The organism is Glaciihabitans sp. dw_435 (assembly GCF_018449675.1).
Taxonomy (GTDB): Bacteria; Actinomycetota; Actinomycetes; order Actinomycetales; family Microbacteriaceae; genus Glaciihabitans.
This window is the reverse complement of the sequence record NZ_JAAVUZ010000006.1, coordinates 52259-164327: the sequence shown is the minus strand read 5'-3', so window position 1 is coordinate 164327 and position 112069 is coordinate 52259. Positions and strand designations below refer to the sequence as shown.

Genomic DNA, 112069 nt, shown 5'->3' with positions numbered 1-112069 from the left:
CTGCGTCTCGATAGTCACCAGATCAACCTAGGGCACGTGCGCGCCGCGCCCGAGGTCTGCCGACCGCCGCGCGGGGCATTTCGGCAGCATGTTTCCGGTCGCTGGCAGCCGAAGGAGCACAGATGGTCGTTTCTCCGCGGGTGCGGCGACCATCTGTGCTCCTTCGATGCGGCGGTTACTGGGTGAGGTCGTAGATCGTCACGTCGTCGACGGTCTGTGCCGTGTAGGTGGCCTCGACCCAGGCGGCGATCTCGCTGGCGGCATCGGATCCGCCGTTCGAGGTGCCGATCGAATCCGTGCCGATGAAGTAGTGGATCTCGCCGAGCGCTACGTACTCCTTGAACTGCTCGAGCGTGGGCGACGGGTCACTCCCGTTGAATCCGCCCACGGGCATCACGGCGTCATCGCTGGCCAGCTGGTAACTGGCCGCGTTGTTGGACCCGACGGTCGCGGCGACCCAGCTGAACTCACTCGCGTTAGCCTGCAGCAGGGCAACGACCTCGGCGCTGGCCGCGCCGGTGCCGAGCAGGCCGGAGGCTCCGCCCATGCCACCACCCATGCGCGTGGTGTTGGCACCCGCGGTCCCGGTGCCCGTAGTGCCCGTGCCCGTGCCCGTGCCGGTGGTACCGGTGCCCGTGGTTCCCGTCCCTCCGGTGGGCGCGGTGCCTCCCGTGGGTGCGGTTCCGCCGCCGAAGCCGCCGGCGGGAGGCGTACCGCCACCTCCGCCGCCCATTCCGCCGCCGCCTCCGCCGAAGCCACCCGAGCCGCCGCTGACGCTGGGGCCGGCGGTGACGATGGAACCGGTGTGGGCGGTGGTGATGGTCTGCAGCGTGTACGACAGGGGTCCGAGGAGCCCGGCCGCCAGCGTCGCGGTCAGGGTGATCGCGCTGAGCGCCTGGTTTCGACGCGGCAGCAGCAGAAGCGCGGCAGCGACGATTCCCAGGGCGACAACCACGAACTTGAGCCACGGCACGAAGTCCGTCGCCTCGTTCAAGAGGGCGTAGGCCCACATGCTCGTGCCGAGCACCGTCGCGGCGGACACGATACGTGCCCACAATTCCGCCCGGTGCGACCAGAGCAACGCGGATCCCATAGCGACGGTCGCCGCGATCGACGGGGCGAGCGCCACCGTGTAATACGCGTGGAAGATGCCGGCCATGAGGCTGAAGGCAAGCGCGGTGACGATCATCGTTCCGGCCGAGAGCAGCAGGACTGCCCGGCGCACGTCAATGCGGGGCGCCTTCCACAACACGATCACTCCGACGATGGCGACCACGAGGGCCGCGGGAAGCAGCCAGGTGATCTGGCCACCGAACTCGCTGGTGAACAGGCGAGTGATGCCGGTCTCTCCCCAGCTCGCGGTTGTGGTGGACCCGCCGGTGACACTGCCGGTCTCCTCGCCGGTCAGGCGTCCGAGGCCGTTGTAGCCGAAGGTGAGCTCGAGGAAGCTGTTGGTCTGCGATCCGCCGATGTACGGGCGCCAGCTGTCCGGAACAAGTTCGACGATCGCCACCCACCAGCCGCCGGCTACCACCACCGCGCCGAGCGCCCCAAAGAGGTGGGCGAAGCGCGTGCTGAGCTTGCGGGGCGAGGCCAGCAGGTAGACGCCGGCCAGCACGGGCAGCACGAGGAACGCCTGCAGCTGCTTGGTGAGGAATCCGAATCCAACTATCGCGCCGGCCCACAGAACCCACTTGAGGCGTCCCGTTTCGATGCCGCGCAGGGTGAAATAGGTGGCGAGCGCGAGCAGCAGAACCAGCAGCGCGTCGGGGTTATTGAAGCGGAACATGAGGGCCGCGACCGGCGTGATCGCCAGCGCGCCACCGGCGAGAAGCGCCGTGCGGGCCGAGAAACCGCGGCGAACAGTCGCGTAGACAACGGCGACGGACGCCACACCCATCAGCGCCTCGGGAAGCAGAATGCTCCACGAGCTCAGCCCGAAGATGCGCGCAGAGATCTCCATGATCCAGAGGCTGGCCGGCGGCTTGTCGACGGTGATCGAGTTGGCGGCGTCGGATGACCCGTAGAAAAATGCCACCCAGTCCTTGGTGCCCGCCTGCACGGCGGCCGAGTAAAACGAGTTGGCCCAGCCGCTCGCCCCGAGATCCCAGATGTACAGGCCCGCGGTCAGCACGAGAAGTCCGAGCAGTGCGGGACGCTCCCACACCACGGCATCCGCTCGTCCGCGAACGATCCACCGCCCGGCCGAGCGGGACAGCTGCCCGATCGACCGCCGGTCGCGTGAAGTCGCGGCGGGAGTGCCGCGGGTCACCGTCGTCTGAGTACCCGCGACGGCGGAGTGTGAGGTGGTCATGATTCGGTCACTTTCGAGGGAGCGGTGAGGACAATGGATGACTCGGTGCCGACGGCGGACGCCGGACTCTCAGACATCGTGGGTGCCGGGCTCGCGGCGAGGTCAGACGCGGCCGGATGACGCTGGCGACGGAAGACCCACACGCGCAGCAGGACGAACCGCAGCACGGTGGCAATGAGGTTGGCCGCCATGAGGACGAGCAGCTGGGCGTGAGCACTGAACTCCGGCCGCACCGCCTCGAGGAGCACAAGCGATCCGCTGGTGATCACCCAGGCCAGGGCAAACACCACGAGGCCTTGGAGTTGGTGCTTGAGCGCGGCATCCCGGCCGCGCACCCCGAAGGTAAATCGCCGGTTCGCCCACGTGTTGGCAATCGCCGTCACCAGCAACGCGAGGAAATTCGACGCCTGCGCCGGCACAACGAGCTGGAACACGAGGTAGAGAAGAGCATATGCCGCTGTCGACATGATTCCGATGGCGCCGAAACGCACGACCTGTCCGAAGAAGCTCGGGGCAGTCGCCTGGGCGAACGGACGACGCCCAAGCTCGTCGTAGAGTGCCCCGACGGGAATGGTCCCGTTCATCAGGTTGCGGGTGACGCGCACCATGCCCTTCAGGTCTTCGCGAGCGGTCTTGGCGACGTCGACGCTCGACCGCGGGTCATCCACCCAGTCCACCGGCACCTCGTGAATGCGCATTCCCGCACGCTCGGCGATGATCAGCATTTCGGTGTCGAAGAACCAGCCGGTGTCTTCGACGGTGGGAAGCAATTGCTGGGCCACCTCGCGGCGGATCGCCTTGAACCCGCACTGCGCGTCGCTGAACTCGACGGACATCGCCCGGCGAAGCAGAAAGTTGTAACTGCGCGAGATGAACTCGCGCTTGGCTCCGCGCACGACGCGCGACGACGAGGCAAGGCGAGTGCCGATTGCGAGGTCGGAGTGGCCCGAGAGCAGCGGCGCGATGAGCGGAGGAAGGGCGCTCAGGTCGGTGGACAGATCGACGTCGACGTACGCGAGAACCTGCGCGGGCGAGTCGAGCCAGACGCGCTTGAGCGCACGACCGCGGCCCTTCTCCGCCATGTGCACGGCGACGACCTCAGCAAATTCTGCGGCGAGGGAGTCGGCGATGTCTGCGGTGTCATCCGTCGATGCGTTGTCGGCAATCGTGATGCGCCAGGCAAAGTCGAACTCGTCGGCCAGGTAGGCGTGCAGAGTACGGATGCTGCGGTCGAGGTCCGCCTGCTCGTTGTAGACGGGGACCGCGACATCCAGGGCGAGGAAGTCGTGTGGAGGAGTCATAGAAAGCACTCAACGCCCGCACCCTATGCGGTTTCTATGACGGGGCCGTTATGGCCTTATGAATGCCGCATTCCACGCCACCGAGGGCACGCCTGTCGCCCCGACGCGGGCCGAAAACAGGCAGCCCGCGCTGGGATAGAGCTCGAGCTCGGCCTCGCTGAGGTCACGCGACGCTGTCGAGATGATGAGAAGGTCAAGGTCGGGTCCGGCAAAGGCGACGCTGGACGGATGCGGCGCTGCGACGCGAACCGTGTCGAGAATCGCTCCCGTGGGCGAGTAGGAGCGCACCTCGCCCGCGCCCCAGATCGCGATCCACAGGTTGCCGTACGCATCGGCGCACATGCCGTCGGGATGCCCGTCGGTGACACGGACGTGCTCGCGACGGTCGCCGACCGCACCCGTGGCCGCGTCGTAGTCCCGCACCCAAACGATGCCCGGCACCGTGTCGATGCTGTAGAGAAGTGTGCCGTCGGGCGACCAGGCGAGGCCGTTGGAGAGGGAGAGATCATCGTCGAGGACCGTCAGGCTCGTGTCATCCTCGATCCGCACCAGCGTTTCGCCTCCGGGCACGTCATCGAGCGAGAGGGTGCCGATGAGAAAGCGGCCGGCGGGGTCGACGGCGCCGTCATTCGTACGGCGGCGCGAGCCGGCAGGAACGATGCGGGGGCCGGCAGTGCGAACGCCGGTGGGGTCGACGATGATCATGGTCTCCCGGGCGGCGACCAGCAGATGCCCATCGTCGGAACGCGCGGCAGCGCCCACTGTTTCGCCGAACTCGTGCTTCGCGATCTGCTCGACGGTGTCGCCGGCGAGGCGTCCCTCAAGCACGTGGCCCTGCTCGATATCGACCCAGAGGAGTGTCTCGGTCGAGGCCAGCCAGACCGGACCCTCGGCCAGAACGTGCCGCTCGGATGATGCGGGGAGTGCCTCGAAGTCCGTCATTGTTCTGCTGTGCTCCGCACTAGTCCTGGGCGCTGAGGTTGCTGCTTTTCAGGGCAACCAAGACGAGGTTACGCCCGTGATCGGCGGGTACCGATTCTGTCGCGCGGGCGGACAGCAACGACATGCGCACGAGGACGTGAGGGCGTCGCTTCCACGCGAGCCCCGGGAACGCCCGCAGCCGGGCGTCGGCGGTGTCGAGCGCCGCGGCAAGGACGCAGTCCTGATCACTGACGGAATCGATGTGCACTGTGTCGTCGAAGACGAATGCATCGATGCGGGCCCGGTTGGCGCGCACGAGGGTGATGCCGTCCTGGGAGAGGTTGCGACCCCGCGGGTCGAGGGCGAGACCGAGCTCGACGCGGCGGCGACCCGGGTCCTGGCGTAGGCCGATCCGCGAGAAGTACCACTCCACGGGTCGCGCGGGGTCTTGCCGGGAAATGTATTCGTGCGCGAAGGCGAGGACGGGGTGCGGCGGCACCACCTCGAGCGCGCGGGTCTGGGGTTCCGGGGGAACATCGTCCGTGGCATCCGCTTCGACCTCAATGAAGCCACCGTCGACGAGTTCGATCAGCGTCAACGCTCCCTCGACCATGACCAGCGGGCGTCCGGCGGTAGCACCAAACCCGCGGTTCATACGTCCGGACTCTGGACGAAAGCCGATGAGCAGGGACAGTCGTTCGGCCAGCGTGAGGTCGGCGAGATCAACGGTCATCGGGGGTCTCCGGGCGAATGGCTACGAGAAGTTCTCCTCAGCTTGGCCTATGCACGCCCCGGATGCATAACCCAATCACATGGAATCGGTCAGTGCCGGTCAGCTCAGCGTGATGGCGATGAGGCCGCCGATGCCCACGACATAGAGGATCAGCACGATGAGCGAATCCACACCCATCCCGACAATGCGGCGGCTCGGGCGGAAGATCAGACCGACGACATAGACGAGGGTGAGCAAACCGGCGAGCGCAGTGAGGTAAATGTCTGACGCGTTGGCCTGCGGCAGAACCGCCTTGCCGGAGATGACTGTCGCGAGCAGGAACAGCACGGGCAGGAAGGAGTTGCCCCCGAAGATGTCACTGATGGCGAGGTTGTCGTCTCCCTGCTTGATCGCCTGCAGGCCGGTCGAGATCTCGGGAAGCGATGTCGCCAGCGCGAGCACGGTAGCCCCGAACAGCACGCCGGAGAATCCGAGCTGGGTGGATGCCGCGTCTCCGGCCTGTTCGAGCACGACACCGGCGACGAGCGTTGCCAGTGCCGCGACGGCGAAGATGATGGCTGCCTTGGCCGTGGGCATGGAGTCGTTGGGCTTGTGACGACGGTGCCGGTGCGGGTGCGCGCTCGAGTCGGGCGCGTGCCCCTCCTCCTGCCACGGCAGGTTCTTTCGGGCGTGCTGCACCAGCAGGAGGCCGATGACCCACAGCAGCAAGATCAACACAACGTCCGGGGTGAGGCGCAGCAGCTCGAGGCCGGACGGCAGCTGGCTTCCGGCGATCACGACCGTGAGCACTGCGACCACCATGATCCCCTCGAGTACGAGGGTCAGCGATGCCGCCCGGTACGTGAGGGGCCGCACACCCTTTCCCCTCTTCCCGAAGACATCGAGGATCACCAGCACGACGGTCTGCAGGGCAATGCCACCGAGGATGTTTCCCACTGCGACATCGAGGTTGCCCGCGAGAGCCGCCGACACAGTGATGGCGATTTCCGGCAGGTTCGTAGCCACCGCGAGCACGATCAGTCCGCCGAAGGCGCTCCCCAGGTGCAGGCGGGCATCGAGCACGTCGGTGGCCTTGGACAGCTGGATACCGGCGATCCACACGACCGCGGCGGCCGCCACGAAGATCAGGGCGAGCACGCCGAGGGGTAAGGATTCCATCCGCACATTTAATCGCTTCGGCGAAGGTGGTCGGGGGCCTTGACGAGGCGTGGCGGGCGACTACGTGCGGGTCGTTCTGCGAAATCGGGCGGATCGGTCTGCGAAACCGGGCGGATCGGTCTGCGAAACCGGGCGGAGCCGGCCTGCAAAACGGGGCGGAGCCGGTGAAACCGGGCCAAAGCGCTGAAAACGGTCAGGCGCGCTGGACCGTTTTCAGCGTTATCGCCCGTTTTTACGCGAGCGGCGACGGAAGGAGACGGATGACCCGATCGCCAGGGCTACCCCGCCGAGCACCGCGGTCAGCCCGCCGTACGCGAGCCAGGTCGCGGTCCAGTCATCGAGCCCCTGGGTCCGGAAGCTGCCGTCCTCCATCGTGTAGGTACACGCGTATCCCACGGGCCATGAGGAGGCGCCCCCGGTGACGACCCTCTGCTCACCAGACATCGCGGCACCCTCCGGGGCAGGGTCATCCAGCTGGCACTTGTCCGCGGTGGGATGATACGGACCACCAAGCACCGCAACCGAACTGGCAAGCACCGATAGCCCACCCGCCGAAAACAGCAGCACCGCCACCGTTAGCCACACGGCGAACAACGGAAAAGCACGGGCATCCGCCGCTGTGTTCGTTGCGACTCCCTGCGTAGTCACCGATCGGGTCCCTTCGCGAGGCGGCTCGACCGGTGTCCCGGACGACGACTACAGCGCGTCGAGTGCGCCCGTCAGATCTGAGATTAGGTCATCAACGTCTTCGATTCCGACGGACAGGCGGATCAGGTTTTCGGGAACCTCAAGCTCCGTGCCCTTCACGGACGCGTGCGTCATCTCCGACGGGTACCCGATGAGCGACTCGACGCCACCCAGCGACTCCGCCAGCTGGAACAGGGTCGTCGTCTCGGCAAACGTGCGCGCGGCAGCGGGGCCACCGGTCAGCGCGACAGACAGCATTCCACCGAACGCGCGCATCTGGCGCCCGGCAAGCTCGTACCCCGGGTGGCTCTCGAGTCCCGGGTAGTAGACGGCGTCAAGCGCGGGGTGCCCCGACAGCGCCTCGGCGATCGCCAGCGCGTTGGACGAATGACGCTCAACCCGCACGGCCAGCGTCTTGATGCCACGCACCGTCAGCCACGCGTCGAACGGGCTGCTCACGGCGCCCACGCCAAACTGCAGGAACCCGACCGACGCCGCCAGCTCCTCACTGTTGACGATGACCGCGCCCCCGAGCACGTCCGAGTGGCCGCCGAGGTACTTGGTCGTCGAGTGCACAACGACGTCGGCGCCCAGCGAGATCGGCTGCTGCAGGTACGGCGAGGCAAACGTGTTGTCGACGACGACGAGCGCACCGACGGCGTGCCCGATTTCGGCGAGCGCCGCGATGTCGCTGATCTTCATGAGCGGGTTGCTCGGCGTCTCAATCCACAAGACCCTGGGCGGGGCGGATGCCACGGCCGCACGCACCGCGTCCAGGTCACTCATGTCGACCGTCGACAGGCCAATCCCCCACGGAACGAACACGCGGTTCACCAGTCGGTGCGTCCCGCCATACACGTCGTTGCCCATGATGATCGAGTCACCCGGCTTCACGATCGCGCGCAGCAGCGTGTCTTCCGCCGCCAGCCCCGACGCAAAACTGAACGCGTGCGAGCCGCCCTCGAGCGAGGCGAGCAGGGTCTGCAGCGAGTCCCGCGTCGGGTTGCCGCCGCGGGCGTACTCATACCCTCCGCGGAAGTTGCCGATGCCGTCCTGCACGAAGGTGCTCGTCATGTAGATGGGGGGAACCACGGCACCCGTGGTCGGGTCAAATTCCTGGCCCGCGTGAATGGCACGGGTGGAAAAGGCGTGGTCGCCGGCTGCGGCGGGTGTTGAGGAGGACACGACGAATCTCTTTTGTTTGGGGTGACGGGATGCGGGAGGCGGAGAGCGGATGTCCCGGTGCGGTCTCAGTGCCGGGCCCGGGTCATCCGCTGTCCCGCTTATTCGGAAATGAAGGCGAGCAGATCGTGCCGGGTGAGCACGGCCGCCGGCTTGCCGTCATCGACAACGAGCAGGGCGTCGGTGCTGCCCAGCGCGGTACGGGCGGCGGTGACCGACTCGTGCACGCCGATGAGTCCCAGCGGCTTGCCGATGAACTTGGAGATGGGGTCGGTCATCTGGGCGGCGCCGCTGAACACGAGTTCGAGCAGGGTGCGCTCGTCGACGGCTCCGGCGACCTCTCCGATGACGACGGGCGGCTCGGCCGTGAGCACGGGCATCTGGGAGACGTCGTACTTGGTGAGGATCTGGATGGCATCGCGGATGGTGTCCGTGGGGTGCACGTGCACGAGTTCGGGCAGCGAGCCGGACTTGGAGCGCACGACGTCGGCGACGGTCTTCTCGTCGGAGATCTGGGTGAAGCCGTAGGACTGCATCCACTTCTCGTTGAAGATCTTGCCGAGGTAGCCGCGGCCGCTGTCGGGCAGAAGGATCACCATGACGTCGTCGGGACCGAGCTTCTCCGCGGCCTTGAGCGCCACCGAGACGGCGAGGCCGCTCGAACCACCAACGAGCAGGCCCTCTTCGCGGGCGAGACGACGGGTCATCTCGAACGACTCGGCATCGGAGGACGCGATGATCTCGTCGACGACGGACGGGTCGTACGCGGTCGGCCAGAAGTCTTCGCCGACACCCTCGACGAGGTACGGGCGCCCGGTGCCGCCGGAGTAGACGGAACCCTCGGGGTCGGCGCCGATGATCTGTACCGCGCCATCCGATACCTCCTTGAGGTAGCGACCGACGCCACTGATCGTGCCGCCGGTGCCGACACCCGCGATGAAGTGGGTGACCTTGCCCTCCGTGTCGGCCCAGATCTCGGGACCGGTGGTCTCGTAGTGGCTGAGCGGACCATTGGGGTTGGAGTACTGGTTCGGCTTGAACGCGCCGGGGATCTCGCGGGTGAGGCGGTCGGAGACGCTGTAGTAGGACTCGGGGCTCTCGGGGGCGACGGCGGTCGGGGTCACGACGACCTCTGCTCCGTAGGCGCGCAGCACCGAACGCTTGTCCTCGCCCACCTTGTCGGGGACCACGAAGACGCAGCGGTATCCACGCTGCTGAGCGACGAGTGCCAGACCGACACCGGTGTTGCCGCTGGTGGGCTCCACGATGGTGCCGCCGGGCTTCAGCAGGCCCTCCGCTTCGGCCGCGTCAATGATGCGCCGGGCGATGCGGTCCTTGGACGATCCGCCGGGGTTCAGGTATTCGACCTTCACGAGGATGGTCGGGGCATAGCCCTCGGCCACACTGCGCAAGCGAACGAGAGGGGTGTTTCCGACGAGATCCAGCACAGAGTTGGCGTATTTCATGGTGCGCCTAATCTATCAGCGGCGGTTTGCCGCGGCACGGATGCGTAACGGTTGCTCAATTCCCAGCTCGGGCCTGAGACAATTTACTTGTACCCTCAACTGACGTCAGGATTTCCCCGCATGCCATCAGAGCTCTCGGTCAAACAACAACGCGATGCGCGCCGCGCCGAAAAGGTGGCAGCGCTCAAGAAGCAGCAGGCGACCTCCAAGCGCAACCGCCTCATCGCCTACATTGCCTCGGGCGTTGGTGTGCTCGCGATCGGCGCGCTCATCGTCACGTTCGTGGTCACCAGCTCGGTGCCGAAGGTGGCTCCGGCCGACATCCAGATCTCCGGGCTGAAGAGCTTCACCCTTCCGACCGCGAACCACGTCGACCAGGACGCCGACGCGTCGAACGACGTTGTCGACTACCAGGCCGAGTACGGCATGTCCCCGCCCGCGGGTGGCGACCACTGGGCCGGATGGCTCAACTGTGGCGTGTATGACCAGCCCGTCGAAGACTCCCGTGCCGTGCACGACCTCGAGCACGGTGCCGTCTGGGTCACGTACGACCCCACCAAGATCGATGCCGACGGCGTGAAGGCCCTGCGCAAGCAGCTGCCCGACACCTACACCGTGCTCTCCCCGTACGAGGGACTGCCGACGCCCGTCGTCGCCTCCGCGTGGGGCAAGCAGGTGCAGCTCACCGGTGTTGACGACAAGCGCCTTCCTGACTTCATCAAGAAGTTCTGGCGTTCCGCCGATGCACCCGAGCCCACGGCCGCCTGCACCGGTGGCATCGATGACCCGGGCCGCGTCGCCTAACTGACCCCCGTACTCGTGTCGACACCCGCTTCTGCCCCGACGACCGCGGCCGCGCCTACCCCGGCGCACCGCGGTCGTCGCATTCTCGCGATCACGCTGGCCGCCCTCCTTCTGCTGGTGGGCGCGTTTGCCGCCGGCCGCATCACCGGTCCGCAGACGGGAACGCCCGGCGACCACAGCGTGGAAGCCGGCTTCGCCCGCGACATGCAGACCCACCACAACCAGGCCGTCGAGATGTCCCTCCTCGTGCGCGACCTCACGACCGACCCCACCGTGCGCTCGGTCGCGTATGACATCGCCACGTCACAGGGATCGCAGTCGGGCCAGCTCTATGGGTTCCTCGCCGAGTGGAAACTTCCGCAGGTGGCATCCGAACCATCAATGACGTGGATGACCCAGCCGACGCTCGCCGGCGACAGCATGAGTCACGACGGCATGGCCACGGCCAGCGCCCACGAGCCCGGCAGTCCGATGCCGGGGCTGGCCACCCCTGCCCAGATGGCGCACCTGCGCACGCTCACGGGTGTCGCTGCCGAGAAGGAATACCTCACGCTGATGATCGCCCACCACAAGGGCGGCATCGAGATGGCGCAGGCCCTGCTCGACCGGAGCACCTATCCCTCGGTCGTGGCCCTGGCCAAGGGCGTCATCACGGCGCAGACCAGCGAGATCGGCCTCATGCAAGACATGCTGGCGGCCCGCTCGTAGCTCGCCGCTCCCCGTTGAGGGCTCCTAGCCCGCCATCGCCCGGGACTGCTCGTGGAAGAGCTTCGCGTACACGCCCTCCTCGAGGGCCACGAGCTCGTCGTGCGTGCCGCGTTCGACGATGCGGCCGCCGTCGACCACGAAGATCACGTCGGCGTTGATGACCGTCGAGAGACGGTGGGCGATCGCGATGGTGGTGCGCCCCCGGGAGGCGGTGTCGAGCGCCGCCTGCACGATGCGTTCGGAGACGGAGTCCAGGGCACTGGTTGCCTCATCGAGGATGAGCACGGCGGGATCCTTGAGCAACACCCGGGCGATGGCGATGCGCTGCTTCTCGCCGCCGCTCAGACGGTAGCCACGCTCCCCCACCAGGGTGTCGTACCCGTCGGGGAATGACGCGATCGTCGCGTGGATGTTGGCCGCGCGCGCGGCGGCCTCGAGTTCGGCGTCCGTGGCATCCGGTTTCGCGTACCGCAGGTTCTCCGCGATCGTCGCGTGAAAAAGGTACGTCTCCTGGCTGACGATGCCGATGTTATGGACGAGGCTGTCCTGTTGGAGGTCGCGCACGTCGGACCCGGCAAACAGCACGCGGCCGCCCGAGACGTCGTGGAAGCGCGGCACGAGGTAGGAGACGGTCGTCTTACCCGCGCCCGACGGGCCGACGAAGGCTGCGTACTGCCCCGGCTCGATGTCGAAGGTCATCGACTTGAGGGTGGCGGGGGTATCGGGGCCCGCGTCGGGGTAGCGGAAGACGACCTGGTCGAATTCCACCCGGCCGAGCTGACCCGGATCGACGGGCGTCGCGGTCGGCTTGTCGGTGATGGCAGGGTGCAGGTCGAGGTATTCGAAGATGCGGGAGAACAGCGCCTGCGAGGTCTGCAGGTCGAGCACCACGCGCAACAGGCCGAGCAGCGGGAAGGTAAGGCGGGCCTGCACGGTCGTGAAGGCAACGATCGTTCCGGCGGTCACGGCGACATCGTGCGTAATCAGCCAGGCGGCGACGAGGTAGATGATCGCGGGGATGACAGACAGGAAGATGCCGACCACCGCGAAGAACCACTGGCCGCTCATCTGCTGGCGCACCTGCAGCCGGATCTGGGTCTGGTTTTCGGCCTCGTAGCGGGCGATTTCCGCCTTCTGCTGGTTGAAACTCTTGGCCAGCAGGATGCCACTGACACTGAGGGCCTCCTGCGTGATCGACGTCATGTCGCTCAGCGACTCCTGCGTCTTGGTCGCGATCCGTGCGCGCACCTGACCGACCCGACGCTGCGCAATCAGCAGCACCGGAAGCAGGATGACCGCAACGATTGTCAGCTGCCAGCTCAGCACCAGCATCGACACGAACGCCGCAATCACCGTGACGGTGTTGCCAATCACGCTCGAGATGGTGTTGCTGAGCACGTCGGCGACACCACCCACATCGTTCTGCAGGCGCGACTGGATAATTCCGGTCTTCGTCTTCGTGAAGAACGCGAGTTCCATCGCCTGGAGGTGACCGAACAGGCGGGTGCGGAGGCGGCCCATGACGGTGTTTCCGACGGTCGCGGTGAGGTAGGTCTGCCAGACACCGAGGCCGGCGGACGCGATCCACAGGGCAACCATGGCGCCGACGAGGAGCATCAGCACCGGGACATCCGGTATCCCCGACTTCGGGAAGAGGCCGATGTCGAACGCCTCCCGGGTCAGCAGCGGGGGCAGCACACTCATCCCCGCACTGATCAGCACCAGCACGATCGTGACGCTCAGGGCACGGCGGTGCGGCTTGAACAGTTCGCCGATCCGGCGCAGCAGATGCTCGACCTTGGGCGCTCCGGCGTTCGCTGCTTTTTGCGCCTCGGTGTCGCGCGCACTCACTCGTCCACGGCCACCGCCGCCTCGCATACTCATCACTTCATTGTCCCCCCGCCGCCGTGGGCGAACTGCCCGGAACGTTACGCCCAGAGCGAGACAGCGCTGCTGCGTTCGCCCAGACAGCGCAAGGGGTTGTTGGGCGGATGCTCCAAACGTACGTTTCGTCAGGAAGCGATGCCTGTACGCACAGTGCACCGGCATCCCGCTTCTCGTCCGTACTGCCCACCCGAAAGGACATGCGCCCATGGCCGCCGACACGGCACTACCCGCCGCCACGGATTCCGGGGCCACCGGCGGCACCCGAGCGACCCGCACCATCCGTCGCGTGAAGTACAACCGGCGAGAGGCGATCGCGGGCTACCTCTTCATTACGCCGTGGCTCATCGGGTTTCTCGTCTTTACGCTCGGCGCGATGATCTACAGCCTCGTCATCTCGTTCAGCAACTACCAACTCGCGACGGACACCGCTCAGCCGGTCGGACTCGCGAACTACCAGGCCCTGATCGAGGACCCGAAGGTGGCGCTGTCGCTCGGCAACACCCTCTTCTACGCGGTGCTCGCGGTGCCCCTCGAGATCATCTTCGCCCTCTTCCTCGCACTGCTCCTCAACCGCGTGGGACGCGGTGCAGGGTTCTTCCGCACCGTCTTCTACCTGCCGAGGATGACGCCGACCGTGGCGACCGCGTCGGTGTTCCTCCTGCTGCTCAACGGAAACCAGGGGGCTATCAACAAGGCGCTGGCCGCGATCGGAATTCAGGGGCCGCAGTGGTTGCAGGACCCCGCCTGGGTGAAACCGTCCATCGTTTTGATGACCCTGTGGGGCGTCAGTGGCACCATGATCATCCTGCTCGCCGCACTGAAGAACGTTCCGACCGACCTCTACGAGGTCGCGTCCATCGATGGCGCCGGCCCGATCCGCCGGTTCTTCTCCATCACACTCCCGATGATCTCCGGCGCGCTCTTCTTCAACGTCATCGTGCTCACCATCGCCGCGCTGCAGGTCTTCGATCAGGCATACCTGCTCTTTTACCGGGACCAGGTACAGGCCGCGCCCGAGGCATCCCTCTTTTATGGCGTCTATCTCTTCCAGCAGGCTTTCCGTCAGTTCAACTTTGGCTTCGCCGCGGCGATGGCCTGGCTGCTGTTCATCATCATCATGCTGATCTCGCTGATCCAGGTGAAGATCAGCAACCGGTTCGTGTATTACGAGGGAGAGCGCAACTGATGTCCACCACCTCGATCTTCGCCCGCCCGGCGACCCTCACCGGACGCGTCGTGCGCTGGATCCTGCTCATCGCGTTCTCGGCGCTGTTTCTCTACCCCTTCGCCTGGTTGCTCGCCGCCAGCCTCAAGCCGCGCGGGCAGGTGTTCGACAACTCGCTGATCCCGCAGACGTTCCAGCCGCAGAACTACGTCGACGTGTGGAACCAGCTGCCGATCCTGTCGTGGATGGGCAACAGCCTCCTCATCGCGATCCTGGCCGCGGGCTTTGTCACCCTGTCCAGCTCCGTCGTGGCGTTCGGGTTCGCCTACTTCTCGTTCCCTGGACGCAACATCCTGTTCGGCCTCGTGCTGGCGACGATGATGCTGCCGGGCGCCGTCACCCTCGTGCCGCAGTACCTCATCTGGAATTCGCTCGGCCTGGTTGGTACCAATGTGCCGCTGTGGGGCATGAACCTCTTCGGCTCCGCCTTTTACATCTTCCTGCAGCGGCAGTTCTTCCTTGGCTTGCCGCGGGAGATCTTCGAGGCGGCCCGCATGGACGGCGTTGGCTACTTTGGTCTTTTCTGGCGGATGGCTCTGCCCCTGTCCATCCCGTCGTTCATCATCGTCTTCGTCTTCGAGTTTCAGGCCAGCTGGAACAACCTGCAGGCCGCACTCGTGTACCTGAACGCGGGGTCAGCGGATCAGTTCACGGTGCCACTCGGAATCGCCTCGACCATGACCAAATTCAGTCCGACGAACGGCGGGCACGGCGACTACCAGTTCGTGATGGTCGCCGCGCTGCTGGTGACGATCCCCATGCTGATCCTGTTCGCGTTCGCCCAGCGATACTTCATCGAGGGCGTCGCGACCCAGGGTCGCAAGGGATAGAGTCGCCCGCTACTTGCCGCCCGCCTGGGTGTAGGCCCGGAGAGCAGCCGCCTGGCCATCCTTCAGCGCGTCCTCCGGTGACTTCTCACCCAGGAGCGCCGCGCTGACGGCGTTCTGCAACTCGGTCTGGATCTGCTGCCCGCCGGGTGAGGAGCCGAAGGACTGGCCCGACCCCACCACGTCGTAGTACGCCGCGATTGCCTCGTCGAACCCGGTGTTTCCCGTGCTCGGCACGTACTTCGTACGCAGTGAGGTGTCGGCCGCGGGCGATCCGGTGAACAGGCCCGTGTTGATAGCTCCGTCAGTCGAAGCGATGGTGGCGGCGCGCGCCTCCCCCGCGGCGTCCCAGGCGGCGGCCGACGTCAGGTCAAGCGCCCACTTGCAGGCCGCGACAGGGTTCTTCGACGCGGTCGGAATGACGAACGCGGTGCCGCTCGCGACGGTGAACGGTTCCCCGGTGCTGTTGAGGAATGGCGTGCCCGAGATCTGCACCTTGGTCGCGTACGGCGAGAGCACGTTGACGTACCACTGGGCAACGATCTCGGCCCCGACCTGGTCGGAAACGAACTGGTTCTTGTCGCCGAAGAAGTCGAACGAGTCGGCCAGGCTCTTCACCGCCGCATATCCACCCTGCGCATCCTCGAGTTTCTTGAGGAAGGTCACGGCCGTGACGTTGTTGGGGTCGTCGAGCGTGGGCTTGCCATCGCTACCAATGATCGAGCCGCCGAAGCCGAGCATCCACAGGCCCGCCTGGCTCGTGGGCTGCGCGTCGAAGCCGAGTCGCGTCGGGTTCTTGCCGTCGAAGGTCGTCATCTTCTTCGCCGCGGCGATCAGCTGATCGGGCTTGGATGTATCGAGGTCTGCCGCCGTCACACCTGCCTCCTTCATCACCCGGGTGTTCAGCATGATGGCCGGTGGCTGGTAGAACTGCGGCACTGCCCAGACGTCACCGTTGTACGTGACATCCGCCATCACCGATGTGTAGTACTGAGTCGCCGGGTCGACATTGTTCGCCGAGAAGCAGGTGCTCAGCGGCATGATCAGCCCCTTCGCGGCGTACGTCGTGACGAACTGCCGGTCCATCTGCACAACATCGGGGGTGCGCTTGCTGGCCGCGAGGGTGGTGAATTTCTGTGCGTCGAACGGAGTCGCGTCGATGGTGATCTTGACCCCGGACGACGACAGCTGATCCTTCGCATAGTCGAGGCGCGATGTGCCCACTTCATCGGTATTGTCGAAGCCCCAGGCGGCGAGCGTGCCGGTGGCCTTACCGCCAAAGTCGACGGTCGACGCGGTGGTGGTGCCGGACGATCCGCACCCCGTCACCGCCAGCAGCAGAGCCGCCACCCCACCAGCGAGCAGCGTGGAACGTACGTTTTTCATGGGTGATTCCCTCCGAAGCCTGTCCCAGAATCGGCACCGACCCGGGAGAAAAAGCCCCGAACGAGGGGTGTCTTCCGTTCGAAAACTAACCCGACGAAAATTCGTCAACAAGGGCTCGAAGAAGAAGCGCTTCTAAGGTAGGCGCCTTCCGGAAGGAACACAGAAGAGGGGCGGATGACACGACGCTGTGTCATCCGCCCCTCTGTCATTAATCGTGGCCGGCCTAGCCCTTCGTCGAACCCGCGAGGAGCCCGCGGACGAAGAAGCGCTGCAGCGAGAAGAACACGATGAGCGGAACCAGAATGGAGATGAACGCACCTGCGGTCAGCAGGTTCCAGTCCTGGCCCCGGCTACCACTGATCTCTGCGAGCAGCTTGGTCATGGGGGCGACATCACCGTCCGCGAACACCAGGGCGACCAGCAGGTCGTTCCACACCCAGAGGAACTGGAAGATCGCGAAGGACGCGATCGCGGGCATGGTCAGCGGCAGCACGATACGGAAGAAGATCTGGCCGTGGCCGGCTCCGTCCACGCGCGCTGCCTCGATCAGTTCACCCGGGATCTCCGAAACAAAGTTGTGCAGCAGGAAGATCGCCAGCGGAAGCGCGAAGATCGTGTGCGCGATCCACACCTGCGAGTACCCGCCGGCGTCCATGCCGTCGAACAGCGTCAGGCTGCCGATCTTGAGCCCACGCGAGAACAGGCTCAGCAGCGGCACGAGTGCCATCTGCAGCGGCACGATCTGCAGCGCGAACACCCCGATGAACAACCAGTTGCGTCCCTTGAAGTCGATCCACGCGAAGGCGTAGGCGGCAAGGCTCGCGATCACGAGGGGGAACAACGTCGCCGGGAGGGTGATGGCGATCGAGTTGAGGAACGCCCCGCCCAGGGTCAGCTGGCTGTTGCCGGACGCCAACACCTCGGTGTAGTTGCTGAATGTGAAGCCGGGATTCGCGAAGATGGTCCACCAGCCGTTGCGGCTGATTTCTTCCGGAAGGCGGAACGACGTGACGAACAGGCCAAGGGTCGGGGTTGTCCACAGGATCGCGATCACCAGGGCGGCAATGGTGGCGCCCCTGCTGGTCAGCCGATTCTTGGTCCCCTTGGTGAGCGAACGCTCGATCGCACGTTCGCCGCGCGCCAGCTGGCGCTCGGTTGTCTTGTCGACGGGCAGCTGTGCGGGGATCGTGGTGCTCATCGGATGGTCCTCTGCTTTGAGATCTGACGTGCGTTGTAGATGACGATCGGCAGCACCAGAAGGAACAGCACGACCGCGAGCGCCGAGGATCTACCAAACTCGAAGCCCTTGAACTGCGTATACATCTCGTTGGCGATGACGCTGGTGTCGTTGGCACCGGCTGTCATCGTGCGCACGATGTCGAACACCTTCAGTGACGCGATCGAGATCGTGGTGAGCACCACCACCAGCGAACTGCGGATGCCGGGCACCGTCACGTTGATGAACCTCTGCCATGCATTGGTGCCGTCGAGCTGCGCGGCTTCCATCTGCTCGGCGGGCACACCCTTGATGGCCGCGGACAGCACGACCATCGCGAATCCGGTCTGCACCCAGATGAGCACGACGATCAGGAAAAGCGTGTTCCACGGTGACACCGCGAGGAAGTCGACGGGCTGCCCACCGAGCCAGACGACGATCTGGTTGAGCAGACCGATCTGGTCCTGGTCGGCCGGCCGCGCCGTGTAAACGAAGCGCCAGATGATGCTCGCACCGACGAAAGAGATCGCCATCGGCATGAACACCAGGATCTTGAAGAACTTCTCACCGCGTGACTTGTCAATGAAGACCGCGTAGGCGAGCCCAAAGATGGTCGACAGGGTGGGAACGATCAGCACCCACACGATGGTGTTGAGGACGGTGCGGATGCCGGTTTCCTGCGTGAACACCCAGGCGAAGTTGTCCAGTCCGACGAACCGGTTGCCGCGGCTGTTCATGAACGCCTGCACCATCGTCTGGATGGTCGGGTAGACAAGTCCGATCGCGAGCAGCACGATCGCGGGAGCGAGGAACCCGAAGAGCTGGAAGAGGTACCCGGCGCCCTGGCGGGAGCGGTAATCGAGGATGAAGAACAGTCCTCCGAGGATCACGGCCGCGATGGCGGCCGGCCAGATGGAACCGAGTGCCAGGAAGATCAGGCCGGGCGCGACGATGCACACCGCGAGGCGGGCGATGGTGAACTTGCGGCCCGAGCGCGGGGCGATCTCGAGAAAGAAGATCAGCAGCGCGACGACGACACCGAAGGCTGCCAATACCAGCGGGATCTGCGCGAGCGGCGGAAGTGTGGCTATCCACGTGAGGAACTGAGACATAACGACCTTTCGAGTACGACGTTGGACTCTGTGGGGGAAGATTGTGCGGCAATTGCGGCGGCGGCGGTAGCACTGTGCCCAGGCGTTACCGGGTTGTATAAGGGGAAGGGGCCAGCGGATTCCGCCGGCCCTTCCCCCTGGTGCCTGACTAGTCAGACGGCCATGACTTGTCGATCGTCGACAGAACGTCGCTCGATGACGAACCGTTGATCCAGTTGACCATTCCCTTGAAGAACGAGTCCGAACCGACAACACCGGGCATGAGGTCCGAGGCGTCGAAGCGGAACGTGGTGTCAGGGTCCGTCAGGATCTTGATCGCGTCCTGAAGGATGGGGCTGGAGGCGCTGGCGGGGTCAAGACCGTTGTTGGCGCTGATCACACCGCCGAGCTTCACACGGCTGTTCGCCCACTCGGGGCTGGAGAGGTACTCCTGCACCTTCACCGTGTCGGCATCGTTGGCAAACGCGCCCACGATTTCGCCACCACCGGTGACTGCCTGTCCGGCACCAGCATCGATCGGCGGGGTGAGGAACGCCCACACATCCTTGTCGGGACCGACGGTCGCATTGCCATTCTTCGGGTCGGTGATGAACCCGTCGAAGAAGGACGCCTGGTGGGTCATCGCACAGCTGCCGTCACCAACGACGCGAGCGACGTCGCCGAACGGGGTGGAGTTGATCGACTTGACGTCGCCGAGACCGGCATTGACGTAATCCGGGTTGAGCAGGATTTCGCCGACGGTGTCGAGCGCCTTCTTGATCTTCGGGTCGCTGAACTTGACCTCGTTGCTGATCCACTTGTCGTATGTGTCAGCACCGGACTGGCGAAGAACCAGGTCCTCCACCCAGTCGGTTCCGGGCCAGCCTGAGGCTGCGTCAGAGCCGAAGCCGGCGCACCAGGGTGCCTTGCCGGTCTTTTCCTGGATGGTCTTGGTGACGGCCATCAGCTCGTCCCAGGTCTTCGGAACTTCCACGCCCCACTTGGCGAAGTTCTTCGGCGAATACCAGATGTAGCCCTTAACACTGGCCATCAGCGGAGCACCGTACAGGGTGTCGTTGCTCGTCGCGTAGCCGGCCCAGTCCTTCGACCAGTACTTCTCGACGTTGGCCTTGACGCCATCGGGCGCCGGCTGGATGTAGTCGCGGGTAGCGAGGTCCGCGAGGAGGCCCGGCTGCGGGAAGATCGCCAGGTCAGGCGCCTTTCCACCCTGGGCGCGAACGCTGATCTGCGCCTCGAACTCCTTGCTCGACTCGTACTTGATGTCGATGTTGTTGGCCTTCTCCCAGTCCGCCCAGGACTTTTCGAGAAGCTCGGCCTCGGTGTCAGCGATCGTGCCGTAGATGGTGACCACGCCATCTGCCTTGCCATAGTCGCCGGGGCCGGAGGACGATCCGCCTTCGGACGAACATCCGGCAAGGAGAATGCCCGTGACTGCCATGAGGGCAACCGGAGCAATCCATCGTCTGTGCAGAGTGGAACTCATACAAATCCTCCTCGTTGAGGGTTGTGCCCGCACAATTTACGGATTGTGCAGAAAGGTGATTGCGGGACGGAACCGACTACCTACCCGAGGCCATTCTCGAAACAACGAGGTCTTTCTCGTTAGGGAACCGGTTCCAGAACTCAAGCTAGGACACAACCTGCGGGTAATGCAAGCGCTTGACCCGAACGTCCCGCTAACGATTTCGTGACCTTTGTGCCCCGCAACTCCGCTATCCCGCGAGATAGCAGGCATGCAGGGGCGTCGGCCATGGTCGCGCTCCCACGGGAAATTTGTGGAAGCGGTTCCACAAACCGGTTCCTGCCTTATATGCTGTGCTCCGGATCACCTCGCCCAATGAAGGGAGCGGACTGTGAGTGCGCTTGCCGACGTTGCCCGCATTGCCGGGGTATCCAAATCCACCGCCTCCCGTGCCCTGAGCGGCAGCGGCTACGTGTCAGAGGTCACCCGGTCCCGCGTGGTTCGCGCCGCGGCCGAGATCGGCTTCGTCGCCTCCTCCAACGCCGCCAGCCTCGTCACCGGGCAAACCAAGAACGTCGGCGTCGTCATCCCGTTTCTCAACCGGTGGTTCTTCGGCGAGGTGCTCGAGGGCATCGAATCCGCGCTGATCGGAGCCGGCTATGACCTCACGCTCTACCGGCTCAGCGCCGATCCCGACCAGCGCAGGAAGGTTTTCGACTACTTTCTCGTGCGCAAACGCGTCGACGCGGTGGTCGCGGTTGGCATCGAGCTGACCGCGGCAGAGATCGAGATGCTGCGATCGCTGGGAAAGCCGATCGTGGGCCTCGGAGGCCACATCGACGGCATGTCGACGCTGAGCATCGACGACCAGGAAACGGCGCGCCTGGCGACCGCACACCTGATCGGACTCGGGCACACACGCATCATGCACCTGGGCGGCGACCAGCACGAGCAGATGGACTTTCGCGTGCACGCGCAGCGCCTGTGGGGCTTCCGCCAGGCGCTCGAGGACGCCGGCGTGCCCGAACCCGATACCTTTCACGCGGTGCCGTTCTCCATCCCTGGCGGGTATGCGGCCGCGTTGCAGGTGCTGGCCGATCCCCGAACGCGGCCGACGGCGATCATGGCCGGCTGTGACGAGATCGCCATCGGGGTGATCATCGCCGCACGGCAGCTTGGCATCCAGGTACCAAGCCAGCTCTCGGTGGTCGGAATCGACGACCACGACCTCGCCGAGATGTTTGGGCTGACGACCTTCAGCCAACGACCTGCGCTCCAGGGCAAGCTCGCCGTCGATCTTCTGATGCGCGAGCTGACCGAGCACGGCGGCGCCGACGGTGTCTCGCGCGTGACGATGCCGGTGGAGTTGCGCGTACGGCACAGTACGACGGCGCCCGCGCCGGGGGCATCCACTCTCCCGCACACGCACAATCGCGCGAACACCCTGTGAAGGATGTCCGCGCGATTCTTGGGTGCTGTCCCATGTGCAAGGAGGGCTCGGGCGTGCGCGTGCTAGACGCAGGGTAAGGCCGTCTAGTTCGAGCGGCACCATAGCCCCCGTAGAGATTCGAACCACCGGGTCGGGGTCGGTGGGACGTCCTCATTATGGTGGACACGATTACGCAAAAACAAGACACTTGTGCCTCGAAGTAATCGTGTTGTTACTTGTGTCACCGCATCGGTGGAATGAACCCATAGATGCGGTGGGTATCGGGCGGTCGCTCTCCAGGCGGGCTGGTCAGCGATGCCGTTCGTATCCGGATGTAGGCAGCGCGCAGCCATCGGGCAGCGCGGAACGACCGGGTTGATGCTCGTTTCATGGGGATTTACCTTTGTGGGTCGGCTGTATCCGCCTCGCCGCACTCACGGCACTGTGACCGGCAATCCCTCTGGGTCCCGACGGTTGTCGGGTTAAACCACAAAGGGCGCCGCCCCGTTTCGGGAGCGACGCCCTCGAAACACGGATCTGATTCGGATGCAGTGCATCCGGTTCAAGGAACCCGCGCTTCAGCGTGTATTACGCCACAAGTAGAACCCCGACTCCGGGGCCCGAATTACTTGAGGGTAACGGTGGCGCCAGCTTCTTCGAGCTGAGCCTTTGCCTTCTCGGCAGCTTCCTTGCTAACGCCCTCGAGGACGACGCCGGGGGCGCCATCAACAACGGCCTTGGCCTCGCCGAGTCCGAGGCTCGTAAGCGCGCGGACCTCCTTGATGACCTGGATCTTCTTCTCGCCAGCCGACTCGAGGACAACGTCGAACGCCGTCTTCTCTTCGACCTCTTCAGCGGCGGCAGCAGCGCCACCGGCAGCGGCAACCGCGACGGGAGCAGCAGCGGTGACCTCGAAGACCTCTTCGAACTTCTTTACGAATTCGCTGAGCTCAATGAGCGTGAGCTCCTTGAACGCTTCGATGAGCTCGTCGTTTGTGAGCTTTGCCATGATTTTCTCCTTCATGTTTCAGATGTTTCTTAGCTCGTGGCCAGCGATCGCGCCGGCTCGAGAGTCTTTCTGGGGACGCTCCTGTTAGGAAGCGGATTCCTGCTTCTCGCGCAGTGCCTCGACCGTGCGAACGGCCTTCGACAGCGGAGCGTTGAACAGGTAAGCCGCACCGAACAGCGAAGCCTTGATGGCGCCAGCCATCTTCGACAGCAGCACCTCGCGGCTTTCCAGGTCGGCAAGCTTCTTGACCTCGTCAGCGGTGAGGGGGTTACCGTCAAAGTAACCGCTCTTCACTACCAGCAGAGGGTTTGCCTTGGCAAAGTCACGCAGGGACTTCGCAACGGTGACAGGGTCTCCGTGTACGAAAGCAATTGCAGACGGGCCAACCAGTTCGTCGTCAAACGAGCTGATTCCGGCCGAGTTGGCTGCAATCTTTGTGAGCGTGTTCTTCACCACGGCGTACGTTGCATCTGCACTGATTGACTTGCGCAGCGTCTTGAGCTGAGCAACAGTGAGACCGCGGTACTCGGTGAGCAGAACGGCATTCGAGGTACGGAACTTGTCCGCAAGCTCGGCGACCGATGCTTCCTTGTTCGCCATGGCACTCCTAATTAGTTTGGTCTTCTCTCGCCACGACCGCCCGCCCGAAAGTGGTTTCGGGCAATAAAAAAGCTCCGGCGCGTTGGCGCACGGAGCTGAAATCCTAAGAAATCTTCTACACACACCTGCGCGGGACGGTACTCAGTTCTTGCGAACCGATACACCTTCGTCTGTCTTGCCTTTTCAGGCACGGCAGAGACCAGCGGTCTTTGGCTTCGTACAGACTAAGCGACGGGATGCCACGGGCGCAACTCTCCGCCCGAAATCGGCACCCCTTCACCGATGGGCGCGGCCCGGGTCATCCACCCGCGCAGCGTATTTCCCAGCTGACCCCGCTGCTCCCGGCTTTCTTGAGCTGCCCTGCGTCCGAGCTACCCGCTCAGACTTCCGATGGAGAAAACGACCGCCATCACGAGTAAAGGCGACAGAAGCAGGAGGCCGCCTATGACGCCGACGAGGCGGTTAATTCCCCCGTTGGTACCCACCGCGATGTTCATCACGATTCCCGCGATGGTAAGCACCGGAGTCACCCAGACCGCTATCTGGTACGCCACCGCCTCGGTGCCCGTGCCCCCAGTGAACATAACCCCTGACAACCAGGTCAGCAGGCTCCAGGATCCGGCGGCGGCCACCACGCTCACGACCAGCGCCGCCCACGTCGACGGGAAGATTCGCTGTCGCGTGCGTGCGGGGGCATCGGTGGTCATGTGGCTCCAAGATTCGGGGCGGAGGGAGAAGCTGGCAATTGGAGGGAGTTGTAATTCCCGCCATCCGCCAGCTTCTCCCGCCGAACCCTGCGTTTTCTCCCGCCACGCGGAAAAGCGGGTAGCGGCTACTGCGAGTCGCGCCAGGAGTGCTCCGGGGCGTAACCGAGAACCCGGCGGGCCTTCTCTACGGAGAGGAGCGTTTCCGAGCCGGTGAGTTCGCGGGTGACCTCCACGTTCGGGAAGACCTCGGCGGCCAGCTCCGCGCTCGGCCGGAGCATCAGGGTATCCGCGGCCGCGATGATGAACGTGTCGAACCCGGGCAGGTTGGCTTCGAGTGCCTTCAGCACTGCCTGCGCGCCATCGCGGGTGTCGATGTAGCCCCAGAGGTTCCAGCGACGCAGGCTCGGGTCATCCTGATATCCGGGCGCAAGCGCGTAGTCGTTCTCGTCCAGGACGTTCGAGAAGCGCAGGGCGGTGATGCTGAGCTCGGGGTTCCAGCGCACGAGCTTGGAGGCGAGCTCCTCTTCGAGGTGCTTGACGACCGCGTAGGTCGACTCCGGGCGCGAGGGGTACTCCTCATCGACCGGGATGTAGGGCGGATCGATGTCGAAGGGAATGCCGAGCAGCGTCTCGCTCGAGGCGTAGACGATGCGGGTGATGCCGGCGCGACGGGCCGCGTGGAAGACATTGAACGTCGACAGCATGTTGTTGTGGAACGTGGCGGCATCTGGCTCGAGTCCGCCGGCCGGGATCGCGGCCAGGTGCACCACGGCATCGAGTCCATCGTGGCGGCTGTCGATTGACGACAGTGCGTCGGAGACCTGGCCGTAGTCCGTCATCTCGATCCGGGTGAACGTATCACCGCGGGTTCCGATCGCGTCCAGGGTGAGCACCCAGTGGCCAGCTTCTTCGAGCTTCGCCACCACCGCCCGGCCGAGTTTTCCGTTGCCACCGGTTACCGCGATCTTCATGGACGCTCCTTTACGTTGATGCCCAGTCTGGCATGCGCGTGCGCGGAGAGTGGATGGCTCGGAACCGCGGTTACAGCACCCCGGGAAGGATGACCCGGAACGCGGTACGGCCGGGCTCGCTCGCGACGGAGACGGTTCCTCCGTGTGCGGCGACAACTGCCTGCACGATGGACAGTCCGAGCCCGGTGCTGCCTGCCGCGCGCGAGCGCGAGGTGTCGGCGCGGGCAAACCTCTCGAAGAGAGTCGCCTGCACCTCCGGCGCGATGCCGGGGCCGTTGTCCTCGACGGTAATGACGGCGGTCGTGGCATCCATCACCGACAACGACACAGTGACCTGCGTGTCGACGGGGGTGTGCACGCGGGCATTGGTCAGCAGGTTCGCGACCACCTGGTGGATGCGGTGGTTGTCGCCGAGGATGCGCACTTCCTCCTCGGGGGCATCGAGCACCCACTCGTGATCGGGGCCGGCGGCGTAGGCGTCGCTCACGCAATCGATGAGCAGGCGTCCGAGGTCGACGGGCTTCTTCTCGAGGTCGCGACCCTCGTCGAGACGGGCGAGCAGCAGCAGGTCCTCGACGAGCGAGGTCATGCGCAGCGCCTCGGACTCCACGCGGCCGATCGAGTGCACCACATCGGTGGGCAGGTCGTGGTTGCCGCGGCGGGTGAGTTCGGCATATCCGCGGATGGATGCCAGGGGCGTGCGCAGCTCGTGACTGGCATCGGCAACGAACTGACGCACCTTGTTCTCACTGGCCTCGCGGGCAGTGAGGGCGGCGGCAACGTGACCAAGCATGCCGTTGAACGCGGCACCGACCTGCCCCACCTCGGTGCGGGGATCGGTGTCGGCCTCGGGCACCCGGATGGCGAGGTCGACCTCACCCTTGTCCAGGGGCATCGAGGCGACCTGGGTGGCCGTCGCGGCGACCCGGCGCAGCGGACGCAGCGCCAGGGAGACGATGAACGCGCTCGCCAGGGCGGCGATGAGAACTCCACCGACGGAAATGAGAATGACGACACCGCGGAACTGCCCGACCGTGGCCTGCACCTCGGTCAGCGGAATCGCGATGATGACCTGAGCGCCCGACGCCGTGTCGAAGGACACCGCTCGGTAGTCGCCGAGCGAGCCGCCGAGCGCCAGTGTGGTGGCTTTACCGTTGCTGTCGATTCCCAACAGCAGGTCGCTTTGCTTCTGGCTGAACTCGGGGGCCGTCCCGTTGGTCCTGGCCTGGATGCCCGAATTGAAGGTTCCGCTGTTGATGACCACGGCGATGGTGCCGAGCGGCAGCCCGGGCGTGAGGATGTCGTCCGGGCGGGGCGTTCCCATCGCGGAAGGCCCACCGCGGTCGATCACGCTGTGCGCCTGCGTATCTATGAGCTGCCGGTCGACGCGCTGCACCAGATAGTTCTCGAGCCCGATGATGCTGGCCACGCTGATCGCGAGGCTGACCAAGGCGACGAGGGCAACGATGCTGACGACGAGCCGGGTCCGCAGCGTCCACTTGCGCCGGGGCATCCGGAGCTTCATCGGGCGGGCTTGAGGACGTAACCGACACCGCGAACGGTGTGGATCATTGCGGGATGACCCGCGTCGATCTTCTTGCGCAGGTAGGAGATGTAAATCTCCACCACGCTGGACTTACCGCCGAAGTCGTAGCTCCAGACCCTGTCCAAAATCTGCATCTTGCTGAGCACGCGGCGCGGGTTGCGCATGAGGTAGCGCAGCAACTCGAACTCGGTGGCGGTCAGCTCGATGAGTTCGCCGGCGCGGCGCACCTCATAGCTGTCCTCATCGAGTTCGAGGTCCCCGACGACCAGGTAGGAGTCCGCGGCTTCCTGCACGGTGGCGCCGGACCGGCGGATGAGACCGCGCAGCCGGGCGACGAGCTCCTCGAGGCTGAATGGCTTGGTGACGTAATCGTCGCCGCCGACGGTGAGACCGGCGATACGGTCATCCAACGCGTCCTTGGCTGTGAGGAAGAGGATGGGAGTCTGGTTGCCGTCGGCGCGCAGGCGGGTGAGCACCTGGAGGCCGTCGATGTCCGGAAGCATCACGTCGAGCACGATGACATCGGGGCGGAACTCGCGGATGACGCTGAGGGCCTTTTGACCGTCGCCGGCGAGCTTCACGTCCCACCCCTCGTAGCGCAGGGCCATCGACAGGAGATCGGTGAGGGACTCCTCGTCATCAACGACGACGGCCCGAATGGGGCTGCCGTCCGCGCGGCTGAGCTGGGGCTGCGCTGCAGCAGAGGAGTGCATTGATGCGCCGGGAATAGTGGTCATGGTTCAATTATTGGGAAGTTCCTATGAACAAGCTGTGACCGGTGAAACCGGGGCCTACGACAATGCCTAGCGTGCCCGGTGAGTGCTTCCCGCGCGCACGACAATGACGATTGCTCCAAGGAGGAGTACGAGGCTGACCAGAAGCATCAGCACCGTGGACGGCTCCATCGACTGCAGGTTGAACATGGAATTCTTCACTCCACCCTCCTGCTCACTCACGGGCTTGGAGGTCGGCGCGGGCGTCACGAGGAGCGGGGCCGAGGCAAGCTGGGCGACCGCGGAAGGCGTCGCGAATAAGGACGCCGATGCAGCCGTTACCGCGGTTGGCGTCGCGGCGGAGGCGGGTGCGATTGACAGCAGCCCGAGGCCGGCGGACAGCACAACGACCGCGGTGGCCGCAAATGCGCGCCAACGTTTCGACATGGTTCTCCCGTGCGAAACGTTTTCGGGTCATTTCGCGGTTGTCCCCAGGGACCACAAGTTCTGTCCCCACAAGTGCCGACGCTACAGGGTACAAATTTTGCGAGCAATGGAATCCCTATCCCCAGTGCGGGGGACACGGTTGCGCCTCTCCGCGCCGGTGACGGTCCGGCGAGGGACAATGGTCAGGTGACGTACGTGCAGCAGACCCTCTCCCTCTGGGATGAGCCTCTGCCCGATCACCGCACACGTGTTGTGGCCAACTCCACAGACCGGGTCGCCTGGCTCCGCGCCCGCAGCCGCGGGGTCACCGCCACCGACGTGGCACGCCTCTCGAGCGAGCGGGCGGTGCAGTCCGTCGCGCAGGAGAAGCTCTACGGAACCGGCTTCGGCGGCAACGCGTACACCGACCACGGCAACGCCCGCGAACCCGAGATCGCCCGCTGGGTGCAGCATCACCACGGCATCACGCCGAGCACACAGCTCTTCCACGCGTACGGTCAGCCCCTTCATCTGGCGACCCCGGACGGCGTCGACGACCGCACCAGCACCGTCGTGCTCGCCGAGATCAAGACCACGTCGAGCGCCTGGCGCACGATCCCCCGTTCCTACCTGCGGCAGATCTGGTGGCAGCAGTACGTGCTCGGCGCCGAGCGCACCCTGCTCGTCTGGGAGCAGCACCTCGATTTCGTGCCGATCGCTCCGGAGCCGCAGTTCCGCTGGATCGAACGCGACGACAACGAGATCCACGCCCTCGTGGGCCTTGCCGATCGGCTGCTCGACACCCTCGCCCGCGCCTAGTTTCGCGGCCGGCGGCGGGGCCTCCGCGTGAAAACGGTCGATTGCGCTGAAAACGGTCCAGCGCGCCCGCCCGTTTTCAGCGCATTCGCCCGCTTTCGGGTGACGGGCCACCGCGGCACCGGGTTCGGCGCCCGGGCCGAGGCGCGCGTGGCAAAACGGGGCCGCGCGGGTTCTGGCGTGACGGAGGCGCGGCTGCTGTGCGGTGGTTAGGGAGCGACCGATGTCGGCGCGACCGGGGTCACGGCAGTCGGCGCGACCGGGGCGACGGCGGCCGGGACATCCACCGTCCCGACATCCGATGCTTCGAGGCTGTCGGCGTCGACCAAGGTGTCGGCGAGCGGGCGTCCGGTGATCGCGCGCGCCGCGATGACCGCGCCGTAGACCGCGACCCAGCCAATGGCTACCGTCGTCGCGACGAACTCGAGGCGGGATCCGAAGCCGGTGGCAACACCGATGAGCGACAGGATGCCTCCCGCCCCGGCGATCACGGCGACCGCTGCGCCCGACGCCCGCGAGAAGATGGCGAGGGCGCGGTGATCGCGCGCGAAGGACGCCTGCAGCATCGCCCACACCGCAGCGCCGAATGCGATCACCGCGCAGGTGATGTGGGTGAGGTCCTGCCAGGTGAACGACGGGCCATACGGCACCGGGCACCCGGACGTGCAGGTCACCTGGGAGGCGACGAGGAAGAAACCGCTGGCGATCCACAGGGAGATGGCCGGAGTCCACACGCGCAGTACCGGGAGGCGGGAGCGGATGTCCCGGCCGGCGAACGCGATCAGGCTTCCGCCCACCACGATCAGCAGCAGCGCGATTTCGAACTGCTTCGCGGTGGGCTGGCCGGTTGCGCCCAGCTCGCTGACGTAGAGGTCACGGGATACGGACAGCCGGGCCATCCAGATCAAAAAAAGGGCAACGAGAACCAGTGCACTGCCGACTATCGCGGCAGCGGCATCACGCGGCCGCCGGCGCACCCGGTGCCCCCAGGATCCGCACGCGGCTCAGTGCCCAGACGATGGCGCCGAAGCCGGCGAATCCCACGGCGATCGCGAGACAGTACAGAGCGACCCCTCCGCCGCCGAGCGCGGGGTCGTGAAAGTTGAGGAACGGGTAAGGCACCCACCCGTCGGTACCGACGCGGATCAGCACCACGCCGAGCCACACCAGCGGGTAGATCAGCACGATCCAGTAGCGGTTCCACGGCAGGGGCGAGCGGTCGCCGAACAGCACCCAGTCGAGGGCGATGTAGATCGGCATCACGACGTGCAGCACCGAGTTGGCCCACGGCAGGTCCGCGCCACCGGCTAACCCCACGAGCAACGTGTTGTACACCAGCCCGACGATGATCATGTAGGTCGCCGAGGCGCCACGCGCGATGAGGAGAGCGGATGACTGGGGGCTTCGGGTAAATCCCGCGTACGCCGTCACCGCCAGCACCACCGCCGCGATGATGTTGCTCTGAATGGTGAAGTACCCGAAAAAGTTGAACGGGTTGATGGCGGAGCGCGATGCCGTGTCGGTAAACGTCGCGATGACCGCGACCGCGGTGAGGACGACTGCCGCCGCTCGCAGCACGGCGAAGACTGTTCTCATTCCTGCATGGTATCGGGCAGATAAGTTTGCACCGGGGTGACATCTTTGTAACAGGGCTGACTCATTACTCCTCTTTACTTGGGTACAGAGGGCAGGGAGGCCACAGAATGACCACGATGCGAGCCGTGACAATGGCGACGACGGGTGGCCCAGAGGTGCTGACCGTCACTGACGTACCCATGCCAACGAAGGTGAACTCCGAATTCCTGGTGAAGGTTTTCGCCGCGGGGGTTAATCCCATCGACGCGAAGACACGTGCGGGCAAGGGAGTTTCGGCGTCCATTCAGAACTACCCGGCGATCATCGGCCAGGATTTCAGCGGCGTCGTGATGGAGTCGCCGTATGAGGGTCATCCACTCAAACCCGGCGATGAAGTGTACGGAATGGTCATGGTGCCGCGGTTCAGCGGCAGTTACGCCGAGTACCTCACGGTTCCGAGCCTCAGCCTGACGAAGAAGCCCGCGGGGATCTCCCACGTCGAGGCCGCCGGCGTGCCGCTGGCCGCCCTGACCGCGTGGGGAATGGTCGTCGAGGTGGCGAAGGCCCACGAGGGCCAGCGCATGCTCATCCACGCGGGAGCCGGCGGCGTCGGCCACTTCGCCGTGCAGTTCGCGAGCTATTTCGGCGCACACGTCATCGCTACCGGGTCCACCCGCAACCAGGCGTGGCTGAAGGAACTCGGCGCAAGCGAGGTCATCGACTACACGACCACGCGCTTCGAAGAGGTCGTCAGCAACGTCGACGTTGTGGTCGACCTGATCGGCAACGTGCACGACAGCACCGGAACGCGCTCCCTCACGGTCATGCGCCCGGGCGCACTGATGATCAACGGCCCGACCGGCAGCTGGCCCACGTTTCTCGACGATGCCGCCGCCGCCGGCATGCGCGCCACCAGCTACAAGGTGCCGCCGGACGGCTCCACGCTCGCGGTAATCTCGCGCCTCATTACCTCGGGCGATGTGCGCGTCACCGTCGACACCGTGTTCGACCTCGCGGATGCGGCCGACGCCCACCGCGCGATCGAGTCGGGGCACACCCGCGGAAAGATCGTGCTGAAGGTGCGCGACTTCTAGAGCACGCGCTCCCGCACGAAGTCTTCTTCGAGGCGCCCGCCGAGCAGGAACTTCTTCTCGCCAACCACGGTGAACCCGTTCTTCTCGTAGAAGCGGTTCGCGCGCGCGTTCTCCTGGTTGACACCAAGCCAGACGCCCGCGGCTCCGCGGGAAGCGGATGCCTCGACCGACGCCTCGATGAGCTCGCGGGCAATCCCTCCGCCGTGCGCGTCCGCCAGCACGTAACACTTGCTGAGCTCCGAGCTCGGGTGCACGGTGAGTGCCGCCTGCACGTCCGGATCCGCCGACTCCTGGTGCACGACCAGCGTGTACCCCGAGGGGACTCCGTCCACCTCGCCGATCAGCAGGTCACGCGCGGGGTCGGCGAGGTACCCGGCGAAGGCGGACTCGGAGAGGGTCGTCCCGATGAATTCGTCGATCGCTGCGGGACTGGTTCCGGGCGGGCACGCGAGCGCAAAGGTGGCAGCGGCCAGCCGGTGCAGCAGCGCAGCGTCATCCGCCCCCGCAAATCGAATCTCCAGAGTCATGGCAAGAGTCCTCTCGTGAAACCGTCGGTGGGAGCACAAAAGGGGCCCGCCGAAGCGGACCCCTGAAGTGGTGGTGCTGAGTGCTTAGAAAGCGTTGATGTCGAGCGGGATGCCAGGACCGAAGGTCGTCGAAACGGTGCCCTTGGTGATGTAACGGCCCTTGGAGCTGCTCGGCTTGACGCGAACGACCTCGTCGATTGCTGCCTTGATGTTCTCGGCGAGCTGGTCCTGCGTGAAGCCGGACTTGCCCACGACGAAGTGCACGTTGGAGTGCTTGTCGACGCGGAACTCGATCTTTCCACCCTTGATCTCGGTCACGGCCTTGGCCGTGTCCTGGGTGACGGTTCCGGTCTTCGGGTTCGGCATGAGGCCACGCGGGCCGAGTACCTTTCCGAGACGACCGACCTTACCCATGAGCTCGGGGGTCGAGACAGCGGCGTCGAACGACGTGTAGCCGCCCGCAACCTTCTCGATGAGCTCGTCGCCACCGACCTCGTCGGCGCCGGCAGCGATAGCTGCCTCAGCCGCGGGGCCCGTTGCGAAGACAATGACGCGGGCGGTCTTGCCGGTGCCGTGAGGAAGAATCACGGTGCCGCGGACCATCTGGTCAGCCTTACGAGGGTCGACACCAAGCTTGAGGGCGACCTCAACGGTGGAGTCGAACTTCTTCGAGCCAGTCTCGCGTGCGACCGCAACGGCCTCGCTTGAGCTGTAGAACTTGCCTTCTTCGATCTTTTCGGCAGCGGCCCGGTAGGCCTTGGACTTCTGTGCCATGAATATCTCCTGAACTGAGTTCGCGGTATGTGTGAGCCTGGCTGGCTCTCCCGCTGTGGGCGAGCGGATGATCCGCCCGGCCCTATGTGCTGATGAAAGTGTGTTCGTCACCTGCGTGACGGACGAAAAGCTAGTTACGCTTCGACCGTGATTCCCATGGACCGCGCGGTGCCCGCGATGATCTTCATGGCAGCTTCGACGTCGTTCGCGTTGAGGTCAGCCTGCTTCTGCTCGGCGATGGAGCGCAGTGCGTCCTTGCTGAGCTTGGCAACCTTGACCGTGTGAGGCGTGGAGGAACCCTTGGCAACTCCGGCGGCCTTCTTGATGAGCTCCGCTGCGGGCGGGGTCTTCAGGATGAAGGTGAATGAACGGTCCTCGTAGACGGTGATCTCAACGGGGATGACGTTGCCGCGCTGCGACTCGGTGGCCGCGTTGTACGCCTTGCAGAACTCCATGATGTTGACGCCGTGCTGTCCGAGCGCAGGGCCGATAGGCGGTGCGGGGTTGGCGGCGCCGGCCTGGATCTGAAGCTTAATCAGACCCGTGACCTTCTTCTTCGGTGCCATGTTACTTCCTTCTTTTCGGTGTCGAGCGGCGCAGGGTCATCCCCCACACACGCTCTCCCGTTGACCCGGCCATTCCGGGTCACGGTGGTCTTAGTTAGAGCTTCGTTACCTGGTCGAAGCTGAGCTCGACCGGTGTTTCGCGCTCGAACAGGGAGACGAGCACGGTGAGCTTGCCGCTCTCCGGCTTGATCTCGCTGATGGATCCCGGCAGGCCCGCGAACGAACCTTCCTTGATCGTGATGGTCTCTCCGACCTCGAAGTCGACCTCTGCAGGGATAACGCGGATGGGGGTCTTACCCTTCCCACCGGTTTTCGTGCTGACGGGGGCTTCGACGATCTGCACGAGGCTCTTCAGCATCGAGAAGGCCTCTTCAAAGCGAAGCGGCGTCGGGTTGTGCGAGTTGCCCACGAATCCGGTGACGCCGGGGGTGTGGCGAACCACGGACCAGCTGTCCTCGTTGAGCTCCATGCGCACGAGCACGTATCCGGGGATACGAACACGGTTGACGAGCTTGCGCTGGCCGTTCTTGATCTCGACGACGTCTTCCATCGGAACCTCGACCTGGTAGACCTCGTCTTCCTGGGCCATGGAAACGCGGCGGTTCTCGATGTTCTGCTTGACGCGCTTCTCGAAACCGGCGTATGAGTGAATGACGTACCACTTGCCCGGGAGGCCGCGCAGCTCGCTGCGGAACTCCTCGTAGGGATCAACCTCAACGGGCTCGCCGTCGTCGTCGAGCTCGGGGCCGTCGTAGGGAGCAACCTCGGGGACCTCGGCTGCCTCTTCCTCGGCTTCGATGTCGGCCTCGTCATCGGTCGCGGCGACGGAGGCATCTGCCTCGTCGAGCGAGTCAACGTCGAGTGCATCGTCAACGATGGCGTCGGCTTCGGGGTCAACAGCTGCGTCGAGGGCCTCGATGAGTCCGGCGAGGTCTCCCGCGCCGCCCTCTTCCTGGTCGTCGTCCTCCAGCTCGTCATCGTCAACGAAGTGGACGGCCGCGTTCTCTGCAGAATCGACGGACGCCTCCTCCTCGGCGAGCGGGTTGCCCTCCTGGGCTTCGTCCTCTTCTGACGACTGCTCTGCAGCCGTAGCTAGGTCGATATCCGGGCGGTCAGACTTAGACACGGGATCTCATTCCATTTCTTGTTGCACATCACGGGCGCGAAGCCCGGGCGAAAAATTCAGTTGGTCAGGCGGTGAAGCCCCGGTGGTTAGTTGACGCCCGGAAGCGTGCCATCCCCGAATACCCAGGAGACAAGCCAGCTGAAACCGAAGTCCAGGCCGGAGACCAAAACCATCATGATGACGACGAAGACCAGAACCACACCGGTGTAGCCGAAGAGTTCCTTGCGGGTCGGGGTGACGACCTTCTTCAGCTCGGTGATGACCTGGCGAATGAAGATGGCAATGCGCACGAAAGGACTGCGCCGTTCAGAGCGCTCCTGTCGGGCTTGCGCGACGACATCCTCACTGGGCTCGTCGATCACTTTCCTAGCCACAATCACTACCTTTCACCGTCTGTTGCCCCACACATGTGTGGAACGACATCGCAGGGCGGACAGGACTCGAACCTGCAACCTGCGGTTTTGGAGACCGCTGCTCTACCAATTGAGCCACCACCCTAAGCATGCAAAAATCTGCGGCTTCCGCTCGTTTCACCCACAATTCGGGCACGCAAAAGCTTGGCAGATTTCAACTACCTCGAACAGTGTACGGCATTCTCGGGACTGGCAAAAAGTCCGGTGCCCCACGACGGTGATTGCGGGACGCCTGCACGAGAGTGGCGCACGTATTCTTCGGCCCTCAATTGTGACAAGCCGGATGACCCTGCGCCACTCCACCCCGTTACTGCCAGCCACTACACACCTGCCCGCCCCGTGCCGAACCCTGCGCCCGCAACCCAGTCGCGCGCGCCGGACCGCGCCACCGCGGCGCCGCCCGCCCCGCGCCGAACCCCGCCACGCCCGGGCGTTTCCGCGCACTCCTCTTTATCTTTACGATGTAACCGTGACCACCCCACTTCCCCGTGTTTCCCGGCGTATTGGCGCCATTGCCGAATCCGCGACCCTCAAGGTCGACTCGAAGGCAAAAGCCCTTCAGGCACAGGGACGGCCGGTGATTAGCTTCGCTGCGGGTGAGCCCGACTTTGCTACTCCCGAGCACATTGTTGAGGCCGCGGCATCCGCCACTCACGACCCCAAGAACCACCGCTACACCCCCGCCGTCGGCCTTCCCGACCTGCGCGAGGCGATCGCCGCCAAGACGCTGCGCGACAGCGGCCTGGAGGTCGGCATCAACCAGATCATCGTGACCAACGGTGGCAAGCAGGCCGTGTACCAGGCGTTCGCGACCCTGCTCGACCCGGGCGACGAGGTCCTGCTGCCCGCGCCGTACTGGACCACTTACCCCGAGGCGATCAAGCTTGCCGGCGGCGTTCCGGTCGAGGTCTTCGCCGGAAGCGACCAGGACTACCTCGTCACCGTCGAGCAGCTCAAGGCCGCCCGCACCGACCGCACGAAGGTGCTGCTGTTTGTGTCGCCGTCCAACCCGACGGGAGCGGTCTACTCGGCCGAGCAGACCACGGCGATCGGCGAGTGGGCCGAGGCCAACGGACTCTGGGTCATCACCGACGAGATCTACCAGAACCTCACCTACGCCTCCCTCGACGAGCCGGTGGGCTCCCCCGGAGCGCGTGCGCCCTCGATCGTGGAAGCCGTCCCCGCGCTGGCGGACCGCACGATTCTCGTCAACGGTGTTGCCAAGACCTACGCGATGACCGGATGGCGCGTGGGATGGATGGTCGGACCGGTCGACGCCATCAAGGCCGCCGCCAACCTGCAGTCCCACCTGTCGTCGAACGTCTCCAACGTGTCACAGCGTGCCGCGATCGCCGCGCTCACCGGGCCGCAGGACACTGTCGAAACCATGCGTCAGGCCTTCGACCGCCGGCGCCGCACCATTGTCACCGAGTTGAACAAGATCGACGGCATCGTGTGCCCGACCCCCGAGGGCGCGTTCTACGTGTACCCGGACGTGACGGGTCTGCTCGGCAAGACCTGGGGCGGCGTCACCCCGACCACCTCTCTCGAACTGGCCGACCTGATCCTCGACCAGGCAGAGGTAGCCGCGGTTCCCGGAGAGGCGTTCGGGCCTTCCGGATATCTCCGCCTCTCGTATGCGCTCGGCGATGCAAACCTGCTCGAGGGAGTGCAGCGCCTCCAGCGCCTCTTCGCCTAGTCGCTCCTCCTCCTCCTCCTCCTCTCCCGCGACTTGCATAAAAACGCTCTATTTCTCGCGAAAATGGAGCGTTTTTGTGCAAGTGGGCGCAGCGTCAGCTGGATCGACGAAGGAGAACGCGGCGAATGCGATCTACCAACTCGCCGGGATCCCGCAGGTCGTGGCTGTTGATCTCAATGCCGTACCAGCCAATCGCTTCCAGCCTTGATCTCCGCGACATATCAGCCCGTCGCTGCTCGACGGTGAAGTGATACTCGCCTTGATACTCGAGAAATACCTTGACGGCGGGAAAGGCGAAGTCGAGTCGGTATGCCGCTCCCGGGACTTGCACCGTGAAGTTCACCTCGAATCCCTCCACGCCGGCGAGAACGAGAATGACCCGCAGTATCGATTCCCGGGGCGATTCCGACCTGTTGTGGAGAAGAGTACTTGCGAAGCTCAGCGTGCGGGCTCCGCGTCGTCCTGCAAACTTTCGAACCATATTCCTGAGTGAACTGACCGAGGTCAGCGGATGGCGCCAATGGATCAAGCGATCACCGACGGCGACGAGTTCGGCCAACGGCAGCACCTGGCCCAATTCGCACCAGACGCGCTCGGGCGAACTGATCGGGAGGCCGTCCCAACTTCGCACGTCTCCACCAACGAGCTTCACGGCATGACCCACGATTCCGACCCGCTTCACGGCACGAGTCGACGACGGGACAGCGACATGCAACTCTGCTGAGTTTTGCAGCCACAGGGGCAACGGCAACGCCATCACTTGCGCCGCAGTGATTGAACAAAAGAAGGCGTTCGCTGGCATGCGGGGCGCGTATGCGCGGCACCTTGACAGCACGTCCACGGGAATCTCGCCGACGACGCGGACTCCGTGAAACGGAGACCTTAGGTCAGCGCCCCGAAGTCGCCCCGCGCTAACTCCAGCCGCCTGCGCAGCTGCGGAAGAGAACGGCTCCCGGTTGAACGGCTCGGGTAATGGCTGCGAAGTTGGCATGCGTCGAAAATGCCAGAATCAGTGCCGCGCTTTGCGAACTCTCCACCGACCCAGGTCAGAGCTAACCGACTCGCACAAAACTGCTCTATTCGGGCCATTTTTAGAGCATTTTCATGCAAGTCGAGGAGTCCACTAGAGGAGCTTGCGCTCCAGGGCCCACGCGGTGAGCTCGTGCCTCGACGACAACTGCAGCTTGCGCAACACCGCCGAGACGTGGGATTCCACCGTCTTCACCGAGATGTAGAGCTCGCTCGCCACCTCCTTGTACGCGTAGCCGCGCGCGATCAACCGCATGACCTCCTGCTCCCGGGCCGACAGCCTGTCGAGCTCCTCGCTGGTCTCTGCCTGCTCGCCGGCGACGGCGCCGAACGCATCCAGCACAAACCCCGCGAGACGCGGCGAGAACACGGCATCGCCCCCTGCCACGGCGGACACGGCCCGGCTGACCTCCTCGCCGGAACTGCCCTTCGTGATGTACCCGCGCGCGCCGGCACGAATGACCCCGACCACATCCTCCGCCGAGTCCGAGACACTCAGCGCAAGAAATCGCACCCGCTCGAGCAGCGCGGAGCTCCGCCGAATGACCTCCGCGCCTCCCCCGCCCGCGCCACCGGGCAGATGCACGTCGAGCAGCACCACCTCCGGCACCAGCGCGGCGATCAGCGCGACGGCGTCGTCGACGTTCGCCGCCTCACCGAGCACCGTCACGGACGCATCGAGATCGGCCCGCAGCCCCGAACGAAAAATGGAGTGGTCATCGACGATTACGACGTCAGTCATGGGGTGCCTTCAGTCTGCGCTGCGAGATAGGGGATGGAGAGTGGATGCCCCGGGGCGCGGCCGCGCCGAACACCGGGGTCACCGCGACACCTCGAGGTGCAGGTGCACCTCGGTGCCGGAGCCGGCACCGGGCCGAACGGTCGCGGTACCGCCAGCACGGGTCATCCGCCTAATGATGGATTCCTTGATACCGAGCCGGTCGGACGGCAGCGCATCGAGATCCACGCCGGGGCCGCGGTCGCGCACGAAGACGTCGACCGAGCCGGGGCGGGTCTCGAGGTAGACGGATACATCGCCTCCGGCATGGCGGGCCGCGTTGAGCATGGCCTCGCGGGCGGCGGCGACCAGCGCGGCGTTGGAGGCCGGGGCCTCGCCCGCGGCAACCACGTCGATGCGCACGGGGTAGTCGAGTTCGATAGCGGCGGCTACCTCGCGCAGGGTGGTGGCGAGGTCTGCGGCGGCGGGCGCATCCCCGGCGAAGAGCCAGTCGCGCAGCTCGCGTTCCTGGGCCCGGGCGATGCGGGCGACCTCGGTCGAGGCTCCCGCACGGTTCTGAATCAGCGCGAGCGTCTGCAACACCGAGTCATGCAGGTGGGCGGCGATCTCCGCGCGCTGCTCCTCGCGCACCCGGGCGGACCGCTCTGCCATGAGGTCGGTCCAGAGAGTGAGCACGCGCGGCGCGGCGATCACGCCGACGCCGAGCACGACGAGGACTACCCCGAACACCGCGTTGACTGCCGTGGGGCGGGTGCCCAGAGCCGCGGTCCCGACGAGCAGAAGCAGCACGGCCGACCACACGCGGATCCACACGCCATAGCGGGGCGACCGGCCCGGGTCATGGCGGTCGAGGGTGAGGCTCCAGGTGACGGCTGCTCCCGTTGCCACGGCGACGAACACGAGTCCGTCGGTGGCGGCGGACTCCGATCCCCGCAGCAACAGCTGCAGCGACGTGACCACCGCCGCGACGGCGGCAACGGCCAGAAGGAGGGCCGCGATGGGTGCACGGCGGTGCTGGACGGTCGGGTCATCCGTCTCCCGCGACTCCACCGGCACGAGCGCCCAGAGCCACAGGTATAACAGGACGCCGGAGCCGCCGCAGAACGCGAGGATGACTGTGATCAGGCGCACGCGGGAGACGGGCCAGCCGAGGTGCACGGCCAGTCCCGCGCAGACGCCGCCCAGGATCGTCCCGCGCACGCGCACGAGCGGGGGTCGGGGCAGAGTGGTGATCACCCTTGAATCCAAGCAGATCGGCGAGCGCCCCGGACCGATTGCCCCGAAGAATCAGGGTGCGGTGGGGGCGATCCCCCATGGCAGCAATCCCGGCCAGCGGCCACCATCGAGATATGGCACAGCAAACACCTCCCCCGGGCAGCACCGGGACATCCGACACCGCCGCCGGCACGCCCGGCAACGGCAGCACCCCCGGGTCGACCCCACCCACTGCGGACCCGGGCCCCGGGGCATCCGGCAACCGCTTCTTCTCCTGGCTGCGGGCCCTCGGCATTCAGCGCGAGCCCGGCTGGATCGGCGGCGTCAGCGCAGGCCTCGCCACCCGCATGCGCATCGACCCGGTGATCGTGCGCGGAATCATCGTCGTGCTGACCATCGTGGGTGCGCCCACGGTGCTGCTGTACGCGGCGGCCTGGCTGCTGCTGCCCGACCAGCAGGGCAAGATCCACCTCGAGCAGGTCTTGCGCGGACGCTTCGAGGCAGCCATCGCCGGCATCGGCGCCCTCGTGCTGCTCGCGATCATCCCGGGCACCTACGGGCTGGGCACCTTCCTCACCCTCGACAACTACAACGGCGCCTTCGGCTGGGCGCAGGGCTTCGCGCACCTCATCTGGCTGCTGGCGATCACGGCGTCCATCGTGTGGTTCATCGTGTGGCTGGTGCGGCGAGCGCAGGCGCAGCCGGGCGGCACAGCAGCAGGCGACGGGATGCCCCGGGCGGCCGCCACCTCCACGAACCCCGGCGATCCCGCGGCGGGCGTTGCCCCCTTCGCGCCCTACGTCGACCCGACCACCGGCGCCCCCGTGGCCGCCGCGCCTACTGTCACCCCGCCCCCGGCTCCCCCGGCGCCGACAGCGGATTCCTCGGCCGCTGACGTCGCCGCGTGGCGCGAGCAGCAGGCGCAGTGGAAGCAGCAGCACGACGCGTACCGCCGCCACCAGGGCGCCGAGTTCCAGGCGGCCAACCGCGCGGCCCAGGAACGGGCACGCCAGCAGCGGTTCGCACAGCGCGAAGCCGAACGTGCCGCACGGGCCCGCACACGCTCGAACCCCCTGTACTCGTTCATCGTGATCGGGCTTGCCATCGTCATCGGCGGAATCGTCACCCTCGCCACCTACACCGCCCCGACCGCACACACCCTCGATGTGGACGCGATCCTCGCCGGCCTCGCCTCCGCGCTCGCGGTGCTCGCCGTGGGCATCATCGTCAACGGCGTGCGCGGCAAGCGCTCGGGCGGGGCCTCCGGGTTCGCCGCGGTGCTGCTCGTGCCGATCATCTTCGCGGCGATCGTTCCGCAGACCGACACCTTCCGCTACGCCGGCGACCAGACCTTCACCGTGGTGCAGCCCTCGGCGTACTCCACCACCACCTACGTGAACGGGGCGGGTGCCGTGCGCGCCGACCTGTCGAAGTTCTACCCGTCCCCCGCTCCCGCCGGCACGACCTCGGGCGATGGCGGCTACACCGACGACAGCGTGAACATCGTGGTCGGCGCCGGGGACGTCACCGTCACCCTCCCGAAGAACGAGTGGGTGAGCGTCGTCGCCTACGTCGGCGGCGGCTCCATCAACGCGAGCAACAGCGCCGATGCGGTACCCAGTGGCACCAGCACGAATGGGGCGGATGACCCGGCCGACGTTCCCTCGGGCATGTCCGTCGAACGCTTCGGCCGCAAGTACAGCGACCTGTACCACCCACCCGGACAGCTCGACACCGCCACCGCAGCCCGCGTGCTCAACGTGCGCGTGTACGTCGGCACCGGATCCGTCACGATCATCGATCCGAACAAGGGAGTCACCCCGTGAGCACCTCAGAACCCCAGCCCACCGAACCGGACACCACGAACACCCAGGCCAGGACGCAGCCCACGGACGCACTGACCCGCGAGCTTCCCGCCCAGGATGACGCCGAGACCCTGCAGCTCTGGGCGACGTCGCCCGGGGCCGGGGCATCCACCGACACCGCAGCGCCCGTCACGGCACCCGCGGACGCCGCAGCCGGTACCGCAGCCGCAGCTGCTGCCGCGTCCACGCAACCTCAGCCGCAGCCCCGGCTGCGCGTGCGGGTCGGCACAATCGTCTGGGGCGTCGTGCTCCTCGTCATCGCCGGCCTCGCCCGCGTCGCCACCCTGATCGACCCCGCGGACTACACGCCGACGTTCATCATTTGGAGCGTCATCGGCTTCGGCGGACTCCTCGTGATCGCCGGCGTCGCCGCCGCGGTCGTCAAGGCTGTGACCCGGCGCCCCGGCGCCGCACGCTGGGAGTAGCGCCCCACGGCGAGCGCCGGCCGGGCGTGCAGTAGCACTCCGGGCGAGCGGCGACCGGGCCGGCATCAACCGATCGGTTGACCCGCAATTCACCCGGTGCACCACTGCCGGGACGCGCACGCCACGACCACCATGGGGATATGACAGATTCCGATGCAGTTGTGAGCGTGCGCGACCTGCGCAAGACCTACGGAAACCTCGCCGCAATCGACGGCGTGAGCTTCGACATTCACCGCGGCGAGACCTTCGCCCTCCTCGGCCCGAACGGCGCCGGCAAGAGCACGACGATCGAGATCCTCGAGGGCTACCGGGATCGCACCGGGGGCGAGGCATTCGTTCTCGGCATCGATCCGACCCACGGTGACCTCGCCTGGAAGGCCCGCCTCGGCATGGTGCTGCAGAGCACGGGCGAGAGCGGAAACGTCACCGTCTCCGAACAACTCACCCACTTCGCCGGTTTCTACCCAAACCCGCGGTCGGTGACCGAAGTCATCGCAGCGGTCGGGCTCGAGGGCAAGGCCAAGACGATGATCCGCAAGTTGTCGGGTGGACAGCGACGCAGAGTGGATGTCGCGCTCGGCATCATCGGTCGACCCGAGCTGCTTTTTCTCGACGAGCCGACCACTGGCTTTGACCCCGAGGCACGACGGCACTTCTGGGACCTGATCAACCTCCTCAAGAGCGAGGGCACGACCATCCTGCTGACCACCCACTACCTCGATGAGGCCGCGCAGCTGAGCGACAGGGCCGGCATCATCGCCGGCGGCAGGCTCGTGGACATCGGCTCGATCGACGAGCTCGGCGGCGCCGAGGCCCGGGTACCGATCGTGCGGTGGCGGGACAACGGGGTGAAGCAGGAGACTCGCACCCCGACCCCCGGTGCCGTTGTGGCCGACCTGATGCGGGCCGGTCGGGAACCCGACGACCTGCAGATCATCCGCCCGAGCCTCGAAGACATCTACCTCGAGCTCGTCGCCCGTTACGAAGAGAAGGAGCGTGTCGCATGAGCACCGCGCACACTGCCCGGCCCGGGACATCCGCTGTCCGACAGACGCTGCCCGGCACCCCGCCTGCCCTGCCCGCCGGCCGCACCGTGCGCCTCGGCGCCAGCCGCATCGCCTATGAGGTCAAGACGTACTTTCGGCAGGGCGACTCGGTGTTCTTCACGTTCCTGTTCCCCGTCGTATTTCTGCTGATCTTTTCGGTGGCGTTCGGCGACCAGAGCTTCGGTAAGGACGCCGACGGCAACGACGTGACCGCTGCCCAGTTCTACCTGCCCGCCATGCTGTCCGCCGGCCTGCTGCTCAGCGGCATGCAGAACCTGGCCATCGACATCGCCACCGAGCGCAGCGACGGTACCCTGAAGCGGTTCGGCGGAACCCCGCTGCCCGTGCTCAGCTACTTCATCGGCAAGTTCGGGCAGGTATTCGTGACCGGGCTCGCGCAGGCAATCCTGCTGCTGCTGGTCGCGGGCGTCGCCTTCGGGGCGAAACTGCCGACCGAGGCATCCGCATGGGGCACTTTCGCCTGGGTGTTTGTGCTGGGCGTCTCGACGTTCGCGGTGCTGGGGATCGCGCTCAGCGCCCTGCCGCGGTCGGGCAAGAGTGCGACGGCGGTCATCATTCCGATCGCGCTGATCCTGCAATTCATCTCGGGGGTCTACCTGAACTTCTCGCAACTGCCCGAGTGGCTGCAGAACTTCGCGAGCATCTTCCCGCTGAAGTGGATGGCGCAGGGCATGCGCTCGGTCTTCCTGCCCAGCACCTACGAGGGGCTGGAGCCGGGCGGCGCGTGGAATCTCGGCGGTGTCGCCCTCGTCACCGGCATCTGGCTGGTCGCGGGTTTGATCGTTTGCCGCTTCACTTTCCGCTGGATCCGCAAAGATAGCTAAATGAAGCGCAGTAGCTGGTGGCACGTCGCGGTGCTCGGCGCCGCGGCGGTGCTGTCGGCGATTGTGCTGCTGGATGCCTCGACCGCCGCAGACCGGATCGTCGGAGTCTCCGCGGCCCTCGCCATCGTGGTGGGGTGGTTCGCACTGGGCCAGTTCTGCTCCACCCAGTCGGCTACGGAGGCACCCTCGGCCGACGGCATCCGCTCGCTGGCATTCACCGTCATTCTGGTGGTGGCAACGGGTGTGGGTGTGGCCGCCTACCCCTCGTTTGCGATCGTGCAGGGCCTGGTGTTCCCTCTGCTCTGGACGACCTGGTCGCGCCTGCTCTGGGCGTTGCTCGCGAACACCGCGCTTGCGGCCGCGGTCACCATCGGCTTCATCGTCGCGCTGGGCACCTCGCCGGCCGCGATCGGACAGGCGGTGCTGACCGGAGCGATCTCGCTCGGATTCAGCATCGCGCTCGGCATGTGGTTCAGTCGCGTCTACGACCTGGTGCACGAGCGCCAGGCTCTGATCGACCAGCTCGAGGCGGCGCAGGACCAACTCGCAGCGCTCAGCCGGGAGGCCGGGGCTGCCGGCGAACGCGACAGGCTGCGCCGCGAGATTCACGACACGATTGCGCAGGACCTGACCGGGCTGGTGCTCACCGCGCAGCGCGCCCGCCGCGAGCTGCGGTCGGGAAGCGTCCCCGCCGCGCACGAACAGATCGACATCCTCGAAGACAATGCCCGGGCGGCCCTGATCGAGACACGCGCGCTCGTCGAGTCCGGTTCGGCAACCGGGGCCGACGGCGGGCTGACGACGGCCCTCAACCGCCTGGGTGAGCGCTTCGAACGGGAAACCGGCGTCAGCGTGGCGGTGCGGGCCGCCGGCACCACCGAGATCGACCGCGACAGCGAGGTTGTTCTGTTGCGGTGCGCGCAGGAAGCGCTGGCCAATGTTCGTAAGCATTCACGCGCGACCGCGGCATCCATCACCGTGACCGCCACGTACAACGCGGTGATCCTGCGGGTCTCGGACAACGGCGCCGGGTTCGACGCGACCCTGCCCAGCGACGGCTTCGGGCTCGCCGGCATGCGCGATCGCCTCGCCCTCGCCGGTGGCACGCTCGAGCTGCTGACCGAACCGGGCCGTGGAACCGCGCTGGTCGCGACCCTGCCAATGCCGGGGATGCCTCCACTGGTGCCGACGGGTGCGGCTGCGGTGCAGCCTGCCGTGACCCCTCGCGCGCCGGCTATGCCCGTGGCGGCCCCAGCGGCAACCGCGGCTCCGGCCTCTCCCACCGGCCGGGTGTCGCCGTGATCCGGGTGCTCGTCGCCGACGATCACCAGATTGTGCGGGGCGGCATCGTGGCACTGCTCGCCTCCACCGATGACATCGAGGTCGTCGGTGAGGCAACGACCGGGCTCGAGGCGGTCGCCCTGGCGCTGGAGCTGACGCCCGACCTCGTGCTCATGGACCTGCGCATGCCCGGCATGGATGGCGACGAGGCGACATCGCGCATCCTTAAGGCCGCTCCCGCGATCCGCGTGCTGATTCTGACGACGTACGAGAGCGACAACAGCATCCTCACGGCGATCGAGGCCGGCGCGAGCGGATATCTGCTGAAGGCGGCACCGCAGGACGAGATTCTCGCGGGCATCCGCTCGGTGGCCCGCGGCGAGGTCGCGCTCGCTCCGTCAATAGCGGCGCTGCTGGTGAAGCGGCTGAGCACGCCCGCCACGACCCTGAGTCCGCGCGAGACCGAGGTGCTCACGCTCGTGGCCGCGGGCAACAGCAACCCGGCGATCGCAGCCGCGCTGTTCGTGAGCGAGGCCACCGTGAAGACGCACCTGCTGCACGCCTTCGAGAAGCTCGGGGTGAGCGATCGCACGCGCGCGGTCACCCGCGCGATGGAGCTCGGGCTGATCTAGCCCTTGTGGTGCTCGCCCTCGCCTCGGAGCTTCATCGAAGGAGCAAAGTTTGTCGTTCCTGCGGTCTCGCGGCGACCATCTCTGCTCCTTCGATGGAGATCGCGGCCCGATGGCGCATCGAAAGCGCAAATTTCGACAGTTCTGGACCTCCGAAGGGAAGGTTTTTACCCTTTCGGCGAAGTTCGCGGGCGGGCGGGGCGGGCGAACGCGTCGGGTGGGCGGCCGGCTGGCGGCACCGGCGCGGCACGGGCGCGCCGGCGCGGCACGAGAGCGCTGGGCGGGCCGGCCCGGGGGCTACAGCGCGGTGTTCACCAGCACGGGCTCGGGGTGCAGGCGCACTCCGAACTCACTCATGACCCGGGTCTGGATATACCGGGCGAGTTCGCTGATCTCCGCGGCGGTCGCTCCCCCACGGTTGGTGAGCGCGAGGGTGTGCTTGCTCGACACCGCTGCACGCGACCCCGGCAGGGTAAAGCCCCGGCCGACGCCCGCGTGCTCGATCAACCAGGCGGCACTGAGCTTGACGAGGTACTCGCGGGCCGGCGCCGGGGTGGGCACGGCGCCGAGCGGAAGCACGGTGGTTTCCGGCTCGGGGTCCACGGGCCAGCGCGGCGCGGCCTCCGGCAGGGCGCGAGCAAAGTTCTCGGTCACGATCGGGTTGGTGAAGAAGGACCCGGCGCTGACGGAATCGGGGTCGTTCGCGTCCAGCACCATCCCCTTGCTGGCCCGCAACCGCAGCACGGTCTCGCGCAGCGCCGCGATCGGCACGCGCTGACCGAGGTCGACGCCGAGAGCACCGGCGAGCTGGGCGTAGGCGACGGGCGCGCTGAGAGCCGTCATCGCGGGCATCGGGTCGGACGTGTCATCCGCTTCGTCCACAGCGATCGCGTGCCGTCCCCGCGACGCCTCGAGCGCCACCGGCTCGCCGAGTGCGAGGTCAAGCTCGATGGAGACCACGAGTCCCTCGCGGCCGGCCTTGAGAGCGGAGGTGCGGTAGCCGAGGTCGAGGTCCGCGGCGGGGATGCGCTCGACCTCGCCCGTGAGGTAATCGAGAAACTCGACCGACACGAGCACCGAGCTCAGCTCCTGCCCGTAGGCACCGATGTTCTGAATGGGCGCGGCGCCGCACGACCCGGGGATGCCCGAGAGCGCTTCGATGCCGGTCCACCCGTTGGCGACGGTGTACGCAACAAGGGCGTCCCAGCTTTCGCCGGCCTGCACGCGCAGGCGCACGGTGGCGTCGTCGGCGTCGTCCGGCATGGACGTGGATGACACGCGGTCGATGCCGCGCGTCACGACCCGCACCACCGTGCCGTCGAAGTCGTCGTCACCGACCAGCACGTTGGAGCCACCGCCGAGCAGCAGGACTTCCTCGCCGGACGCCCACAGCTCGCCGACGGCCTCGATGAGTTCCTGCGGGGTCGCCGGGGACACCACGGTGTGGGCAGTTCCGCCCACCCGCAGCGTGGTCAGGTCGGCCAGCCGCACGGTGGGGTCAGTCATGCGCCCGCCAGGGACACCCGCACCTGCGACTTGCCCAATACCGTCGCCCCGTCGAAGGTCACGGTGAGGTCGATACGGGCGCCCGCGTCATCCACCACTCCCACCTTGGCGACGACGGTGATGTCCGCGCCCTCGGTGGCGTCGACGGAAACGGGACGCGTGAAGCGCACCTGGTAGTCGACGACGGATCCGCGGTCGCCGAGCCACTCGACGACCGGCTGCACGGCGACGCCCATGGTGAGCATGCCGTGGGCGAGAACGCCGGGCAGGCCAACACCCTGCGCGATGTCGTCGCGGTAGTGGATGGCGTTGAAGTCACCCGAAGCCCCCGCATACCGCACGAGGGAATCACGGGTCAGGTGGTAGGTCTTTTCGGCGATGATGTCGCCGACGGTGAGGTCGGTCATTCGTCTCCCCGAACTACGAGCGTGGATGTGGCGGTCACGACGTGCGCTCCGGTGGAGTCGACGATGGATGACTCGGCGGTGACCATGCTGTGTCCGCCGAGGCTCTTCACACTGGCGACCGTCAGTGTCGCGGTGAGCTCATCGCCGGCGACGATCGGTCGCGTGTAGCTGAAGCGCTGGTCACCGTGCACGACGCGGGTGAAGTCGATGCCGGCATCAGGCTCCGACAGCAGCTGGGCGAGGGTCGACTCCTGCACCACCACGGCAAACGTGGGTGGGGCAACGACGTCGTTGTAGCCCGCGGCGGTGGCGGCTTCCACATCGAAGTTGAGCGGACTGGTCGAGAAGACGGCGCGGGCGAACTCGCGCACCTTCTCCCGACCGACGAGGTATGGGGCTGTGGGAGGGAAAACGCGTCCCTGCAGCTCGGGGTTCACTGGCACCCCCTCAGCTTAGTTTGAGGGGCGCGATGTGCCGTCCGAACGCAGAAATCCCCGGTCGACCACGTGGTCGCCGGGGAGTTCTGGGTGAATCTCTGGTGTAGATCAGAGCCAGTGGGGAAGAACCCTTACTGGCAGCTGTCGCACTGCAGAAGATCCATCGGGTCGACGGGAACTGCGTAGCCGCCAACAGTGTCGTTGTCGTTGTCCATTCGGACCTCCTAAAGTCTTGTGTCGCCTCGCGGTTGCGGGGTGAGTACTTACTATATAACCGGAATCACACCAATGTCATTCCACTAGATGTAGTGGTTCGGCGTGTCGCGCGATATTTTTCAGCATATAACTGACCACCGACATTCCCGCGCGAAGTTTCGCGAGTTTTTCGCGCGGGCGTGTCGCTGCCGAGGGCGATTAGCGCGTGGTGACGGGTGCGACGGTGCGGGCAAGGAAGGCGAGCGCGGTGTCGGCGACCTCGCGCCATCCCGAGTCAATCGTGAGCGAATGCCCGCGCCCGGCCATGACCGCGTGTTCCGTGATGCCGGGGTTCTTGCTCTGGATTCTGAACGCCGCCCCCGACACGGCTGCCGGCACCGTGTGGTCGAGTTCGCCGGAGATCACGAGCAGCGGGCCGCGGGCCGGCGTGGCACTGTCAACCGACGCTTCGGTGCGCGGGTTGAAGTTGCCCGACGCCGCCTGGAAGAGCGGACGACCGGCGCCCGGAACGGCGTAGGTCTCGTAGAGGTCGCGCGCCTCGGACTCGGACACGGCGTTGGCGAAGCCGTAGCGGAACTGCGCCTCGGTCAGCATGACCTGTCCCGAGAAGTTCTTCGGGTTGCCGAGGGCGGCCGACGCAGACTTCAGGGCCGACAGCGGCAGCGGCAGCACTCCGCGGAACTGGGCGGGATCAATGGCGACGGATGCCACGGACAGGCCCATGCCGGCAAGCTTCTGGGCGATCAGGCCGCCGAACGAGTGGCCGACGATGATCGGTTTGCGGTCGAGCTGACGGATGACGGCGGCGATGTGGTTGGTGATGGCTCCGATCGTCTTGCCGCCGAAGACCTCGGGCGCGCGCAGGGCGTCGGCGCGGGTGGCGGGGTCGTCGGGCCATCCCGGTGCGAGTGTGACGAATCCGTTGCTCTCGAACAGCTCCTGCCAGGCGGCCCAGCTGCTCGGCAGCAGCCATAGGCCGTGCACGAACACGACGGGCTGCTTACCCGACGCGTTGGCCCGGGCGATCTCGGCTGCCTCGGTGGTGGTGATGGATGCTGCGGACGTGGTGGTCATCGTGTGCTCCTGTGTTGGGGGTCGTTGGGCGACTCGGTCAAACTCTGCGAGAACGACCGTTCTCTCTTGAGATGACAATAAGACTGCCCACGGAGGCATGTCAAGCGATTTGCCGAAGAAAAGAGAAAGATCGTTCTCCCACGACTGGGAGTGCCCCCCGCGGGTCGCTCTACGCGCGGGTGGGCGCCTGCAGCCGGATGCCACCGACCAGCAGCGAGAGCCCGAAGTCGAAGTCACCGGGGGACGACAGGTCGCTCACGCTCGCGGACGCGGGGTTCGCGGCGGCCGAGGCATCCACCACTCCCAGGCTGTCGGCCTGCATGCGCTGCTGTTCGTGCCAGACGTATCCGAGGATGAAGTGGATGACGGTGGCCGCGGCCGCCTCGCTCGGGCCATTGTCGAGTCCGCCGCGGTAAATGATGGCGGCTAAGCGCGCCGTCGGCCCGGTGGCACCGAGCCCGAGTGCGAGCGTGCTGGAGACGAGTTCGGCGCCGTCCCGGTAGGTGAGCAGGGCATCCCGCGTGGCATGCGCCTCAGCGATCAGGTCGGCGGCCCAGTCGGCGGCGTCCCGTGGCGCACCGGGCGCAACGATGCGCTCGGCGACCGCGGCGAGCAGCAGCTGCTTGTTCGCGAAGTGCCAGTAGAGCGCGCTCGCCTGCACCCCGAGGTCGCTGGCGAGCCGGCGCATGGTCAGATCGGGAAGACCGTACTGGTCGAGCAGCGCGAGGGCCGCGTCCACCACGTCGGTGCGCGTGTGCCGGGTGCCGGGTCGAGCGGCAGCGGTCGCCGACGGACCGCCCGCCGGGTTCCGGCGGGACGGGGTGCTGTGGTTGACGGATGACTCCATGTGCCTAGTATATTGAACACCGTTCAGGTGAACGGTGTTCAGGAGGCGACTTTCGCTCTCCTGGGCAAGACAGAAAGAGGAATTTTCGTGAGCACAGCAGTTGCACCGTCATCCCGTCGCCCCATTCGGGTGCTGGCCGACCTCATCCCCGGAGCACTCACGCGCGACATCGTTCTGGTGCTCGCCGCGACCGCCTTCCTGACCGTCGCCGGCCAGGTCGCGATCCCCCTTCCCTTCACGCCGGTGCCGCTGTCGCTGTCGACATTCGCCGTGATTCTCAGCGCCGCGGCCCTCGGACCGGTGCGGGCAGCATCGTCGTCGGTGCTGTACCTCGCGCTCGGCGTGGCGGGCCTGCCGATGTTCGCCTCCCATGCCTCTGGCTGGGACTTCGCGTCGTTCGGGTACATCGTCGGCAACGTGGTGGTCTCGATCGTCGTCGGCGTGCTCGCTCGTCGCCGCGCGGACCGTTCGGTGCTCTCCACGATTGCCCTTGCTTCGATCGGATCCCTCGGCTTCTACGTCTGCGGCGTGCCGTGGCTGATGGCCTTCATCGGCGCCGATCTCCCGACCGGGCTCGCGCTCGGCGCTCTCCCGTTCCTCATCGGCGACCTGATCAAGATCGTGGTCGTCGCCCTCATCCTGCCCTCGGCCTGGAAGCTCGTCGGAACCCGCGCCGACTAACCATTCCATCGGCCGACGGCCGGGATTCGGGATGCCCCGGAGCGGGCCTACCCGCCCACCGGGGCAATCTCGCCCGAACCCCGCTCGATGAACCGCGTGGGGATGACCGTCGTGTGGCTCGGCTCCTCGTCGCCGTCGAGACGGGCGAATAGGTGGCGCGCTGCAGCAGCACCGATCGCCTCCGGGTCCTGGGCCACGACCGAAATGCCGGGCTCGAGGAGGTCGGCCATGGGGACGTCGTCAAACCCGATCAGGGCGACTCTTCGCTGCAGCCCGAGATCACGCAGCGCCCGGATCACGCCGATCGTGATGAGGTTCTGACTGCTGAAGATCGCCGACGGTGGGTGGGGACCCGACAGCAGGGCCGTCGCCGCCCGGTACGTCTGGACCTCGTCTTCGAGGTGGTCGATGACCGGAGCGTCGTTGGTGGAGACGCCGGCGCGGCCGAGCTCCTCGAGAAATCCCTGCCGCCGCTGGCCCATGGTCCAAATGTCCGGGCGATCGCCGAGGAAGGCGATGCGGCGGTGTCCGAGGTCGAGAAGCCTGCGGGTCGCGAGTGCCGATCCCCCCACGTTGTCTGACACCACAGTGTCGGCGTCAATGCCGACGGCCGGCCGGTCGACGAACACGAGCGGAGTGCCGTGCTGCTGCTCGGGCAGCAGGTAGCCCTGGCTCGGACCGATGCGGGTGAGAATCAGACCGTCGACCCGTCGCTGGAGAAAAGCCGACACCGCCACGCGCTCCCGGGACGGGTCTTCGTCGAGGCTTGAGGCGAAGACGGCGAAGCCGCGCTCGGTGGCGACGTCCTCGACCGCGCGGTGAATGGAGCCCGAGAACGGGTTCGCCACACTGCCAACGAGAAGTCCGATCGTTCGGGTGAGTCCGCCCGTGCGACGCAGGCTTCCGGCGTGCACGTCCGGTTCGTAGTTGAGGCGCGCGATTGCGTCTTCGACCCGTGCCAGCGTGGTGGCGGAGACGTTCGGCTCGGAGTTGATCACGCGCGAGACTGTCTTCATTCCAACACCGGCCAGCCGTGCGACATCCCTCATCGTGGCGCGTCGCTGCGGCTTCTGGGGCGTACTAATCGAATCTGACATCAGTGTCACAATTCGCACATCAATGCGGGCATGGCCTTGACTCTACAACCTCCCATGCCATAAGACCGTTAATTGACACCGATGTCAGGAACGCGAGTTCCGCCCCAACCAGGAGGTTCAACGATGAATCGCATGTCCCCGCAGATCGCGCTCGCGAGCAGCCGCGCGACCGGTTCCACCATCCGCCGCCACGGCCGCCGTATCGCCGCAGCCGTCGCCGTCACCGCCCTCGCCGGCCTGTCTCTCACCGCATGTCAGGAGAGCAGCCCCGGCGCCGACGGCGACATCGGCGTCGCCCTGATCGTGAAAACCACGACCAATCCCTACTTCGTGTCGATGGAGGATGCCGCGAAGGCCGCCGCCGATAAGGACGGCGTCTCGCTCACCCTCGCCGCGGGCAAACAGGACGGCGACGCGACCACCCAGATCCAGGCCATCGAGGACTCGATCTCGCGGGGCGACAAGGGGATCCTCATCACCCCGACCGACTCCAGCGTCAACTCCGCCATCACCAAGGCACGGGATGCGGGCATCTTCGTGATCGCCCTCGACACCGCACCGGACCCCGCCGACGTCGTCGACATCACCTTTGCCACCGACAACTTCGCCGCGGGTGAGGCCATCGGCAAGTGGGCAGCCGCCCAGCTCGACGGCAAGGAAGCGGTCATCGGCCTCGTCGACCTCTTCGCCAACCAGGTCGCCACCGTCGACTACGACCGCGACCAGGGCTTCCTCACCGGCATGGGCATCGACACCAAAGACAAGACCAAGAACGGTGACGAAGACAAGACCGGCACCTACACCGGAGGCAAGGGCGGCACGTACACCATCGCCGGCAACCAGGCGTCGAACGGCGACCAGGGCGACGGCCGCACCGCGATGGAGACGCTGCTCAGCAAGAACCCCGACATCAACGTCGTCTACTCGATCAACGAGCCCGCCGGATACGGCGCCTACCAGGCGCTGAAGGCGGCCGGCAAGGAGAAGGACACCATCCTCGTGTCGATTGACGGCGGATGCACCGGAGTGAAGGAAGTCGGCGAGGGAATCATCGGCGCCACCAGCCAGCAGTACCCCTCAAAGATGGCCGAGCTCGGCATGGAAGCGATCGTCAAGCTCGCGAAGACCGGGGAAAAGCCGAGCGTGTCGAGCGGGCTGGACTTCTTCAACACGGGATCACAGCTGGTGACCGACAAGGCCGTCGCCGGAATCCCGAGCATCACCAGCAACGAGGGATCGAAGATCTGCTGGGGTGAGTAACCGCACGGGTCATCCGCTCACCGCATCCGCACCACCACAAGGAACGACACGAACAACGCAGTTCAGGAGATTATCGTGACCACAGATACCGCCCAAACCAACCCGCCACCGGCGGGGCCTCCCCCGGCGCAGCACGACCTGGCGTCGGAGTTCCTCGACCGCAGCACGCCGATCAGCCGGCTCCGCAACCTGCTGCACCGCTACCCGGCGCTCAGCCCCGCCATCGTGCTGGTGGTCGCCATCGTCATCTTTGGCATCATCAGCCCGCGCTTCTTCTTCGTCAACAACCTGTCGCTCATCACGCAGCAGGTGGCCGTCGTCGGAACGCTGGCGATCGCCCAGACGCTCGTCATCCTCACCGCTGGCATCGACCTCTCGGTCGGAGCGATCATGGTGCTGGCATCGATGGTGATGGCGCAGACCGCGGCGAGAAACGGCGTGCCCGCGCCGCTCGCCCTGCTGCTCGGTCTCATCGTCGGTCTCGCGGCCGGCGGACTGAACGGCGTGCTCGTGACGAGACTCAAGCTGCCACCGTTCATCGTGACGCTGGGAACCCTCAACATTTTCCTGGCGATCACCCTGCTGCACTCCAACAGCGCCTCGGTGGTGGGCACGGACATCCCCGGCCTCATCACGTGGACCGGCACGACCTTCCCCGTCGTCGGCGTCGGGATCACCTACGGTGTCGTGCTGATGCTGGTGCTCTACATCGTGATGGCGTTTGTGATGGGCCGCACCGCGTGGGGTCGCCACGTGTACGCGGTCGGTGACGACAAGGAGGCTGCGCGCCTGACCGGTATCCGGGTCAACCGCGTGCTCCTCAGCGTCTACGTGGTGGCCGGCGCGATCCTCGCGGTCGGCGCCTGGATCCAGATCGGCCGGGCCGACGCGGCAAGCCCGAACGCCGGCACCGACCTCAACCTCGACTCCATCACGGCAGTCGTGATCGGCGGCACCAGCCTCTTCGGTGGTCGCGGCACCCTCTGGGGGTCGCTGCTCGGTGCCCTCATCGTCGGCGTCTTCCGCAACGGTCTGGCCCTGGCCGGACTGGATGTGCTCTACCAAACACTCGCCGTCGGCATTCTCGTCATCGTGGCCGTCTCGCTCGACCAGTGGATCAGAAAGGTACGAAATTGACCACCACCGACTCATCCCGTCCCGCATCGACGCTGCCCTACACGCAGCCGGTGCTCAAGGCCACCGGTCTCGTGAAGACCTATGGCAAGGTCGTCGGACTCGACGGCGTCGACATCGAGTTGTACCAGGGCGAAGTGCTCGCGGTCATCGGCGACAACGGCGCGGGCAAGTCCACGCTCATCAAGTGCCTCACCGGCGCCGAGGTTCCGGACGGCGGCGAGATCTGGCTCAACGGACGACAGATGAGCTTCAAGCGTCCGCAGGACGCGAAGCAGTTCGGCGTCGAGACCGTCTACCAGGGCCTCGCCGTGTCCCCCGCGCTGGACATCGCCTCCAACCTCTACCTCGGTCGGGAACTGCGCAAACCGGGCATCCTCGGGAGCGTCTTCCGCGTGCTCGACTCGAAACTCATGCGCAAGAACGCCAAGGCGGAGCTCGACCGGCTGGGCATCTCGACCCTGCAGGACGTGACTGTCGCGATCGAGAACCTGTCCGGGGGTCAGCGGCAGGCCGTTGCCGTCGCCCGGGCGGCCGCCTTCGGATCGAAGGTGGTGGTTCTGGATGAACCGACCGCGGCACTCGGCGTGCGGGAGACGAACCAGGTGCTCGATCTCATCCGGCGACTTCGTGACGAGGGCATCCCGGTGATTCTGGTCAGCCACAACATGCCCAACGTGTTTGACGTGGCCGACCGCATTCACATTCAGCGGCTCGGAAAGCGCGCGGCGACCATCACGCCGAAGTCTCACAACATGACTGAGGCTGTCGCCATCATGACGGGAGCCGCCAGCGCATGACCGAGCCGCCGCTGGCGGATGATGCACGGACAGGGGTGACCGTTCCGCCGGCGGTCACCCTCTACGCCGAGTTCACCGCCCTGCCAGGCAGGGAGGCCGCCGTCGAGGAACTATTGCGGGACCTCACCGCGAGGGTGCGCGGGGAGCCGGGAAATCTGGCATTCCTCGCGCACCACAAGCTCGAGGATCCCGCGGCGTTCTTCGTCTACGAGGAGTACCGCGACAGGTCGGCCTTTGCAGATCATCTCGCCGCTGACTACGGGGCGCGCTTTAACGCCTCGCTCAGTAGCCTGATCGTGGAAGACGCGTCAGTGCTGACGCAATTGGTTCGGCTCTGAGGCATCCGCCGTCCACATGTTTTGTATTTCTTGCTCAATGAGGAGTGGTTATGACTACAACGCACGATCACACGGTGCTCGTCGTCGGAGAGTCGCTTGTCGACGTGGTGAGCAGCGGGTCGCTGCGCGACGAGCATCCGGGAGGCAGCCCGCTCAACGTGGCCTTCGGGCTCGGGCGTCTCGGTGTGGAAACGGCACTGCTGACCGAGTTCGGTGAGGACGATCACGGGGCGCTGCTGGCGTCACACCTCGACTCGGCGCACGTGACGGTGCTGAGGCCAGAGGGATTCGCCCGGAAGACCTCGACTGCCGAGGCGGTGCTGCAGCCCGACGGATCGGCCGAATACTGGTTCGACGTCGAGTGGACAATGCCACCGCTGCCGGAGGTACCGCACGCCGAGTTCATCCACACCGGGTCGATCGCGGCGATGCGCGAGCCCGGCCAGCACGCTGTGACGCAGCTCTTCGAGGAGCCGCCGCTGCGGGCCATCCTCAGCTACGACCCGAACGTGCGCCCCGCGGTGATGGGCGACCGTCGTGCCGCCCTCCAGCGCGTCGAGCACCTCGCGGAGTGCGCGCACATCGTGAAGCTGAGCGACGACGATGCCGCGTGGCTCTACCCGGGGATGTCGGTCAACGAGGTGTGCGACCACATTCTGGATCTGGGCGTGAGCCTGCTGGCGGTCACCCTGGGTGCTCAGGGGGCGTTTCTCGCCTCGGGTTCCGCGCGCATTCAGGTGCCGGCAGTGCCGGTGATGGTCGCGGACACGATCGGGGCGGGCGACGCGTTCATGTCAGCCCTGCTCTATGGCCTCGTGCGTGATGAGTTGCAGACCACGGTTCTGACCGGAACGTTCGACGAGCACGCCCTGCGCGAGTTGGCGCGCACCAGCCTGACCGGTGCAAGCATCACCGTCTCCCGGCCGGGAGCGATGCCGCCCACGCGGGACGAACTGGACAGCGCCCTGCTGCTGCAGGCCAGCCGCAGATAACCACCGATCGATGATCGGCGGTGGGCGGGCTCTCTGCAGCATCAGGCCGAGGGCTTGCCCACCGGACGGATGAGTTCGGGACCGTCGCCCTTGAACGGGATCGGTGCGACCTCGTCGATTGTGAGTTTCTCGGCGACGGGCAGGGCCGCGTCGACGGCAGCATCGACGAAGTGCTGGTCGGCCTCGATCGTCGGGTCGAGCCACGTGTCCCACCACTCCGGCGGAAGCGGCACGGGGTTGCGGTCATGGATGTCGAGCAGCTCGTCGACGGCCGAGGACGTGAGGATGGACGCGGTCAGCGTCCACGAATCGGGATCGTCTTCGGCCTTGCTGTGGTCTTTCCACCACGAATACACACCCGCGAACAACAACAGCTCATCGGCGGCCGCGTGAATATAGAAGGGAGTCTTCTTCTTGGTGTCGGGGTCGGTGCGCCACTCGTAATAGCCCGACGCCGGAACAAGGGCACGGTGCGACTTGATCGGTGTCTTCCACATCGCCTTCTCGGTGATGCCCTCCGAGCGCGCGTTGAAGGTCGGGAACTTGGTCTTCAGCTCTCTCGACCACGACGGCACGAGTGACCAGCGGGCCGGTTCGAGGCGCCGCACGGGCTCCTCGTCACCCTTCGACGAGCGAAAGAGCACGGGGATCGTGTCGGTCGGGCTGATGTTCCAGCCCGGGCGCCAATCCCGAAAGTCTCCGCCCTCGGCCACGAACTCGGTGATGAGGTCGTCGGTCTCTTTACTCATTGCGAATCGTCCGCACATGCCTCGAACATACTCGCCACCGCCGACAGACGGGCGGCCGGGTCATCCGGCCGCCCGTCCCTGTCGAATGGGGCTACACGCCGTCGCGGATGTCCCGCACGAAGTTCGCGACGCGCTCCTGCAGTGACGCGATGCGCTGCAGGCGCGCCGCCTCGACGTCGAACCCGAGGTAGGCCACGGGCGGCAGCTTGCGCACGTTCGACGAGCACTCGAAGTTCGCGCAGACGAGCGTGCCCACCGTGTTGCCGTTGCGGCCGGCCTGCCCCGATCGCTTGACACTGTAGAACGTCACGTCATTGGGAATGTAGATGTCCTCGCACCAGGTGCACTGTGGCCGGCTGCGAATCTTGCTGTCGGTCTGGCGCAGCAGGATGCCGACCGGCGCACCGTCGACTTCGGCGACGACGAGCCCGAGGTTGGGTGTCTTGCGGTCGTGCCAGCCGAGGTAGTCGATCTTGTCCCAGGCGAGTTCGCCCAGGTCCGCCGGCAGCGTGAGGTTCTGTCGTTCGCGCTGCGAGGCGTTAACGAAGGAGCCGAGAATGAGTGTGTCCGTCAGGGGACGCATGTGAATGCCTATCTGTTCAACCCGCGCAGCGCGACGCGTGCGCGGAATTCAATCCATTGGGAAGAGCTGCAGGCGAGCGGATGCCACGAGCCGTGGCTCTCTCGCGAGGAAGCTGTGTGCGCCGGAGCGCACCGAAGTGCATGGATGGAACAGGGTTATCTCGAGCCGGCGAGGAAATCGCCGGCAGCCTCCTGACGCCCCGTGGGCAGACTGATCGAGATGCGTGGATTCACGCGTGCAACCCTACGCCGGGATCGGCGAGCGCGCACGGTCGCGCCGGCACGGGCGCGGGCATCCGGTTACTGAACGGCGGCGGTCAGGCGTGCCACGTTGTCGAGCACCTGGGACGGAACCGGCCGCTTCAGCCAGTCCTCGAGGAAGATCTCGCGCGAGCATTCGCGGTAGGAGTCTTCGATCTCGCGCAGTTGTTCGACGAACCTTGCACCCCGCACCATGAGGGACACCTCGAAATTGAGGCTGAAGGAGCGCATGTCCATGTTGCTGGAGCCGACCACCGCGACGGTGCCGTCCACCGTGAAGTGCTTGGAATGCAGCACGGTCGGCTTTTCGTAGAGGAAGATCCGCACGCCCGAGCGTAAGAGCGTCTCGTAGTACGACCGCTGTGCGTGATAGACCACAATCTGGTCGGCGACCTCGCAGGCAAACAGCTGCACGTCGACACCCCGCTCGGCGGCCGTCGTGATGGCATAGAGCATCGAGTCATCCGGAACAAAATAGGGGCTCGCGATGATCAGCCGATCCTGCGCGCCGTAGACGAGCGCGTTGAACAGGCGGAGGTTGTTCTCACCCTCGAACCCGGGCCCGCTCGGCACTACCTGGCACTCGAGCGCCTCGGGGGTCGTGTGCGAGGTGATGATGTCGTCTTCGCCGGGCAGGGGCAGCTCACCGGTCTCGCTGTACCAGTCGGTGATGAAGAGAGCGTTGAGTCCGGCGGCGGCGGGTCCGTCGACCCGGACCATGAGGTCCTTCCACTGCAGGCCGCGGCGAATGTTGCCCTTCTTGTTGTAACTCGGGTCGATCATGTTCTGCGATCCGGTGAAGGCCACCTGGCCGTCAACGACGACGATCTTGCGGTGATTGCGCAGGTCGGGCCGGCGCCAGCTGCCGCTAAACGGCTTGAAGGGAAGCATCTCCTCGAAGGGGATGGCGTTGTCGCGCAGCCACTGGCGCGTGGCGCGACCACTGGGGTTCCGCATCGTCGACCAGTGGTCGTAGAGCACGCGGACGGTGACACCGCGGGCATCGGCGGCCTTCAGCGCTTCGAAAAACTCGTGGGTCGTGGCATCCCGGGCAAAAATGTAGAACTCGACGTGGACGTACTTCGTCGCCTCGTTCACGGCCTGCGCCATGGCAGCGATCGACGCCTTGTAATCGGGGAAGAGGTGGGCGGTGTTTCCCGGCAGCAAGGGCATCGAGCCGAGCTTGCGGTTGAGGTGCACGACCGAACCGAGCCACGGGGGTTCGGTCGAGCTTTCGGCCGAGTTGTCGAGGCCCTTGGTGGCGTCGAGGATCAGCGAGTTGATCTCGCGCTGCTTTTCGCGACGATCCTTGGGCAGCTTCGAACTGCCGAGGAGGCCGAACAGAATGGTGCCCGGGATGGGCGCGACGAAGATGGCGAGCAACCACGCCATGGCCGAGCTGGGGCGGCGGTTGCGGGGAACCTCCGCGACCGCGAGCACGCGGATGATGATGTCGATGACCAGAACGACGGTGGGAAAGACCTTGAGGATTGAGCGCCACTTCACGAGGTGAGCGTACCCCGTGCGGATGTCAGGTCCCGGGGCCGCTTGTTACGCTTCGGTGGTGAACGCCGCAGCCCCCACGTCCAAAGAGGCGATCTGGGCCGCCGCGACCGAGCTGTTTGCCCGGCAGGGGTACTCGGGCACCACGGTGCGCGACATTGCGACCGCCGCCGGTGTCGATCCGGCCCTCGTAATGCGCCACTACGGTTCCAAGGAGAGCCTCTTCCTCGACACGATGACCGCCGCGCTGACCGGGCCGCCAATGTTCGCGGGCCCGGCCGAAACACTTGGCGAGGACGTGATCGAGTACGTCCTCGGCCAGCACGATCAGGTACGCGGAGTGTTCCTGGCGCTCGTGCGGGCGAGCGGCGCGGACGCCATCGGCCCCCGGCTGCAGAGTTATCACGAGACGGCATTCGTCGCCCCGCTGCGCGATCGCCTCACCGGTCCGGACGCGGAGCTGCGGGCACGACTGGCTGCCGCCCTCGTCGGGGGACTTCTGTACGCCCTGTGGGTGGTCGAAGACACAGATTTGCAAGCGGATGCCCCGGCCCGGGTCATCCACTATTACGGCGCTCTTCTGCAAGAGCTGATTACCCCGGGGACGACGCGATGACGCACTGGCAGATCGATGAGGTCCCCTACGACCACGCGGATGCTGACGCCCTGCGGAAGGCGCAGCGCGTCGAGCTCGACGCGCGATACGGCAGGGACGACCACGAGCCCGGCACTCCCCCGTCGGCGAAGGACGTGCCCGTGTTCCTCGTGGCGCGCACCGCCGACGGTGCCGCGATCGCGTGCGGCGGGCTTCGTCCGCTGGATGACTCGGTGCTTGGCCCGAACGTCGCGGAGATCAAGCGCATGTTCGCGCATCCGTCCGCGCGCGGAACCGGTGCTGCCACCGCCGTGCTGCGCGCCCTCGAGGATCGCGCCCGCGGTCTCGGCATGACCCGGCTGGTGCTCGAAACCGGTACCGCCCAGCCCGACGCGATTCGTTTCTACGAGCGCGAAGGCTACGAGCCCATCCCGCTGTTCGGTCACTACGTCGGCTCGGACATCTCGCTCTGCTACAGCCGCGCGCTGTGAACGACGGTCCCGACCCGCTGCGGCCGGAGATGACACGTCGGTGGGAGGCGTATCCCGTCCGGTGTCGACGTGGCGGTTCCGGTCAGGCACGCCCGCCCTCGATGTGGATCGTCTCACCGGTGACATAGCCGGCGGTCAGCAGCCACATCGCCGCGTCAGTGATGTCCTCGAGCGTGCCGGTGCGGCCGACGCGAGTGCGGCCCGCGGCTCCCGCGAGGAAGCCGGACTTCGCGTCACCCTTCGCGTCCCAGGCACCGGAGTCGATGATGCCCGGCGAGATCGCATTGACGCGCACGGGAGCGAGTTCGGCGGCCAGGTGCGTTGCCGCGAATGACACCGCCCCGTTCGCAATGCCCTTGATCGTGGATGCGGGGCCTGGGCGCCACCCCACAACGCCCGAGAACAGCAGCAGGGACCGGCGGATCTCGAAGTGCTTGGCCACCAGCAGGGGGCCGATGACCTTCGCCTCGAGGGCGGCAACTACCGAATCCCTCTCGATCAGGCCGATCGGAACATCGTGGGGAAGCGATGCCAGGGACACCACGTGATCCACCGCACCAATCCGCTGCGCCGCCGCCGCGATGGTGCGCTCGTCGAGGAAGTCGATGTGCACGCGATCCGGTGCGTCACTAGGTGTGTGGGAAGCGATTGTCACCGTCGCGCCCTCTGCCCGGGCCCTCTCCGCGATCGCGGCCCCCAGGAAGCGCGCGCCGCCGATCACCAGTACGTGTTGCCCCGTCAATGTCTCTGTCATGGGAGTGCCTCTCTCGTTGATTCCGTGGACAGTGATCACGGTATGGTTTTGATACCGGGCACTTCAAGGTAACCAGCGGAGGACGACCATGGCCTACAACGTGATGTCAGCGACCTGCCCCAGCCGGGTGGTTCTGCACCGCATCGGCGCACGCTGGACGGTGTTCGTCGTCAATGCCCTCGCCGAGGGGCCCATGCGCTTCAGTGACCTGCGCACGCGCATCCAGGGCATCACCCCGAAGGTGCTGACGGAGACGCTGCGCTCGATGGAAGCCGACGGACTGCTGACCAGAACCGCCTACGCCGAGAACCCGCCGCGAGTTGAGTACGACCTCACGGAGCTTGGGCTCTCGCTGCTCGGACCCTTGCGCGCGGTGCGGGAATGGGCCGAAGCGCACGTGCCCGAAATCCTCGCGGCCCGCGACCGCAGCTAGCATGTCCTCGAGGATTCCTTGAGCCCGCTGTGAGCTTCCCGCAAGGGTGTCAACTTAGTTGACACCTCCGTCGAGGCAGAGCACTCTGGAACTGATGAGTCGTGCACCGGAGCACGACGAAAGGAAGATCGCATGTCTGACACCGAGAAGCCCCTCACCGCTAATAGCTCGATTGCCGCCTGGCTTGCCCATCCCGTCGGGGGTCCGCTCGTGCGCGGATTGCTCGCAGCGTCCGGGGCCAACGAAGACTCCCTCGCCCCGATCGGCGGGCTGCCACTGCAGCAGCTGGTTGTCATGAGCCAGGGCCAGATGCCCCAGTCCGTCGTTGACGGCCTCGTCATGCAGGCCAACGGTGGCGTCATGCCGACCGAGGAGAGCGACGACGCCGCGGTGTGGCGCGAGCGCATCACCCCCGGACGATTTGACGGCACAACGGTCGTTGTCACCGGCGCCGCTTCGGGTATCGGTCGGGCAACGGCAACGCGCATCGCACGCGAGGGTGGCCGCGTCATCGCGGTCGACATCTCGGTGGACAAGCTCGCCGAGTTCGCCGCCTCCCTCCCCGACGCCACGATCGTGACCGTTGCCGGCGACATCACCAAGCAGCCCGACATCGACGCGATCGTCGCCGCCGCGGGTGACCGCATCGACGGTCTCGCCAACATCGCCGGCATCAATGATGACTTCTCGCGCCTGCACGAGACGACCGACCAGGTGTGGGACCGCGTCATCAACATCAACCTCACCGGCTCGTTCAAGCTCACCCGCGCCGTGATCCCCGCCATGCTCGCGGCAGGCAAGGGATCGATCGTGAACACCGCCTCGGAAGCGGGCCTTCGCGGCAACGCATCCGGCAACGCCTACACCGTCTCCAAGCACGGCGTGGTCGGCCTGACCCGCAGCGCAGCGTTCATGTATGGACCCGACGGCATCCGCGTCAACGCCGTCGCCCCCGGTGGCGTCGCGACCGGCATCCCGAACCTCGGCACGCCGTCCGAGACCGGATCCGCCCGCCTGTCGCCATTCCAGCGCAGCATCCCCACGGTCGCGACGGCCGAACAACTGGCCGCGTCGATCACCTTCCTTCTCAGCGATGACGGCGTCAACATCAACGGCGCAGTGCTTCCGTCGGACGGCGGCTGGTCGGTTCAGTAACGTTCGCGCGGTCGAACGTCAGGATGAGTGGATGCCCCGGGCCGGGGCATCCACTCGTTCGCAATCCAGGGTCAGCACATTCAGTGCTGACCCTTATTCATTGAGCGCATTCTGGGATTCTGCTTGACGATTCCCCACGTTCCGTGAATACCGTGGAATCCGAGGAACATCATCATCACCCACAAGGAGACGGACCCCCATGCCTTACTTCACCACCTCAGACGGAACCGAGATCTACTACACCGATCAGGGCGAGGGACAGCCCGTTCTGCTCAGCCACGGCTGGCCCCTGTCATCCGACGCGTGGGCAGTCGAGGTGAAGCTGCTCGCTGATAACGGCTTCCGTGCCATCGCGCACGACCGCCGCGGTCACGGCCGCTCGTCGAAGACCTACACCGGCAACGACATGGACACCTACGCCAAGGATGTCTCGGAACTCGTCGAGTCGCTCGACCTCACCAACCTCGTCGTTATCGGTCACTCCACGGGTGGTGGCGAAGCGGTTCGCTACGCGGCGCAGTACGGCCAGGACCGCGTCGTCAAGGTCATCACCGCCGGCGCCGTGCCGCCCATCATGGTGCAGAGCGAGGCCAACCCCGACGGCCTGCCGATCTCCGCCTTCGACGACATCCGCGCCGGCGTGCTCGCCAACGCCTCGCAGTTCTGGATCGACCTCTCCGAACCGTTCTTCGGCGGCAACCGCGAAGGCAACAAGGTCACCGAGGGCAACAAGCGCGACTTCTGGCGCCAGGGCATGAACGTCAACCTCGCCGCCGCGTACGACTGCATCAAGGCGTTCTCCGAGACCGACTTCACCGAGGACCTCAAGGCCCTCAACGTGCCGATCTTCATCGCCCAGGGCGACGACGACCAGATCGTTCCGATCAAGGACGCCGCGCTCAAGTCGATCGAGCTCGTCAAGGACGGCACGCTGAAGGTGTACCCGGGCGCCCCGCACGGCATCTTCGGCGACTACCAGGCCGAACTCGACCAGGACATCCTCGACTTCATCAAGAAGTAACACCCGTCAGAAAGGCCCGGCTCCCCTCGGAGTCGGGCCTTTCTGCGTTGGGGTGACGCTAAGGTCAGGGATGTCCATCGACAGCACGCCCACACCCGAGCCCGTGCCATCCGCCCCGCAGCTTGCTCCCCGATCGCTCGCCGGCGACCGGTGGCTCGCAGCGATCGGAGCCGTTGTGCTCATTCCGCTGGCGCTGTTCTCCGCGCTGTTGACTATGTTGTTCGGATTCAGCTGCACGAACAGCTGCTCCAACGCGTCGCTCGTAAATTCGACCATGGTGATCGGTCCCATCGGCAGCATTCTGGTGGCCACGGTCGCGCTGATCCTGATGATCATTTTTCTGGTGCAAAAGCGTCGGGCCGCCTGGACCTCGTGGGCCGGGGTCGGCGGGGTCGTTGTTGTTTTTACGATCTGCGAGTTCATCGCAAACGCCGGCGCGTAGTTACGCCTCCGGATCAGCCTTTACGCATCGGCGAGCGCTAGCGTTAGGCCAACGGCTGGAAGGGGTCCCGCCAGGAAAGGCACCAGCATGTTTGAAGCGGAAAACCTACGCGACTGGATCGGGCTGTCCGTCGTGGACAACACCGAGAGCAAGGTCGGAACCCTCGAGAGCCTGTACTTTGACACGTCTACGGACCAGCCGGCGTTCGCGGCCGTGCACGTGGGCATCCTCGGAGGCCAGAAGCTCGTCTTCGTGCCACTGACCGGCGCGCTCGTCGCCCCGAAGCACCTCAAGGTCATGTTCACCAAAAAGCTCATCAAGGATGCGCCGTTCATCGCCACCGATGGCGAGCTGCAGTCCACGCAGGAATCCGAACTGTTCGCCCACTACGACATGGCGTACGTCACCGGCTCCGCGGGAGAACGTCGACTCGGTCGTCGCTAACCCGCGCCACGCGACATCCGAAAGCCCTCTGCCCTCAACGGGCGGAGGGCTTTCTGCGTGAGGCACGCCGGTTGCACTCCCACAGCTCGCCACCCGAGTCAATGGAATGGCACGAATCGGGAACGCCCGAGGGTGACCGCCATGATGGTGAGATGTTCCTCTTGTTCGGTACGCGCATGTCAGAGCAGCTCATCAACGTCGTCACGTTTGTGTGCGGGTTCTGCCACACGAACGCGCAGCAGAACGTGATCAAGGCGTCGAACAAGTTCACCCTCTTTTTCGTTCCGCTCTTCTCCTTCTCCACTCGCTACCGAAATGAGTGCACGCACTGCGGCGGCCGCACGGCCCTGACGGCGGCACAGGTGGCCCACTCTATGAACAGCCCGGCACGCGTTCCTGGCCAGTAGTTTCGGGAAGAGCTTTCGGACGTCACGTCGGGTCCTTGACTTCTCCCGCGGCGGGCGGAGACGATGGCCGGACGCGCGGTGGCATTGGCGCCCCGCCGGGAGGAGGACTCGTGTCTGGTCGTATTTCCATTGATCTGTTCACCACGCTCGACGGAGTCGGTCAGGCTCCGGGCGGACCGGAGGAGGACCCCGAGGGTGGATTCACGTTCGGCGGCTGGCAGGCACCGATGCCAGACCCCGCCGTCGGCACCCGCGTAATCGCAGGCATCCGCGAGATGGACGCGCTGCTGCTGGGGCGACGAACCTACGACATCTTCGCCGCCTACTGGCCCAACGAGCTGGACGGGCAAGACAACGAGATCGCCCAGAAGTTTGACGTCATTCCCAAGTACGTCGCATCGCGGGGTACGCCGGCGCTGCCGTGGCGCGATTCGCATCAGGTCGGAGGCGACCTCGCGGCCGACATCGCGGCCCTGCGCGAGCGGCACGAGAACATCCACGTGATCGGCAGCATCGACTTCGCCCGCTCCCTCTTGGCCGAGGGACTATTCGACGAGCTCAACCTGTGGGTGTACCCGATCGTGCTCGGCCCGGGCAAACGGCTCTTCACCGAAGACGGTCCTGCCACGGCACTCCGCCTGCTGTCGGCAGAGTTCTCCACCGACTACGGCGTGCTGCTCCTCAAGTACGGCCCCACCGGCACGGTGCCGACAACCGGCGACATGAGCCAACCAGACCGCGGGGCGTGACACCGGGCCGGGACATCCGCCCCCTGTAGCTCAGGATGCGACCCGGAGGGGCGCCAGCTCACTTTCCGGTTGCGCCTCTGCCGCCCGGAAGGTCGCCGGGTTCTGCGCCTGCTGGGAGGCGTGCAGCGCGCCGATGTAGCCGAAGACGCCGGCCGGGGCGATGCTCGAAACCTGCAACCCACCCGGGCTGTTCGCCAGAATTGAGAGCTCTTCGATCCAGTGAGGGTTGAGTGCGGGCATGCGGCTTCCGAAGTACTTGTACACCAGAGAATTGAGGGATGCGGCCAAATGGTTGTGCGGCCGTTGCCGACTCGGGAGTCGTCGTTCCACGACAGGTAGAACGACTCTCCCGCCGCAGCTTCGCGCTGCGTGAATCGGTTGATTCCAATTCGTGTTGGGATACATCGTGCGCCTACTCGATAGAGGGTCGGGGGAAGCATCCCGCGTCGTCCCGGCGCTTCCGCCAACCCGAGTCGCAACAAGGTTCCATACGCCCAGCACCGCGCCGAGCCTCGGCTTTCTTCCACGTCCGTCGAACAACACTTCTGAGACCGCCCCCGCTCATAGCATTGAAAGCCAGGACGGCTGCTGCTGCGCAACGGTTGGGCGATCAGTCGCCGACGACCTCATTGAACTCGCGGCGGATAAGGTCCGAATCACTAAGCCAGATTCGCAGAAAGCGCTCATTCACCGGCTCGGTCTCCTCCGTTGCCGTTCTCATCAATCCCACCTCCTCGCGTTCGTAACACTTGTGCGGAGCGTCTAGCTAGCCGCTGCCGCCTCCGGGGGAATGCAATGGAGTCATGCCGAGCAGCAACGTCATTGTGATGCACCTGACGCTGCTGCGCGGTCGATTCCAGAACTAATTGCACTCGGATGACCACTTCAGGTTAGGGCGGACTGAATCCATGTCAAACGTGCCTGCGAACGATCCCTCCGCAGCTCCCTCATCACGTCAGACCGGCCGCTATAGTTGCGCGGTGCCATCCGCGCAAGGCGGTTCACGTCGGCGACGCGTACGCCTTCCCTGCGAGCTTCGCGAATCAGATCGCTCTGGTGAGCGGGGTAGTCGAACTCCTTCAACAATTCAGCAAGTTCGGACGAGATGGTGGACATGAGCAACTCCCTTCATCGCGTTTCGCAAGAAGGATCGCCGGACGGACGGACGGCCCGCCAGCGAGCGATCCAGATCATTCGCTAAGTTATTTACAACAGCCGGACGGCAAATTCAACTGTCAGTTCACTCATAATCCATCGGTGAGATAGTCGCCCCCACCCAACGCATTGGGTGCTCATCACGCCGAATGGTCGCCCCCAAGGCGTAGCGCTAAGGATGTCGCCATGAGTCACTCCTTCCGGCCGCCCCCAAAATTCTCGCCCGAGGCGCGCCGCCGGTGACCGATGGGGGGATCGGCTAACGCATGAGTGCGCTTACTTCTTGCTTCGAGATCTCTCTCTTATTGAAAAAAATGGCAGCCGCTGCCACGGGTATGCCTAGTCCCAGTATCCAATTGGGATAACCCTTCGCTGCAAACCCGCGAGTTTCTGAAGGCAACACAAAAAATATCCCGGCTGCTTTCACGGCGAGGCCCATCACGACGATTGCGATCATGGCTGCTCTAGTCATTGGCCGTCTCCCGTCGTTCCCCAACCAACAGCTTCAGACCGTAGCCCACGCGGGATGCAAGGAGCTCGGTGGGATGACTAGAACGCGGCTGGCTCGTAGCCTGAGTATCTGCAACAGGATCAAGCGAGCAAAGGTTGGCAGGCCAATGGAATTCGCAATCGCCGGAGTCGCCGTCTTGTTTATCATCTACCTGTTCGCCTATCCGGGGTGGCGGCGATGGGAGATAGCGCGGGAGCAGCGGCTCAACCCCCGCAAGAAACCCAGTGGCGGCCTCCTCGCACCTTTTGACGAAGTTTTCCACCCCGCCGCGTACGCGGCGAATCTCCTATGGGAGGCGGAGAAAACGATTCCTGCGCCCACTCCTGATTCAGATAAGAGTTGGCCCGATCTGAACAGTGGGCGCATCACCATCTCAATTTCCGACAAGGGCGATAGCGTAAGCAAATAGCGATCAGCGGTGTCCGATAGGGGATCCTGTACCGGACACTCCCCCGCACTTCGGCAATGTGTACCCTTGCTGCAAGAGTCGGCCGTAGGTCAGCGTCGAGCCCGTTCCTGTACTGACAGACCCGGCATTTGCGAAAGCACCACCTGGGGGCGCGACTTGACTTGGAGTGTGCTTTAACAATTTTGTGTCACTGCAGGCTGAACTCATCGATGATCAGCTCTCAGATGGACGTGTGGTCAAAATGCTCTGACTACGACCCTCTACGTTCAGCTCTCTGGCGAATGCTCATCGACCCCTTATGACGATTTCATCGTTTCTGCAGTCGTGCTATCGAGCCTCACGCTCGTTATATCGCTGGGAATGCTGGACGTATTAAATTTGACTCGCTTCCGAAACCAATGGCGAGACTACGACCGTCAATGGTGGGATTCGGGCTCGAAATCAGATGACGAATCGAGTTCCTCCTAAACTTCGCTTCCATATACACATGAGCAGCCTCATCGATCGACAGCCGCCGGACCTCACCGGTCCACGGCTTCAACTTGGGCGCTTTCGCGCTGCGACCGGCTTCCTGTGCTCAGTTCTCCTCCAGGTCGCCGAGAGCCGCTAGAGACCTGAATCAAGATGGCTATTCGCGTGCTTGGTTGACAGCGTTGATGAGGTAGGAGCCTCGAATGGCGATTGCGTACTTCGTCTCGGCTGGGACGGTTTGCGGGTTCTCGAGTGCGTTCTCGATGTCGCCGATGTCCACATGGGTGAGCTGCGCAATGTGCGCCAGGGTGAGGTGGCATTCGATGGTGAGCGACTCCAGGATGGCTGCAAGCCGTGCGTCGTCCTCGATCTGCAGCCCATCGGTCAGGTGTGCTGCGAGGATCGACAGACGCAGGATTTCGTCTGTCGACAGCGTCTGCGGTTTCGCAACAAGTCCTGCCGTGCCGGTGGACGTGTCGAAAAACGACTGCAGCTTCTCCGCGGGGATTGCTGTGATGGTCTGTAACGCATCTTCAGAGATGTGACCTTCGGCAATAAGACGTTGCAGGTCGTTCGCGGGGTTGTTGGCTTCCGACGTCATTGCTGACTCTCTTTCTTGTGACGATAGGGGAAGGCTAGACGGGGCGCCGTCTAGCCTTCCCTCAGTACCGCTGTCTACCCGGTGTAGGTGTAGAGCGTGTTGTTGGGTCCGGTGGTGGCTACGGGAACGCTCAACAAGAAAGCGGTCCCTGCGATGGTGCCGGAGTACCGGTGGCCGCGGAGCTTACTCGTTGGCGCGGATCCTGAGAACGAGGTGGCGAGCACCGATCCGCCGGAGAGTCCGCTGGTGAGGTCGGTGATACTGAATGCTCCCACGAAGTTCGTGACCGGGATGTGCATGGCGATGCTCCAGTGGTAGACGCCAGCTGTAGCGGTGACGGTGATTGTCCCTGACCCGTCTCCGGGGTAGACAACGTTGGGGGACAACGTGCCTGGGGCCTTTGCGGACTTCACGGGCTGCATCGCGAAGACTGCTGTTTCACCTTCGGTCAGGGTGGTCTTCTGTCCGCCGAGATTGAGTTCGTAGGTTGCGGTGGTGCTCGCGTCAGCCGCTGTGGCCGGAGCCACTATGCCGAACGAGAAGAGTCCGATCAATGTGGCGACGGACAGGGCTGCTTTCCATTGCTTTTTCACAAAATCTCCTTCGATTTATTGAGACGATCTCGCGTCGTCACCTGATCGTCACGGTTCCACGATTCAGGGGTAGACGCAACGGTCTAGGGGATTAATTCTCACCTATTTACTTCGAGGCGTTAGAGGGGCATTATGTGCGACTCGCCCCGGACCTCCGGCAGCGTGTTCGATCTATCGACCGCCGACCCATACCAAGAGGCGCTCCACACCCCGCCGGGCGGCTGCCACTCAACAACACCGCCTTGTCAGTCCACGCCAAGGCAAAGCCGACCACGCGAATAGAGGCTTCTGGGTATGGCACCCACACCCGGATAGCGATGGGCGTGGACGCTTTTCTCGGTGCCCGATGTGGCTTGTCGAGTTCGTCGTCGGTGAGTCCGATCGGGCGCGCGTCTCCGGTTGAGGTGCCGGACGGCCGCGTCGAGGGGATGCTGGGGTAGGGGCGGTTGGTTCCCACGATAAGAGGGTAATCGAACATTTGTTCGATTACCCGGTCACTTTCAACAAGTCGTCCATGAGCCGCCTCGCGATGGCAGCTTTGATCGGCCAGCGGTAGTCACACAAAGTGAGGACAGCGCATGTTCAGCGCGCTCGATAGCGTGAGTGCATGAAAACATTCACTTCGTTTCGAAAGATGATGGTTATCAGCGGCGCTTTGGCGCTTGTGGCAGTGGGAGGAATTACGGTCGCCGACGCAGACTCCGCCAGTGCGACGAAATTCTCGGCACCTGTGTTGGCGAATTGTCCCTACGGGAAGTTCGTACAAATGAAGTTCGTCATCGCCAGCGGCAAGGTTGACATCGGATGGGGCGTCACGGAAGCTGCGGCGAGTACGGCAAACGCAGACGAGGCAGGACATCCGTGGACGCTGGCTAAGGGCACCCATTCGCGAAACGTGGGTAAGCGTCAGCTGTGGTACCAGATCTGGTCATCCCCGGGCGAGGTGAAGAGTCACGGATGGACGTGCGTTTTGGCCGGAGGGTAATCCGAGATCAACCGCACGAAGCCTTTTAGGGAGGAGCGTTGACACGCACGTGTCAACGCTCCTCGTCAGTTATCACTCGGGCCGCAAGTCGCCCACCTTCGTATCGGCGTCGTCCTCCGAAGGATGCCTCTCGCCGCCCCGGCCATCACCTGTCGCGTTCACGACGATGCGTTCGACGTCCGAGAGCGGGTATCCCCAGTCTGCCAAGCTGCCGAGGTACCGGATAGCTGCGCGGCTTGGCCGCTTTATCCGAGAAGTCCAATCCAATAATGGGCCCGGAGCCGCGCAGGCATGCAGATCCGTATTGTCAGGAATGATGGCGGTGGCCGCACGCTCAGATGCGGTTCGGTCCAACCCCGTGCAAGAGATTGCCGATATCGAACGCACGCGCAAAGGAGCGATCGCTATCCCTGTGGACGAAGTGGCGGAGCTATTGAAACGGGTGAGAGCTGATCACCGGCTCCAGGAACTCGACCAGGTAGCCGTCATTGAATTCTTGGCAGCTACAGGCTGCCGGCTGGGAGAGGCGCTCGGCGTCAGCTGGGATGCCATCGACTTCAGTGAACGGAAAGTGACCTTTCGCACGAATGTTGTACGGGCTCATGGTCAGGGAATTCTGCTTCAGCATCGTATGAAAACTGAGGCGGGCGCGCGGACGATATCGGTGCCGTCATCCCTGATCGCCATGCTGGAACTCCTCCGTGCGACATTCAAGATTCACAACGAACACGATCTTGTGTTTCCTACATTCCGCGGCAATATTCGCGACCCAAGGAACACTTCGCGCGACTGGCGGGACGCCCGCAATCGGCTTGGATACCCAACTGTCACCACCCACAGTGTTCGAAAGACAGTCGCGACGGCGCTCGACATCGCCGGCTTAAGCGCCCGAGACATCGCCGAGTACCTGGGACAAGCGAATCCGTCGATCACGCCGGACGTCTACAGGTCCAGGACCGCGGGAGGCACCAGAGCCGCTGACGCACTCGGAAAAGTGTTGGATCGCGATTTTAATGTGCGGGGTTAATGCGGGGTGGGCCTCTCGCGCACAACAAAAATCCCTCTACTTCCTTGGGAAGTAAAGGGATCTTGTAGCGGGAGCGGGACTTGAACCCGCGACACCACGATTATGAGCCGTGTGCTCTAACCACCTGAGCTACCCCGCCGCACGTTCTCCGGCCAAATGGCCGAAGCCATCCGATTGGAGCACGGAGCCCCCTGTGGGAATCGGACCCACTACCTCTTCCTTACCAAGGAAGTGCTCTACCAATGAGCTAAGGGGGCGTGTTACCGCGGCTGCCTGATACTGCGCAGCGCCGTTTGGCACCGTAAGAGACTAGCATCCGCCGGAGGGGTGTTTTGCACGCCGCCGCCGGTTTGTTACGCCGCGACTACTGAATGCGGATCGCGCCAATCAGCCAGCGAACCCCACGGTCGCCAGATCGACACCCGGAAGCTGCCAGGCGGCGAACGACGGACCCTCTCCGTACAACCGCAGCGCACCGTCATCCGCTCTCTCCGCATGTGTGTGACCGAAGAGGTGCCCGAGCTCTCCCGGAGCCGCCGACGCCGGCAGCGTCACATCGAAACCGCTGCGCGCGGCAACGACTAGCACGCTCTCGTCGACACTCTCACGCACGAACACGACCACGTCATCGCCGGCGTGCAGCCATCGGATGCCTCCACCGTTGAGGGCCGGATGACCCGTGCGCAGGTGAATCAGCGTCGCGTAGAGGTCAATCGTCTCCCGGGCGTCGTCGACGTTATCCCAGGGCATCGGAGTGCGAGAGTGCTCGCCATCGACGCCGGTGAGGCCGAACTCATCCCCGGCCCAGACCACGGGGATGCCCGGGAGCGTCATCGACAGGCCCAGCGCCACCGGCAGAACACCCGGAAGCGCGTGCGTGAGGAACCGCGGGGTGTCATGGGTGTCGAGCGCATTCATGTTCGACAGGCGCACACGCCAGGTGAACCCCGCCGAGAAGCGCACGTGGGCGGCATAGAACTGCTCGGCCGAGTAATCGGGGGTGAGCTGCTGCGCCACGCCCAGGCCACCGCCGGCGGGACTGCCGGGGGCGGAGAGCCATCCCCACAGCGGCCGGGTGAAGTTCGCGTAAGTCATCGCGCCGTGCCACGAGTCGCCCGTGAAGTCGGCGGCCGCATCGTTCGTGGACTCCCCCAGCAGGATGGTGTCGGGGTTCACATCGATCATGGTCTTGCGGATCGCGCGGCGCACCGAGGTGTTGTGGTCCTCGTCGAGGTAGCGCCCGGTCATGTTCGACACGTCGATGCGCCAGCCGTCGAAGTTGTACGGCGGTTTCAGCCACTTGGCGACGACCGAGTCATCGCCCTCGATGAACCGGCTGCGCAGGGTGTCCGAGTTCCAGTTCAGCTTGGGCAGGCTGGGCACCCCGAGCCAGGAGGCGTAGGTCTCCTGCGCTTCGTCCCGCCAGTAGTAAAACTCGCTCTCGGCGGCACCCGGGTTGCGGTGGGATGCCCGGAACCACTCGTGCGCGTCGCCCGAGTGGTTGCTCGTGAGGTCCCCGATGATCTTGAAGCCACGCTTGTGGGCCGCCTCGATCAGGGAGATCAATGCGCTGTCCCCACCCAGGAGCGGGTCGACAACGTCGAAGGAAAACGCGTCGTAGCGGTGGTTGGACTGTGCCGGAAAGACGGGGGTGAGGTAGATCATGGTGATGCCGAGCCGCTCGAGGTGGTCGAGGTGCTCCTCGATGCCTGCCAGGTCGCCGCCGTAGAACTGCAGAGCGGCCTCGGGGCGACGCTGGTCGACCGGGTCCGTCCACTCGGCCGGCTGCGCCCACATGGGCAGCTCGCGGTCGTTGGCCGCGTTCGAGCGCCCGAAGCGGTCGGGGAAGATCTGATACAGCACCGTCGCGGCGGCCCACTCCGGCGGTGCGGGGTACGTCACCAACCGGAAGTCTTCGCTGTCGAGGGTCTCGATCGTATGCACGCCCGTCGCGTTCACCCAGAGGCGTTCGCCACCGACCATCGTAATAAGGAAGCGATATCCGTGAACCGGGTTCTCCACAGCGACGGGTGCTTCCCACCAGTCCGCGCCATCCGTCGTCCCGGCAATGACCGCCTCGCTGAAGCGCGGTTCATGGTCAGGATTGGACCGGGTGTGAACGGATGCCACTGCGCCGAACTCCACCGGAATGCGCAGTCGCACGCGCACAACATCCCCGAGTTCCGGAGCAGACGAAGACACGTACAGCGGTGAGCCGTCGTGGTGGGGCTGCGCAAACAGGCCCGGGAGGGATGGCGTCGACATTCGGCTACTTTCGCACACCCGCGCGACGTAGGTATTACGGGCGGGTTACTTTCCGTTTTCGCCTCGGCAATCTCGGTATGCAACCGCTTGCACAATATGGGGACCACCGTGTGCCCATGCCGTAGGGTTTTGGCCATGACCCTCGAAAGTGCACCGGAATCCTCGCTGCCCACAGACGTGACCGCGCTGCCCGAGACCACCGTTACGGCGGGCTCGGAGTGGTGGCGCAGTGCCGTCATCTACCAGATCTACCCCCGGTCATTCGCGGACTCGGATGGCGACGGCATCGGCGACCTCACCGGAATCACCAGCCGCCTGCCCGCCCTGAAGACCCTTGGCATCGACGCCATCTGGCTCTCCCCCTTCTTCACGTCCCCGCAGAAGGACGCCGGCTACGACGTGGCCGACTACTGCGACGTCGATCCCCTGTTTGGAACGCTCGACGACTTCGACCGTCTGGAGCAGGAGGCACACCGCCTTGGACTGCGCGTAATTGTTGACCTCGTTCCCAACCACACGTCGAGCGCGCACCAGTGGTTCATCGATGCCCTGGCCGACGGCCCAGGATCCGAAACCCGTGCGCGCTACATCTTCCGCGACGGCCTCGGTGCGAACGGCGAACTGCCGCCGAACAACTGGCAGTCCGTCTTCGGTGGCGCGGCCTGGACCCGCACCACCAACCCCGACGGCACGCCCGGACAGTGGTTCCTGCACCTCTTCGACAGCTCCCAGCCGGACCTCGACTGGACCAATCCCTGGATTCGCGAGCAGTTCCGCGACATCCTGCGCTTCTGGCTGCGTCGCGGCGTCGATGGCTTCCGTGTCGATGTCGCCCACGGCATGGTGAAGGTCGAGGGACTCCCCGACTTCAACCCGCCGGCGTACGACCCCAACTCGATCGGCAACTCCATGAGCCAGCCGGTGGATGTTCCGTACTGGGCCCAGCCCGGCGTGCACGAGATCTACCGCGACTGGCACAAGGTGCTGGAGGAGTTTGAGGGCGACCGCGTTCTCTGCGCCGAGGCCTGGGTCGAACCGCTGACCATGCTCGCGAACTGGGTGCGCCCGGACGAGATGCAGCAGGCGTTCAACTTCAGCTACCTCGAGACCCCGTGGTCGGGCTCCCGCCTGCGCGCCATCATCGACGAGTCGATTGAAGCGTTCAGCGGCGTCGGCGCACCGAGCACGTGGGTGCTCTCGAACCACGATGTCATCCGCCATGCAACCCGTCTCGCGCTGAACCCGCCGCCGCCCCAGGGTGAGGGCATCGGACCCCGCAGCGAGATCGCCATCGACGAGGAGCTCGGCCTGCGCCGCGCCCGCGCCGCGTCGTTGCTCATGCTGGCTCTTCCCGGCAGCGCCTACGTCTACCAGGGCGAGGAGCTCGGCCTGCCCGAGGTCATCGAGATGCCCGACTCCGCACGCCAGGACCCCACGTACTTCCGCCACCACGGCGAGAAGTACGGCCGCGACGGCGCTCGTGTGCCCATCCCGTGGGAGGCGGGCGCCCCGTCGTACGGCTTCGGCCCCACGGCCGCGAGCTGGCTGCCCCAGCCCTCCGACTGGGACCGCTACGCGCGCGACGTGCAGGCTGGCACCCCCGGCAGCACCCTGGAGCTCTACACGCTGGCCCTGCGCGAGCGCGCGACCCACGGTCTCGGCCTCGGCACCCACGTCTGGCTCCAGGGCTACGGCGAGGACGTCGTCGCGTTCACCAACGGCACCGTCACCGTGATCGCCAACACCGGAACCGTTCCCGTGGAACTGCCCGTCGGCGACATCATCGTGTCGAGCGAGCCCCTGTCAGAGGCGGCCCTGCCGGCGGATGCCACGGTCTGGCTGACAACCCGCGCCTAGCCCCGCCCCGGGGCATCCGCCCCATCAGTGCCGCCGCTCCGCCCCGGGCACCCGTCCCACCAGTCCCGCGGCCCGCCGCGTCGCTCGGTCGGCGCACCACGTGAGAATGCTCCAAGATCTTGGGATCTTGGAGCATTTTTGCGCCCTGCGTGACTCGCGGCTCACCCAGTTGCGGCAAATGCACCCTCGACGGTCATCTGAGGCCCTCGAACAGCGCATTTGCCGCAACTCACCGCTGCTCACGCCCATTCACCGCCCCCTGTTGCGGCAAACGCACCCTCAGCGGCCCTCGAACGAGCCACTTGCCGCAACTCGCGGATGCACGCGGACTTGCGGGCCGACCAGTTGCGGCAAATGCACCCTCGGCGGCCGGCCAAGTCCCCGAAACGGCCGTTTGCCGCAACTCACCGCTGCAAGCCCATTCAGGTCGCCCAGTTGCGGCAAACGCACGGGCGCGCCTACAGGGCGCAACCGCGCGGCATAACGAGCGACGCGGGGCCGGGGCTCCGACCGAGGAGCTTAGGAGGCGGTGTTCGCCTTGAGCCACGTGAAGGCGTCGACGGCGACACCGTCGAGGTGGATCTCGAAGTGAAGGTGCGGGCCGGTGGCCGCTCCGGTCATGCCGACGAGCCCGATGAAGTCACCCTTCTTGATGACGTCACCGGCCTTGAGCGCAACGGAACCCGAACGCATGTGCGCGTAGACGCTGGTGACCTTCTTGCCGTTGATCACGTGCTCGATGATGACGTGGTTGCCGAGGCCCCACGCCGATACATCGTGCGCGCTGACGACGCCATCGGCGATCGCGTAGATCGCGGCGCCCTCGCCGGGGGTGAAGTCGGTTCCCTTGTGGGAGGTCGAGCAACCCGAACACGGCGAGACGCGGGCGCCAAAGCCGTCGGAGATCGATGCCGCGTACTCGAACGGCCAGCGCACGGCACCCGAGTTGTCCACCGAGTAGGCGGTCGTCCGCGCGCCGTAGCTCACCTGGGCGAGTTCCGCGCCGGAGACGACATCCCACGCATCGCGCGTGACGGGTGTCTCCTTCACGGAGTCGTCGACGGGCGCGATGGTCTGCACCGGGGTGACCTTCGCTGCAGCGGCCTCGGAGACATCGGCGGACGCGGAGGCGGCAGCCGTGACATCCACTGCCGAATCCGCGTGATTGGCGAAGAAGAGGCTCGACGGCACCGTGAGGCTCACCAGGATCGCGCCGGCGAACAACAGAGCGGCGAACGAGACGAGCTTTCCGGCGGCGCGCTTGCGGGCGAGAGCGGGAGAAGACGAGGACGACGGCGGGGCCGACGGGCGGGAGCGGTGGGCGTCGCGGATGACACGTGCGCGGCGCGCTCGCGCGGATCCGGGCTTCACCGGCTTCACGATGACCGGCTCGGCGTGCGCCTCGGGAGTGAACACCGGAGGGGCCGGGACGGCGACGGGCATGGCGGCGACCGGAGCGGACGGGGCCATCACCGTGGTGAGCGGGACCGTGGCGGTCGGAACGGAGTGGGTGGTGACGGCGGTGGTCGACGTCAGAACGACGGGAAGCGCGGCGGTACCGGTGGAAACTAATGCGACGGGAGTTGCGGGAGCCTGCGCGAGGGCCGCTTCTGCGGCGCGTTCGCGTTCGCGAAGTTCACGCCGGGTCAGCGGGGCTGCGGGGGCGCCTTCTTCGCGAAGGTCTTCGGACGTCACGCGTTACCGCGTTCGGTAGCCGGAAAATTGGTCACGCCACGCTCAGAAGGGCGTACAAACATGGCGATACTCCTCTAAACGCGAAACATTCCCTTATGGGAAATGCCGCTTCTTCGGGTGCAACCTGACCGGACGAATAATCACGGTCAGATAACGAACAAGAGTCCATCGTAGCCACAGACTCGGAATCTGGCCAGTCGGGGACCGCGGCTTGGAGGTAAATGCCAGTGTGAGTACCGCTCACGGCATGGAAACGGAGCTTCACGACGGGTGTCAGGTGCCGCGATGGGAATGAAGTCAGACGCCGAGATCAATCAGTCGCGCCTCAAGCGCGGCAGCGAGTTCCGGCGCTCCCGCGAGCGTGAACTCGCGGCTTGCCGCGACGCCGTCGAACCCGGTCACCCGGGCACCGGCCTCCCGCGCGATCAGGGCGCCGGCTGCGTGGTCCCAGTGTTGGAGGCCGCGCTCGAAGTAGGCATTGAGGCGACCGTTGGCGACGAAGCACAGGTCGAGTGAAGCGGTTCCCATGCGCCGGATGTCCCTAACCTCGGGCAATAACTGCGCGACGACCGCGCCCTGCGCGCGGCGCACCTCCGCGTCGTAGCCGAAGCCGGTCGCCACGAGGGCCTGCGCCAGGTCAACCGAGGGAGCGGCATGGATCGCCGTATCCCCCAGCCAGGCGCCCTCGCCCGCCGTGGCGGTGAAGACTTCTCCCGTCGCGGGGTTGAGCACACACCCGGCGAGCGCGTTCCAGGTGAACGGGTTGGGGTCGCCCTCGACCACGGTGATGCTGATCGCATAGTGCGGGATGTCGTAGAGGTAGTTGACCGTGCCGTCGATCGGGTCGACGATCCACGTCAGACCGCTGGTGCCGCCGTCACGGGCCGCCGCCTCACCGGACGTCTCCTCGCCGAAGAATGCGTCATTCGGTCGGGCGTCAGCAAGCATCGACCGGATGAGTGCCTCGCTCTCACGATCGGCCAGCGTCACGACGTCGACGGGCGACGATTTGTGGTCGGCGACGGTGACGCCCTCCGCGCGGCGGCGGTAGACCAGCTCCCCGGCGGCAAAGGCGACATCGCGGGCGAGGTCGAGCAGGTCGTTACTCACCGGCGCGGTCCGTGATTGTGTTCATACGACGCACTCTATCCCCGCCCTGTGCCCATCGCCCCGGCACGGATACCCGGCATGCAAAAAGCCCCGGACACGTGGTCCGGGGCTTTTGCGTGTCCTGTGAAGGACATCCGTGGCGAGTGAGGGATTCGAACCCCCGAATGCTGAGCAGTCTGATTTACAGTCAGATCCCTTTGGCCGCTTGGGTAACTCGCCAGAGCGCTCCCGACCACGTGTGATCACCTGTCCGAAGGCGCTGGACAAGGATACAAGGAAATTCGCCCTGCCGTGACCACATCTCGCGCCCGCATTCGTCATAAACGCCAGCACTAGTATCAGTGCCCAAAGGAGGTGGCGCGGATGCCGGGTATCAACGAGGTTGCCGAACTCGCGGGCGTCTCCACCGCGACCGTCTCCCGCGCTCTCAGTGGCAACGGCCACGTGTCATCCGCTACCCGCCAGCGTGTACTGACGGCCGCGAAGACTCTTGGCTACGTCGTCTCCTCCAACGCGTCGAGCCTTGCCACCGGGCGCACGAAAAATGTCGGCGTCGTCATCCCGTTTCTCAGCCGCTGGTTCTTCAGTTCGGTGATCGAGGGAGCAGAGTCCGCCCTGCTCAGTCACGGCTACGACCTCACCCTGTACAACCTCGGCGGAGGTGGCGACGAACGCCGCAGCGTCTTCGAACATTTTCTGCTGCGCAAGAGAGTGGATGCCGTGATCGCCATCTCCCTCGAGCTCACCCCCGGAGAGGTGGGGCGACTCCTGGCGATGAACAAGCCCATCGTGGGGGTAGGTGGGCCGCTTCCCGGTGTGCGCACCCTGAGCATCGACGATGTCGAGGTCGCGCGGCTCGCGACGGAACACCTGCTGTCGCTCGGGCATCGCGCGATCGCCCACATTGGCGGCGACCCGGCCTCTGAGACCGACTTCCACCTGCCCACCAACAGGAGGGTCGGCTACGAGCTCGCGCTGCAGGCCGAGGGGATCTCGCCCGACCCGGAGCTCTTTCACGTGGGCGACTTCACCATCGAGGGCGGGTACCGCGCGGCGAAGCAACTGCTCGGCCAACCCCGCAAGCGCCCGACGGCAGTCTTCGCCGCCTCGGACGAAATGGCGATCGGAACGATCCTCGCCGCCCGCGACATGGGGCTGACGGTGCCGCGCGACGTTTCAGTGATCGGCATCGACGACCACGAGCTGTCCGCGTTCTTCGGGCTCAGCACGATCGCCCAGTTTCCGGCTCTGCAGGGACAGATGGCTGTGGAGATTCTCATGGAGGAGCTGCACCCGAGCGCGCGTCATGCGGGGGCTCCGCACATCCCGTTGCCCTATGAATTGATCGTGCGGGGAAGCACGGCACGACCGGTCAGTCGCTAAGGGTCTTCACAGGTTAAACTGGGGCCATGGCAGATTCCTCATTCGACATCGTCAGCAAGGTCGACAAGATGGAGGCGGACAACGCCGTCAACCAGGCCCAGAAGGAAATCGCAACGCGATACGACTTCAAGGGCATTGGCGCATCCGTCGACTGGAGCGGCGAGAAGTTGCTTCTCAAGGCCAGCGCCGAAGAGCGCGTGAAGGCCGTCCTCGAGGTGCTCGAGGCCAAGTTCATCAAGCGCGGGATTTCACTGCGCAGCCTCGACACGGGCGAGCCCTACGCGAGCGGTAAGGAATACCGCATCGAGATCTCGCTGAAGAACGGCATCTCCTCGGAAGACGCGAAGAAGGTCAGCAAGATCATTCGCGACGAGGGACCCAAGTCGGTCAAGTCGCAGATCCAGGGCGATGAGCTGCGTGTGCAGTCCAAGAGCCGCGATGACCTGCAGTCGACGATGGCGTTGCTCAAGGGCAAGGACCTCGACGTCGACCTTCAGTTCGTCAACTTCCGCTAACACCAGCCGGCTGCCGCTCCGGACGGTCGCGCGCGCACCACAGCACCGCAGAAATCCGTAGGGGGACGCAGTGGGTTGGAACTGGTCAACGATCGCGCTGATCGGCGGCATCGCGCTGCTGGTGATCGACTTCGTCATCCGCGTGGTGTGCGTCATCGTGGTGCCCCGCAACCGACGTCCCCAGACCGCGACCGCGTGGCTGCTGACGATCTTCTTCATCCCGTACGTCGGGTTCCTGCTGTTCCTGCTGCTCGGAAGCCGGCGCCTGCCGAAGAAGCGCCGCCAGAAGCAGCGCGAAATCAACCAGTACATCATCGAGACGACCGAGGGCATCGACCGGGTCAGCCGCGACAACCCGTGGCCCGGCTGGCTCGAACCGATCGTCGAGCTCAACCGCACCCTGGGCGCCATGCCGCTCGTCGGCGGCAACACCGCGCACCTGTTTCCGCACTACGAGGCGTCCCTCGAGGCGATGACCGAGGCGGTGCGCACATCCAAGCGCTTCGTGCACGCAGAGTTCTACATCATCGCCCTCGATGACACGACGCGTCCGTTCTTCGACGCCATGGAAGAGGCGGTGCAGCGCGGCGTGACCGTGCGCGTGATGCTCGACCACGTGGCATCCCTTCGCTCGCCCGGCTACCACCGCACCATTCGCAAGCTGAAGTCGATCGGCGTGAAGTGGGCCCTGATGCTGCCGGTGCAGCCGCTGCAGGGAAAGTTCCAGCGCCCCGACCTGCGTAACCACCGCAAGCTGCTCATCATCGACAACACGGTTGCCTTCACCGGGTCGCAGAACATGATCGACAAGTCCTACAACAAGCGGGGAAACATCAAGCGCGGCCTGCGCTGGAAAGACCTGATGGTGCGCTTCGAGGGCCCCATCGTCGCGGGTATCAACGCCCTCTTCGTCACCGACTGGTACACCGAGACCGACGAGCTGCTGCTGCGCGAGGTCGAGATCCTCGAGCCGTCGACCACCGAGGAACTGCTCGACGCGCAGGTCGTGCCCAGCGGCCCCGGATTCGACGGTGAAAACAACCTGCGCCTGTTCAACTCGCTGCTCTACGCCGCGCAAGAGCGGATCATCATCACGAGCCCCTATTTTGTGCCGGATGAATCGATGCTCTACGCCATCACTACGGCGGCGCAGAGCGGGCTCGACGTGCAGCTGTTCGTGTCGGAGATCGGCGACCAGCCCGTGGTCTACCACGCGCAGCGCAGCTACTACGAAGAGCTGCTGCGCGCCGGCGTGCGGATCTGGCTCTACCACTCCCCCACGGTGCTGCACGCGAAGCACTTCACGATCGACGACCAGGTCGCGGTGATCGGCTCCAGCAACATGGACATGCGCTCGTTCAGCCTGAACCTCGAGATCTCGGTGATGATCCGCGGCCCGAAGTTCGTCAAGGGACTGCGCGACCTTGAGCAGGATTATCGGGATGCCTCGCGTGAACTGCTGCTCGAAGAGTGGCTCACCCGTCCGCTGCCCAGCCGCGTGCTCGACAACGTGGCACGGCTAACCGCCGCCGTGCAGTAAACCCCCGCCCGGGTCATCCCGACTCTCCTACTGGTTGGAGACGCGCACCATCTCGTCGCGCGGAACGACCTTGATGCGGATGCGGCCCTGCGGCTCGCCCAGCGACATCTCGTGCGCGTCGAGGTTGTGCCAACCGTCGAGGTTCGTGAACTCCACGCCGCGCGACTTCAGCAGCTCGACGACGGACTCCTCGTCGGGCGAGACCGGCGTCCACCAGCTGGGCTGGTCGTTGACGACGTGCTTGATGGTCTCCATGGCGTCGCTCTTGGTATGACCGATGAGGCCGACGGGTCCACGCTTGATCCAGCCGGTCGCATAAATGCCGTGCAGCTGCTGGTCGACATCGTCGATGACCTGGCCCTCGCGGTTCGGGATGACGCCGCGCTTCTCGTCGAACGGAATGCCGTCCAGCTCGGAGCCGAAGTACCCCACCGCGCGGTAGATCGCCTGAATCGGAATCTCGCGGATCTCTCCGGTACCCGCCACGCCGCCCTGACCGTCGGGCACGGTGCGCTCGAACCTGAACGCTGACACGTGGCCCGAGTCATCCGTCACGACCTCAAGGGGCTTCGCGTAGAAGTGCAGGTGCAGACGACGGGATGCCTCGCCAACTTCTCTCTTGCGCCACTGGGTCAGCACGCGGTCGATCACGAGCACCTGCTTGTTCGTCGCAATGGCCGTCTTCGACGCCTCGTCGTAGTCGAAGTCTTCCTCGTGCACGATCATGTCGACGTCGCGGAGCTCGCCGAGCTCGCGGAGCTCCAGCGGGGTGAACTTCACCTGCATGGGTCCGCGGCGGCCGAACACGTGCACGTCGGTGACGGGTGACTGCGCGAGTCCCTCGTACACGTTCGCCGGAATCTCGGTCGGCAGCAGGTCGTCAGCGTGCTTCGCGAGCATGCGGGCGATGTCGAGGGCGACGTTTCCGTTGCCGATGACGGCGATCTCGCGGGCGTTGAGCGGCCACTCGCGCGGCACGTCGGGGTGACCGTCGAACCAGCTGACGAAGTCGGCGGCGCCGTAGCTGCCCTCCGCGTCAATGCCGGGGATCTTCAGGTCGGCGTCGCGGATGGCGCCCGTGGAGAAGATGACCGCGTTGTAGTGCTTCTTCAGGTCGTCGAGGGTGATGTCGCGCCCGTAGAGAACGTTGCCGAACAGGCGGATCTTGCCGCTGTCCAGCACCTCACGCAGCGCGGTGATGATGCCCTTGATGCGCGGATGATCCGGGGCGACGCCATAGCGGACCAGCCCGTAGGGCGCGGGAAGCTGCTCGAACAGGTCGATCGACACGTCGAACTGCTTTTCCATCTTGAGCAGGATGTCTGCAGCGTAAATACCGGCGGGGCCGGCTCCAACGATGGCCAAACGGAGCTTGGTCATGAAATCCCTCGTGTTCGGTGGTGCAGCAGAGGAAGCGCGGTGCTTCCAGCTGGCGTTTCAGTTAGTTCGAGCGCTCGACAATCGAGTCGGCGAACCTGGTCAGAGCTTTTTTCACCGGGCCGTCGGGCAGCGGTGCGAGCGCGGCGACGGCGTCGGCCGCCCAGCGGTGTGCCTCGGCGAGCGTCTCGGCGGTGACGTCGTGGTCGCGCAGCTCGGCGATCGCGATCGTGAGGGCCGCGTCATCCGCTGTCCCGTCGATGGCGACGTCGCTGGGCTCGGCGATCGACGCGGCATCCTCGGCGGCGAGGGCGGTGCGTACACCGCTCTCCAGGCGCTCGAGCAGTTCGGCGGCGGCCGGGTCGGTGAGGGCGCGGCGGCGCAGGTAGAGCAGGGGAAGCGTGGAGACACCGGCACGCAGGTCGGTGCCGGGCACCTTGCCGGTGTCGGCTCCGCGCGCGGACAGGTCGATGACGTCGTCGATCAGCTGGAACGCGACGCCGATCTTCTCGCCGAACTCGACGACCGGAACCTCGAACTCTTCGGGGGCCTTCGAGAAGATCACGCCCATCTGCGCGGCGAGCGCGATGAGGGATCCGGTCTTGTCAGCGAGCACCTGGAGATAGTGCTCGATGGCGTCGTCGTCCGGGCCGGGCCCGATCGTCTCGTGCAGCTGTCCGAGGCAGAGGCGCTCGAAGGTCTCGGCCTGCAGTTCAATTGCCCGGGTGCCGAGGGATGCCACGAGGCGGCTCGCCCTCGCAAAGAGGAGGTCGCCCGTGAGGATCGCCACCGAGTTGCCCCACACGAACTGCGCGCTGGGAACACCGCGGCGCATCTGCGAGTCATCCATCACGTCGTCGTGGTACAGCGAGGCGAGGTGCGTGATCTCCACGACCTCCGCGGCCGTGATGACGTTGTCGTTGTTACCCGTGCCCAGCTGTGCGGCCAGCAGGGTGAGAACAGGACGCACGCGCTTGCCGCCCGCTTCGAGCAGGTAGCGGCTCGTGACATCCGCAAGATTGTCGGTGAACGACATTTCGCGCAGCAGGCCGACCTCGACGGCGTCCAGTCCGGTTTCGAGCGCGTTCGCAAAGCGACGCTCCTTGCTGGAGGCAAACAGCTTTTCGCCGAGCCCAAGAGACGCGCTCAACGTCTTTCGGCGAGCTAGTGGGGCGCTCGGATTCACGGTAAAACCAATCCTGTTGGGAAGCTACGGCTTCGGAGGCTGTGCCGCGGGCGAGGCGGGCTTCTTCGTTGCCTTGCGCTTGGCGACGGAGGCGAGCACCGCTTCATCAACGGGCTTGCGTCCGCGGTGCAGGGCAACGACACCGGCGGTCAGGTTGCGGTACGCGACGCGGATGAATCCGGCCCCGCGAATCCACTGGCTGAGCTGACCCTGGTCCGGCCAGTCCTTGATGGAATCCATCAGGTACTTGTACGCGGCGGGGTTGGAGCTGCCGGCGCTGGCAACGGTTGGCATTACGTACTTGAGGTAGGCCCAGTAGCCCGTGCGCAGCAGCGCGCGGGGCGGGCGGGAGAACTCACAGATCACGAGGCGGCCGCCCGGCTTGAGCACGCGGTACATCTCGGCGAGCGCGGCCTTCGGGTCATTGACGTTGCGCAGGCCGAAGCTGATCGTGACGGCGTCGAACTCGTTGTCGCCGAAGGGGAGCTTCTCGGCGTCTGCCTCGATGAACTCGATGTTGCTGTGACGCTTGCGGCCCTCGGCGATCATGCCGGCCGAGAAGTCGACGGCAACAACCTGGGCGCCGTGCTTCGCGAGCGCGGCAGAGCTGGTGCCCGTACCCGCCGCAATGTCGAGGATGCGCTCACCCGGCAGCGGTGCCACGGCCTTGACCGTTGCGTTGCGCCACAGGTAGGCATTGCCCGCCGACAGGACTGCGTTCATACGGTCGTAGTGCTTGGCGACGTCGTCAAACATCCCCGCGACCTCTTCGGGTTGCTTATCTAGATTCGCCTTGCTCACTCGCCCAAGTGTAGTGAGAAAGCTCCCAAGTCTTCCGGAGTAAAGTTCGAGGGTGAGCGACACTGCAGGCCAAGTGATCTCTCTCACAGTAGAGACACAGCTTTTGGACGACATTAGGCCCCTCGTCCCCCTGGTTGACCCGCGTTTTCCGCTGGTCTTCATTCGGCGAGGTCAGGGCATCGCCGGCATCGGCGAAGCACTTCGACTCGAGTTTCATGGTCCGTCGCGGATGGTGGATGCCGCGGCCGCCTGGCAACGCGTCGCCGCGGCTGCGACCGTGGTTGATCCCGTCGGTCTCCCCGGCACGGGTCTCGTCGCACTCGGCGCGTTCGCGTTCTCCGACACCTCGGAATCCACGAGCGTTCTCATCGTGCCGTCCGTCGTCATCGGTCGCCGCGACGGGGTCAGCTGGATCACGAGGATCAACTCGTCGGCGACCCTTCCGCCCGCCCGCCCGAGTGGCGTCGACTTCCGTCTGTCGTTCGCCCCCGGCGCCCTCACCCCCGAGGGCTACACGGCCGCGGTCGCCTCGGCGGTCGAGCGCATTCGCGCCCACGATCTCAGCAAGGTGGTTCTCGCCCGGGATCTCGTCGGCCACCTCCCCGAGAACGCCGATCTGCGACTCATCCTCGCCGACCTTTCCCTCGGCTACCCCGACTGCTTCACCTTCGCGGTCGATGGTCTCGTCGGGTCGAGTCCCGAGACGCTGATCAGCGCGCACCGCGGATCCATCACGGCGCGGGTTCTCGCCGGCAGCATGGCCCGCGGTGTGGACGCCCTCTCGGACCAGGAAGCCGCGGTCGCGCTGGCCACCTCCACCAAGGACAACGACGAGCACGAGTATGCGCTGCAGAGCCTGCTGACCACGCTGCGCAAGCACACGCGCAACGTCACCACGAGCGAGCTGCCGTTCACCCTCAAGCTGCCGAATCTCTGGCACCTCGCCAGCGACGTCGAGGCCACGCTCACCGACGGATCGACGTCGCTCGACCTCATCTCGGTGCTGCACCCCACTGCCGCGGTCGCCGGAACGCCGACGCCGCTCGCGATCGCCCTCATCGACGAGCTCGAGCCCTTCGACCGGGGCCGCTACGCCGGTCCGGTGGGATGGGTCGGTGCCGACGGTGACGGCGAGTGGGCCGTCGCCCTGCGCTGCGCGGAGATCGCCCCGGACGGGACCGTCACGGCCTTCGCCGGCGCGGGCATCGTCGGGGACTCCGACCCCGAGAAGGAGCTCGCCGAAACGAAAATGAAGTTCCGCCCGATCGTCGAGGCCTTCAGCTAGCTCGCGGCCAGACGCGCCTTCTGCTCCTTGACGTCGTAATCCGGCTTCGGCCACGTGAGGTCGAATGACCGCAGCTTCTCGATCACCAGTCGCTGCACGGCGAGGCGCGCGTACCACTTGCGGTCGGCGGGAACGACGAACCACGGGGCATCCGGAGTCGTCGTTTTCTGGATGGCGAGCTCGTACGCCTCCTGGTAGGCGGGCCACAGCTCGCGCTCGTCGATATCGCCGGGGTTGAACTTCCACAGCTTGTCCGGACGGTTCAGGCGTTCGGCGAGGCGGGCCTTCTGCTCGTCCGAGCTGATGTGCAGCATGATCTTGATGACCGCGGTGCCGCCGTCGGTAAGTTCTTTCTCGAACTCGCGGATGCGCTCGTACCGCCAGTCGATGACGTCCGGCGCAACGAGATGACGCACGCGGGCGATCAGCACGTCCTCGTAGTGGGAGCGGTCGAACACCCCGATGTAGCCGTGCGTGGGCAGCTGCTTGCGGATGCGCCAGAGGAAGTCGTGCTGCTTCTCCTCGTCGGTGGGCGCCTTAAACGCGAAGCTGTGGATGCCCGCGGGATTCGCGCCGCCGAACACGTGGCGCACGATTCCGCCCTTGCCGGCCGTGTCCATCGCCTGCAGCACCACCAGCACGTTGCGGCCAGTGCCGTGCTGCGCCTCGGCAAAGAGCTGCTCCTGCAGGGTGCCGAGTTCGGTCGCGCCCCTGGCGAGTTCTCGCTCGGCGGCCGCCTTGCCGTGCTTCCAGCCCGGGGTGGATCGCGGGTCAACGCCGGCGAGGGAAAGAGTGGATGTGGCAGGCAGCAGCTGGGTCATCCACTCACCGTACCCGTCCCATCTGAGCACCGCTCCGAGGCCGCGAATTCGCCCGGGACCAATATCATGGGGTGCGTGACCGCGCTGAAACTCATCGAGCTTCTGGCGGAGCTGTTCACCTGGATCGGTTTTCTCGCCGGCGGCGCGTGCCTGCTCACGCTGGTGATCGTTCGCGCGGCGCGCGGCAGCTGGGTGGAGACAGACGCGGTACTGGTGGATGCCCCGGGCAGCGGCGGCACGCTGGTGCGATGGATGACCGACGAGGGCACCCTGCACACGGCAGAACTGACACCCGACGAGCTTGCGGACATCAAGGACCCCGACGCGCTGCAGATTCACTACAGCCGGCGCTCCCCCGACCGGATGCGGATCGGCTCGCACACGGACGGTGAAAAGGTGCTTCGGGTGACCGGGCTCGTGCTGGTTGGCCTCGGAGTGATCGCGGTGATCGTGTCGATCATCACGCTGTTCATCCCGTCGTAGCGCGCCTCGCCTGCTCCTACTCTCCGAGGGTGATCGCCTCGGCCTCGACGACCTGGCTTTCCTCGACGCCATTGACCCGGGCGAGCACCTTGTGCCCGAGAATCACGACGATCGCGGCGATGACGACGGAACCGGCGGCGTAGTACATCGGCACCCCGGCGGAGTGGGCGGCGACGGCGATCGCGGATGCGGCGGGCGGGGCGATTGCTCCACCGAGGAAGCGCACCGCGGAGTACGCGGAGGAGGCGACCGTGCGTGGCAGGTCGCTCGCGGCCATGACTGCCTCGGTCAGCACCGTGTTGACGATTCCCAGCAGCAGACCGCCGACGATGATCACGAGGATCAGGCCGAGCGTCGAGTCGATCACCAGACCGCCCACCGCGAGGTCAATGGCGAGCAGCAGCAGGATGATCCACAGCACGCGGGTGCGCGGCAGGAACCGGGTCAGCACCGGCGCGACGAACACCGACGTGATGGCGACGCCCAGTCCCCAGCCGAAGAACACGAATCCGAGGCCGAGAGCCGTGAGCCCGAGCGGGAACGGCGTGTAGGCGAGCAGGGTGAAGAAGCCAATGTTGTAGAACAACGCGGTGATACCGAGGGTCAGGATGGACGGCACGGCCAGCGCGCGGAACGGCGCCGAGAGTGGAGTCTTGACCCGGGTCGCCTTGTCGTCGCCCATGAGCATGACCATGATCGCGATGAAGCCGATCGCCATCAGCACTGCCGTGCCAAAGAAGGGTCCGCGCCAGCTGATGGAGCCGAGCAGTCCACCGAGCAGGGGTCCGATCGCGATGCCGAGGCCCAGCGCAGCCTCATACAGGACGATCGCCGAGGATGCCCCGCCACTGGCCGCACCCACGATGGTCGCGAGCGCGGTCGAGATGAAGAACGCGTTTCCGAGTCCCCAGCCGGCACGGAAGCCGATGACGGCCTCCACGTTCCAGCCGAGGCCGGCGAGCGCGGCGAAGACGACAATGAGACCGAGACCGATCATCAGCGTCTTCTTGGCACCAATGCGGCTCGACACGAAGCTCGTGATGAACATCGCGAGGCCGGTGATCACCAGGTAGCTCGTGAAGAGCAGGGAGGTCTCGCTCTGCGTGGCCTCCAGCTCCTTGGAGATCGCCGGGAGGATGGGGTCGACCAGGCCGATGCCCATGAAGGCGATGACGGACGCCGAGGCGACCGCCCACACCGCCTTGGGCTGGCGCAGGATCGATCCGCCGCCACCGTGGCCGTGCGCGGCTGCCGAGGCGGGTTTCGAAGTGGTGGAGGTCATGACTTGTCGATCTTCTCTCTGGGGGTAATGGAGTCAGGGGTGACGCGGCAGGCGACGATGTCGACGGCCGCGGACAGGATGTCCCGTTGCTGCGAACTCAGGTCGGCGAACAGCGGCTCGATGGCCGCGCCGATGCGCTCTCGCCAATCGGCGAGCGCGGCGTCACCGGCGGGCGTGCGGGCAATGACCCAGGCGCGAGCGTCGGATGAATCGTGGGCACGGTCGACCCAGCCGAGCTCGAGCAGCCGCGCGACGATGTTGGTCATCGTCGGCTGGCTCACGCGGCTGGCGGCCGCGAGCTCACCGAGGCGAAGCGCGCCATCCGCCTGCAGCACACCGATCGTGCGCCACATCGCCGGGGACGTCGTTTCGCCCGCGGACTGCGCAGCGATACGGGTGAGCCGGGTGGTCACGCTCACCAGACGGCTGAGGGTGGAACTGAGTTCGCTGGGCACTCCATAAGTATATAGCCATGCTATATAACTTGGCTATATGACTTTGGTCCTGCTGGCGAGAGCTAGAACATGTACGCGGCGATGACCTGCACGAGGGTCGCGACCAGGGTGAACAGCACCAGCACACTGCCGAGCACAATGCCCGTGATCGCCAGGCCGCGGCCGCGCATCCGCCCGCCGGCCGTCTCCCGCAGCGCGACAGCACCGAACCGGATGGCGAAGAATCCCAGTACGACCACCACAACGAGGTGAATGATCACCCAGGCCCAGGCTTCGCCTTCCGACGGGGTGGTGCCGAGAAACGCATCGGTGATCGCGTTGATCAGCAGGTTCGCGATGACGATGAAGATGGCGAACGCCACGGATCGTCCGGAGTTCTTGCTCAGGGGCACGGATTCTCGGGTCTCGGTCACAGCCAGCAACCTATCGGGATACCCGACAAATAACCACGTCTTTCGGCTACATCCGCCGGAAGTCGACCTCACCCATCGAGGTCGTCAGGGTGAGCGAGTCGCCGGCAAGTCGAGTGCTAGCGCTCGAGCGGAACCTCGATGAGGATCGGCGGACCAGACACCGTCAGCGCCGAATCGAGCTCGCCCCGGTTCGTGACGCGTGCGTACTCCCAGCCATAGGCGGCGGCGAGCTTCTCAAAGTCGATGTTCTGCCGCGTGAGCATGACGCGGTCGAGGGTGACGGATGGCCCGTCCGAGCCCACCTCGAGGCCGTCGAAGATCGTGCCTCCGTTGTCGTTGCCGACGATCACCTGGATGTGCGGTCGAATCTCCCCGACGCCCAGCTGCAGGGAACCGGCGTCATGCAGTGCCGCGAGGTCGCCGAGCAGCACGCGGGTAGTGCCGGCCGCGGTGTCCCCGGGCTCCGCCTGACTGGCCAGAGCAATGCCCAGCGCGGTGGCGATCGTGCCGTCGATTCCCGCAAGCCCACGATTGGCGTGCGCGCGGATCTTCTTGCCCGGCACCACACTGTCGGCCTCGCGGATGAGGCGGGATGCCCCGAGCACGAGCCTGTCGTGCGGCCAGGTCGCGCGCCAGACTGCCTCGGCGAGCATGCGGCGGGTCACCGGTTCGCGTACGATCGCGAGCTGGCGGCGGGCGAAGTCGGCATTGGAGAGGCCGACGGCAATGTCGGGTTCCTCGGGCTCAAGCAGCGCACGCGAGGTCATCACCCAGCTGCCCAGCCAGGCGCGCGCCTCGCGGGATGTGTCGGGCTCGCCCTCCACGACCACGTCGTTGGCGAAGTGCTGCACACGATGACCAGGGTTGTAGTCATCCGCTCCCGGCGTCCGCACGACGTAGGCGGTGACGTCGGCGCGCTGCACCAGCGCGGGGAACTCGCGGCTCAGCGTCGGGTGCCCGAACACGATGACGCGGCGCACGGCCGCGCCAAACTCCGCCGCGTTGAGAAGTTCGCGGTACATCACCACGAGATTGGGCCCGAAATGCGCGCCACTGGAGACCTCGGCAAGCAACGGTGCACCGAGGGCCCGCGCGGTGGCCTCGGCGCGCTCGCCCGCTCCGGCCCCGGCGATGACAACGGTGCCCGGTTCGTACGAGAGACGGTGAGTGGATGCCTCGCGGCCGGCCTCATCGGTTGCCCCGGCCACGATCTCGCCCACCGCATGCGCGATGACGTCATCCGTGGCGGCATCGATCGCCGCCGCGGCGGCATCCCCGGGCGTGGGGACGGGGCGCGGCGCTCCCCCGCGCGGCAGCGTCACGACGCCGGAGAGCGGTTCGGTGAATGCGAGGTTGAGGTGCACGGGGCCGGCGAAGCCGGAGTGACCCGTGCGCGCGGCCGCCCAGGCGTCACCGATGACGGCCGCCGCGGCATCCGCTTCTCCAGGCTCACCGGTCGGGGCACCGACATCCCAGTTCCAGACGATCGCGGGGCCGAAGAGACCGGACTGCTCGGCGGTCTGGTTGCTGCCGATGTGGCGCAGTTCTTCCGGACGGTCGGCGGTCGCGATGATGAGGGGCACACCGGAGTGGTGGGCTTCCAGCACGGCGGGGTGCAGGTTGGCGACGGCGGTGCCGGAAGTGGTGACGACAATGACGGGAAGGCCCGTCTCGACGGCGAGGCCCAGCGCGAGGAATCCCGCACTGCGCTCGTCGATACGCACGCGCAGCCGCAGCAGGCCGGCGCGCTCGAACCCGGCGGCAGCGATAGCGAGGGCCTGCGATCGCGAGCCCGGGCTCAGCACCATGTCGCGCCCGCCGAGCGCGATGAATTCGTCGAGCAGCGCTACCGCGAAATCGGTCGCGGGCGAACTACTCGGGTTTGGAGTCATCGTCGAGTTCGGACAGTTCCTGCTCGAGTCGACGAATGCGCTCGTCCTGGTCTTTGTCGCGGGCGAGTCCGCGAAGGAAGGTGGGGTCGTCGTCCGGCGCAAGCTGACGAGCGGGACCCGAGGCGCCACGTCGCGCCTTGCCGATAGCGAACCAGAGAATGCCGCCGAGGGCCGGGAGGATCAGTACGACGAAGAACCAGATCGGCTTATTCAGCGCGCGAAATCTCGTTTTGTCCGTCATCAGAACATCGATTAGTGAGAAGACGGTGAAGGCGACAATCGCGACGCCCAACACCACGAGCAAACGTGCCATGAACAGATTCTACGTCCGCACGCGTCGTGCCGCCCGTACACGCATTACGCTCACAGCTTGCTGATCCGGGGGCGCCTACACTTGGCGAGTGAAACCTTGGATCTCTTACAGCCTGATTCGAATTGTGCTGTTCGCAGCGATCCTCGCGCTGGTGATGCTGACCACGCCGGCGCCGATCTGGCTCGCCGCGATCATCGCCGCCATCGGTGGGCTCTGCATCTCGTATATCTTCTTCCGCGGGCAGCGCGACGCCGTCACCCAGAACATCGTCGAGCGCCGCTCCAACACCGGCCCCGGCGCACCCAAGAACCGGGATTCCGATGAGGACGACGCGCTCGACAACAGCGGGCAGTAACCGCAGCGTCTAGAAGGCGATCGCCCAGGCGAGGCCAACACCGAAGAACAGTGCGTTGAAGCTCGTGAGCTTCAGCGCCAGGATCAACTCGGGCGCGGTCTTCGCGGTCAGGGTGATCAGGCAGGCCGGCAGTGCCAGCAGCAGCGTGAAGAAGACCAGGTAGGCGTTCTCGTAGTAGATCGAGAAGAAGCCGAGGATCAGGTACGGCGCCAGCGCGAACACGACGTAGACGATGCGGGATGCGCGGTCGCCCAGCACAACGGCGAAGGTGCGCTTGCCTGCGAGCTTGTCCTGAACGATGTCGCGGATGTTGTTGACCATCAGCACGGCACAGGCCAGGAGACCGATCGCGACACCGGTCGCCCAGCTCTCAAAGTTGACGTCGCCGACCTGGGTGTAGGTGGTGCCCGCCGTGGCGACGAGGCCGAAGAAGATGAAGACGAACACTTCGCCGAGGGCGTTGTAGCCGTACGGCCGCTTGCCGCCGGTGTAGAAGTACGCGGCGACGATGGCGACGGCGCCGACGGCAAGCAGCCAGTACTGACCGCTCAGGATCACGAGGGCGATGCCGGCGATGGCCGCGATGCCGAAGAAGGAGAGCGCGACGGTCAGCACCGTGCGGGGCTTGGCGGCGCCGGATCCGGTGAGACGGGCGGGGCCGACGCGCACGGCATCGGTTCCGCGGATGCCGTCGGAGTAGTCGTTGGCGTAGTTCACGCCGATCTGCAGCGCGAGGGCGACGGCGAGCGCCAGTAGCGCGCGCACCCAGTGCCAGCCGTTGTCGTGGTTGTCGACGTAGGCGGCAGCGGTGCCGAGGGCCACCGGTGAAATCGCCAGCGTCAGGGTTCGCACGCGTGCACCGGAGATCCAGTCGGCCGCGGACGCCTTGCGTACCGCGGGCGCGCTGGGGCTGACTCCCGGACGACGCAGGGTGTTCTTCTTCGCGATCTGCCGGTTGGGCTGGTTCTTTTTCTTGGATGCCACGGAGAGAATTCTAGTTGTGGCGGCTATGGAGCGCGGCCAGACGGGCGAGCTCGCGCCGGTCGGGCTTGCCCGAGCTCAGCAGCGGAAGGGCCGGCACAACCACGACTCGTGCGGGCGCGGCCGCGGGACCGAGAATCGCCCCGAGGTGCGCCCTCACGTCGGCGAGGTCGAGCGGGGTCACTGTCACGACGACAGGCACCTCTCCCCAGCGGTCACTGGGCGTGCGCACGACCACGGCGTCGGACTGCCCCGGCAGCGCGCGCACCTCGCGCTCAATATCGGCAAGCGACACCTTGATGCCGCCGGAGATGATCACGTCGTCCAGGCGCCCGGTGACACGGAGCACCCCGTCGACGACTTCGCCGGTGTCACCGGTGCGGTACCAGCGGTGTCCGGCCTCGCTCGGGAATGCCAGCGCCGTGCGCTCGTCATCGTCGAGGTAGCCGTCGGCGAGCACGCTGCCGGCGAGCTCGACCTGGCCGTCGTGGATCCGCACCTCGGTGTTGCCGATTGGCACCCCGTCGTACACGCATCCCCCGGCGGTCTCGCTCGAGCCGTACGTGCGCGTGAGGCGCACCCCGAGCTCTGCCGCGCGCTCGAGCAGGACGGCCGGCGTGCTCTGCCCTCCCACGAGGATGCGGTCGAACCGCCGCAGGGCGCGCACCGCGACATCCGCCCCCAAAAGCTGGCCGAGCTGGGCGGGCACAAGCGAGGTGAAGCGCAGCGGTGCGTCCATGCGATCGGCGGCAGCGGCGAAGGCGATCGGATCGAAGGGTCCCGACGGGAGGATCACCGGGTCGGTACCCGCGGCGATGGAGCGCACGAGCACGTTGAGGCCGGCGATGTAGTGCGCGGGGAGGGCGAGGAGCCACTGTCCGGCGCCGCCGAGCGCGGAATCGGATGCCGCGGCGCTGGCGAGCAGAGCGTCACTGCTGTGTGCCACCCGCTTGGGCTTCGCGGTGGAGCCGCTGGTCTCGACGACGAGGGCGACGCGGCGCGGCACCTCGGCAGGGAGGGAGCCCGGCACGACCGGTGAGGCGTCGAGCGCCCGGGGAAAGACGGCGGGGCCGCTCCCGGCGAGGGCAGCGCGCAGGGCGATGAGGACGGCGGCGGGATCCGCGGCGATGACGGAGAGCGGGCGGGTCACGCCTCTCCCCCCATCAGAACTGCCAGGGGAACGGCGCCCAATCGGGCTCGCGCTTCTCGAGGAACGAGTCGCGCCCCTCGACGGCCTCGTCGGTGCCGTAGGCAAGGCGCGTGGCCTCGCCCGCGAACACCTGCTGGCCCACCATGCCGTCATCGACCGCGTTGAAGGCGAACTTCAGCATGCGGATCGCGGTGGGGCTCTTGGTCAAAATTTCGTTGGCCCACTCGTACGCGACGGTCTCGAGTTCGGCGTGCGGCACCACGGCGTTGATCGCGCCGGTCTCGAGCGCGCGCTGCGCCGAGTACTCGCGGGCGAGGAAGAACACCTCCCGCGCAAACTTCTGCCCCACCTGCCGCGCGAAGTAGGCGCTGCCGTAGCCTCCGTCGAACGAGCCGACGTCCGCATCGGTCTGCTTGAACTTGCCGTGCTCGGCGCTCGCGATCGACAGGTCACACACCACGTGCAGCGAGTGCCCGCCGCCGGCCGCCCATCCGGGGATCACGGCAATGACGACCTTCGGCATAAACCGGATGAGTCGCTGCACCTCAAGGATGTGCAGGCGGCCGGATGACGCTGCGCCGAACGGTCCCGTCGGTGCCGTGCCATCCGCGTACTGGTATCCGTCACGCCCCCTGATGCGCTGGTCCCCGCCGCTGCAGAACGCCCAGCCGCCGTCCTTCTGGCTCGGGCCATTGCCCGTCAGCAGGACTACCCCGATCCGCGGGTTCTGGCGTGCGTCGTCGAGCGCCCGGTAAAGCTCGTCCACCGTGTGCGGACGGAACGCGTTACGCACTTCCGGCCGGTTGAATGCCACCCGGGCGACCCGGCCCGCGGTGTCCTGGTGGTACGTGATGTCGGTCAGCTGCTCGAACCCGGCAACCTCGCGCCACACGGTCGGATCGAACAGGTCGGAAACCGCGGAAGTCATGGCACTAGCCTACGGCGCGGTCCCCGGGGGTCTACGTCGGGATGACGTGGCTCAGCCAGCCGATGAGCTGCGTGAGCACCACCGGGTTGGCCAGCAGGCTCACGCCCATCGCCACGGCTCCCCAGGAGCGTCCGCGACCGGTGATCACCGCGACCCCACCGACGAGGAAGCCCGCGATCGACACGACGATCGCGAAGACGGCCAGACGACTCGACTGCGCAAATTCGTCGGCGTACGCCAGATTGATGCCGACGGACACCAGCACGACGGCGCCGAGGGCAAGCGCAAGGGCAAACACCCCGACGAGGATGGTGCGGCGTCCGGCGCGCTCGGCCCGCGTGGGCTTCGCGGGCTTCGGGCCGCGAGGCGGCTTCGGTGAGCTCTTGCGGGGAGCCCGGTCGGTGGCCGACTGGCGGATCGCACGCGGGGTGCGGGCGCCGTCGCCACGCCCGGGCGTGTAGTTCGGCTTGAGCGCCTCGATACCGCGTTCGCCGTTCGCCATAGCCATCCTCCGCAGGAATCAGTAACCCCAGAGTGCCAGCGCGCGGTCCGTCCGGCAAACTGGGCACATGACAGTCCCACTATCGGACCTGCTCGCGACGGCGCGAGTGGTCTCCCTGCCCATGGCAACACGCTTCCGCGGAATCGACACCAGGGAGGCCGTGCTCTTCGAGGGCGAACGGGGATGGACAGAGTTTTCCCCCTTCGTCGAGTACGACGACTCCGAGGCATCCACCTGGCTGGCGGCCGCCATCGATTTTGGCTGGAACGACCTGCCGCCCCGCCGGCGCCCCCACATCCGCGTCAACGCGACCATGCCGGCCGTGCCCGCCGGCGATGTCGAGGGCATCCTCGCGCGCTTCCCCGGGTGCCGCACCGTCAAGATCAAGGTCGCGGAACCGGGACAGCTGCTGGCGGATGACACGGCCCGCGTCGCCCGTGTGCGCGAACTCATCGGACCCGACGGTCGCATCCGCGTCGACGCCAACGGCGGCTGGACGGTGGACGAGGCCGAGCGCGCCATCCACGCGTTCGCCAAATACGACCTCGAGTACGTCGAGCAGCCCTGCGCCACCATCGACGAGCTCGCCGAGGTGCGCACGCGCGTGAAGTACATGGGCATCCCGATCGCCGCCGATGAGAGCGTGCGGAAAGCGGATGACCCGCTCGAGGTTGCCCGAGCTGGCGCGGCCGACATCCTGGTGATCAAGGCGCAGCCGCTCGGGGGCGTCGCGAAGGCGCTCTCGATCGTGGCGGAGGCGGGGCTTCCCGTCGTCGTCTCGAGCGCGCTGGATACCTCGGTGGGGCTCTCCATGGGGGCACACCTCGCAGCCAGCATCCCCCAGCTCGACTTCGACTGTGGCCTCGGCACCGCCGCCCTGCTCGGCGCGGACGTGACCGAGGAGCCGCTGCTGCCGCGGGACGGCAAGATCGACGTGCGCCGCGTCGCGGTGAGCGGCGGACTGCTCGACCGTTACGCCGCCGACGAGGACCGCACCGCGTGGTGGCTGGCCCGGGTTGCCCGCACGCACCGCCTGCTGCAGGTCACCGCCTAGCGTCGCAGCTGCGGCGGAGGGCGGATGCCTCGCGGCAACGCAACAACGGCGGCCCGGGACATCCCGAACCGCCGTTGTTGTGTGATGAACAGAACTACATCGAGATGCCGCTGTACGCGTGCAGTCCCTTGAAGAACAGGTTCACGATCGTGAAGTTGAAGATGACCGCGGCGAAACCGATGATCGCGAGCGATGCGCTGCGCGAGCCGCGCCATCCGCGGGTAGCACGGGCGTGGATGTAGCCAGCGAAGATGACCCAGATGATGAAGGTCCAGACCTCTTTGGTGTCCCAGCCCCAGTAGCGACCCCAGGCGTGCTCGGCCCAGATGGCGCCGGCGATGAGCGTGAACGTCCAGAAGACGAACCCGACGACGATCAGGCGGTACGCCATGTTCTCGAGCGTGACGGCCGAGGGAAGCGTGCCGAGGAACTTGAGGCGCTTGGAGCCACCGGCCTGCAGCAGCTGCGCGATCGAGAGACCTGCGCCCAGGGCGAAGAACCCGGTTCCGAGGGAGGCGACGAACACGTGGATGACGAGCCAGTACGACTGGAGTGCCGGCGGCAGCGGGATGACGTCCACGTAGAAGTTGACGGTCGCGAGCCCGAGCAGCAGCAGCGCGAAGGCGACGACGTACGCGCCGAGGAACTTGAGGTCCTGCCAGAACTGCACGGCAAGGAAGACACCCACCACGATCGCGGTCGCGGTCAGCGAGAACTCGAACATGTTGGCCCACGGCACGCGCCCGGCGGCGAGGCCGCGCAGCACGGTGCCACCGACGTGCAGGATCCACGCGATGACGGTGAACGCCATGGCGATGCGGGTCCACTTCGAGGAACGCAGGGTTCCGTCGACCCGGGCGGCGGTGCGCTCGAGCACCGCGGTCGAGCCGCGACCGGACGAGGATGACCCTTCGGTCATGGTCTCGTACGACAGAGCCGAGTCGGCGGCGGCGGAGCGGACCACGACATCCTCGGATGCGGGGGCGGTTCGACGCGCGAGGTCGATCGTGAACGCGATGAATGCCAGCGCGTACACCGCCATCGCCGACCAAATGGCCACGAGGCTCAGCGTTATAAGTTGTCCAGTCACCGGGACAGCTTAAGCCCGAGATGCTGGGAATGTTTCTTCGCGATATCAGCTATCGCCGCCTCGAGTCCGGGATCCTCGCCACGGGCAAGTCCGGCGTACTCGAAGCGCACGCCGTCCTCGGTCTCCACGGCCTTCACCCAGACCCGGCGACGCGGCACAAACAGTCCGGTCAGCAGGCCGGCGAGCACGAGAACCGCGAAGCCGAGCACCCAGAGCTGCGTCGGGTCGTGGTGCACGTCGAGCGAGATGAAGCGCTTGACCGAGTCGAAGGTGACGCTGCCAAGACCGTTGGGAAGGTCAACAGTGTCGCCGACCTTCAGCAGCAGCGAGGGGGTCGCGGCCTTGGTGCCGGCAACCTCCGTCAGCTTGTCGGTGTTGAGCGCGAAGGCGCTGGTCGGAACACCCTTATCGAGGCCGAGGTTGCCCGTGTAGACCTGCAGCGTCAGTGTCGGGTCGAGGAGATCGGGATGCACCGAGGTGAGCGCTCCCGTACACACCGTCGTGTCGCACACGGTCGGGTAGAAGAAGCCCTGCAGCCCGAGCTGTTCAGGCAGTGCGTCGGGCACCTTCACGACGCCGACGCTCGTGAGGTTTGCGTCCTGCGGCAGGAAGGCCACCGGCTGCGAGAACGCGACGTTACCCTCGCCGTCCCGCACGGTGATCCACGGCGCGTAGCCGTTACCGAGCAGGTACGCGTCGGTTCCACCGATGCGCAGCGGCGAGTTGACCTTGATGGTCTGGGTGGACTTGCCCTCGCCACCGGGAACGTCGGTCGTGACATCCGCCGTGTAATCGATCGGCTGGCCGTAGGCCTTGATGTTGGTCTCTTCGTACTTGGCGGTGAACTTGTCGAGCTGAATCGAGTACGGCACCAGCTCCGAGTCGCTGAAGAAGCGGCCCGGGTTGAACGAGTCGTAGTTGCCGAGCACGTTCGTGAACGACTGGCCCTCGACGATGACCTTCTGGCCGGTGTAGCTGAAGCCGGAGCCGAAGCCCACCGCGATCAGAATGCCCACGAGCGCTCCGTGGAACACCAGGTTGCCGGTCTCCCGCAGGTAGCCGCGCTCGGCACTGACGGACATCGCGGTCGCGCCATCGGCGGGTCCGGACTGGGTGAACAGGCGGGTGCGGTAGCCGCTGCGCTTGAGGAGTTTGTGAGCGGATGCCACGGCGTCCTGCACCTCGTCGGCCTCGAGCGGCTCGGCCACCGTGCTGGTGAACCCGGTGAGACGCTCCAGGCGCGCGGGCGTCTTCGGCGGCTTGGTGCGCAGCGACTCGAGGTGATGCTTGGTGCGCGGCACCACGCAGCCGATGAGCGAGATGAACAGCAGCAGGTAGATCGCGGAGAACCAGATCGAGCTGTAGGTGTCGAAGATCTGGAAGAAGTCGAGCACCTTCGACAGGCCCGGGTTGGCCGCCTTGTACTGGATCACGCCGTTGGGGTCGGAGGTGACCTGGGGCACGAGCGATCCGGGAACGGCAGCGAACGCGAGCAGCAACAGCAGGAACAGCGCGGTGCGCATGCTGGTGAGCTGGCGCCAGAAGAAGCGCAGGTATCCGATCACCCCCAGCTTGGGCTGGTTGATCGCCTTGTCGGGCGCCGGGGAATCAAAATGATCAGAGGGCCGGGAAGAAGCCACTGTTCACCTCCGCGAGAAACTCGGACATGAGCAGATGCCAGAGGCCGGTCACCATCAGAATGCCGATGATGATAAGAATTGCGCCGCCGATGATGTTGATCAGGCGGATGTGGCGCTTGAGCCAGGAGATCGACCCGGTGACCCAGTTCAGCCCGAACGCGACGAGCAGGAATGGCACACCGAGTCCGATGCAGAACGCGAGGCCGAGTAGGGCACCACGCCACGGGCTGCCCCCGTTGAGCGCGATCGTGTACACAGCGGCAAGCGTCGGGCCGATGCACGGCGTCCAGCCGAGGCCGAAGACAAGGCCGAGCAGCGGAGCGCCGGCGAGGCCGGTGGTGGTGCGCCAGCTCGGACGGAACGTGCGCTGCATGAAGGTGAACTGACCGATGAAGACGAGCCCAAGCAGGATCACGATGACGCCGGCGATGCGGGTGATCAGGTCGAGGTTGGCCTTGAGCATGAGCCCGGCGGTGCCGAACAGGATGCCGAAGCCGACGAAGACCACCGAGAAGCCGAGCACGAAGAGCGCGACGCCCAGCAGCAGGCGTCCACGGCGGGGACGGTCGGCCTCACTCGTGAACCCGCCGATGTAGCCCATGTACCCGGGCACGAGAGGCAGGATGCACGGCGACAGGAAGGAAATCAGGCCCGCGAGCAGGGCGAGCGGTATCGCGAAGAAGAGACTGCCACTGTTGACGATCTCGGGAATGGACCCCACAGCTAGCTCTCCTCGCCGACAACGCGGTCGATCATCGCGGCGAGGATCGACGGGTCGCTGACGAGGCCGGACCAGCGTGCTGCCACGCGGCCCTCACGGTCGAGAACGAGAGTGGTAGGCACAGCGTTGGGCGGAACGGAGCCGGAGAAGGCGAACTGCACCGCGACGTCGTTGGCGTCGATGATCGACGGGTAGGTGACGCCGAACTTGCGGGCGAACGCCTGGGACGTCGGAGCCTGGTCGTAGGTGTTCACCCCGAGGAAGCTGACGCCCTTCGCGGCGTACGTCTTCGACAGCTTTTCCAGGTCGGGAGCCTCGAGACGGCACGGCGGGCACCCCGCGTACCAGAAGTTCACGACGGTCACCTTGTTGGCGTAGTCGGCGTTCGACACCTTCGTGCCGGCGTCGGTTGTGCCCTTGAAGTCGACGGTCTTGCCGCGCTCGGCGACCGTGTACTCCTTGTAGACACCCTCACCGGAGATGTAGTTGGTGTCGGTGCCGTCCTTGTACTGGGCGGCAAGCGGATCGTTCGCGCAGCCGGCCAGAAGCACGAGAGCGATGGCGGATGACACGAGCCCGAGGCCCAGCTTGAGCCCGCGCGATCGCGGGCGCAGCGGTAGTACACGGCGCGCAGTATTCACACGGCTCCCAGATCGATGGCGGTCGCCGCCAACTCTCGCGCAGGATCCTGATAGTTAACTTCGACGAAGCTGGTACCGCGCTTTTCGAACGTGGTAATGCTCGAGAGGCTGCAGCGCCTCTTGCGGGGGTCGTGGTACAGCTTCTCGCCCATAACAAAGCGGTGGGTCATCCAGATCGGCAATTGGTGGCTCACCATGACAACCTCGCCACCGTCCGCCTCGTCCCACGCGTCGTCCATGGCCGCGATCATGCGCGCGGCGATCGAGGTGTAGGCCTCACCCCAGCTCGGGCGCAGCGGGTTGTAGATCCAGGGCCAGGCGTGGGGCTTGAAGATCACCTTGGCGCTCAGTTCGAAGGTGCCGCCCTCAAACTTGTTGGTCGGTTCGATGATGCGGTCTTCCGTGCGGATGTCGAGTCCGAAGTTCTGCGCCCAGGGCGCAGCCGACTCTTGCGCGCGCTGCAGCGGACTCGCGTACAGGCGCGTGATCGGGTTGCCCGCGAGCGACGCGGCCGAGACGGCAGCCATCTTTTTGCCCAGATCGCTCAGGCCGAATCCGGGGATGCGGCCGTAGAGCACGCCTTCGGGGTTGTGGACCTCGCCGTGACGAACGAGGTGGAGGAGGGTAGCTGGCACGCAGTCAAGTGTACTTTCGCCCCAGCGCCCCGCTGGCCGCGGGGCGGATCGCACTAAACTCGGTGATCGTGACTGAACGCACCCTTATAAAGAACCTTGCCGCGGCATCCGACGGCCCCATTTCCGTATCCGGCTGGGTCGACACCGTCCGTGATCAGAAGAAGGTGCAGTTCGTTGTGCTGCGCGACGAGTCGGGAGCGGTGCAGCTCGTACACCCCCGTGTCTTTAACGAGGACGGCACGCCGGCAGAAGACCCGATCGCCGCGGAGATCTCCGCGCTGGCGCAGGGCACGTTCCTCACCGCGACCGGTGAACTGAAGCACGACGAGCGCGTCAAGCTCGGCGGTGTCGAGATCAAGCTCGACGGCATCGTTGTGGCCGCTGCCGCAATCCCCGAGACCCCCATCGCCGACGACTCCGCCGTCGACAAGCGCATGGACTGGCGTTTCCTCGACCTTCGCGTTCCCAAGAACGCCCTGATCTTCCGCATCCAGACCACGCTCGAGCACGCCTGGCGCACGTACTGGGTCGAGCACGACTTCATCGAGCTGCACACCCCGAAGCTCATGGCCAGCGCGTCCGAGTCCAAGGCCGAGCTGTTCGAGGTCGACTACTTCGACGGCAAGGCGTACCTGGCGCAGAGCCCGCAGTTCTTCAAGCAGATGGCGCAGCCCGCCGGCTTCGGCAAGATCTTCGAAGTCGGGCCCGCGTTCCGCGCCGACCCGAGCTTCACCAGCCGTCACGCCACCGAGTTCACCAGCGTCGACTCCGAGATCAGCTGGATCGACAGCCACGAAGACGTCATGAAGCTGCACGAGGAACTGCTCGTCGCCGGTTTCCAGGCGGTCAAGGACAAGCACGGCGAGGAGATCAAGGCCCTCTGGGACGTCGAAGTCACCGTGCCGAGCCTGCCGTTCCCGCGCATCCCGCTGGCCGAGGCAAAGCGCATCGTCGCCGAGCGCGGCTACGAGGTTCCCCGCGCGGACGACGACATGGACCCCGAGGGCGAGCGCCAGATCGCGGCCTACGTCCGGGAGACCTACGGCCACGAGTTCGTGTTCCTCACGGACTACGCCTCGAGCATCCGCCCGTTTTATCACATGCGGAATGCGGATGACTCGAGCCTCACGAACAGCTACGACCTCATCTTCAACGGGGTGGAGATCTCCACCGGTGCACAGCGCGAGCACCGCGTGGACGTGCTCATCGAGCAGGCGAAGGACAAGGGTCTCGACCCCGAGGAGCTCAACTTCTACCTCGACTTCTTCCGCTACGGTGTGCCGCCGCACGGTGGATTCGGCATGGGCCTGTCCCGCGTGCTGATGTTGATGCTGCACCTGCCGAACCTGCGCGAGGCCACCTACCTCTTCCGCGGTCCGACGCGCCTGCTGCCCTAGTCGTCACCCACGCTCCTGCGGAGACAGGATTAAACGCCGAAGCCGGTCACGTTCGCGTGACCGGCTTCGCCCATTAACGCTCGTGCGTGCGTTGTGTCTACGCGTCGACGACGGTGATCGACTGCGCGAGGGCGTCGACCAGCGGCAGCATCTGCGTGAGAAGCACCACGTCGAAGTTCGCGGCGACGAGCACCACGTCGAGTCCGTCCGAGCGCCACGCGTACTGCGCGATCGCGACGATGTCGTGGTCGGCGCTGCCGTCATCGACGTATCGCACGGCACGCAGCCCCTCGCCCAGCGCCGAGGTGATCGGCTGCACGTCGGGTGGTCGCGTGACGTTGGTGTCGGTCGCAGCGACGAGCTGCTCGAGGCTGAACTCGTCGTCCGATGAATTCTGCAGCAGGCTGACGAAGAAGATCGTGTTTCCGGGATCCGCGAGGTACACGAAGCGACTCTCGGCCTCGGGCCTGTCCTGGGCGATCGATCGCAGCGATCCCGCGAGCCACGCGGTGGTTGTCTCGTCGAGCTCGTGGAATTCGGCCAGCAGCCCGGAGACCGTGACCGACCAGGTCTGCAGGTCGTCGAACCCGTTCCACGGCCAGGATTCCGGCACATACAGCCACGAATCCTGGTCGAAATCCACGCGGACGGTCTTCATCGAATCTCCTCGGGCACCCGCGACCACACGAGGGTTTCCATCATCACGTCGAACAGCTCGGTGAGAGCCTCGACAATGGGCTGATATTCCGGCTCGCGCTTGCCCGCCATGGTGCAGGCGGCAACCAGGATGGCGCCATCGGCGCCCGGCACCGGCCAGTTGTAGTTGACGCTGCGCAGGCGACTGAGCTCCGTGTCATCCGCGAGTCCCGCGTAGTCGACGATTTCGCGCAGCGCGCTGCCCGCCTTCGTCGACACGATCGCCGACCCGGGGCTCTCGTTCTGCATGCGTGCGAGCAGGGCAGATGCTGCGTCAGCGGATGCCCCGGCTGCGCCCACCTCGCTGATGACGATGCCCACCGACAGCGGCACCTGCCACGGCGTCGAGGTCGGCAGGATGATGTCGAGCCCACCCGTCTTGCGGGCAGAGGCGACGGCGTCGCGCAGTGATTCGCCGAGGCGCGTCTTGCGGGGACCGTAGCTGTCGAGCGGGAGTCCCGCGAAACGCTCGTCGAGCAGTGCCGAGATGGCCGCGTCAGACGCATCGCCCACCGGGATCATGACCCACGTCGGCGGGATGATGACGGCGTAAGACCTGGCCTGATCAGACATTCGTTACCGCTTTCTTGGGAGTCCGACGGCGAACGGTGGGAGCTTCACGCCAGGACGCTGGCAGGAGTCGCAGCGCGCCGAGGATCCACCGAACGATGAACAGAACGAGTGCGAGGAGCATGATCAACACGGCCGGGAAACCCTCGTTCTCGATGCCGGGGGAACCCATGAACGCGCTGCTGACGAGCAGTCCGATGAAGAACATGAAGAAGGTGATGCTGACGAGGGAGACGCGGCTCGCGCCCGGGAAGCTGCGCAGGGGAAGGGGGAACGTCCAGATCGACAGGAACAACACGCCCAGGGCCGGCACGTACAACAACCAGGACTGCGGGTTGAAGGCCGGGTAGCCATCGGCGAAGCCGAGCACCCCGCCCTCGGCCTGCGTGGGGACGGTGCCCGCGATGAGCCCGATGATCATGATGACGATCAGGGGCAGCAGGCATGCGACGAGGTAAAAAGCTGCCGAGACCCAGTAGACGATGTCGGTGATTGCTTCGGCGCGCTTACGCTTGCGGGCGCGTTCCGCGGCGGTTACCACGACGAGCCGATCCGCCAGGTGGCCTTTTCGCCGACACCCTCGTACCAGTCACCCACGCCGTCGAGCCCGTTGGTAACGGCAGTCGGCACCGCCGGCACGTACTTGGTGAGCAGATCGCCTACCTTGCCGGCCGAGCCCAGGGCCGTGTCGATCTTGCCTGCGGTGCCCGAGAGCGTCGCCGCGATAATCTGCGTGCTGTACTGCGACTTGCCCAGCAGCACGAGAGCCGCATCCGCAGCGCCGGTCGCGCCGGTCTGTGAGCGGGTGAGAACGCGCATCGCCGATGCGTTGAAGACGCCCTTCGCCGAGAACACTTCCTTCGCCCAGCTGAGCTTGTTGAGCAGGCCGACCTTGCTCGGCAGCACGCCGTTGAAGCTGCCGGTGACGGCGCGAAGCGGGTTGGGGTGTCCCGCAGCGGCCAGCCGGCCGACCCGCGTGGACTTGAGGACGGTCATGGTGCCCTTGAGCGCCTTTCCCGCGATCATGCCGACGCCCATCGTCGCGAAGCTGAGGAAGTCGAGACCAAACTCGATCCAGGACTGCTGGCCGGTGGCCGACAACACAAGACTGACCAACGCGGTTGCACCCGCGAACGCGAGGGCGAACGGGGCGAGAACGGGGAAGATCAGGCTCGCAAACGCGAGGGCCGTGGCGATCCAGCCAAGAACGTCCTTGATGGCCTTGAGAAGTTCGGCGTGGTCGGCGACCCACCCGCTGAAGTCATCCCACAGGCTGTCGTTGAGGCCGTCCTTGTCGATCGCGGCCGAGATGAGGTCGGCGGCGACCGCCGCGGCGGTGTCCCGCATCTCAACGGCCTCGCGGTAGGACGCCAGCGCACCGGCGAGGTCGGTTCCCGCGGACTCGTCCGACTCCGTGTAATGCCGCTGCATGCGCTCGGCCTCGGCTTTTTCGTCTGGCGTGGTGGCGGCGGTGGCTTCGTCTTCGTAGTGCTGGGCCATCCGCGTCGCGTTCGCCGAATCTTCGACAGCGTTGTCGCGCACGCGAACCGCGGCTGCCGCCATGGTCTGCGCCGTGGCAAGAGTGGTGGCGTATGTGGTGAGCGCCGATCCGGCCGTCTCGTATCGTCCGTGGAGTTTGTCGAGGCGGTCGGCGACGTCATCGGAGATCTCGACGAGGGCGGAGACCGCCTCGCTCTCACCGGAGGCGCTGTCGGTGGCCAGGCGGCGAATCTCGTTGGCCGCGTTTCGCACGGCCGTGGCCGTCGCCGTGTACTTGCTCGCTTCGACCTTGATCCCGTCGGGATCTCCGGGAAGGGTCGCAATCTCTGACTGCGCGGACATCAGCCCTCGTCCGTCAGGGCTTTGGCAAGCTCGTTGTCGAGGGACTCGAAGGCCTCAGCGATGGAGCTCGCCTGCTGCTTCAGGTGATCGATCTGGTCGATCAACTCCTTGCGGCGGTCATCCCACTGTCCGGAGAAGTCTCCCACCACGCTCGCGAGGTGGTCGTGACCGACCATTCCGCTGAGGGAATCTGTCGAATCGGCCGCCCCATCCAGGGCGGATTTAACAGTTGCAAGGTTCTGCGCAAGGCTCTGCACAGCCGTCGTATCTATTTCTAGGCGATTGGCGCTCATCGTGACCGTCCTTCGTTGGAAGTGCTCCGAGCCTATCGGCTGCACCCCGTCAGCTTGCGTGTTCACCTTGATAGTGGAAGATATGCCCTATGCCTAAGAAGATTGACGCCGCCCGCAAGAGCCTCACGAAGGCCCTGAAGAAGCACGCAGCCGTAGTTGGTAGCCCCGCAGTGTCACTGAAAAAGGCACAGCGCGTATCCGCGGAGGTTCGCGAGGCCGCGAACGAGTATGCCGAGGCCGTCTACAAGAAAACTGCGCAGCCGAGTCCGTTTGCCGAGCTCACGCAGCCCGGGCTCGAGGCCACGACGCTTGCCTCGCTTGAAGCGGAGCGCGACGCGCTCGCGAAGAAGAAGACCTCGAAGAAGTAACGACGGGTCAGAACTCGTAGTCGATGCCCGAGCGGGCCTCGACGTTCGCCCGCACGACGGCGGCGGCCGCCTTGTGATCGGGATTGACCTGGTAGGCCTCGAGTCCGGCGAGATCGTCAAACTCGGCCACGAGCACCAGGTCCCAGTTCGTGTCCGGGTAGGCGACGTTGCGCCCGACCGTCAGCGAGCGAACCGAGGGCACGGAGTCGGCCAGGGGCCGCAGCACCGCGGCAATGGCGTCGAAAGATGACTGTTTGCCCGCGTCATCCGTCGCCGACAATTTCCACGTGACGATGTGCTTGATCATGCCGTTTCCTTCGTGAGCGCCGCGCGCAGGCGCACCGGGTCGATGCGCCAGTAGTTGTGGACCTTGCCGTTGATCAGCACGACGGGGATGTCCTCGGCGTATGTGTCGTGCAGGTCGGCATCGTCGTCGATGGAGAGCTCGCGCATCGCCACGGTGGGATATTCGGTGAGTACCTCCGTCACGACGCCGCGGGCGGTGTCGCAGAGGTGGCAACCCGGGCGGCTGAGGAGAGTGAGTTCGGCAGAATGTGACACGCGAACCAGCTTACGGGCGTGCTGTCGTTCGACGCAGGCAATACCCGGTCCGGCCTCCTAGACTGTCCGGAATGCCCGAGCCCATGGTGGAGACGATTCCGCAGAGCGACTCTGCCATCGTCGCCTTTTTCGATGTCGACAACACCCTGCTGCGCGGGGCGAGCACCTTCCATATCGCGAAGGCCGCCTGGCGGCGCAAGCTCATCACCGTGCGCGACATCGTGCGTTTTGGCTGGCACCAGGCGACGTTCCTCTTCGTCGGGGAGAACATGCGGCAGCTCGCGTCGATCAAGGACCGCGCGCTCGAGCTGCTCGGCGGCCACACCGAGGAAGAACTCGTCACGATCGCCAATGAGGTCTACGAACGGGACATCCGGTCGCGGCTGTGGCCGGAGACCGTCGCCCTCGCTCGCGAACACATCGGCAAGGGTCACCAGGTCTGGCTCATCACTGCATCGCCGCAGCTGGTCGCGCAGGTCATCGCTGACCGACTCGGACTCACCGGCGCGCTCGGCACGAAGATCGAGGCGACCGACGGGGTCTTCACCGGCGGCCTGGACGGCGGCGTTCTGCACGGCGACAGCAAGGCCGTCGCCGCCCGGGCGCTGACGCGTGACATCGGGGCAGACCTCGCGGACTGCTGGGCCTACTCGGATTCGCGCAACGACATCCCCCTGCTGACCCTCGTCGGCAACCGCGTGGTGGTCAATCCCGACTCGGTGCTGAGCAAGCACGCGCGCGCCCGCGGTTGGTCAACGCTGCAGTTGAAGCACGCGAGCATTCGCGCCGCGCAACGTCGGGTTCGGCGCGAGGCACGGTCGACATCGGCTGCGGCGACACTCCGCCCCGGGGCATCCACGTCCGACGCCGGCGGCACCGAGAGGGCATCAAAAAAGCGCTAGACCTCAACTGGTCTAGCGCTTCTCGATCCCGAAGGCTACTTCTTGTTACGACGCTGGTGACGCGTCTTGCGAAGCATCTTGCGGTGCTTCTTTTTCGCCATGCGCTTGCGGCGCTTCTTGATGACGGAACCCATAAATCACCTCGCTGAATGCTGATTGGACCACCGGTCCGATCAGAACCGCGGAAAACATAACGTTTTACTCTACCCCACGTCGGAGACGTGAATTTCAATTGCGGTGGCTACGGCCGATTCCGGAATGCGAAAAGATCGCCCGAAACGCACGGCCGGCAGCTCACCGGAATGCACAAGACGGTACACGGTCATGGTCGATACGCGCATCATCTCGGCAACTTCCGCAACCGTCAGAAAGCGCACATCAGAGAGATCCCTCGACACTTTGCGCCCCTTTGGCCCCGAAATACACCCCGAAGAGTGGTGCCGGAGTGGTTGATCGTAAATATAGGGGCTGGTGTGACTCGGCGTCTACCTCTTCGTGATCTTGCGGATGCCCCGGCTGACCTGTCCGGTGGCACCGTGCAGCACGTCCGTCGCACCGTGCAGGGCGTCGATCGCCTTGTGGGATGTCTCGGCCACCGCTCGCCCCACTTTCTGTCCTACTTCGGCTCCGGCCCAGGCGGCGTAGGCGGGAGACGCCGCCGCGTCATCGGGATCGATGCGCGAGGGATCGAAGTCGGCGCTGAGGAACGGGATGATCCAGTCCTCCAGTTCCTCGAGCGGCGAGGCATCCAGGCTGTAGTAGCGGTGCTGTCCTTCTTCCCGCACGGACACGAGGCCGTGATCGCGCAGCACCTTGAGGTGCTTGGAGACAGTCGGCTGGCTGAGACCGAGTTTCTCGACGATCTCCCCCACGCTGAGCTCTCCGTTGTCGGAGTCGGTTGCGACGTATCGCTCGAGCAGAACGTGCAACAGTTCGCGTCGCGTCGCATCCGCGATCACATCAAAGATGTCAGCCATGGCAACAGGCTAGCGATCCCCGGCGGGTAGTACCATGACAAGCTGTTTCACGAGCGGTAGACGGAGGCACCACCTATGCGCACGAAACCCGTGTCGCACCTCACGCCGCTTGAGCGCGGCCGGGAGCTTGTCGCGGACTTTGCCAGCGCAACTCCGGCCCGTTTTGCGATCACCATCTTCGCCGCCCTTGTGCTCGTCTTCACGCTCCTCTTCTCCCTCCCGATCGCCACCACGAGCGGTGAGGTCGCCCCCTTCATCGACGCGCTGTTCACCGCCGTCTCGGTCATCTGCGTGACCGGCCTGTCGACCGTGGACATGGCGACCTACTGGTCGCCGTTTGGCCACAGCGTCATCCTCCTCGGCGTCGAGATCGGCGGTATCGGGGTGCTGACGCTCGCGTCGATCCTCGGGCTGGTGATCAGCCGCCGACTCGGGCTCCGGCAGAAGCTGCTGGCAGCCGGAGACGCCAACCCGCTGCGCAACCGCAAGGGTCCGATCGCCGAGGGCCAGGCGGTGCGGCTCGGCGAGACGGGCAACCTCCTGCTCACCGTGGCGGTCAGCGCCCTCGTGATCGAGGGTGCCGTCGCGCTCCTGCTCTTTCCCCGCATGCTCATCGAGGGCGTCGCTCCCCTCGATGCCGCGTGGGAGTCCTTCTATTACTCCGCCATGGCCTTCACGAACACCGGATTCCTGCCGACGAGCTCGGGACTTACCCCCTACGCCACCGACGTGTGGTTCCTCGGAGCCCTCATGATCGGCGTCGTCTTCGGCGCCATCGGATTCCCCGTGATCTACGTGCTCAGTCGCAACCTCACCAAGCCAAAGCGCTGGTCGCTGCACGTCAAGATCACCCTCTTCACCTTTGCCCTCCTGCTGGTTCTCGGTGCGCTCGCCTACTTCGCCCTGGAGTACTCGAACCCCGCCACCATGCAGAAGCTCGACACCGGCCAGCGGATTCTGCAGAGCTTCTTCCTCAGCACCATGTCGCGGTCAGGCGGCTTTTCGACGATCGATATCTCCCACCTGGATGGCTCGAGCCTGCTGGTCACCGACATGCTCATGTTCATCGGGGGAGGCTCCGCCTCGACCGCGGGCGGCATCAAGGTCACCACGCTTGCCATCCTGTTCATCGCCGCCTTCGCCGAGGCCCGCGGAAACGACGAAATGGAAGCGTACGACCGCCGCATCCCCCAGGACGTGCTCCGCCTGGCTGTCAGCGTCGTGCTGTGGGGCGCCACGACCGTCGCCAGCGCCTGCATCCTGCTGTTGCTCATCACCGACGAGCCGCTCGACTACGTGCTGTTCGACGTCATCAGCGCCTTCGCGACCTGCGGCCTCAGCACGGGATTTACTGCGAATACCTCCGACGGTGCGCAATACGTACTGGTGGCCACCATGTTCCTCGGCCGCATTGGTACAGTGACGCTCGCAGCAGCACTCGCCGCGAGCACCAGGCGCCAGCTCTTCCGGCGAGCAGAAGAAAGGCCGATCGTTGGTTGACAAGATTCCGCACGACGCACCCGTGCTCGTCATTGGACTCGGTCGGTTTGGCGCCGCCACGGCGGGCCAGCTCGACCGGCTCGACCGGGACGTGCTGGCCATCGACGCCGATGCGTCCCTGGTGCAGAAGTGGTCGGAGCGTGTCACCCACGCCGTCCAGGCGGATGCCCGCAGCATCGACGCCCTGCGTCAGATCGGCGCGCAAGACTTCGCGATCGCGGTCGTCGCTGTCGGGTCATCCATCGAAGCAAGCGTTCTCATCACTGCCAACCTCGTCGACCTGAAGATCCCCCAGATCTGGGCGAAGGCGATCAGCCAGTCGCACGGCAAGATCCTCGCCCGGATCGGCGCGAACCACGTGATCTACCCGGAGGCCGAGGCGGGTGAGCGCGTCGCGCACCTTGTGTCTGGTCGCATGCTCGACTTCATCGAGTTCGATGACGACTTCGCGATCGTCAAGATGTATCCGCCGAAGCCCATCCGTGGCATTCCGCTGAGCGAATCGCAGGTGCGGCGCAAGTACGGCATCACGGTCGTCGGCGTGAAGGCGCCCGGCAAGGACTTCACCTACGCGGCGCCGGAGACGGTGATTTCGAACCACGACCTGATCATCGTCAGCGGAAACTCTGCAGACATCGAGAAGTTCGCGGCGCTGCAGAGCTGATTGGGCGGCCTAGCCGTTCTGCTGCGGGACGCCGGTCGGCTGGGTGCCCTGCTGCGGCGTGGTGCCATTGCCATTGCCGTTGCCGTTCTGCTGCGTGCCGCCATCCTGCTGGCGGTTGCCGGGGAACTGCCGGGTCTGACCTCCGCGATCAAACTTCTCGCTCATCGAGTGACCGACGATGGCCCCGACCTGGGTACCCACGGCGATGCCACCGACGAACGAGCCGCCGGAGAGAATGACGGCGGCGATGATGATTGCGGCGATCATCATCCCGCGACCGGTGCTTGCCTGCTTCACCGGAGCGGCGGGGGCAACCGGCGGAACCGCGGCGGGAGGAACGGCGCCCGG

The 112069-nt window shown here is 65.7% G+C and carries 122 protein-coding genes and 4 tRNA genes (2 of these 126 cut by a window edge); 45 read left to right on the top strand and 81 right to left on the bottom strand.

Going from position 1 to position 112069, the window contains the following annotated elements:
* From HB677_RS10490 to HB677_RS10450, 9 genes are all read right to left on the bottom strand, one after another.
* Positions 1-18 carry the start of a cyclase family protein gene (locus HB677_RS10490; protein ID WP_307852557.1) on the bottom strand. It extends 945 nt beyond the left edge of the window, so 18 of the gene's 963 nt are visible here — the first part of the coding sequence; its start codon is at positions 16-18; its stop codon lies beyond the left edge, outside the window.
* Between the two features lie 157 nt (positions 19-175).
* Entirely contained in the window at positions 176-2314 is a 2139-nt protein-coding gene (locus HB677_RS10485; protein WP_213815646.1) for a glycosyltransferase family 39 protein, read from the bottom strand.
* Entirely contained in the window at positions 2311-3615 is a 1305-nt protein-coding gene (locus HB677_RS10480) for a bifunctional glycosyltransferase family 2/GtrA family protein (RefSeq protein ID WP_213815645.1), read from the bottom strand. The genes HB677_RS10485 and HB677_RS10480 overlap by 4 nt, the downstream gene beginning before the upstream one ends.
* Before the next feature lie 48 nt (positions 3616-3663).
* Positions 3664-4557 carry an SMP-30/gluconolactonase/LRE family protein gene (locus HB677_RS10475; RefSeq protein WP_213815644.1) on the bottom strand — a complete coding sequence of 298 codons (894 nt, stop codon included), beginning with the start codon at positions 4555-4557 and terminating at the stop codon, positions 3664-3666.
* A gap of 19 nt (positions 4558-4576) precedes the next feature.
* Positions 4577-5269, bottom strand: coding sequence for a hypothetical protein (locus HB677_RS10470; RefSeq protein ID WP_213815643.1), 693 nt, complete (start codon positions 5267-5269; stop codon positions 4577-4579).
* Between the two features lie 99 nt (positions 5270-5368).
* Positions 5369-6427, bottom strand: a complete 1059-nt coding sequence (locus HB677_RS10465; RefSeq protein ID WP_213815642.1) for a sodium:calcium antiporter — start codon at positions 6425-6427, stop codon at positions 5369-5371.
* A gap of 219 nt (positions 6428-6646) precedes the next feature.
* On the bottom strand, positions 6647-7075 hold the full coding sequence (locus tag HB677_RS10460) for a hypothetical protein (RefSeq protein ID WP_213815641.1): 429 nt from the start codon (positions 7073-7075) through the stop codon (positions 6647-6649).
* A gap of 48 nt (positions 7076-7123) precedes the next feature.
* Complete coding sequence (locus HB677_RS10455) at positions 7124-8299, bottom strand: cystathionine gamma-synthase (protein WP_213815640.1); 1176 nt, start codon at positions 8297-8299, stop codon at positions 7124-7126.
* Between the two features lie 98 nt (positions 8300-8397).
* The gene (locus HB677_RS10450; protein ID WP_213815639.1) at positions 8398-9762 is read right to left on the bottom strand and encodes a cystathionine beta-synthase; all 1365 of its coding nucleotides are present in this window, start codon (positions 9760-9762) and stop codon (positions 8398-8400) included.
* 120 nt (positions 9763-9882) lie between these two features.
* Between HB677_RS10450 and HB677_RS10445 the strand changes: the two genes are divergently transcribed.
* Both HB677_RS10445 and HB677_RS10440 read left to right on the top strand, forming a co-directional pair.
* Complete coding sequence (locus HB677_RS10445) at positions 9883-10566, top strand: DUF3105 domain-containing protein (RefSeq protein ID WP_213815638.1); 684 nt, start codon at positions 9883-9885, stop codon at positions 10564-10566.
* Positions 10567-10581: 15 nt separating this feature from the next.
* A complete protein-coding gene (locus HB677_RS10440) occupies positions 10582-11274 on the top strand; it encodes a DUF305 domain-containing protein (RefSeq protein WP_213815637.1) in 693 nt (230 codons plus the stop codon).
* Between the two features lie 24 nt (positions 11275-11298).
* Here the strand turns inward: HB677_RS10440 and HB677_RS10435 are convergent, their stop codons facing one another.
* Positions 11299-13158: an ABC transporter ATP-binding protein gene (locus HB677_RS10435; RefSeq protein ID WP_213815636.1), complete on the bottom strand. Its 1860-nt coding sequence runs from the start codon at positions 13156-13158 to the stop codon at positions 11299-11301.
* A gap of 208 nt (positions 13159-13366) precedes the next feature.
* On the opposite strand from HB677_RS10435, the gene HB677_RS10430 reads away from it, so the two are divergent.
* Positions 13367-14347, top strand: a complete 981-nt coding sequence (locus HB677_RS10430) for a carbohydrate ABC transporter permease (RefSeq protein WP_213815635.1) — start codon at positions 13367-13369, stop codon at positions 14345-14347.
* Positions 14347-15216, top strand: a complete 870-nt coding sequence (locus HB677_RS10425) for a carbohydrate ABC transporter permease (protein WP_213815634.1) — start codon at positions 14347-14349, stop codon at positions 15214-15216. Before HB677_RS10430 ends, HB677_RS10425 begins: the two co-directional genes overlap by 1 nt.
* A gap of 9 nt (positions 15217-15225) precedes the next feature.
* On the opposite strand, the gene HB677_RS10420 is transcribed toward HB677_RS10425, so the two are convergent.
* From HB677_RS10420 to HB677_RS10405, 4 genes are all read right to left on the bottom strand, one after another.
* The gene (locus tag HB677_RS10420; protein ID WP_213815633.1) at positions 15226-16599 is read right to left on the bottom strand and encodes an ABC transporter substrate-binding protein; all 1374 of its coding nucleotides are present in this window, start codon (positions 16597-16599) and stop codon (positions 15226-15228) included.
* A gap of 223 nt (positions 16600-16822) precedes the next feature.
* Positions 16823-17797: a carbohydrate ABC transporter permease gene (locus HB677_RS10415; RefSeq protein ID WP_213815632.1), complete on the bottom strand. Its 975-nt coding sequence runs from the start codon at positions 17795-17797 to the stop codon at positions 16823-16825.
* Positions 17794-18927: a carbohydrate ABC transporter permease gene (locus HB677_RS10410; protein WP_213815631.1), complete on the bottom strand. Its 1134-nt coding sequence runs from the start codon at positions 18925-18927 to the stop codon at positions 17794-17796. Before HB677_RS10410 ends, HB677_RS10415 begins: the two co-directional genes overlap by 4 nt.
* 148 nt (positions 18928-19075) lie before the next feature.
* The gene (locus tag HB677_RS10405) at positions 19076-20410 is read right to left on the bottom strand and encodes an ABC transporter substrate-binding protein (RefSeq protein WP_213815630.1); all 1335 of its coding nucleotides are present in this window, start codon (positions 20408-20410) and stop codon (positions 19076-19078) included.
* Positions 20411-20780: 370 nt separating this feature from the next.
* Here HB677_RS10405 and HB677_RS10400 point away from each other — a divergent pair, with 370 nt between their 5' ends.
* Positions 20781-21839 carry a LacI family DNA-binding transcriptional regulator gene (locus HB677_RS10400; protein WP_213815629.1) on the top strand — a complete coding sequence of 353 codons (1059 nt, stop codon included), beginning with the start codon at positions 20781-20783 and terminating at the stop codon, positions 21837-21839.
* 604 nt (positions 21840-22443) lie between these two features.
* Here HB677_RS10400 and rplL read toward each other — a convergent pair.
* The 7 genes from rplL to HB677_RS10365 form a co-directional block, all read right to left on the bottom strand.
* Positions 22444-22827 (bottom strand): 50S ribosomal protein L7/L12, encoded by a 384-nt coding sequence (gene rplL / locus HB677_RS10395; protein ID WP_213815628.1) that lies wholly within the window; start codon positions 22825-22827, stop codon positions 22444-22446.
* Between the two features lie 84 nt (positions 22828-22911).
* Entirely contained in the window at positions 22912-23427 is a 516-nt protein-coding gene (gene rplJ / locus HB677_RS10390; RefSeq protein ID WP_213815627.1) for a 50S ribosomal protein L10, read from the bottom strand.
* Between the two features lie 371 nt (positions 23428-23798).
* Positions 23799-24134, bottom strand: coding sequence for a hypothetical protein (locus HB677_RS10385; protein WP_213815626.1), 336 nt, complete (start codon positions 24132-24134; stop codon positions 23799-23801).
* A 125-nt stretch (positions 24135-24259) separates the two neighbouring features.
* Positions 24260-25105, bottom strand: coding sequence for an NAD(P)-dependent oxidoreductase (locus HB677_RS10380; RefSeq protein ID WP_213815625.1), 846 nt, complete (start codon positions 25103-25105; stop codon positions 24260-24262).
* A gap of 70 nt (positions 25106-25175) precedes the next feature.
* A complete protein-coding gene (locus tag HB677_RS10375; protein ID WP_255546505.1) occupies positions 25176-26618 on the bottom strand; it encodes a cell wall metabolism sensor histidine kinase WalK in 1443 nt (480 codons plus the stop codon).
* Positions 26619-26626: 8 nt separating this feature from the next.
* Positions 26627-27388 carry a response regulator transcription factor gene (locus tag HB677_RS10370; RefSeq protein WP_275950901.1) on the bottom strand — a complete coding sequence of 254 codons (762 nt, stop codon included), beginning with the start codon at positions 27386-27388 and terminating at the stop codon, positions 26627-26629.
* A gap of 66 nt (positions 27389-27454) precedes the next feature.
* Positions 27455-27811 (bottom strand): hypothetical protein, encoded by a 357-nt coding sequence (locus HB677_RS10365; protein ID WP_213815623.1) that lies wholly within the window; start codon positions 27809-27811, stop codon positions 27455-27457.
* 186 nt (positions 27812-27997) lie between these two features.
* On the opposite strand from HB677_RS10365, the gene HB677_RS10360 reads away from it, so the two are divergent.
* On the top strand, positions 27998-28609 hold the full coding sequence (locus HB677_RS10360) for a YqaJ viral recombinase family protein (RefSeq protein ID WP_213815622.1): 612 nt from the start codon (positions 27998-28000) through the stop codon (positions 28607-28609).
* Between the two features lie 206 nt (positions 28610-28815).
* Here the strand turns inward: HB677_RS10360 and HB677_RS10355 are convergent, their stop codons facing one another.
* Positions 28816-29505 (bottom strand): DUF998 domain-containing protein, encoded by a 690-nt coding sequence (locus HB677_RS10355; RefSeq protein ID WP_213815621.1) that lies wholly within the window; start codon positions 29503-29505, stop codon positions 28816-28818.
* A 58-nt stretch (positions 29506-29563) separates the two neighbouring features.
* Positions 29564-30202, bottom strand: a complete 639-nt coding sequence (locus HB677_RS10350) for a Pr6Pr family membrane protein (RefSeq protein ID WP_213815620.1) — start codon at positions 30200-30202, stop codon at positions 29564-29566.
* A 116-nt stretch (positions 30203-30318) separates the two neighbouring features.
* Here HB677_RS10350 and HB677_RS10345 point away from each other — a divergent pair, with 116 nt between their 5' ends.
* Positions 30319-31275 (top strand): NADP-dependent oxidoreductase, encoded by a 957-nt coding sequence (locus tag HB677_RS10345; protein ID WP_213815680.1) that lies wholly within the window; start codon positions 30319-30321, stop codon positions 31273-31275.
* Here the strand turns inward: HB677_RS10345 and HB677_RS10340 are convergent.
* From HB677_RS10340 to HB677_RS10315, 6 genes are all read right to left on the bottom strand, one after another.
* Positions 31272-31802: a GNAT family N-acetyltransferase gene (locus HB677_RS10340; RefSeq protein WP_213815619.1), complete on the bottom strand. Its 531-nt coding sequence runs from the start codon at positions 31800-31802 to the stop codon at positions 31272-31274. The genes HB677_RS10345 and HB677_RS10340 overlap by 4 nt on opposite strands.
* Before the next feature lie 84 nt (positions 31803-31886).
* A complete protein-coding gene (gene rplA / locus HB677_RS10335; RefSeq protein WP_213815618.1) occupies positions 31887-32576 on the bottom strand; it encodes a 50S ribosomal protein L1 in 690 nt (229 codons plus the stop codon).
* Positions 32577-32710: 134 nt separating this feature from the next.
* Positions 32711-33142 (bottom strand): 50S ribosomal protein L11, encoded by a 432-nt coding sequence (gene rplK, locus HB677_RS10330; RefSeq protein WP_213815617.1) that lies wholly within the window; start codon positions 33140-33142, stop codon positions 32711-32713.
* A gap of 94 nt (positions 33143-33236) precedes the next feature.
* Positions 33237-34268 (bottom strand): transcription termination/antitermination protein NusG, encoded by a 1032-nt coding sequence (nusG, locus tag HB677_RS10325; RefSeq protein ID WP_213815616.1) that lies wholly within the window; start codon positions 34266-34268, stop codon positions 33237-33239.
* A gap of 86 nt (positions 34269-34354) precedes the next feature.
* Positions 34355-34642 (bottom strand): preprotein translocase subunit SecE, encoded by a 288-nt coding sequence (gene secE / locus HB677_RS18435; protein ID WP_213815615.1) that lies wholly within the window; start codon positions 34640-34642, stop codon positions 34355-34357.
* 51 nt (positions 34643-34693) lie between these two features.
* A tRNA-Trp gene (locus tag HB677_RS10315) sits at positions 34694-34766 on the bottom strand.
* Positions 34767-35150: 384 nt separating this feature from the next.
* On the opposite strand from HB677_RS10315, the gene HB677_RS10310 reads away from it, so the two are divergent.
* The gene (locus HB677_RS10310; RefSeq protein ID WP_213815614.1) at positions 35151-36380 is read left to right on the top strand and encodes a pyridoxal phosphate-dependent aminotransferase; all 1230 of its coding nucleotides are present in this window, start codon (positions 35151-35153) and stop codon (positions 36378-36380) included.
* A 94-nt stretch (positions 36381-36474) separates the two neighbouring features.
* Here the strand turns inward: HB677_RS10310 and HB677_RS10305 are convergent, their stop codons facing one another.
* The 3 genes from HB677_RS10305 to HB677_RS10295 form a co-directional block, all read right to left on the bottom strand.
* Entirely contained in the window at positions 36475-37182 is a 708-nt protein-coding gene (locus HB677_RS10305; protein WP_213815613.1) for an endonuclease domain-containing protein, read from the bottom strand.
* 321 nt (positions 37183-37503) lie between these two features.
* Positions 37504-38151 (bottom strand): response regulator transcription factor, encoded by a 648-nt coding sequence (locus HB677_RS10300; protein WP_213815612.1) that lies wholly within the window; start codon positions 38149-38151, stop codon positions 37504-37506.
* 78 nt (positions 38152-38229) lie between these two features.
* Positions 38230-39384: a PspC domain-containing protein gene (locus HB677_RS10295; protein ID WP_307852556.1), complete on the bottom strand. Its 1155-nt coding sequence runs from the start codon at positions 39382-39384 to the stop codon at positions 38230-38232.
* 113 nt (positions 39385-39497) lie between these two features.
* Here HB677_RS10295 and HB677_RS10290 point away from each other — a divergent pair, with 113 nt between their 5' ends.
* The 6 genes from HB677_RS10290 to HB677_RS10265 all read left to right on the top strand — a co-directional run bounded on the left by HB677_RS10290 (position 39498) and on the right by HB677_RS10265 (position 45457).
* Positions 39498-41189, top strand: a complete 1692-nt coding sequence (locus HB677_RS10290; protein WP_213815611.1) for a PspC domain-containing protein — start codon at positions 39498-39500, stop codon at positions 41187-41189.
* Positions 41186-41653, top strand: coding sequence for a hypothetical protein (locus HB677_RS10285; RefSeq protein WP_213815610.1), 468 nt, complete (start codon positions 41186-41188; stop codon positions 41651-41653). Before HB677_RS10290 ends, HB677_RS10285 begins: the two co-directional genes overlap by 4 nt.
* Before the next feature lie 140 nt (positions 41654-41793).
* Positions 41794-42660 (top strand): ABC transporter ATP-binding protein, encoded by an 867-nt coding sequence (locus HB677_RS10280; RefSeq protein WP_213815609.1) that lies wholly within the window; start codon positions 41794-41796, stop codon positions 42658-42660.
* Positions 42657-43544 (top strand): ABC transporter permease, encoded by an 888-nt coding sequence (locus tag HB677_RS10275; RefSeq protein ID WP_213815608.1) that lies wholly within the window; start codon positions 42657-42659, stop codon positions 43542-43544. The genes HB677_RS10280 and HB677_RS10275 overlap by 4 nt, the downstream gene beginning before the upstream one ends.
* The gene (locus HB677_RS18835; protein ID WP_213815607.1) at positions 43545-44846 is read left to right on the top strand and encodes a sensor histidine kinase; all 1302 of its coding nucleotides are present in this window, start codon (positions 43545-43547) and stop codon (positions 44844-44846) included. It begins immediately after the preceding gene.
* Entirely contained in the window at positions 44843-45457 is a 615-nt protein-coding gene (locus HB677_RS10265) for a response regulator transcription factor (protein ID WP_213815606.1), read from the top strand. The genes HB677_RS18835 and HB677_RS10265 overlap by 4 nt, the downstream gene beginning before the upstream one ends.
* 294 nt (positions 45458-45751) lie before the next feature.
* Here HB677_RS10265 and HB677_RS10260 read toward each other — a convergent pair whose 3' ends face one another.
* The 5 genes from HB677_RS10260 to HB677_RS10240 form a co-directional block, all read right to left on the bottom strand.
* Positions 45752-46960: a UDP-N-acetylmuramate dehydrogenase gene (locus tag HB677_RS10260; RefSeq protein WP_213815605.1), complete on the bottom strand. Its 1209-nt coding sequence runs from the start codon at positions 46958-46960 to the stop codon at positions 45752-45754.
* Positions 46957-47367: a MaoC/PaaZ C-terminal domain-containing protein gene (locus HB677_RS10255; protein ID WP_213815604.1), complete on the bottom strand. Its 411-nt coding sequence runs from the start codon at positions 47365-47367 to the stop codon at positions 46957-46959. Before HB677_RS10255 ends, HB677_RS10260 begins: the two co-directional genes overlap by 4 nt.
* A complete protein-coding gene (locus HB677_RS10250) occupies positions 47364-47810 on the bottom strand; it encodes a MaoC family dehydratase N-terminal domain-containing protein (protein ID WP_213815603.1) in 447 nt (148 codons plus the stop codon). The genes HB677_RS10255 and HB677_RS10250 overlap by 4 nt, the downstream gene beginning before the upstream one ends.
* A gap of 408 nt (positions 47811-48218) precedes the next feature.
* Positions 48219-49094, bottom strand: a complete 876-nt coding sequence (locus HB677_RS10245) for an alpha/beta fold hydrolase (protein ID WP_213815602.1) — start codon at positions 49092-49094, stop codon at positions 48219-48221.
* Between the two features lie 169 nt (positions 49095-49263).
* Positions 49264-49941: a TetR/AcrR family transcriptional regulator C-terminal domain-containing protein gene (locus HB677_RS10240; protein WP_213815601.1), complete on the bottom strand. Its 678-nt coding sequence runs from the start codon at positions 49939-49941 to the stop codon at positions 49264-49266.
* Positions 49942-50028: 87 nt separating this feature from the next.
* Between HB677_RS10240 and HB677_RS10235 the strand changes: the two genes are divergently transcribed.
* The gene (locus HB677_RS10235; protein WP_213815600.1) at positions 50029-50622 is read left to right on the top strand and encodes a biotin transporter BioY; all 594 of its coding nucleotides are present in this window, start codon (positions 50029-50031) and stop codon (positions 50620-50622) included.
* Between the two features lie 47 nt (positions 50623-50669).
* On the opposite strand, the gene HB677_RS10230 is transcribed toward HB677_RS10235, so the two are convergent.
* Positions 50670-51719 (bottom strand): LacI family DNA-binding transcriptional regulator, encoded by a 1050-nt coding sequence (locus HB677_RS10230; RefSeq protein WP_255546502.1) that lies wholly within the window; start codon positions 51717-51719, stop codon positions 50670-50672.
* 132 nt (positions 51720-51851) lie between these two features.
* On the opposite strand from HB677_RS10230, the gene HB677_RS10225 reads away from it, so the two are divergent.
* The 5 genes from HB677_RS10225 to HB677_RS10205 all read left to right on the top strand — a co-directional run bounded on the left by HB677_RS10225 (position 51852) and on the right by HB677_RS10205 (position 56243).
* Positions 51852-52979 carry a substrate-binding domain-containing protein gene (locus tag HB677_RS10225; protein ID WP_213815677.1) on the top strand — a complete coding sequence of 376 codons (1128 nt, stop codon included), beginning with the start codon at positions 51852-51854 and terminating at the stop codon, positions 52977-52979.
* 75 nt (positions 52980-53054) lie between these two features.
* On the top strand, positions 53055-54116 hold the full coding sequence (locus tag HB677_RS10220; RefSeq protein ID WP_307852555.1) for an ABC transporter permease: 1062 nt from the start codon (positions 53055-53057) through the stop codon (positions 54114-54116).
* Entirely contained in the window at positions 54113-54913 is an 801-nt protein-coding gene (locus tag HB677_RS10215; RefSeq protein ID WP_218624613.1) for an ATP-binding cassette domain-containing protein, read from the top strand. The genes HB677_RS10220 and HB677_RS10215 overlap by 4 nt, the downstream gene beginning before the upstream one ends.
* Positions 54910-55251, top strand: a complete 342-nt coding sequence (locus HB677_RS10210; RefSeq protein ID WP_213815598.1) for a putative quinol monooxygenase — start codon at positions 54910-54912, stop codon at positions 55249-55251. The genes HB677_RS10215 and HB677_RS10210 overlap by 4 nt, the downstream gene beginning before the upstream one ends.
* A 50-nt stretch (positions 55252-55301) precedes the next feature.
* Entirely contained in the window at positions 55302-56243 is a 942-nt protein-coding gene (locus tag HB677_RS10205) for a carbohydrate kinase (protein ID WP_213815597.1), read from the top strand.
* 41 nt (positions 56244-56284) lie between these two features.
* On the opposite strand, the gene HB677_RS10200 is transcribed toward HB677_RS10205, so the two are convergent.
* The 3 genes from HB677_RS10200 to cls (HB677_RS10190) form a co-directional block, all read right to left on the bottom strand.
* On the bottom strand, positions 56285-57010 hold the full coding sequence (locus tag HB677_RS10200; RefSeq protein WP_213815596.1) for an SOS response-associated peptidase: 726 nt from the start codon (positions 57008-57010) through the stop codon (positions 56285-56287).
* Positions 57011-57083: 73 nt separating this feature from the next.
* Positions 57084-57575 carry an FBP domain-containing protein gene (locus HB677_RS10195; RefSeq protein WP_213815595.1) on the bottom strand — a complete coding sequence of 164 codons (492 nt, stop codon included), beginning with the start codon at positions 57573-57575 and terminating at the stop codon, positions 57084-57086.
* A 299-nt stretch (positions 57576-57874) separates the two neighbouring features.
* Positions 57875-59341 carry a cardiolipin synthase gene (cls, locus tag HB677_RS10190; RefSeq protein ID WP_213815594.1) on the bottom strand — a complete coding sequence of 489 codons (1467 nt, stop codon included), beginning with the start codon at positions 59339-59341 and terminating at the stop codon, positions 57875-57877.
* 58 nt (positions 59342-59399) lie between these two features.
* On the opposite strand from cls (HB677_RS10190), the gene HB677_RS10185 reads away from it, so the two are divergent.
* Together HB677_RS10185 and HB677_RS10180 are read left to right on the top strand one after the other, a co-directional pair.
* Positions 59400-59954 (top strand): TetR/AcrR family transcriptional regulator, encoded by a 555-nt coding sequence (locus HB677_RS10185; protein WP_213815593.1) that lies wholly within the window; start codon positions 59400-59402, stop codon positions 59952-59954.
* Positions 59951-60424, top strand: a complete 474-nt coding sequence (locus tag HB677_RS10180; protein ID WP_213815592.1) for a GNAT family N-acetyltransferase — start codon at positions 59951-59953, stop codon at positions 60422-60424. Before HB677_RS10185 ends, HB677_RS10180 begins: the two co-directional genes overlap by 4 nt.
* 82 nt (positions 60425-60506) lie before the next feature.
* Here HB677_RS10180 and HB677_RS10175 read toward each other — a convergent pair whose 3' ends face one another.
* The gene (locus HB677_RS10175) at positions 60507-61178 is read right to left on the bottom strand and encodes an SDR family oxidoreductase (RefSeq protein WP_213815591.1); all 672 of its coding nucleotides are present in this window, start codon (positions 61176-61178) and stop codon (positions 60507-60509) included.
* Between the two features lie 88 nt (positions 61179-61266).
* Here HB677_RS10175 and HB677_RS10170 point away from each other — a divergent pair, with 88 nt between their 5' ends.
* The 7 genes from HB677_RS10170 to HB677_RS10140 all read left to right on the top strand — a co-directional run bounded on the left by HB677_RS10170 (position 61267) and on the right by HB677_RS10140 (position 65829).
* Entirely contained in the window at positions 61267-61611 is a 345-nt protein-coding gene (locus tag HB677_RS10170; RefSeq protein ID WP_213815590.1) for a helix-turn-helix domain-containing protein, read from the top strand.
* A gap of 132 nt (positions 61612-61743) precedes the next feature.
* Entirely contained in the window at positions 61744-62766 is a 1023-nt protein-coding gene (locus tag HB677_RS10165) for an SDR family NAD(P)-dependent oxidoreductase (protein ID WP_213815589.1), read from the top strand.
* Between the two features lie 199 nt (positions 62767-62965).
* A complete protein-coding gene (locus HB677_RS10160) occupies positions 62966-63787 on the top strand; it encodes an alpha/beta fold hydrolase (RefSeq protein WP_213815588.1) in 822 nt (273 codons plus the stop codon).
* A 70-nt stretch (positions 63788-63857) separates the two neighbouring features.
* Positions 63858-64229 (top strand): hypothetical protein, encoded by a 372-nt coding sequence (locus HB677_RS10155; RefSeq protein ID WP_213815587.1) that lies wholly within the window; start codon positions 63858-63860, stop codon positions 64227-64229.
* Between the two features lie 87 nt (positions 64230-64316).
* Positions 64317-64673, top strand: a complete 357-nt coding sequence (locus HB677_RS10150; RefSeq protein WP_213815586.1) for a PRC-barrel domain-containing protein — start codon at positions 64317-64319, stop codon at positions 64671-64673.
* A 176-nt stretch (positions 64674-64849) separates the two neighbouring features.
* Positions 64850-65080, top strand: coding sequence for a zinc-ribbon domain-containing protein (locus HB677_RS10145; protein WP_213815585.1), 231 nt, complete (start codon positions 64850-64852; stop codon positions 65078-65080).
* 110 nt (positions 65081-65190) lie between these two features.
* Complete coding sequence (locus HB677_RS10140; RefSeq protein WP_213815584.1) at positions 65191-65829, top strand: dihydrofolate reductase family protein; 639 nt, start codon at positions 65191-65193, stop codon at positions 65827-65829.
* A gap of 30 nt (positions 65830-65859) precedes the next feature.
* Here the strand turns inward: HB677_RS10140 and HB677_RS10135 are convergent, their stop codons facing one another.
* Positions 65860-66069, bottom strand: a complete 210-nt coding sequence (locus HB677_RS10135) for a hypothetical protein (RefSeq protein ID WP_213815583.1) — start codon at positions 66067-66069, stop codon at positions 65860-65862.
* A 645-nt stretch (positions 66070-66714) separates the two neighbouring features.
* A complete protein-coding gene (locus HB677_RS10130; protein ID WP_213815582.1) occupies positions 66715-66945 on the bottom strand; it encodes a hypothetical protein in 231 nt (76 codons plus the stop codon).
* A 656-nt stretch (positions 66946-67601) separates the two neighbouring features.
* On the opposite strand from HB677_RS10130, the gene HB677_RS10125 reads away from it, so the two are divergent.
* A complete protein-coding gene (locus tag HB677_RS10125; protein WP_213815581.1) occupies positions 67602-67904 on the top strand; it encodes a hypothetical protein in 303 nt (100 codons plus the stop codon).
* A gap of 628 nt (positions 67905-68532) precedes the next feature.
* Here the strand turns inward: HB677_RS10125 and HB677_RS10120 are convergent.
* Together HB677_RS10120 and HB677_RS10115 are read right to left on the bottom strand one after the other, a co-directional pair.
* Entirely contained in the window at positions 68533-68976 is a 444-nt protein-coding gene (locus HB677_RS10120; RefSeq protein ID WP_213815580.1) for an HTH domain-containing protein, read from the bottom strand.
* Between the two features lie 74 nt (positions 68977-69050).
* Entirely contained in the window at positions 69051-69569 is a 519-nt protein-coding gene (locus HB677_RS10115) for a hypothetical protein (protein WP_213815579.1), read from the bottom strand.
* A 766-nt stretch (positions 69570-70335) separates the two neighbouring features.
* Between HB677_RS10115 and HB677_RS10110 the strand changes: the two genes are divergently transcribed.
* Both HB677_RS10110 and HB677_RS10105 read left to right on the top strand, forming a co-directional pair.
* Positions 70336-70554 carry a hypothetical protein gene (locus HB677_RS10110; RefSeq protein WP_213815578.1) on the top strand — a complete coding sequence of 73 codons (219 nt, stop codon included), beginning with the start codon at positions 70336-70338 and terminating at the stop codon, positions 70552-70554.
* Positions 70555-70912: 358 nt separating this feature from the next.
* On the top strand, positions 70913-71581 hold the full coding sequence (locus tag HB677_RS10105) for a site-specific integrase (protein WP_213815577.1): 669 nt from the start codon (positions 70913-70915) through the stop codon (positions 71579-71581).
* Between the two features lie 65 nt (positions 71582-71646).
* Here the strand turns inward: HB677_RS10105 and HB677_RS10100 are convergent.
* The 3 genes from HB677_RS10100 to HB677_RS10090 all read right to left on the bottom strand — a co-directional run bounded on the left by HB677_RS10100 (position 71647) and on the right by HB677_RS10090 (position 73846).
* Positions 71647-71720 (bottom strand) — tRNA-Met (locus HB677_RS10100).
* A 46-nt stretch (positions 71721-71766) separates the two neighbouring features.
* Positions 71767-71838 (bottom strand) — tRNA-Thr (locus HB677_RS10095).
* Positions 71839-71968: 130 nt separating this feature from the next.
* Positions 71969-73846 carry a glycoside hydrolase family 13 protein gene (locus HB677_RS10090; protein WP_213815576.1) on the bottom strand — a complete coding sequence of 626 codons (1878 nt, stop codon included), beginning with the start codon at positions 73844-73846 and terminating at the stop codon, positions 71969-71971.
* 135 nt (positions 73847-73981) lie between these two features.
* On the opposite strand from HB677_RS10090, the gene HB677_RS10085 reads away from it, so the two are divergent.
* A complete protein-coding gene (locus HB677_RS10085; protein WP_213815575.1) occupies positions 73982-75703 on the top strand; it encodes a glycoside hydrolase family 13 protein in 1722 nt (573 codons plus the stop codon).
* 519 nt (positions 75704-76222) lie between these two features.
* Here HB677_RS10085 and HB677_RS10080 read toward each other — a convergent pair.
* From HB677_RS10080 to HB677_RS10070, 3 genes are all read right to left on the bottom strand, one after another.
* Positions 76223-77398 carry a M23 family metallopeptidase gene (locus tag HB677_RS10080; RefSeq protein ID WP_213815574.1) on the bottom strand — a complete coding sequence of 392 codons (1176 nt, stop codon included), beginning with the start codon at positions 77396-77398 and terminating at the stop codon, positions 76223-76225.
* Positions 77399-77695: 297 nt separating this feature from the next.
* Positions 77696-78508, bottom strand: coding sequence for an inositol monophosphatase family protein (locus HB677_RS10075; protein ID WP_213815573.1), 813 nt, complete (start codon positions 78506-78508; stop codon positions 77696-77698).
* Between the two features lie 137 nt (positions 78509-78645).
* A tRNA-Tyr gene (locus HB677_RS10070) sits at positions 78646-78727 on the bottom strand.
* A 144-nt stretch (positions 78728-78871) separates the two neighbouring features.
* Between HB677_RS10070 and HB677_RS10065 the strand changes: the two genes are divergently transcribed.
* From HB677_RS10065 to cls (HB677_RS10055), 3 genes are all read left to right on the top strand, one after another.
* Complete coding sequence (locus HB677_RS10065; RefSeq protein WP_213815572.1) at positions 78872-79891, top strand: LacI family DNA-binding transcriptional regulator; 1020 nt, start codon at positions 78872-78874, stop codon at positions 79889-79891.
* Between the two features lie 26 nt (positions 79892-79917).
* Positions 79918-80406 (top strand): YajQ family cyclic di-GMP-binding protein, encoded by a 489-nt coding sequence (locus HB677_RS10060; RefSeq protein ID WP_213815571.1) that lies wholly within the window; start codon positions 79918-79920, stop codon positions 80404-80406.
* Between the two features lie 70 nt (positions 80407-80476).
* Positions 80477-81946 (top strand): cardiolipin synthase, encoded by a 1470-nt coding sequence (cls, locus tag HB677_RS10055; protein WP_213815570.1) that lies wholly within the window; start codon positions 80477-80479, stop codon positions 81944-81946.
* Between the two features lie 27 nt (positions 81947-81973).
* Here the strand turns inward: cls (HB677_RS10055) and HB677_RS10050 are convergent, their stop codons facing one another.
* The 3 genes from HB677_RS10050 to ubiE form a co-directional block, all read right to left on the bottom strand.
* On the bottom strand, positions 81974-83326 hold the full coding sequence (locus HB677_RS10050; RefSeq protein WP_213815569.1) for an FAD-dependent oxidoreductase: 1353 nt from the start codon (positions 83324-83326) through the stop codon (positions 81974-81976).
* 61 nt (positions 83327-83387) lie between these two features.
* Entirely contained in the window at positions 83388-84509 is a 1122-nt protein-coding gene (locus tag HB677_RS10045) for a polyprenyl synthetase family protein (RefSeq protein WP_213815568.1), read from the bottom strand.
* Positions 84510-84533: 24 nt separating this feature from the next.
* Complete coding sequence (gene ubiE / locus HB677_RS10040; protein ID WP_307852554.1) at positions 84534-85310, bottom strand: bifunctional demethylmenaquinone methyltransferase/2-methoxy-6-polyprenyl-1,4-benzoquinol methylase UbiE; 777 nt, start codon at positions 85308-85310, stop codon at positions 84534-84536.
* Between the two features lie 52 nt (positions 85311-85362).
* Here ubiE and HB677_RS10035 point away from each other — a divergent pair, with 52 nt between their 5' ends.
* Positions 85363-86595 (top strand): isochorismate synthase, encoded by a 1233-nt coding sequence (locus tag HB677_RS10035; protein ID WP_307852553.1) that lies wholly within the window; start codon positions 85363-85365, stop codon positions 86593-86595.
* On the opposite strand, the gene HB677_RS10030 is transcribed toward HB677_RS10035, so the two are convergent.
* Complete coding sequence (locus HB677_RS10030) at positions 86592-87416, bottom strand: PPK2 family polyphosphate kinase (RefSeq protein WP_213815565.1); 825 nt, start codon at positions 87414-87416, stop codon at positions 86592-86594. The genes HB677_RS10035 and HB677_RS10030 overlap by 4 nt on opposite strands.
* Before the next feature lie 75 nt (positions 87417-87491).
* On the opposite strand from HB677_RS10030, the gene HB677_RS10025 reads away from it, so the two are divergent.
* On the top strand, positions 87492-87899 hold the full coding sequence (locus HB677_RS10025; RefSeq protein ID WP_213815564.1) for a hypothetical protein: 408 nt from the start codon (positions 87492-87494) through the stop codon (positions 87897-87899).
* A gap of 16 nt (positions 87900-87915) precedes the next feature.
* Here HB677_RS10025 and HB677_RS10020 read toward each other — a convergent pair whose 3' ends face one another.
* The 5 genes from HB677_RS10020 to HB677_RS10000 all read right to left on the bottom strand — a co-directional run bounded on the left by HB677_RS10020 (position 87916) and on the right by HB677_RS10000 (position 92254).
* On the bottom strand, positions 87916-89181 hold the full coding sequence (locus HB677_RS10020; protein ID WP_213815563.1) for an MFS transporter: 1266 nt from the start codon (positions 89179-89181) through the stop codon (positions 87916-87918).
* Positions 89178-89636 carry a MarR family winged helix-turn-helix transcriptional regulator gene (locus HB677_RS10015; protein WP_307852552.1) on the bottom strand — a complete coding sequence of 153 codons (459 nt, stop codon included), beginning with the start codon at positions 89634-89636 and terminating at the stop codon, positions 89178-89180. Before HB677_RS10015 ends, HB677_RS10020 begins: the two co-directional genes overlap by 4 nt.
* A gap of 62 nt (positions 89637-89698) precedes the next feature.
* Positions 89699-90049 carry a DUF4190 domain-containing protein gene (locus HB677_RS10010; RefSeq protein ID WP_213815562.1) on the bottom strand — a complete coding sequence of 117 codons (351 nt, stop codon included), beginning with the start codon at positions 90047-90049 and terminating at the stop codon, positions 89699-89701.
* 116 nt (positions 90050-90165) lie between these two features.
* Positions 90166-91941: a 2-succinyl-5-enolpyruvyl-6-hydroxy-3-cyclohexene-1-carboxylic-acid synthase gene (menD, locus tag HB677_RS10005; RefSeq protein ID WP_213815561.1), complete on the bottom strand. Its 1776-nt coding sequence runs from the start codon at positions 91939-91941 to the stop codon at positions 90166-90168.
* Entirely contained in the window at positions 91922-92254 is a 333-nt protein-coding gene (locus HB677_RS10000) for a PLD nuclease N-terminal domain-containing protein (protein WP_213815560.1), read from the bottom strand. The genes menD and HB677_RS10000 overlap by 20 nt, the downstream gene beginning before the upstream one ends.
* Before the next feature lie 88 nt (positions 92255-92342).
* On the opposite strand from HB677_RS10000, the gene HB677_RS09995 reads away from it, so the two are divergent.
* Entirely contained in the window at positions 92343-92609 is a 267-nt protein-coding gene (locus HB677_RS09995) for a DUF4229 domain-containing protein (RefSeq protein ID WP_213815559.1), read from the top strand.
* A 9-nt stretch (positions 92610-92618) separates the two neighbouring features.
* On the opposite strand, the gene HB677_RS09990 is transcribed toward HB677_RS09995, so the two are convergent.
* The 4 genes from HB677_RS09990 to HB677_RS09975 are packed head-to-tail and all read right to left on the bottom strand — an operon-like array spanning position 92619 to position 96170.
* Positions 92619-93593 (bottom strand): 1,4-dihydroxy-2-naphthoate polyprenyltransferase, encoded by a 975-nt coding sequence (locus HB677_RS09990; protein ID WP_213815558.1) that lies wholly within the window; start codon positions 93591-93593, stop codon positions 92619-92621.
* A 10-nt stretch (positions 93594-93603) separates the two neighbouring features.
* Positions 93604-94740 (bottom strand): AMP-binding protein, encoded by a 1137-nt coding sequence (locus tag HB677_RS09985; protein WP_213815557.1) that lies wholly within the window; start codon positions 94738-94740, stop codon positions 93604-93606.
* Between the two features lie 13 nt (positions 94741-94753).
* Entirely contained in the window at positions 94754-95668 is a 915-nt protein-coding gene (locus HB677_RS09980) for a 1,4-dihydroxy-2-naphthoyl-CoA synthase (RefSeq protein ID WP_213815556.1), read from the bottom strand.
* Positions 95669-95699: 31 nt separating this feature from the next.
* The gene (locus HB677_RS09975; protein ID WP_213815555.1) at positions 95700-96170 is read right to left on the bottom strand and encodes a hypothetical protein; all 471 of its coding nucleotides are present in this window, start codon (positions 96168-96170) and stop codon (positions 95700-95702) included.
* Positions 96171-96237: 67 nt separating this feature from the next.
* Here HB677_RS09975 and HB677_RS09970 point away from each other — a divergent pair, with 67 nt between their 5' ends.
* A complete protein-coding gene (locus tag HB677_RS09970) occupies positions 96238-97224 on the top strand; it encodes an o-succinylbenzoate synthase (protein WP_213815554.1) in 987 nt (328 codons plus the stop codon).
* A 94-nt stretch (positions 97225-97318) separates the two neighbouring features.
* Here the strand turns inward: HB677_RS09970 and ccsB are convergent, their stop codons facing one another.
* Genes ccsB through HB677_RS09945 form a run of 5 tightly spaced genes read right to left on the bottom strand, consistent with a single transcriptional unit; the run spans position 97319 to position 101951 of the window.
* Positions 97319-98314: a c-type cytochrome biogenesis protein CcsB gene (ccsB, locus tag HB677_RS09965; RefSeq protein WP_307852551.1), complete on the bottom strand. Its 996-nt coding sequence runs from the start codon at positions 98312-98314 to the stop codon at positions 97319-97321.
* A complete protein-coding gene (locus HB677_RS09960; protein ID WP_213815553.1) occupies positions 98311-99954 on the bottom strand; it encodes a cytochrome c biogenesis protein ResB in 1644 nt (547 codons plus the stop codon). Before HB677_RS09960 ends, ccsB begins: the two co-directional genes overlap by 4 nt.
* Positions 99932-100675 carry a cytochrome c biogenesis CcdA family protein gene (locus tag HB677_RS09955; RefSeq protein ID WP_374193810.1) on the bottom strand — a complete coding sequence of 248 codons (744 nt, stop codon included), beginning with the start codon at positions 100673-100675 and terminating at the stop codon, positions 99932-99934. Before HB677_RS09955 ends, HB677_RS09960 begins: the two co-directional genes overlap by 23 nt.
* 2 nt (positions 100676-100677) lie before the next feature.
* A complete protein-coding gene (locus HB677_RS09950; protein WP_307852550.1) occupies positions 100678-101316 on the bottom strand; it encodes a TlpA disulfide reductase family protein in 639 nt (212 codons plus the stop codon).
* Entirely contained in the window at positions 101313-101951 is a 639-nt protein-coding gene (locus HB677_RS09945; RefSeq protein WP_213815552.1) for a histidine phosphatase family protein, read from the bottom strand. Before HB677_RS09945 ends, HB677_RS09950 begins: the two co-directional genes overlap by 4 nt.
* Before the next feature lie 68 nt (positions 101952-102019).
* Here HB677_RS09945 and aspS point away from each other — a divergent pair, with 68 nt between their 5' ends.
* On the top strand, positions 102020-103348 hold the full coding sequence (gene aspS, locus HB677_RS09940; protein ID WP_213815551.1) for an aspartate--tRNA(Asn) ligase: 1329 nt from the start codon (positions 102020-102022) through the stop codon (positions 103346-103348).
* Between the two features lie 97 nt (positions 103349-103445).
* On the opposite strand, the gene HB677_RS09935 is transcribed toward aspS, so the two are convergent.
* The 5 genes from HB677_RS09935 to HB677_RS09915 are packed head-to-tail and all read right to left on the bottom strand — an operon-like array spanning position 103446 to position 106749.
* Positions 103446-104006 carry a hypothetical protein gene (locus HB677_RS09935; RefSeq protein WP_213815550.1) on the bottom strand — a complete coding sequence of 187 codons (561 nt, stop codon included), beginning with the start codon at positions 104004-104006 and terminating at the stop codon, positions 103446-103448.
* Positions 104003-104617, bottom strand: a complete 615-nt coding sequence (locus tag HB677_RS09930) for a hypothetical protein (protein WP_213815549.1) — start codon at positions 104615-104617, stop codon at positions 104003-104005. Before HB677_RS09930 ends, HB677_RS09935 begins: the two co-directional genes overlap by 4 nt.
* The gene (locus tag HB677_RS09925) at positions 104610-105155 is read right to left on the bottom strand and encodes a hypothetical protein (protein WP_213815548.1); all 546 of its coding nucleotides are present in this window, start codon (positions 105153-105155) and stop codon (positions 104610-104612) included. Before HB677_RS09925 ends, HB677_RS09930 begins: the two co-directional genes overlap by 8 nt.
* Positions 105149-106456, bottom strand: coding sequence for a hypothetical protein (locus tag HB677_RS09920; protein WP_213815547.1), 1308 nt, complete (start codon positions 106454-106456; stop codon positions 105149-105151). The genes HB677_RS09925 and HB677_RS09920 overlap by 7 nt, the downstream gene beginning before the upstream one ends.
* Positions 106456-106749, bottom strand: coding sequence for a hypothetical protein (locus HB677_RS09915; RefSeq protein ID WP_213815546.1), 294 nt, complete (start codon positions 106747-106749; stop codon positions 106456-106458). The genes HB677_RS09920 and HB677_RS09915 overlap by 1 nt, the downstream gene beginning before the upstream one ends.
* Positions 106750-106838: 89 nt before the next feature.
* Here HB677_RS09915 and HB677_RS09910 point away from each other — a divergent pair, with 89 nt between their 5' ends.
* Positions 106839-107117 carry a hypothetical protein gene (locus HB677_RS09910; RefSeq protein ID WP_213815545.1) on the top strand — a complete coding sequence of 93 codons (279 nt, stop codon included), beginning with the start codon at positions 106839-106841 and terminating at the stop codon, positions 107115-107117.
* 7 nt (positions 107118-107124) lie between these two features.
* Here HB677_RS09910 and HB677_RS09905 read toward each other — a convergent pair whose 3' ends face one another.
* Both HB677_RS09905 and HB677_RS09900 read right to left on the bottom strand, forming a co-directional pair.
* Positions 107125-107424, bottom strand: a complete 300-nt coding sequence (locus tag HB677_RS09905) for a Dabb family protein (protein WP_213815544.1) — start codon at positions 107422-107424, stop codon at positions 107125-107127.
* Positions 107421-107678 carry a glutaredoxin family protein gene (locus HB677_RS09900; protein WP_213815543.1) on the bottom strand — a complete coding sequence of 86 codons (258 nt, stop codon included), beginning with the start codon at positions 107676-107678 and terminating at the stop codon, positions 107421-107423. Before HB677_RS09900 ends, HB677_RS09905 begins: the two co-directional genes overlap by 4 nt.
* 71 nt (positions 107679-107749) lie before the next feature.
* Between HB677_RS09900 and HB677_RS09895 the strand changes: the two genes are divergently transcribed.
* Positions 107750-108580 carry an HAD family phosphatase gene (locus HB677_RS09895; RefSeq protein WP_213815542.1) on the top strand — a complete coding sequence of 277 codons (831 nt, stop codon included), beginning with the start codon at positions 107750-107752 and terminating at the stop codon, positions 108578-108580.
* A gap of 35 nt (positions 108581-108615) precedes the next feature.
* On the opposite strand, the gene HB677_RS09890 is transcribed toward HB677_RS09895, so the two are convergent.
* From HB677_RS09890 to HB677_RS09880, 3 genes are all read right to left on the bottom strand, one after another.
* Complete coding sequence (locus tag HB677_RS09890) at positions 108616-108714, bottom strand: 30S ribosomal protein bS22 (protein ID WP_084480631.1); 99 nt, start codon at positions 108712-108714, stop codon at positions 108616-108618.
* A 69-nt stretch (positions 108715-108783) separates the two neighbouring features.
* Complete coding sequence (locus HB677_RS09885) at positions 108784-108978, bottom strand: helix-turn-helix domain-containing protein (protein WP_213815541.1); 195 nt, start codon at positions 108976-108978, stop codon at positions 108784-108786.
* Between the two features lie 87 nt (positions 108979-109065).
* Positions 109066-109557, bottom strand: coding sequence for a helix-turn-helix transcriptional regulator (locus tag HB677_RS09880; protein WP_213815540.1), 492 nt, complete (start codon positions 109555-109557; stop codon positions 109066-109068).
* Between the two features lie 75 nt (positions 109558-109632).
* On the opposite strand from HB677_RS09880, the gene HB677_RS09875 reads away from it, so the two are divergent.
* Together HB677_RS09875 and HB677_RS09870 are read left to right on the top strand one after the other, a co-directional pair.
* The gene (locus tag HB677_RS09875; RefSeq protein ID WP_213815539.1) at positions 109633-111057 is read left to right on the top strand and encodes a TrkH family potassium uptake protein; all 1425 of its coding nucleotides are present in this window, start codon (positions 109633-109635) and stop codon (positions 111055-111057) included.
* On the top strand, positions 111050-111721 hold the full coding sequence (locus tag HB677_RS09870) for a TrkA family potassium uptake protein (RefSeq protein WP_213815538.1): 672 nt from the start codon (positions 111050-111052) through the stop codon (positions 111719-111721). The genes HB677_RS09875 and HB677_RS09870 overlap by 8 nt, the downstream gene beginning before the upstream one ends.
* 9 nt (positions 111722-111730) lie before the next feature.
* Here HB677_RS09870 and HB677_RS09865 read toward each other — a convergent pair whose 3' ends face one another.
* Positions 111731-112069: the 3' portion of a hypothetical protein gene (locus HB677_RS09865; RefSeq protein WP_213815537.1), read on the bottom strand. It continues 222 nt past the right edge of the window; 339 of the gene's 561 nt are visible here — the last part of the coding sequence; its start codon lies beyond the right edge, outside the window; it ends in the stop codon at positions 111731-111733.

Excerpts from the sequence above, each read along its gene's own strand:
- HB677_RS10485 (WP_213815646.1), bottom strand. The coding sequence starts at position 2,314 with ATGACCACCTCACACTCCGCCGTCGCGGGTACTCAGACGACGGTGACC.
- HB677_RS10480 (WP_213815645.1), bottom strand. The coding sequence starts at position 3,615 with ATGACTCCTCCACACGACTTCCTCGCCCTGGATGTCGCGGTCCCCGTC.
- HB677_RS10475 (WP_213815644.1), bottom strand. The coding sequence starts at position 4,557 with ATGACGGACTTCGAGGCACTCCCCGCATCATCCGAGCGGCACGTTCTG.
- HB677_RS10470 (WP_213815643.1), bottom strand. The coding sequence starts at position 5,269 with ATGACCGTTGATCTCGCCGACCTCACGCTGGCCGAACGACTGTCCCTG.
- HB677_RS10465 (WP_213815642.1), bottom strand. The coding sequence starts at position 6,427 with ATGGAATCCTTACCCCTCGGCGTGCTCGCCCTGATCTTCGTGGCGGCC.
- HB677_RS10450 (WP_213815639.1), bottom strand. The coding sequence starts at position 9,762 with ATGAAATACGCCAACTCTGTGCTGGATCTCGTCGGAAACACCCCTCTC.
- HB677_RS10445 (WP_213815638.1), top strand. The coding sequence starts at position 9,883 with ATGCCATCAGAGCTCTCGGTCAAACAACAACGCGATGCGCGCCGCGCC.
- HB677_RS10435 (WP_213815636.1), bottom strand. The coding sequence starts at position 13,158 with ATGAGTATGCGAGGCGGCGGTGGCCGTGGACGAGTGAGTGCGCGCGAC.
- HB677_RS10430 (WP_213815635.1), top strand. The coding sequence starts at position 13,367 with ATGGCCGCCGACACGGCACTACCCGCCGCCACGGATTCCGGGGCCACC.
- HB677_RS10425 (WP_213815634.1), top strand. The coding sequence starts at position 14,347 with ATGTCCACCACCTCGATCTTCGCCCGCCCGGCGACCCTCACCGGACGC.
- HB677_RS10420 (WP_213815633.1), bottom strand. The coding sequence starts at position 16,599 with ATGAAAAACGTACGTTCCACGCTGCTCGCTGGTGGGGTGGCGGCTCTG.
- HB677_RS10415 (WP_213815632.1), bottom strand. The coding sequence starts at position 17,797 with ATGAGCACCACGATCCCCGCACAGCTGCCCGTCGACAAGACAACCGAG.
- HB677_RS10410 (WP_213815631.1), bottom strand. The coding sequence starts at position 18,927 with ATGTCTCAGTTCCTCACGTGGATAGCCACACTTCCGCCGCTCGCGCAG.
- HB677_RS10405 (WP_213815630.1), bottom strand. The coding sequence starts at position 20,410 with ATGAGTTCCACTCTGCACAGACGATGGATTGCTCCGGTTGCCCTCATG.
- rplL (WP_213815628.1), bottom strand. The coding sequence starts at position 22,827 with ATGGCAAAGCTCACAAACGACGAGCTCATCGAAGCGTTCAAGGAGCTC.
- rplJ (WP_213815627.1), bottom strand. The coding sequence starts at position 23,427 with ATGGCGAACAAGGAAGCATCGGTCGCCGAGCTTGCGGACAAGTTCCGT.
- HB677_RS10385 (WP_213815626.1), bottom strand. The coding sequence starts at position 24,134 with ATGACCACCGATGCCCCCGCACGCACGCGACAGCGAATCTTCCCGTCG.
- HB677_RS10380 (WP_213815625.1), bottom strand. The coding sequence starts at position 25,105 with ATGAAGATCGCGGTAACCGGTGGCAACGGAAAACTCGGCCGGGCGGTG.
- HB677_RS10375 (WP_255546505.1), bottom strand. The coding sequence starts at position 26,618 with ATGCCCCGGCGCAAGTGGACGCTGCGGACCCGGCTCGTCGTCAGCATC.
- HB677_RS10370 (WP_275950901.1), bottom strand. The coding sequence starts at position 27,388 with ATGACCACTATTCCCGGCGCATCAATGCACTCCTCTGCTGCAGCGCAG.
- HB677_RS10365 (WP_213815623.1), bottom strand. The coding sequence starts at position 27,811 with ATGTCGAAACGTTGGCGCGCATTTGCGGCCACCGCGGTCGTTGTGCTG.
- HB677_RS10355 (WP_213815621.1), bottom strand. The coding sequence starts at position 29,505 with ATGGCCCGGCTGTCCGTATCCCGTGACCTCTACGTCAGCGAGCTGGGC.
- HB677_RS10350 (WP_213815620.1), bottom strand. The coding sequence starts at position 30,202 with ATGAGAACAGTCTTCGCCGTGCTGCGAGCGGCGGCAGTCGTCCTCACC.
- HB677_RS10345 (WP_213815680.1), top strand. The coding sequence starts at position 30,319 with ATGCGAGCCGTGACAATGGCGACGACGGGTGGCCCAGAGGTGCTGACC.
- HB677_RS10340 (WP_213815619.1), bottom strand. The coding sequence starts at position 31,802 with ATGACTCTGGAGATTCGATTTGCGGGGGCGGATGACGCTGCGCTGCTG.
- rplA (WP_213815618.1), bottom strand. The coding sequence starts at position 32,576 with ATGGCACAGAAGTCCAAGGCCTACCGGGCCGCTGCCGAAAAGATCGAA.
- rplK (WP_213815617.1), bottom strand. The coding sequence starts at position 33,142 with ATGGCACCGAAGAAGAAGGTCACGGGTCTGATTAAGCTTCAGATCCAG.
- HB677_RS10305 (WP_213815613.1), bottom strand. The coding sequence starts at position 37,182 with ATGCCAGCGAACGCCTTCTTTTGTTCAATCACTGCGGCGCAAGTGATG.
- HB677_RS10300 (WP_213815612.1), bottom strand. The coding sequence starts at position 38,151 with ATGACTGACGTCGTAATCGTCGATGACCACTCCATTTTTCGTTCGGGG.
- HB677_RS10290 (WP_213815611.1), top strand. The coding sequence starts at position 39,498 with ATGGCACAGCAAACACCTCCCCCGGGCAGCACCGGGACATCCGACACC.
- HB677_RS10280 (WP_213815609.1), top strand. The coding sequence starts at position 41,794 with ATGACAGATTCCGATGCAGTTGTGAGCGTGCGCGACCTGCGCAAGACC.
- HB677_RS10275 (WP_213815608.1), top strand. The coding sequence starts at position 42,657 with ATGAGCACCGCGCACACTGCCCGGCCCGGGACATCCGCTGTCCGACAG.
- HB677_RS18835 (WP_213815607.1), top strand. The coding sequence starts at position 43,545 with ATGAAGCGCAGTAGCTGGTGGCACGTCGCGGTGCTCGGCGCCGCGGCG.
- HB677_RS10260 (WP_213815605.1), bottom strand. The coding sequence starts at position 46,960 with ATGACTGACCCCACCGTGCGGCTGGCCGACCTGACCACGCTGCGGGTG.
- HB677_RS10255 (WP_213815604.1), bottom strand. The coding sequence starts at position 47,367 with ATGACCGACCTCACCGTCGGCGACATCATCGCCGAAAAGACCTACCAC.
- HB677_RS10245 (WP_213815602.1), bottom strand. The coding sequence starts at position 49,094 with ATGACCACCACGTCCGCAGCATCCATCACCACCACCGAGGCAGCCGAG.
- HB677_RS10240 (WP_213815601.1), bottom strand. The coding sequence starts at position 49,941 with ATGGAGTCATCCGTCAACCACAGCACCCCGTCCCGCCGGAACCCGGCG.
- HB677_RS10230 (WP_255546502.1), bottom strand. The coding sequence starts at position 51,719 with ATGTCAGATTCGATTAGTACGCCCCAGAAGCCGCAGCGACGCGCCACG.
- HB677_RS10225 (WP_213815677.1), top strand. The coding sequence starts at position 51,852 with ATGTCCCCGCAGATCGCGCTCGCGAGCAGCCGCGCGACCGGTTCCACC.
- HB677_RS10210 (WP_213815598.1), top strand. The coding sequence starts at position 54,910 with ATGACCGAGCCGCCGCTGGCGGATGATGCACGGACAGGGGTGACCGTT.
- HB677_RS10205 (WP_213815597.1), top strand. The coding sequence starts at position 55,302 with ATGACTACAACGCACGATCACACGGTGCTCGTCGTCGGAGAGTCGCTT.
- HB677_RS10200 (WP_213815596.1), bottom strand. The coding sequence starts at position 57,010 with ATGTGCGGACGATTCGCAATGAGTAAAGAGACCGACGACCTCATCACC.
- HB677_RS10195 (WP_213815595.1), bottom strand. The coding sequence starts at position 57,575 with ATGCGTCCCCTGACGGACACACTCATTCTCGGCTCCTTCGTTAACGCC.
- HB677_RS10180 (WP_213815592.1), top strand. The coding sequence starts at position 59,951 with ATGACGCACTGGCAGATCGATGAGGTCCCCTACGACCACGCGGATGCT.
- HB677_RS10175 (WP_213815591.1), bottom strand. The coding sequence starts at position 61,178 with ATGACAGAGACATTGACGGGGCAACACGTACTGGTGATCGGCGGCGCG.
- HB677_RS10170 (WP_213815590.1), top strand. The coding sequence starts at position 61,267 with ATGGCCTACAACGTGATGTCAGCGACCTGCCCCAGCCGGGTGGTTCTG.
- HB677_RS10165 (WP_213815589.1), top strand. The coding sequence starts at position 61,744 with ATGTCTGACACCGAGAAGCCCCTCACCGCTAATAGCTCGATTGCCGCC.
- HB677_RS10160 (WP_213815588.1), top strand. The coding sequence starts at position 62,966 with ATGCCTTACTTCACCACCTCAGACGGAACCGAGATCTACTACACCGAT.
- HB677_RS10155 (WP_213815587.1), top strand. The coding sequence starts at position 63,858 with ATGTCCATCGACAGCACGCCCACACCCGAGCCCGTGCCATCCGCCCCG.
- HB677_RS10150 (WP_213815586.1), top strand. The coding sequence starts at position 64,317 with ATGTTTGAAGCGGAAAACCTACGCGACTGGATCGGGCTGTCCGTCGTG.
- HB677_RS10145 (WP_213815585.1), top strand. The coding sequence starts at position 64,850 with ATGTCAGAGCAGCTCATCAACGTCGTCACGTTTGTGTGCGGGTTCTGC.
- HB677_RS10135 (WP_213815583.1), bottom strand. The coding sequence starts at position 66,069 with ATGCCCGCACTCAACCCTCACTGGATCGAAGAGCTCTCAATTCTGGCG.
- HB677_RS10130 (WP_213815582.1), bottom strand. The coding sequence starts at position 66,945 with ATGTCCACCATCTCGTCCGAACTTGCTGAATTGTTGAAGGAGTTCGAC.
- HB677_RS10125 (WP_213815581.1), top strand. The coding sequence starts at position 67,602 with ATGGAATTCGCAATCGCCGGAGTCGCCGTCTTGTTTATCATCTACCTG.
- HB677_RS10120 (WP_213815580.1), bottom strand. The coding sequence starts at position 68,976 with ATGACGTCGGAAGCCAACAACCCCGCGAACGACCTGCAACGTCTTATT.
- HB677_RS10110 (WP_213815578.1), top strand. The coding sequence starts at position 70,336 with ATGAAGTTCGTCATCGCCAGCGGCAAGGTTGACATCGGATGGGGCGTC.
- HB677_RS10090 (WP_213815576.1), bottom strand. The coding sequence starts at position 73,846 with ATGTCGACGCCATCCCTCCCGGGCCTGTTTGCGCAGCCCCACCACGAC.
- HB677_RS10085 (WP_213815575.1), top strand. The coding sequence starts at position 73,982 with ATGACCCTCGAAAGTGCACCGGAATCCTCGCTGCCCACAGACGTGACC.
- HB677_RS10065 (WP_213815572.1), top strand. The coding sequence starts at position 78,872 with ATGCCGGGTATCAACGAGGTTGCCGAACTCGCGGGCGTCTCCACCGCG.
- HB677_RS10060 (WP_213815571.1), top strand. The coding sequence starts at position 79,918 with ATGGCAGATTCCTCATTCGACATCGTCAGCAAGGTCGACAAGATGGAG.
- HB677_RS10050 (WP_213815569.1), bottom strand. The coding sequence starts at position 83,326 with ATGACCAAGCTCCGTTTGGCCATCGTTGGAGCCGGCCCCGCCGGTATT.
- HB677_RS10030 (WP_213815565.1), bottom strand. The coding sequence starts at position 87,416 with ATGACCCAGCTGCTGCCTGCCACATCCACTCTTTCCCTCGCCGGCGTT.
- HB677_RS10020 (WP_213815563.1), bottom strand. The coding sequence starts at position 89,181 with ATGACCTCCACCACTTCGAAACCCGCCTCGGCAGCCGCGCACGGCCAC.
- menD (WP_213815561.1), bottom strand. The coding sequence starts at position 91,941 with ATGACTCCAAACCCGAGTAGTTCGCCCGCGACCGATTTCGCGGTAGCG.
- HB677_RS10000 (WP_213815560.1), bottom strand. The coding sequence starts at position 92,254 with ATGGCACGTTTGCTCGTGGTGTTGGGCGTCGCGATTGTCGCCTTCACC.
- HB677_RS09980 (WP_213815556.1), bottom strand. The coding sequence starts at position 95,668 with ATGACTTCCGCGGTTTCCGACCTGTTCGATCCGACCGTGTGGCGCGAG.
- HB677_RS09975 (WP_213815555.1), bottom strand. The coding sequence starts at position 96,170 with ATGGCGAACGGCGAACGCGGTATCGAGGCGCTCAAGCCGAACTACACG.
- HB677_RS09970 (WP_213815554.1), top strand. The coding sequence starts at position 96,238 with ATGACAGTCCCACTATCGGACCTGCTCGCGACGGCGCGAGTGGTCTCC.
- HB677_RS09935 (WP_213815550.1), bottom strand. The coding sequence starts at position 104,006 with ATGAAGACCGTCCGCGTGGATTTCGACCAGGATTCGTGGCTGTATGTG.
- HB677_RS09930 (WP_213815549.1), bottom strand. The coding sequence starts at position 104,617 with ATGTCTGATCAGGCCAGGTCTTACGCCGTCATCATCCCGCCGACGTGG.
- HB677_RS09920 (WP_213815547.1), bottom strand. The coding sequence starts at position 106,456 with ATGTCCGCGCAGTCAGAGATTGCGACCCTTCCCGGAGATCCCGACGGG.
- HB677_RS09915 (WP_213815546.1), bottom strand. The coding sequence starts at position 106,749 with ATGAGCGCCAATCGCCTAGAAATAGATACGACGGCTGTGCAGAGCCTT.
- HB677_RS09910 (WP_213815545.1), top strand. The coding sequence starts at position 106,839 with ATGCCTAAGAAGATTGACGCCGCCCGCAAGAGCCTCACGAAGGCCCTG.
- HB677_RS09905 (WP_213815544.1), bottom strand. The coding sequence starts at position 107,424 with ATGATCAAGCACATCGTCACGTGGAAATTGTCGGCGACGGATGACGCG.
- HB677_RS09895 (WP_213815542.1), top strand. The coding sequence starts at position 107,750 with ATGCCCGAGCCCATGGTGGAGACGATTCCGCAGAGCGACTCTGCCATC.
- HB677_RS09890 (WP_084480631.1), bottom strand. The coding sequence starts at position 108,714 with ATGGGTTCCGTCATCAAGAAGCGCCGCAAGCGCATGGCGAAAAAGAAG.
- HB677_RS09880 (WP_213815540.1), bottom strand. The coding sequence starts at position 109,557 with ATGGCTGACATCTTTGATGTGATCGCGGATGCGACGCGACGCGAACTG.
- HB677_RS09875 (WP_213815539.1), top strand. The coding sequence starts at position 109,633 with ATGCGCACGAAACCCGTGTCGCACCTCACGCCGCTTGAGCGCGGCCGG.